Source organism: Mycobacterium lehmannii (assembly GCF_001499925.1).
Classification (GTDB): Bacteria; Actinomycetota; Actinomycetes; order Mycobacteriales; family Mycobacteriaceae; genus Mycobacterium; species Mycobacterium lehmannii.
Map to the genome: position 1 here is coordinate 1 of NZ_LQIR01000006.1, position 108,432 is coordinate 108,432.

General features: G+C 67.9%; 114 protein-coding genes and 2 pseudogenes. 44 read left to right on the forward strand and 72 right to left on the reverse strand.

Annotated features, from left to right (window positions below; all coding sequences use genetic code 11):
- Nucleotides 1-104: 104 nt before the first annotated feature.
- Complete coding sequence (locus AU192_RS05115) at nt 105-941, reverse strand: ParA family protein (protein ID WP_082694279.1); 837 nt, start codon at nt 939-941, stop codon at nt 105-107.
- A 6-nt stretch (nt 942-947) separates the two neighbouring features.
- Between AU192_RS05115 and AU192_RS05120 the strand changes: the two genes are divergently transcribed.
- Genes AU192_RS05120 through AU192_RS05130 form a run of 3 tightly spaced genes read left to right on the forward strand, consistent with a single transcriptional unit; the run spans nt 948 to nt 3,177 of the window.
- Complete coding sequence (locus tag AU192_RS05120; RefSeq protein WP_416171883.1) at nt 948-1,604, forward strand: acid phosphatase; 657 nt, start codon at nt 948-950, stop codon at nt 1,602-1,604.
- Complete coding sequence (locus tag AU192_RS05125) at nt 1,601-2,695, forward strand: isochorismate synthase (protein ID WP_064394714.1); 1,095 nt, start codon at nt 1,601-1,603, stop codon at nt 2,693-2,695. The genes AU192_RS05120 and AU192_RS05125 overlap by 4 nt, the downstream gene beginning before the upstream one ends.
- Nucleotides 2,692-3,177 carry a GNAT family N-acetyltransferase gene (locus tag AU192_RS05130; RefSeq protein ID WP_064394715.1) on the forward strand — a complete coding sequence of 162 codons (486 nt, stop codon included), beginning with the start codon at nt 2,692-2,694 and terminating at the stop codon, nt 3,175-3,177. The genes AU192_RS05125 and AU192_RS05130 overlap by 4 nt, the downstream gene beginning before the upstream one ends.
- On the opposite strand, the gene AU192_RS05135 is transcribed toward AU192_RS05130, so the two are convergent.
- The gene (locus AU192_RS05135) at nt 3,126-3,554 is read right to left on the reverse strand and encodes a hypothetical protein (RefSeq protein WP_064394716.1); all 429 of its coding nucleotides are present in this window, start codon (nt 3,552-3,554) and stop codon (nt 3,126-3,128) included. The two genes, AU192_RS05130 and AU192_RS05135, sit on opposite strands and share 52 nt — an antisense overlap.
- A gap of 51 nt (nt 3,555-3,605) precedes the next feature.
- On the opposite strand from AU192_RS05135, the gene AU192_RS05140 reads away from it, so the two are divergent.
- Both AU192_RS05140 and whiB1 read left to right on the forward strand, forming a co-directional pair.
- Nucleotides 3,606-4,571, forward strand: a complete 966-nt coding sequence (locus tag AU192_RS05140) for a diacylglycerol/lipid kinase family protein (protein WP_064394717.1) — start codon at nt 3,606-3,608, stop codon at nt 4,569-4,571.
- Nucleotides 4,572-4,819: 248 nt separating this feature from the next.
- Nucleotides 4,820-5,074, forward strand: a complete 255-nt coding sequence (whiB1, locus tag AU192_RS05145; RefSeq protein WP_014208822.1) for a transcriptional regulator WhiB1 — start codon at nt 4,820-4,822, stop codon at nt 5,072-5,074.
- Between the two features lie 117 nt (nt 5,075-5,191).
- Here the strand turns inward: whiB1 and AU192_RS05150 are convergent, their stop codons facing one another.
- A complete protein-coding gene (locus AU192_RS05150; protein WP_064394718.1) occupies nt 5,192-6,679 on the reverse strand; it encodes a sensor histidine kinase in 1,488 nt (495 codons plus the stop codon).
- Between the two features lie 38 nt (nt 6,680-6,717).
- A complete protein-coding gene (locus AU192_RS05155) occupies nt 6,718-6,933 on the reverse strand; it encodes a biotin/lipoyl-binding carrier protein (RefSeq protein ID WP_043414713.1) in 216 nt (71 codons plus the stop codon).
- Nucleotides 6,934-7,087: 154 nt separating this feature from the next.
- On the opposite strand from AU192_RS05155, the gene AU192_RS26245 reads away from it, so the two are divergent.
- Nucleotides 7,088-7,180, forward strand: coding sequence for a 50S ribosomal protein bL37 (locus AU192_RS26245; RefSeq protein ID WP_090355725.1), 93 nt, complete (start codon nt 7,088-7,090; stop codon nt 7,178-7,180).
- Between the two features lie 22 nt (nt 7,181-7,202).
- On the opposite strand, the gene rsrA is transcribed toward AU192_RS26245, so the two are convergent.
- A complete protein-coding gene (gene rsrA / locus AU192_RS05160) occupies nt 7,203-7,460 on the reverse strand; it encodes a mycothiol system anti-sigma-R factor (RefSeq protein ID WP_233151284.1) in 258 nt (85 codons plus the stop codon).
- A gap of 44 nt (nt 7,461-7,504) precedes the next feature.
- The gene (locus tag AU192_RS05165) at nt 7,505-8,161 is read right to left on the reverse strand and encodes a sigma-70 family RNA polymerase sigma factor (protein WP_066848906.1); all 657 of its coding nucleotides are present in this window, start codon (nt 8,159-8,161) and stop codon (nt 7,505-7,507) included.
- A 242-nt stretch (nt 8,162-8,403) separates the two neighbouring features.
- Between AU192_RS05165 and AU192_RS05170 the strand changes: the two genes are divergently transcribed.
- Together AU192_RS05170 and AU192_RS05175 are read left to right on the forward strand one after the other, a co-directional pair.
- Nucleotides 8,404-8,889: an aminoacyl-tRNA deacylase gene (locus AU192_RS05170; protein WP_064394721.1), complete on the forward strand. Its 486-nt coding sequence runs from the start codon at nt 8,404-8,406 to the stop codon at nt 8,887-8,889.
- A gap of 98 nt (nt 8,890-8,987) precedes the next feature.
- Nucleotides 8,988-9,836 carry an SDR family oxidoreductase gene (locus tag AU192_RS05175; protein WP_064394722.1) on the forward strand — a complete coding sequence of 283 codons (849 nt, stop codon included), beginning with the start codon at nt 8,988-8,990 and terminating at the stop codon, nt 9,834-9,836.
- 38 nt (nt 9,837-9,874) lie between these two features.
- On the opposite strand, the gene AU192_RS05180 is transcribed toward AU192_RS05175, so the two are convergent.
- The 7 genes from AU192_RS05180 to AU192_RS05210 all read right to left on the reverse strand — a co-directional run bounded on the left by AU192_RS05180 (nt 9,875) and on the right by AU192_RS05210 (nt 15,055).
- The gene (locus tag AU192_RS05180; RefSeq protein ID WP_064394723.1) at nt 9,875-10,123 is read right to left on the reverse strand and encodes a hypothetical protein; all 249 of its coding nucleotides are present in this window, start codon (nt 10,121-10,123) and stop codon (nt 9,875-9,877) included.
- Nucleotides 10,120-10,983, reverse strand: coding sequence for an oxygenase MpaB family protein (locus AU192_RS05185; RefSeq protein WP_064394724.1), 864 nt, complete (start codon nt 10,981-10,983; stop codon nt 10,120-10,122). Before AU192_RS05185 ends, AU192_RS05180 begins: the two co-directional genes overlap by 4 nt.
- The gene (locus AU192_RS05190; protein ID WP_082694054.1) at nt 10,980-11,189 is read right to left on the reverse strand and encodes a hypothetical protein; all 210 of its coding nucleotides are present in this window, start codon (nt 11,187-11,189) and stop codon (nt 10,980-10,982) included. The genes AU192_RS05185 and AU192_RS05190 overlap by 4 nt, the downstream gene beginning before the upstream one ends.
- 119 nt (nt 11,190-11,308) lie before the next feature.
- The gene (locus AU192_RS05195; protein ID WP_064394809.1) at nt 11,309-12,112 is read right to left on the reverse strand and encodes an enoyl-CoA hydratase/isomerase family protein; all 804 of its coding nucleotides are present in this window, start codon (nt 12,110-12,112) and stop codon (nt 11,309-11,311) included.
- A gap of 20 nt (nt 12,113-12,132) precedes the next feature.
- A complete protein-coding gene (locus AU192_RS05200; RefSeq protein ID WP_064394726.1) occupies nt 12,133-12,726 on the reverse strand; it encodes a TetR/AcrR family transcriptional regulator in 594 nt (197 codons plus the stop codon).
- Between the two features lie 41 nt (nt 12,727-12,767).
- Nucleotides 12,768-14,297 carry a DUF7782 domain-containing protein gene (locus tag AU192_RS05205; protein WP_064394727.1) on the reverse strand — a complete coding sequence of 510 codons (1,530 nt, stop codon included), beginning with the start codon at nt 14,295-14,297 and terminating at the stop codon, nt 12,768-12,770.
- Nucleotides 14,294-15,055 (reverse strand): SOS response-associated peptidase, encoded by a 762-nt coding sequence (locus tag AU192_RS05210; RefSeq protein WP_207544904.1) that lies wholly within the window; start codon nt 15,053-15,055, stop codon nt 14,294-14,296. Before AU192_RS05210 ends, AU192_RS05205 begins: the two co-directional genes overlap by 4 nt.
- 44 nt (nt 15,056-15,099) lie before the next feature.
- Between AU192_RS05210 and aroA the strand changes: the two genes are divergently transcribed.
- Nucleotides 15,100-16,419 carry a 3-phosphoshikimate 1-carboxyvinyltransferase gene (gene aroA / locus AU192_RS05215; protein WP_064394729.1) on the forward strand — a complete coding sequence of 440 codons (1,320 nt, stop codon included), beginning with the start codon at nt 15,100-15,102 and terminating at the stop codon, nt 16,417-16,419.
- Entirely contained in the window at nt 16,416-17,402 is a 987-nt protein-coding gene (gene rsgA / locus AU192_RS05220; RefSeq protein ID WP_064394730.1) for a ribosome small subunit-dependent GTPase A, read from the forward strand. The genes aroA and rsgA overlap by 4 nt, the downstream gene beginning before the upstream one ends.
- 268 nt (nt 17,403-17,670) lie before the next feature.
- Here the strand turns inward: rsgA and AU192_RS05225 are convergent, their stop codons facing one another.
- The 5 genes from AU192_RS05225 to AU192_RS05245 form a co-directional block, all read right to left on the reverse strand.
- A complete protein-coding gene (locus AU192_RS05225; RefSeq protein ID WP_064394731.1) occupies nt 17,671-18,906 on the reverse strand; it encodes a fatty acid desaturase family protein in 1,236 nt (411 codons plus the stop codon).
- Between the two features lie 69 nt (nt 18,907-18,975).
- Entirely contained in the window at nt 18,976-20,109 is a 1,134-nt protein-coding gene (locus AU192_RS05230; protein ID WP_064394732.1) for a ferredoxin reductase, read from the reverse strand.
- A gap of 60 nt (nt 20,110-20,169) precedes the next feature.
- Entirely contained in the window at nt 20,170-20,670 is a 501-nt protein-coding gene (locus AU192_RS05235) for a DUF6912 family protein (RefSeq protein ID WP_423202672.1), read from the reverse strand.
- Between the two features lie 6 nt (nt 20,671-20,676).
- The gene (locus AU192_RS05240; RefSeq protein ID WP_064394734.1) at nt 20,677-22,431 is read right to left on the reverse strand and encodes a BCCT family transporter; all 1,755 of its coding nucleotides are present in this window, start codon (nt 22,429-22,431) and stop codon (nt 20,677-20,679) included.
- 61 nt (nt 22,432-22,492) lie between these two features.
- The gene (locus tag AU192_RS05245; protein WP_064394735.1) at nt 22,493-23,902 is read right to left on the reverse strand and encodes a WS/DGAT/MGAT family O-acyltransferase; all 1,410 of its coding nucleotides are present in this window, start codon (nt 23,900-23,902) and stop codon (nt 22,493-22,495) included.
- A gap of 201 nt (nt 23,903-24,103) precedes the next feature.
- On the opposite strand from AU192_RS05245, the gene AU192_RS05250 reads away from it, so the two are divergent.
- Together AU192_RS05250 and AU192_RS05255 are read left to right on the forward strand one after the other, a co-directional pair.
- A complete protein-coding gene (locus AU192_RS05250; protein ID WP_064394736.1) occupies nt 24,104-24,625 on the forward strand; it encodes an Rv3235 family protein in 522 nt (173 codons plus the stop codon).
- Nucleotides 24,626-24,641: 16 nt separating this feature from the next.
- Nucleotides 24,642-25,115, forward strand: a complete 474-nt coding sequence (locus tag AU192_RS05255) for an SRPBCC family protein (RefSeq protein WP_064394737.1) — start codon at nt 24,642-24,644, stop codon at nt 25,113-25,115.
- Here AU192_RS05255 and secA read toward each other — a convergent pair.
- The 3 genes from secA to AU192_RS05270 form a co-directional block, all read right to left on the reverse strand.
- Nucleotides 25,112-27,934 carry a preprotein translocase subunit SecA gene (gene secA / locus AU192_RS05260; protein ID WP_064394738.1) on the reverse strand — a complete coding sequence of 941 codons (2,823 nt, stop codon included), beginning with the start codon at nt 27,932-27,934 and terminating at the stop codon, nt 25,112-25,114. The genes AU192_RS05255 and secA overlap by 4 nt on opposite strands.
- A 164-nt stretch (nt 27,935-28,098) precedes the next feature.
- Nucleotides 28,099-28,734, reverse strand: coding sequence for a ribosome hibernation-promoting factor, HPF/YfiA family (gene hpf, locus AU192_RS05265; protein ID WP_198957156.1), 636 nt, complete (start codon nt 28,732-28,734; stop codon nt 28,099-28,101).
- 325 nt (nt 28,735-29,059) lie between these two features.
- Nucleotides 29,060-29,689: a ComF family protein gene (locus tag AU192_RS05270; RefSeq protein WP_064394740.1), complete on the reverse strand. Its 630-nt coding sequence runs from the start codon at nt 29,687-29,689 to the stop codon at nt 29,060-29,062.
- Nucleotides 29,690-29,739: 50 nt separating this feature from the next.
- Between AU192_RS05270 and AU192_RS05275 the strand changes: the two genes are divergently transcribed.
- Complete coding sequence (locus tag AU192_RS05275) at nt 29,740-31,047, forward strand: DUF2252 domain-containing protein (protein ID WP_064394741.1); 1,308 nt, start codon at nt 29,740-29,742, stop codon at nt 31,045-31,047.
- 5 nt (nt 31,048-31,052) lie between these two features.
- Here AU192_RS05275 and AU192_RS05280 read toward each other — a convergent pair whose 3' ends face one another.
- The 9 genes from AU192_RS05280 to AU192_RS05315 form a co-directional block, all read right to left on the reverse strand.
- The gene (locus tag AU192_RS05280) at nt 31,053-31,469 is read right to left on the reverse strand and encodes a QcrA and Rieske domain-containing protein (protein WP_064394742.1); all 417 of its coding nucleotides are present in this window, start codon (nt 31,467-31,469) and stop codon (nt 31,053-31,055) included.
- 14 nt (nt 31,470-31,483) lie between these two features.
- Nucleotides 31,484-32,041, reverse strand: coding sequence for a DUF6529 family protein (locus tag AU192_RS05285; RefSeq protein WP_064394743.1), 558 nt, complete (start codon nt 32,039-32,041; stop codon nt 31,484-31,486).
- Nucleotides 32,034-32,681 carry a lipase chaperone gene (locus AU192_RS05290; protein WP_064394744.1) on the reverse strand — a complete coding sequence of 216 codons (648 nt, stop codon included), beginning with the start codon at nt 32,679-32,681 and terminating at the stop codon, nt 32,034-32,036. Before AU192_RS05290 ends, AU192_RS05285 begins: the two co-directional genes overlap by 8 nt.
- A 112-nt stretch (nt 32,682-32,793) precedes the next feature.
- Nucleotides 32,794-34,545, reverse strand: coding sequence for an MtrAB system accessory lipoprotein LpqB (gene lpqB, locus AU192_RS05295; protein WP_165593268.1), 1,752 nt, complete (start codon nt 34,543-34,545; stop codon nt 32,794-32,796).
- A gap of 2 nt (nt 34,546-34,547) precedes the next feature.
- Entirely contained in the window at nt 34,548-36,194 is a 1,647-nt protein-coding gene (gene mtrB / locus AU192_RS05300) for an MtrAB system histidine kinase MtrB (protein ID WP_064394746.1), read from the reverse strand.
- A gap of 73 nt (nt 36,195-36,267) precedes the next feature.
- Nucleotides 36,268-36,954: a two-component system response regulator MtrA gene (mtrA, locus tag AU192_RS05305; protein ID WP_064345844.1), complete on the reverse strand. Its 687-nt coding sequence runs from the start codon at nt 36,952-36,954 to the stop codon at nt 36,268-36,270.
- A 79-nt stretch (nt 36,955-37,033) separates the two neighbouring features.
- The gene (locus tag AU192_RS05310; RefSeq protein WP_064394747.1) at nt 37,034-37,666 is read right to left on the reverse strand and encodes a dTMP kinase; all 633 of its coding nucleotides are present in this window, start codon (nt 37,664-37,666) and stop codon (nt 37,034-37,036) included.
- A complete protein-coding gene (locus tag AU192_RS25640) occupies nt 37,660-37,797 on the reverse strand; it encodes a hypothetical protein (protein WP_158220757.1) in 138 nt (45 codons plus the stop codon). The genes AU192_RS05310 and AU192_RS25640 overlap by 7 nt, the downstream gene beginning before the upstream one ends.
- 47 nt (nt 37,798-37,844) lie before the next feature.
- The gene (locus tag AU192_RS05315) at nt 37,845-39,122 is read right to left on the reverse strand and encodes a lipase family protein (RefSeq protein WP_120275448.1); all 1,278 of its coding nucleotides are present in this window, start codon (nt 39,120-39,122) and stop codon (nt 37,845-37,847) included.
- Nucleotides 39,123-39,295: 173 nt separating this feature from the next.
- On the opposite strand from AU192_RS05315, the gene AU192_RS05320 reads away from it, so the two are divergent.
- On the forward strand, nt 39,296-39,982 hold the full coding sequence (locus tag AU192_RS05320) for a DUF899 domain-containing protein (RefSeq protein ID WP_064394749.1): 687 nt from the start codon (nt 39,296-39,298) through the stop codon (nt 39,980-39,982).
- 111 nt (nt 39,983-40,093) lie between these two features.
- On the forward strand, nt 40,094-40,438 hold the full coding sequence (locus tag AU192_RS05325; protein WP_064394750.1) for a heme-binding protein: 345 nt from the start codon (nt 40,094-40,096) through the stop codon (nt 40,436-40,438).
- An 88-nt stretch (nt 40,439-40,526) separates the two neighbouring features.
- Here AU192_RS05325 and ahcY read toward each other — a convergent pair whose 3' ends face one another.
- From ahcY to AU192_RS05355, 6 genes are all read right to left on the reverse strand, one after another.
- Entirely contained in the window at nt 40,527-41,984 is a 1,458-nt protein-coding gene (gene ahcY, locus AU192_RS05330; RefSeq protein WP_064394810.1) for an adenosylhomocysteinase, read from the reverse strand.
- Between the two features lie 135 nt (nt 41,985-42,119).
- A complete protein-coding gene (locus AU192_RS05335; protein ID WP_064394751.1) occupies nt 42,120-42,797 on the reverse strand; it encodes a TetR/AcrR family transcriptional regulator in 678 nt (225 codons plus the stop codon).
- 22 nt (nt 42,798-42,819) lie between these two features.
- On the reverse strand, nt 42,820-42,999 hold the full coding sequence (locus tag AU192_RS05340) for a rubredoxin (protein WP_064394752.1): 180 nt from the start codon (nt 42,997-42,999) through the stop codon (nt 42,820-42,822).
- A gap of 26 nt (nt 43,000-43,025) precedes the next feature.
- On the reverse strand, nt 43,026-43,187 hold the full coding sequence (locus tag AU192_RS05345) for a rubredoxin (protein WP_064394753.1): 162 nt from the start codon (nt 43,185-43,187) through the stop codon (nt 43,026-43,028).
- Complete coding sequence (locus tag AU192_RS05350) at nt 43,184-44,404, reverse strand: alkane 1-monooxygenase (RefSeq protein ID WP_064394754.1); 1,221 nt, start codon at nt 44,402-44,404, stop codon at nt 43,184-43,186. Before AU192_RS05350 ends, AU192_RS05345 begins: the two co-directional genes overlap by 4 nt.
- Nucleotides 44,405-44,592: 188 nt before the next feature.
- The gene (locus AU192_RS05355) at nt 44,593-46,059 is read right to left on the reverse strand and encodes an amino acid permease (RefSeq protein WP_064394755.1); all 1,467 of its coding nucleotides are present in this window, start codon (nt 46,057-46,059) and stop codon (nt 44,593-44,595) included.
- Nucleotides 46,060-46,113: 54 nt separating this feature from the next.
- Between AU192_RS05355 and AU192_RS05360 the strand changes: the two genes are divergently transcribed.
- Nucleotides 46,114-47,484, forward strand: coding sequence for an FAD-dependent oxidoreductase (locus AU192_RS05360; RefSeq protein WP_064394756.1), 1,371 nt, complete (start codon nt 46,114-46,116; stop codon nt 47,482-47,484).
- Between the two features lie 43 nt (nt 47,485-47,527).
- A complete protein-coding gene (locus tag AU192_RS05365; RefSeq protein ID WP_064394757.1) occupies nt 47,528-48,478 on the forward strand; it encodes a DUF808 domain-containing protein in 951 nt (316 codons plus the stop codon).
- A gap of 3 nt (nt 48,479-48,481) precedes the next feature.
- Here the strand turns inward: AU192_RS05365 and manA are convergent, their stop codons facing one another.
- From manA to AU192_RS05385, 4 genes are all read right to left on the reverse strand, one after another.
- Nucleotides 48,482-49,708, reverse strand: a complete 1,227-nt coding sequence (gene manA, locus AU192_RS05370) for a mannose-6-phosphate isomerase, class I (protein WP_064394758.1) — start codon at nt 49,706-49,708, stop codon at nt 48,482-48,484.
- A 4-nt stretch (nt 49,709-49,712) separates the two neighbouring features.
- Nucleotides 49,713-50,822 (reverse strand): hypothetical protein, encoded by a 1,110-nt coding sequence (locus tag AU192_RS05375; RefSeq protein ID WP_064394759.1) that lies wholly within the window; start codon nt 50,820-50,822, stop codon nt 49,713-49,715.
- Entirely contained in the window at nt 50,819-52,216 is a 1,398-nt protein-coding gene (locus AU192_RS05380; RefSeq protein WP_064394760.1) for a phosphomannomutase/phosphoglucomutase, read from the reverse strand. Before AU192_RS05380 ends, AU192_RS05375 begins: the two co-directional genes overlap by 4 nt.
- Nucleotides 52,217-52,283: 67 nt before the next feature.
- Nucleotides 52,284-52,703, reverse strand: coding sequence for a DUF3499 domain-containing protein (locus tag AU192_RS05385; RefSeq protein ID WP_064345814.1), 420 nt, complete (start codon nt 52,701-52,703; stop codon nt 52,284-52,286).
- Between the two features lie 157 nt (nt 52,704-52,860).
- Here AU192_RS05385 and AU192_RS05390 point away from each other — a divergent pair, with 157 nt between their 5' ends.
- On the forward strand, nt 52,861-53,283 hold the full coding sequence (locus tag AU192_RS05390) for a metallopeptidase family protein (RefSeq protein ID WP_064394761.1): 423 nt from the start codon (nt 52,861-52,863) through the stop codon (nt 53,281-53,283).
- A gap of 9 nt (nt 53,284-53,292) precedes the next feature.
- Here the strand turns inward: AU192_RS05390 and AU192_RS05395 are convergent, their stop codons facing one another.
- Complete coding sequence (locus AU192_RS05395; RefSeq protein ID WP_174523632.1) at nt 53,293-53,562, reverse strand: WhiB family transcriptional regulator; 270 nt, start codon at nt 53,560-53,562, stop codon at nt 53,293-53,295.
- Between the two features lie 439 nt (nt 53,563-54,001).
- On the opposite strand from AU192_RS05395, the gene cofD reads away from it, so the two are divergent.
- The 3 genes from cofD to AU192_RS05410 are packed head-to-tail and all read left to right on the forward strand — an operon-like array spanning nt 54,002 to nt 56,963.
- Nucleotides 54,002-55,021 (forward strand): 2-phospho-L-lactate transferase, encoded by a 1,020-nt coding sequence (cofD, locus tag AU192_RS05400; RefSeq protein ID WP_064394763.1) that lies wholly within the window; start codon nt 54,002-54,004, stop codon nt 55,019-55,021.
- Complete coding sequence (locus AU192_RS05405; protein ID WP_082694912.1) at nt 55,018-56,430, forward strand: coenzyme F420-0:L-glutamate ligase; 1,413 nt, start codon at nt 55,018-55,020, stop codon at nt 56,428-56,430. The genes cofD and AU192_RS05405 overlap by 4 nt, the downstream gene beginning before the upstream one ends.
- Nucleotides 56,427-56,963: an NUDIX hydrolase gene (locus AU192_RS05410; protein WP_064394764.1), complete on the forward strand. Its 537-nt coding sequence runs from the start codon at nt 56,427-56,429 to the stop codon at nt 56,961-56,963. Before AU192_RS05405 ends, AU192_RS05410 begins: the two co-directional genes overlap by 4 nt.
- A 52-nt stretch (nt 56,964-57,015) precedes the next feature.
- On the opposite strand, the gene manB is transcribed toward AU192_RS05410, so the two are convergent.
- From manB to rfbD, 3 genes are read right to left on the reverse strand one after another with little or no spacing between them, the layout of a single operon-like run.
- Complete coding sequence (gene manB, locus AU192_RS05415) at nt 57,016-58,092, reverse strand: mannose-1-phosphate guanylyltransferase (RefSeq protein ID WP_064394765.1); 1,077 nt, start codon at nt 58,090-58,092, stop codon at nt 57,016-57,018.
- The gene (locus AU192_RS05420; RefSeq protein ID WP_064394766.1) at nt 58,089-58,976 is read right to left on the reverse strand and encodes a glycosyltransferase family 2 protein; all 888 of its coding nucleotides are present in this window, start codon (nt 58,974-58,976) and stop codon (nt 58,089-58,091) included. Before AU192_RS05420 ends, manB begins: the two co-directional genes overlap by 4 nt.
- Before the next feature lie 18 nt (nt 58,977-58,994).
- Nucleotides 58,995-59,885 carry a dTDP-4-dehydrorhamnose reductase gene (gene rfbD / locus AU192_RS05425; RefSeq protein WP_064394767.1) on the reverse strand — a complete coding sequence of 297 codons (891 nt, stop codon included), beginning with the start codon at nt 59,883-59,885 and terminating at the stop codon, nt 58,995-58,997.
- 67 nt (nt 59,886-59,952) lie between these two features.
- On the opposite strand from rfbD, the gene AU192_RS05430 reads away from it, so the two are divergent.
- From AU192_RS05430 to AU192_RS05440, 3 genes are all read left to right on the forward strand, one after another.
- Nucleotides 59,953-61,419 (forward strand): LCP family protein, encoded by a 1,467-nt coding sequence (locus tag AU192_RS05430; protein WP_064394768.1) that lies wholly within the window; start codon nt 59,953-59,955, stop codon nt 61,417-61,419.
- 11 nt (nt 61,420-61,430) lie between these two features.
- On the forward strand, nt 61,431-62,159 hold the full coding sequence (locus AU192_RS05435; protein ID WP_120275441.1) for a TIGR03089 family protein: 729 nt from the start codon (nt 61,431-61,433) through the stop codon (nt 62,157-62,159).
- A 66-nt stretch (nt 62,160-62,225) separates the two neighbouring features.
- The gene (locus AU192_RS05440) at nt 62,226-63,659 is read left to right on the forward strand and encodes a multicopper oxidase family protein (protein ID WP_064394770.1); all 1,434 of its coding nucleotides are present in this window, start codon (nt 62,226-62,228) and stop codon (nt 63,657-63,659) included.
- 7 nt (nt 63,660-63,666) lie between these two features.
- Here the strand turns inward: AU192_RS05440 and AU192_RS05445 are convergent, their stop codons facing one another.
- From AU192_RS05445 to AU192_RS05455, 3 genes are read right to left on the reverse strand one after another with little or no spacing between them, the layout of a single operon-like run.
- Entirely contained in the window at nt 63,667-64,830 is a 1,164-nt protein-coding gene (locus AU192_RS05445) for an acyl-CoA dehydrogenase (protein WP_064394771.1), read from the reverse strand.
- A 51-nt stretch (nt 64,831-64,881) separates the two neighbouring features.
- Entirely contained in the window at nt 64,882-65,394 is a 513-nt protein-coding gene (gene purE, locus AU192_RS05450) for a 5-(carboxyamino)imidazole ribonucleotide mutase (RefSeq protein ID WP_082694051.1), read from the reverse strand.
- Entirely contained in the window at nt 65,387-66,607 is a 1,221-nt protein-coding gene (locus AU192_RS05455; protein WP_278183951.1) for a 5-(carboxyamino)imidazole ribonucleotide synthase, read from the reverse strand. The genes purE and AU192_RS05455 overlap by 8 nt, the downstream gene beginning before the upstream one ends.
- Nucleotides 66,608-66,710: 103 nt before the next feature.
- Between AU192_RS05455 and AU192_RS05460 the strand changes: the two genes are divergently transcribed.
- Complete coding sequence (locus AU192_RS05460; protein ID WP_064394773.1) at nt 66,711-67,388, forward strand: GtrA family protein; 678 nt, start codon at nt 66,711-66,713, stop codon at nt 67,386-67,388.
- On the opposite strand, the gene AU192_RS05465 is transcribed toward AU192_RS05460, so the two are convergent.
- Both AU192_RS05465 and AU192_RS05470 read right to left on the reverse strand, forming a co-directional pair.
- Nucleotides 67,343-67,861, reverse strand: coding sequence for a PH domain-containing protein (locus tag AU192_RS05465; protein WP_064394774.1), 519 nt, complete (start codon nt 67,859-67,861; stop codon nt 67,343-67,345). The genes AU192_RS05460 and AU192_RS05465 overlap by 46 nt on opposite strands.
- 20 nt (nt 67,862-67,881) lie before the next feature.
- Nucleotides 67,882-68,688: a biotin--[acetyl-CoA-carboxylase] ligase gene (locus tag AU192_RS05470; protein ID WP_064394775.1), complete on the reverse strand. Its 807-nt coding sequence runs from the start codon at nt 68,686-68,688 to the stop codon at nt 67,882-67,884.
- A gap of 144 nt (nt 68,689-68,832) precedes the next feature.
- On the opposite strand from AU192_RS05470, the gene AU192_RS05475 reads away from it, so the two are divergent.
- From AU192_RS05475 to AU192_RS05505, 7 genes are all read left to right on the forward strand, one after another.
- Nucleotides 68,833-70,473, forward strand: coding sequence for an acyl-CoA carboxylase subunit beta (locus AU192_RS05475; protein ID WP_064394776.1), 1,641 nt, complete (start codon nt 68,833-68,835; stop codon nt 70,471-70,473).
- A 50-nt stretch (nt 70,474-70,523) separates the two neighbouring features.
- Nucleotides 70,524-70,784, forward strand: coding sequence for an acyl-CoA carboxylase epsilon subunit (locus AU192_RS05480; protein ID WP_064394777.1), 261 nt, complete (start codon nt 70,524-70,526; stop codon nt 70,782-70,784).
- On the forward strand, nt 70,781-71,422 hold the full coding sequence (locus AU192_RS05485; protein WP_064394778.1) for a Maf family protein: 642 nt from the start codon (nt 70,781-70,783) through the stop codon (nt 71,420-71,422). The genes AU192_RS05480 and AU192_RS05485 overlap by 4 nt, the downstream gene beginning before the upstream one ends.
- A 37-nt stretch (nt 71,423-71,459) precedes the next feature.
- Nucleotides 71,460-72,356: a sulfurtransferase gene (locus tag AU192_RS05490; protein WP_064394779.1), complete on the forward strand. Its 897-nt coding sequence runs from the start codon at nt 71,460-71,462 to the stop codon at nt 72,354-72,356.
- Nucleotides 72,353-72,766, forward strand: a complete 414-nt coding sequence (locus AU192_RS05495; protein WP_064394780.1) for a SufE family protein — start codon at nt 72,353-72,355, stop codon at nt 72,764-72,766. Before AU192_RS05490 ends, AU192_RS05495 begins: the two co-directional genes overlap by 4 nt.
- Nucleotides 72,767-72,886: 120 nt before the next feature.
- Nucleotides 72,887-74,689, forward strand: coding sequence for an acetyl-CoA carboxylase biotin carboxylase subunit (locus AU192_RS05500; protein WP_064394781.1), 1,803 nt, complete (start codon nt 72,887-72,889; stop codon nt 74,687-74,689).
- Nucleotides 74,690-74,739: 50 nt separating this feature from the next.
- Nucleotides 74,740-75,069, forward strand: a complete 330-nt coding sequence (locus AU192_RS05505; protein ID WP_064394782.1) for a hypothetical protein — start codon at nt 74,740-74,742, stop codon at nt 75,067-75,069.
- A 27-nt stretch (nt 75,070-75,096) separates the two neighbouring features.
- Here the strand turns inward: AU192_RS05505 and AU192_RS05510 are convergent, their stop codons facing one another.
- The gene (locus tag AU192_RS05510) at nt 75,097-75,633 is read right to left on the reverse strand and encodes a nucleotidyltransferase family protein (RefSeq protein ID WP_064394783.1); all 537 of its coding nucleotides are present in this window, start codon (nt 75,631-75,633) and stop codon (nt 75,097-75,099) included.
- A gap of 285 nt (nt 75,634-75,918) precedes the next feature.
- On the opposite strand from AU192_RS05510, the gene AU192_RS05515 reads away from it, so the two are divergent.
- A complete protein-coding gene (locus AU192_RS05515; RefSeq protein WP_064394813.1) occupies nt 75,919-76,356 on the forward strand; it encodes an STAS domain-containing protein in 438 nt (145 codons plus the stop codon).
- On the opposite strand, the gene AU192_RS05520 is transcribed toward AU192_RS05515, so the two are convergent.
- Nucleotides 76,327-77,049 carry an RNA polymerase sigma factor SigF gene (locus AU192_RS05520; RefSeq protein ID WP_276019014.1) on the reverse strand — a complete coding sequence of 241 codons (723 nt, stop codon included), beginning with the start codon at nt 77,047-77,049 and terminating at the stop codon, nt 76,327-76,329. The genes AU192_RS05515 and AU192_RS05520 overlap by 30 nt on opposite strands.
- Nucleotides 77,050-77,111: 62 nt before the next feature.
- Nucleotides 77,112-77,543: an ATP-binding protein gene (locus tag AU192_RS05525; protein WP_064394785.1), complete on the reverse strand. Its 432-nt coding sequence runs from the start codon at nt 77,541-77,543 to the stop codon at nt 77,112-77,114.
- A gap of 256 nt (nt 77,544-77,799) precedes the next feature.
- On the opposite strand from AU192_RS05525, the gene AU192_RS05530 reads away from it, so the two are divergent.
- A complete protein-coding gene (locus AU192_RS05530) occupies nt 77,800-78,819 on the forward strand; it encodes a DNA topoisomerase IB (protein ID WP_064394786.1) in 1,020 nt (339 codons plus the stop codon).
- Here AU192_RS05530 and AU192_RS05535 read toward each other — a convergent pair.
- The 9 genes from AU192_RS05535 to AU192_RS05575 are packed head-to-tail and all read right to left on the reverse strand — an operon-like array spanning nt 78,813 to nt 88,816.
- Entirely contained in the window at nt 78,813-80,111 is a 1,299-nt protein-coding gene (locus AU192_RS05535) for a UDP-glucose dehydrogenase family protein (RefSeq protein WP_064394787.1), read from the reverse strand. The two genes, AU192_RS05530 and AU192_RS05535, sit on opposite strands and share 7 nt — an antisense overlap.
- Nucleotides 80,108-81,061, reverse strand: coding sequence for a glycosyltransferase family 9 protein (locus tag AU192_RS05540; RefSeq protein WP_242656904.1), 954 nt, complete (start codon nt 81,059-81,061; stop codon nt 80,108-80,110). The genes AU192_RS05535 and AU192_RS05540 overlap by 4 nt, the downstream gene beginning before the upstream one ends.
- Nucleotides 81,052-81,738, reverse strand: coding sequence for an SDR family oxidoreductase (locus tag AU192_RS05545; RefSeq protein ID WP_064394788.1), 687 nt, complete (start codon nt 81,736-81,738; stop codon nt 81,052-81,054). Before AU192_RS05545 ends, AU192_RS05540 begins: the two co-directional genes overlap by 10 nt.
- A 17-nt stretch (nt 81,739-81,755) precedes the next feature.
- Nucleotides 81,756-83,111 (reverse strand): PfkB family carbohydrate kinase, encoded by a 1,356-nt coding sequence (locus tag AU192_RS05550; RefSeq protein WP_064394789.1) that lies wholly within the window; start codon nt 83,109-83,111, stop codon nt 81,756-81,758.
- Complete coding sequence (locus tag AU192_RS05555) at nt 83,104-83,682, reverse strand: D-sedoheptulose-7-phosphate isomerase (RefSeq protein ID WP_064394790.1); 579 nt, start codon at nt 83,680-83,682, stop codon at nt 83,104-83,106. The genes AU192_RS05550 and AU192_RS05555 overlap by 8 nt, the downstream gene beginning before the upstream one ends.
- Complete coding sequence (locus tag AU192_RS05560; RefSeq protein WP_064394791.1) at nt 83,679-84,698, reverse strand: glycosyltransferase family 9 protein; 1,020 nt, start codon at nt 84,696-84,698, stop codon at nt 83,679-83,681. The genes AU192_RS05555 and AU192_RS05560 overlap by 4 nt, the downstream gene beginning before the upstream one ends.
- The gene (locus AU192_RS05565; RefSeq protein ID WP_064394815.1) at nt 84,695-86,188 is read right to left on the reverse strand and encodes an HAD-IIIA family hydrolase; all 1,494 of its coding nucleotides are present in this window, start codon (nt 86,186-86,188) and stop codon (nt 84,695-84,697) included. Before AU192_RS05565 ends, AU192_RS05560 begins: the two co-directional genes overlap by 4 nt.
- Entirely contained in the window at nt 86,185-87,840 is a 1,656-nt protein-coding gene (locus AU192_RS05570; RefSeq protein ID WP_064394792.1) for a carbamoyltransferase family protein, read from the reverse strand. Before AU192_RS05570 ends, AU192_RS05565 begins: the two co-directional genes overlap by 4 nt.
- A 7-nt stretch (nt 87,841-87,847) precedes the next feature.
- Nucleotides 87,848-88,816, reverse strand: coding sequence for an NAD-dependent epimerase/dehydratase family protein (locus AU192_RS05575; protein WP_064394793.1), 969 nt, complete (start codon nt 88,814-88,816; stop codon nt 87,848-87,850).
- A gap of 37 nt (nt 88,817-88,853) precedes the next feature.
- Here AU192_RS05575 and AU192_RS05580 point away from each other — a divergent pair, with 37 nt between their 5' ends.
- Complete coding sequence (locus AU192_RS05580) at nt 88,854-89,738, forward strand: glycosyltransferase family 2 protein (protein ID WP_064394794.1); 885 nt, start codon at nt 88,854-88,856, stop codon at nt 89,736-89,738.
- Between the two features lie 5 nt (nt 89,739-89,743).
- Here AU192_RS05580 and AU192_RS05585 read toward each other — a convergent pair whose 3' ends face one another.
- Nucleotides 89,744-90,970, reverse strand: coding sequence for a glycosyltransferase (locus AU192_RS05585; RefSeq protein WP_064394795.1), 1,227 nt, complete (start codon nt 90,968-90,970; stop codon nt 89,744-89,746).
- 19 nt (nt 90,971-90,989) lie between these two features.
- Entirely contained in the window at nt 90,990-91,964 is a 975-nt protein-coding gene (locus tag AU192_RS05590) for a glycosyltransferase (RefSeq protein WP_064394796.1), read from the reverse strand.
- Nucleotides 91,965-92,128: 164 nt separating this feature from the next.
- Here AU192_RS05590 and AU192_RS05595 point away from each other — a divergent pair, with 164 nt between their 5' ends.
- Both AU192_RS05595 and mbp1 read left to right on the forward strand, forming a co-directional pair.
- Nucleotides 92,129-92,332 (forward strand): hypothetical protein, encoded by a 204-nt coding sequence (locus tag AU192_RS05595; protein WP_064394816.1) that lies wholly within the window; start codon nt 92,129-92,131, stop codon nt 92,330-92,332.
- Between the two features lie 105 nt (nt 92,333-92,437).
- Complete coding sequence (gene mbp1, locus AU192_RS05600; protein WP_064394817.1) at nt 92,438-92,674, forward strand: microaggregate-binding protein 1; 237 nt, start codon at nt 92,438-92,440, stop codon at nt 92,672-92,674.
- A gap of 56 nt (nt 92,675-92,730) precedes the next feature.
- On the opposite strand, the gene usfY is transcribed toward mbp1, so the two are convergent.
- The 4 genes from usfY to AU192_RS05620 all read right to left on the reverse strand — a co-directional run bounded on the left by usfY (nt 92,731) and on the right by AU192_RS05620 (nt 94,906).
- A complete protein-coding gene (gene usfY / locus AU192_RS05605) occupies nt 92,731-93,039 on the reverse strand; it encodes a protein UsfY (protein ID WP_064394797.1) in 309 nt (102 codons plus the stop codon).
- 100 nt (nt 93,040-93,139) lie between these two features.
- Nucleotides 93,140-93,772 (reverse strand): flavodoxin family protein, encoded by a 633-nt coding sequence (locus AU192_RS05610; RefSeq protein ID WP_064394798.1) that lies wholly within the window; start codon nt 93,770-93,772, stop codon nt 93,140-93,142.
- On the reverse strand, nt 93,769-94,140 hold the full coding sequence (locus AU192_RS05615; protein ID WP_064394799.1) for a hypothetical protein: 372 nt from the start codon (nt 94,138-94,140) through the stop codon (nt 93,769-93,771). Before AU192_RS05615 ends, AU192_RS05610 begins: the two co-directional genes overlap by 4 nt.
- An 85-nt stretch (nt 94,141-94,225) precedes the next feature.
- On the reverse strand, nt 94,226-94,906 hold the full coding sequence (locus AU192_RS05620) for a PAS and ANTAR domain-containing protein (RefSeq protein WP_064394818.1): 681 nt from the start codon (nt 94,904-94,906) through the stop codon (nt 94,226-94,228).
- Nucleotides 94,907-95,028: 122 nt separating this feature from the next.
- Here AU192_RS05620 and AU192_RS05625 point away from each other — a divergent pair, with 122 nt between their 5' ends.
- Both AU192_RS05625 and AU192_RS05630 read left to right on the forward strand, forming a co-directional pair.
- Complete coding sequence (locus tag AU192_RS05625) at nt 95,029-95,580, forward strand: restriction endonuclease (RefSeq protein WP_064394800.1); 552 nt, start codon at nt 95,029-95,031, stop codon at nt 95,578-95,580.
- 134 nt (nt 95,581-95,714) lie between these two features.
- Nucleotides 95,715-96,587 (forward strand): hypothetical protein, encoded by an 873-nt coding sequence (locus tag AU192_RS05630; protein WP_064394801.1) that lies wholly within the window; start codon nt 95,715-95,717, stop codon nt 96,585-96,587.
- Nucleotides 96,588-96,655: 68 nt separating this feature from the next.
- Here the strand turns inward: AU192_RS05630 and AU192_RS05635 are convergent, their stop codons facing one another.
- Complete coding sequence (locus tag AU192_RS05635) at nt 96,656-97,495, reverse strand: SDR family oxidoreductase (protein ID WP_064394802.1); 840 nt, start codon at nt 97,493-97,495, stop codon at nt 96,656-96,658.
- A 117-nt stretch (nt 97,496-97,612) separates the two neighbouring features.
- On the opposite strand from AU192_RS05635, the gene AU192_RS05640 reads away from it, so the two are divergent.
- The 3 genes from AU192_RS05640 to nei2 all read left to right on the forward strand — a co-directional run bounded on the left by AU192_RS05640 (nt 97,613) and on the right by nei2 (nt 103,717).
- Nucleotides 97,613-98,263, forward strand: a complete 651-nt coding sequence (locus AU192_RS05640; protein ID WP_064394803.1) for a TetR/AcrR family transcriptional regulator — start codon at nt 97,613-97,615, stop codon at nt 98,261-98,263.
- A 94-nt stretch (nt 98,264-98,357) separates the two neighbouring features.
- Nucleotides 98,358-102,908, forward strand: a complete 4,551-nt coding sequence (locus AU192_RS05645; protein WP_064394819.1) for an ATP-dependent helicase — start codon at nt 98,358-98,360, stop codon at nt 102,906-102,908.
- Nucleotides 102,909-102,943: 35 nt separating this feature from the next.
- On the forward strand, nt 102,944-103,717 hold the full coding sequence (gene nei2, locus AU192_RS05650; RefSeq protein WP_064394804.1) for an endonuclease VIII Nei2: 774 nt from the start codon (nt 102,944-102,946) through the stop codon (nt 103,715-103,717).
- Between the two features lie 77 nt (nt 103,718-103,794).
- Here the strand turns inward: nei2 and AU192_RS05655 are convergent, their stop codons facing one another.
- Nucleotides 103,795-104,901: a fatty acid desaturase family protein gene (locus AU192_RS05655; protein WP_064394805.1), complete on the reverse strand. Its 1,107-nt coding sequence runs from the start codon at nt 104,899-104,901 to the stop codon at nt 103,795-103,797.
- A gap of 20 nt (nt 104,902-104,921) precedes the next feature.
- A complete protein-coding gene (locus AU192_RS05660; RefSeq protein ID WP_064394806.1) occupies nt 104,922-105,989 on the reverse strand; it encodes a ferredoxin reductase in 1,068 nt (355 codons plus the stop codon).
- Nucleotides 105,990-106,058: 69 nt separating this feature from the next.
- On the opposite strand from AU192_RS05660, the gene AU192_RS05665 reads away from it, so the two are divergent.
- Together AU192_RS05665 and AU192_RS05670 are read left to right on the forward strand one after the other, a co-directional pair.
- The gene (locus tag AU192_RS05665) at nt 106,059-106,745 is read left to right on the forward strand and encodes a TetR family transcriptional regulator (protein WP_064394820.1); all 687 of its coding nucleotides are present in this window, start codon (nt 106,059-106,061) and stop codon (nt 106,743-106,745) included.
- A gap of 27 nt (nt 106,746-106,772) precedes the next feature.
- Nucleotides 106,773-107,560, forward strand: a pseudogene (locus AU192_RS05670) (enoyl-CoA hydratase/isomerase family protein).
- Here the strand turns inward: AU192_RS05670 and AU192_RS05675 are convergent.
- Entirely contained in the window at nt 107,526-108,296 is a 771-nt protein-coding gene (locus tag AU192_RS05675; RefSeq protein WP_064394807.1) for an SDR family NAD(P)-dependent oxidoreductase, read from the reverse strand. The pseudogene AU192_RS05670 and the gene AU192_RS05675 sit on opposite strands and share 35 nt — an antisense overlap.
- A 29-nt stretch (nt 108,297-108,325) precedes the next feature.
- Nucleotides 108,326-108,432 (reverse strand): annotated as a pseudogene (locus AU192_RS25885) (RNA-binding protein); the annotation flags it as partial.

Here is a 108,432-nt window from a genome sequence, read left to right on the forward strand (position 1 = left end):
ACCGGGGCCACACCACCAACCTGTACCACCAACCTGTCACCGCCCACCGGCAACCAACCACAAATCGCAACAGCCACGCAGCGATCGGTAGTGCACCGAAATCGCTATATGTCTGGGGCGAACGTCGGCATCGGCTTGCCGTTCTTCCAGTGCTTGAGCAGCGCGGTGGCCAGCTCGCGGTAGGCGCCCGCACCCTTGTTCTTGCGGCTGGCCAGCACCGACGCTCCCGAGGCGCTCGCTTCGGCGAAGCGGACGGTGCGCGGGATCGGCGGCGCCAGCACCGGCAGGTCGTAGCGGTCGGCGACGTCGAGCAGCACGTCGCGGCTGTGGGTCGTGCGGGAGTCGTACAGCGTCGGCAGCGCGCCCAGCAGTTTGAGGTCGGGGTTCGTGATCGCCTGGACGTCGGCGATGGTGCGCAGGAACTGCCCCACGCCCCGGTGCGCCAACGTCTCGCACTGCAGCGGCACGATCACGTCGTCGGCGGCGGTCAACCCGTTGAGCGTGAGCACGCCGAGCGACGGCGGACAGTCGACGATCGCCACGTCGTACTCGGCTCGGCCTGATGTCGCCGGCGTTCCGGCTCCGACACCGAGCTTGGCCAGCGCCCTCTTGAGCGCGTACTCGCGCCCGGCGCGCATCAACAGCATGGCCTCGGCCCCCGCCAGGTCGATGTTGGCGGGCAGCAGTGTCATCCCCTCGGGCGTCTCCAGCAGGGCGACGTCGGGTTCGACCTCGCCGAGCAGCACTTCGTGGATCGACACCGCCAGCTTGTCCGGGTCGTGGCCCAGGGAGAACGTCAGGGACCCCTGCGGGTCGAGGTCCACGAGCAGGACCCGCTTACCCGTCTCCTGAATCGCCGCACCCAACGACGCCACCGTCGTCGTTTTGGCTACCCCACCCTTTTGATTGGCGACCGCAAGTACTCGCGTCACGGTGCCCATCGTTGCATGGGTCGGGACACCGCGACCGACCGTGCGGCAGAATCAGTGAGCGTGGCCCTTTTGGAGCACCGCCTGATCCTGCTTCGTCACGGCGAAACGGAGTGGTCGAGAAGCGGTCGGCACACCAGCCACACCGATCTCGAACTGACCGCGGTCGGCGTGGAACGCGCCAAGCTGGCCGCCGAAGCGCTGGCCGAACTGGAACTGGACCACCCCCTGGTGCTGTCCAGCCCATTGCGGCGCGCGGTGCAGACCGCCGAACTGGCCGGGCTGAACATCGACGAGGTGTCGCCGCTTCTGCGGGAATGGGACTACGGCCGCTACGAGGGGCTGACGACGCCCGAGATCCGCGAGACCGTCCCCGACTGGCTGATCTGGACGCACGGCGCCGACGGCGGCGAGAGCGTGGAGACGGTCACGCAGCGCGCCGACCGCGCCCTGGAGTCGGCGCTGAGCCATATGACATCGCGCGACGTCGTGTTCGTGGGCCACGCGCACTTCTCCCGCTCGATGATCGCGCGGTGGGTCGAGCTGCCGGTGTCCGACGGGATCCGGTTCGCGATGGCGCCCGCGTCGCTGGCCGTCCTCGGATTCGAGCACGCCATGCGCCAGATCATCGCGCAGGGACTGACCGGCCATCAGGATCCGTGTAAACCACGGTGACCCGCGAACCGTCCTTCGTCCTGGCCTCCCGCGGCGCCGTCGTCGCGGAGGGAGTGCACACCGCGTTCCCGAAGGTCGCTGAGGCGCGAGCCGCGCTGGCATCGCACAGCGCCCCGATCATCGTGGGGGCGTTGCCTTTCGACCTGACCAAACCGGCGGCGCTGATCCGCCCGCAGAGCGTCCAGTTCCTCGACGCGCTGCCGGACTGGCCGCTACGCCCGATGCCCGGCGTACAGATAGCCGAGGCGCTGCCGGATCCCGAGGAACACCGCACGCGGGTCGCCAGCGCCGTCGACCGGCTCAACAGCCCGTCGAGCGGGCTGCACAAGGTCGTGCTCGCCAGGGCCCTTCGGCTGGCCGCCGACGGACCGCTGGACGCGCGCACCGTCCTGCACCGGCTCGTCAGCGCCGATCCCGCGGCCAACGGGTACCTCGCCGACCTGACCGCCGCGGGCGGTGGTTACTCCGGGAGCGTGCTGGTGGGCGCAAGCCCCGAGCTACTGGTGGCCCGCCGCGGCGATCAGGTGGTCTGCGCACCGTTCGCGGGTTCGGCGCCGCGCTCCCCCGATCCCGACACCGACGAGGCGAACGGCGCCGCGCTGGCCGCGTCGGCGAAGAACCTTCGCGAGCACCAGTTCGTGGTCGACACGATCCGCGACGCGCTCGAGCCGCTGTGCGCCGACCTCGAGGTAGCCGCCGAACCGGCGCTTCGCAAGACTGACTCGGTGTGGCATCTGGCCACCCGCATCACCGGCACACTTCGCGAAAGATCAATCACCGCACTGGACTTGGCCATCGCGCTGCACCCCACGCCTGCGGTCGGCGGGGTGCCCACCGCCGATGCGGCCGACCTGATCGCCGAGCTCGAAGGCGACCGGGGTTTCTACGCCGGTGCGGTCGGCTGGTGCGACCAACGCGGCGACGGCCGGTGGGTGGTGTCGATTCGCTGCGCGGCGCTGTCGGCGGATCGCCGTACGGCCGAGGCGTATTCGGGCGGCGGCATCGTCGCCGAATCCGATCCCGACGACGAACTCGAGGAAACCACAACCAAATTCACCACGATCCTCGCCGCGCTTGGCGCCGCGACGTGACCGAGCTGATCCGCAGGGTGCGCCCCGGCGACGAGCGTGAGCTGACCGCGATGGTCCACGAACTCGCCGAGTTCGAACACGCCGCGCACGAGTGCACCGTGACCGAAGACCAGATGCGCCGAGCGCTTTTCGACGAACCGGCCGCCGTCGCGGGCCACATCGCCGAGGTCGACGGACAGGCCGCCGCGGGCGCGCTGTGGTTTCGCAACTTCTCCACATGGGACGGTGTCGCCGGCATCCACCTCGAAGACCTCTACGTGCGCCCGCAGTTCCGCAGGCGCCGGTTGGCCCACAAGTTGTTGGCAACCCTGGCACGGGAGTGCACCACGCACGGTTACACCCGGTTGTCGTGGGCGGTGCTCGACTGGAACGTCAACGCGATCGCGCTCTACGAGGCCGTCGGCGGCAAGCAACAGACGGACTGGATCACTTACCGCGTCTCGGGGCCCGAACTGTCGGCACTGGCCGCAGAATCGCCGTGAGTCCCCACCCACTCCAGGGTCGAGGGACTGAACAGCAGCGCCAGCGTCACCACCGCCACCACGCCGATGGGCGCGGCGTACAACCACTGGTGCGAACCGACGCCCATGTAGTAGACGACCGGTAGGAGCAGCAGTTGGGCGAACACGGCGATGCCACGCCCCCACCGCCTGCCCGTCCACAACGCCCATGCCGCGGCGAGCACACCGGCGCCCATGATCGCGAACCACAGCGCCGTGCCGTATTTGTTCAGCCCGGACTCTTCGGCCCTGCCGAACCCGCTCACCACATAGACCAGCGCCGCGACCAGGGCAGCCGCGCCCTCCACGGCAACCAGGACAGCGGCTTGGCGCACCGTCGTCGGAGATGGAACGATCACGCCTTCGAGCGTAGAGGGGCGCGCAGAACCGGTTCAGTAGGCTCAGACCCCGTGCGCGCCGTGCTGATCGTGAACCCGAATGCGACGTCAACGACTCCGGCCGGCCGTGATCTGTTGGCCCATGCGCTGGAGAGTCGGGTGAAGCTGACCGTCGCGCACACCGATCACCGCGGACATGCCATCGAGATCGCCCGCGACGCAGCGCGTGACGGCGTCGACGTCCTGATCGTGCACGGCGGCGACGGCACGGTGAACGAGGTGGTCAACGGCATTCTCGAGGTCGGTGGGCCGGGCGCGGCAGCGCCTGCCGTCGGCGTGGTGCCCGGCGGGTCGGCCAACGTCTTCGCGCGCGCCCTCGGCATCAGCCCGGACCCGATCGAGGCGACCAATCAGCTGATCGACCTGCTGTCGGAGTACCGCCGCCGCAAGTCGTGGCGGCGCATCGGGCTGATGGACTGCGGTGAACGCTGGGGCGTGTTCACCGCGGGGATGGGCGTCGACGGCGACGTGGTGGCCGCCGTCGAGGCGCAGCGCGCGAAGGGCCGCGTCGTCACCGCTTCGCGCTACATCCGCGTCGCCATCCGCGAGATGCTGGCCAGCACCCGTAAGGAACCGTCGCTGACCGTGCACCTGCCCGACCGCGAACCGATCGGCGGCGTGCACTTCGCGTTCGTGTCCAACGCCAGCCCCTGGACGTACGCCAACGCCCGCCCGGTCTGGACCAACCCGATGACAACATTCGAGACCGGCCTGGGTGTTTTCGCCACGACCAGCATGAATGTGTGGGCCAACCTGATGCTGGTGCGGCGGATGCTGTCCAAGAAAGCCCGCATCGAGGCCAAGCATCTGGTCCGTGACGACGACCTGTCGTGGCTGCAGGTCACCAGCGAGGCACCGGTCGCCTGCCAGATCGACGGCGACTACGTCGGATTACGCGATTCGATGATGTTCACCGCCGTCCCCGACGCGCTCGGCGTGTTGGCACCTGCACCTGGAGAGGTCTCTGACCTGCGGTGATCGGCCTGCGGCGTAGGATTTCGGGCGCAGTTGGATCGAGTCTAGTACAGACGAGTCTGCGGCGTGCGAAGCCACCCGGCTAGTGACATTGCGCACTTGTTAACTCGCGAGTATTGACATCTGTCCAGCCTGTGAAAGCATCGAAGCAACGTTGCAGAAACATTCAATGTGCACGCGTTAAACAGCCGAAGAATATGCCGTGCGCCGTGCTGCGCACGGGTGACGTATCTGACGAGGAGTTTGATCTAATGGATTGGCGCCACAAGGCGGTCTGTCGCGATGAGGATCCGGAACTGTTCTTCCCGGTGGGAAACAGCGGCCCGGCGCTCGCTCAGATCGCTGACGCGAAGCTCGTCTGCAACCGCTGTCCCGTGACCACTGAGTGCCTGACCTGGGCTTTGGAGTCCGGACAGGATGCCGGTGTCTGGGGCGGTATGAGCGAGGACGAGCGTCGCGCACTCAAGCGTCGCAATGCTCGCACCAAGGCCCGCAGCGGAGTCTGAGCACTACCCGAACCAAACAAGATACGGCCCCGACATTCGTCGGGGCCGTATCTTTCTGTAAATGCAATAACGGCCGCTTTACGACACGAAAGGCCGATTTGCGAATTGCGAAGTTTGCTACTGCGCGAGTCGACGCTGCCGGCCCAGCGGCACCCGCAGCACCACATCGGTTCCGCCGTCCTGTCCCTCGCGCATGCCCAGCGACCCGTCCAGTTCGGCAGACACCAGCGTCCGCACGATCTGCAATCCGAGCCGGTCGACCTTCTCCAGGCTGAACCCGTCGGGTAGTCCCCGGCCGTCGTCGTGGACGACCACATCCAGCCACCTGGCCGAGCGCTCGGCGCGGATGGTGACACTGCCCTCGCGCACGCCGGGGTCGAAGGCGTGCTCGATGGCATTCTGCACCAGCTCGGTGATCACCATGATCAGCGCGGTGGCGCGGTCAGCGTCGAGCACACCGAGATCGCCGACCCGGCGGATGCGGATCGGACTGTCAACGGCGGCAACATCATTCATCATCGGCAGGATCCGGTCGACCACTTCGTCGAGGTTGACCTCCTCGTCCACCGACATCGACAGCGCATCGTGGACCAACGCGATCGAGGAGACCCGTCGCACCGATTCCATCAGCGCCTCGCGGCCTTCGTCGTTGTTGGTGCGACGGGCCTGCAGGCGCAGCAGCGCCGCGACGGTCTGCAGGTTGTTCTTCACCCGGTGGTGGATCTCGCGGATCGTGGCGTCCTTCGACAGCAGGGCGCGGTCGCGGCGCTTGACTTCTGTCACGTCGCGGATCAGCACCGCTGCGCCCACCGGTTGGCCGTGCACGACGAGCGGGAGCGTACGCATCAGCACGGCCGCACCACCGGCGTCGACCTCCATGCGCATGCTCGATCCGCCGGCCAGCGAGTCGCGCACATGGTTGGCCAGTTCCTGCGCCTCGAACGGGTCACCGATGAGCGGGCGTGTGACGGTGACCAGGTTGTGCCCGCCGAGTTCGGCGGCCAGCCCCATCCGGTGATAGGCCGAGATCGCGTTGGGGCTCGCAAAGGTAACCACACCCGCCCCGTCGAGCCGGATGAACCCGTCGCCGACGCGTGGGCTCGAGCGCGACATCGCGATGTCGCCCACGTTGGGGAAGGTGCCCTCCGAGAGCATGTGCAGGAGGTCGCCTGCACAGTCGAGGTAGGCCGACTCCAGCGGGCTGGCCTTCCTGGACTCCAATGCGGTCTGATGCGTCAGCACCGCGACCACCTCGTCCTCGTACCGGACTGGAACGGCCTCGACGTTGAGCCCTGGTGAAACCTGTTGTCCCGCACCGTCTCCCACGACGATTTCACCCGCTGCGAACGCCGTGGCCACGAGTGGCATCGCGTCGGCGTCGGCCAGCGTGCTGACCGCGTCGGCCAGCAGTACCGTCGGCGCGGTGTTCGGCCGCACCTGCGCGACGCAGACCAGGGCGCCGTCGTCGCGGCGCACCCACATCAGGTAATCGGCGAAGGACAGGTCGGCGAGCAGTTGCCATTCGCCGACCACAGCATGCAGGTGGTCCACCGCATTGCCGGGCAGCATGGTGTGCTCGGCGAGCAGATCACCGAGGGTGGACATCGGGGGGTTACTTCCGGCGGTGGTTCACGACGCGGTGATCAGCTGATCACCGCGATGAGGTCACCGGCCTGGATGACGTCGCCAACCGAAACGCTGACCTTGCTCACGGTGCCCGCCACCTCGGCCAGCACCGGGATCTCCATCTTCATCGACTCCAGCAGCACCAGGGTGTCCCCCTCGCCGATCTGATCGCCCTCGCTCACCACGACCTCGAGCACACTGGCCACGATCTCAGCGCGAACGTCCTCGGCCATCATCACCCCATCCGCTTTCCGCTGCTGTACGACTTTCGGCCTACATCGAACCACACGACCGGCTTGTCAGCGCTGTCGCCGGGCCATGAGACAATGGTCCGAACGCGCCCGCCGAGCACGGGCCGAGAATCCCCAGAGCACTCGGAGGTAGACCATGGCCAAGCGTGGCCGTAAGAAGCGTGACCGCAAGCACACGAAGGCCAACCACGGTAAGCGGCCCAACGCCGGCTCGAAGTCGGTGCGCTAGCGCCTAGGCGTGATCCTCGGCGCTAACCGCGCCGGATGATGGTGGTGCGGCTGATCTCGATGCGCAGACGCTCGCGCAGGCTCTCCGGAGCTCTCTCGCCGCCGCACTTCTTCGCGATCAGGCTCTTGACCCGCTCCTCGACGCCGTAGTGCCGCAGGCATGCGGGGCACTCCTCGAGATGGTGCCGCAGCTTGTCGCGGGTTTCGGGGGTGCACTCACCGTCGAGCAGCGTCCACACCTCGGCAATGACAGCGGCGCATTCGGGATGCTCGGGGTCGATGGGACCGACGGGGGGCTGCCATCGCTCTTCGTCAGAGAACGAGCTCACGACGAGACCTCCTCGGGTGTGTCCATCTGCTGTCCCCGAATGAACCCGCGGTCGCGGGCCACGTCGGCCAGCAGCTCGCGGAGCTGGCGCCTGCCCCGGTGCAACCGGGACATCACCGTGCCTATCGGCGTGTCCATGATCTCGGCGATCTCTTTGTATGGGAAGCCCTCGACGTCGGCGTAATAGACCGCCATCCGAAAATCCTCCGGCAGCGCCTGCAGCGCTTCCTTGATCTCGTTGTCCGGCAGCGACTCGAGCGCCTCCACCTCGGCCGAGCGCAGTCCGGTCGACGAATGCTCGGCGTTGGCCGCGAGCTGCCAATCGGTGATCTCCTCTGTGGGGTACTCCGCCGGCTGACGCTGTTTCTTGCGGTAGCTGTTGATGTAGGTGTTGGTGAGGATGCGGTAGAGCCACGCCTTGAGGTTGGTGCCCTCGCGGAACGACCGGAAGCCGGCGTACGCCTTGACCATGGTTTCCTGCAGCAGGTCCTCGGCGTCGGCGGGGTTGCGCGTCATCCGCAGCGCGCCGCCGTACAGCTGGTCGAGCAGCGGAATCGCGTCACGCTCGAAGCGCGCGGTGAGCTCGGCGTCGGTCTCCTGCGGTTCAGGAGCCTCTTGCGCCGAATCTCGGGTTGACCCGTCGGAGTCGGTCATGGTGGGGAACACCGTCCCTTCTGTCGCGGTGCCAGCGAACAAACCCGGCAGATCGACCGGGAGCACTGGAAAGTCCATAGCCAGCGTTGGCACCTGACCCCCTCCGCTCATCCTAGAGGTTGAGACCGACATGTTTTCTGCCCGCGAACTCCCGCCGCGGTGCAGCCACCGTCAACAACAGCGGCACCGGCCCCGATTGTTCCCCGAAGCCCGACGTAAGAGCGTCGCACTAGGCTGGCGCGGTGGCACGCGCAGCAACTCCGGCCATCGCCGCGCTGGTGGCCGCCGGTGTTGCGCATGAGGTTCTGCGCTACCGCCATGATCCGCGCCAGCCGTTCGGCGAGGAAGCCGTGGCGGCGCTTGTCCGGTCCGAGGACGTGGAGCCTGAACAGATCTTCAAGACGCTGGTGCTGGCGCTGCCGACCGGCCTCGGCGTTGCGGTGGTGCCGGTTCCTGCCAAGCTTTCGCTGAAGGCGGCCGCGTCGGCGCTCGGCGCGGCCAGGGCCACCATGGCCGAACGCGCGGCCGCCGAGCGGTCCACGGGTTATGTGATCGGCGGTATCTCCCCGCTCGGGCAGCGGACGCCGCTGCCGACGGTGATCGACGAGACGGCGCTGCTGTGGGACCGGGTGCTGTGCAGCGCAGGCAAGCGCGGCTTGGAGGTCGCCGTGGCCCCGCAGGACCTCATCCGACTGACCGACGCGGTGACCGCAGCCATCTGCGCCTGAGCGTCCGGCGCCTGATTTTCCGCGAAACGGCATTCCAGCAGCGAAAGTTCGAGTGCGGACCTGCCGGAATGCAATTTCGCGGCGGATAGGGTGAGAGCATGTCGCTCAACGGGAAAACCATGTTCATCTCCGGTGCGAGCCGCGGCATCGGCCTGGCGATCGCCAAGCGCGCCGCGGCCGACGGCGCCAACATCGCGCTGATCGCGAAGACGGCCGAACCCCACCCCAAGCTGCCCGGCACGGTGTACACCGCGGCCAAGGAGCTGGAGGACGCGGGCGGGCAGGCGCTGCCGATCGTCGGCGACGTCCGCGACGGTGACTCGGTGAACGCGGCGGTCGCCAAGACCGTCGAGCAGTTCGGCGGCATCGACATCTGCGTCAACAACGCCTCGGCGATCAACCTCGGTTCGATCGAGGACGTCCCCCTGAAGCGGTTCGACCTGATGAACGGCATCCAGATCCGCGGTACCTACGCGGTGTCGCAGGCTTGCATCCCCCACATGAAGGGCCGCGAGAACCCGCACATCCTGACGCTGTCGCCGCCAATCCGGCTGGAGTCGCAGTGGCTCAAGCCGACTGCCTACATGATGGCGAAGTTCGGGATGACGTTGTGCGCGTTGGGAATCGCCGAAGAGATGCGCGACGCCGGTATCGCGTCGAACACGCTGTGGCCCCGCACGCTGGTGGCGACCGCGGCCGTGCAGAACCTGTTGGGCGGCGACGAGGCGATGGGCCGCGCCCGCAAACCCGACGTCTATGCCGACTCTGCCTACGTAATCCTCAACAAGCCCGCCCGCGAGTACACCGGGCAGTCCCTACTGTGCGAGGACGTGCTGCTGGAGTCCGGCGTGACCGACCTGTCGGTGTACGACTGCGTTCCCGGTTCGGAACTGGGCGTCGATTTGTGGGTGGACACTCCGAACCCGCCGGGATACGCGGGCCCGTAGTCAGCGGACCCAGCTATAGGGGTCCTGGCCGCCGAGCGTCAGGGAACGCAGAGTTCAATGCCGAACAGGTTGGCAGGCCAGAACACCGCCGTCACCATGAACGCGCCGATGTCCGACCCGGCCGGGATCCGCGTGCGCAGCGCGGTGTCGATCAACTGCACCTGCTCGGCGTCGAAGAACGCCCACACCAGGCCGATCAGCAGGTAAGGGATCGACAGCCACATGCCTGCCTCGATCATCGCCTCGACGCTGACCCGGCGACTGAGCAGGCGGCGCAACGCCGTCATACCAGTGCCTTGTGCATACGGACCCGGCGGCGCACGTCGGCGAGCAGCACGTAGCTACCGCCCTGGCGAAGGAACACCGGCATGAACCTGTTGACGAAAGCGACTGTGAGGAAGAGCCATTCGAACAGGAACTGGGCAAATGCGTTCCACCGCAGGCCCATCTGTTCGCGGAACACCGGCGCGAGGAATCCGGTTGTCAGGAACTTCAGCAACGGCCGAAACGGCAGCCCCAGCAACGGGTTGATCATGCGCAGGTTCAGCATGTGCATCAGGTGCTCGCGGACCCGGTCGTCGATCTTCACCCGCTCGCACGCGACGCGCCAGTAGTCGTCGAACTCGGCGCGCGTCGGCGGCCACTGGTCTTCGGTGACCTGCAGGGTGGTGCCCAGCGGCCATGCGGAGCGGTAGAACTGCTCGGCCTGCTTCGGTGTCATCTCACCGCGCAGAAGCTGATAGGTGTCCTCCAGCCCGACGAAAAGACATGCGGCCACCCACATCTGCAGGTCGCGGTCGAACGCGTTGTATCGCACCGGGCTTTCGGCGGTCGACTTGACGTGCCGGTGCGCGCTGTTGACCGCCTCCCGGAACGCCGCGCGGTCATCGGGAGAGCCCAGCACCGAGACCGCGAGGTACTGGAAGGTCGTGCGCGCCCGCTTCCACGGGTGTTTGAGCAGGTTTCCCGAGTCGACCTTGCTCTCCGCGACGCCGTAGCCGACCTCCGGCCAGGACAGCTGCATGACGACATTGGCGGCTCCCCCGGCGAACGCCCAGAAGTCCATCGCCTCTGCGGCGGTGACATCGGCGTCGGGGTCCCATCGGGCGGTGCGCCGTCGAACGGAGATGCGGTGGCGGTTCGTCATCCGACGCACACCGCCGAGAAGACCAGCGCCGGCCAGAACGCGACGGAACCGACCAGCTGGACGAACCAGGCCAGTCCGCTGCCGTCGAGCCGGTCCAGGCGCAGGGCGGTCCAGCCGAGGCCGACGACGACGTAGGGTGCGGCGAGGATGAGCCCGGTGCCGATCCACTCGGCGATGGTCATTTCGAAGCTCAAGAGCTTCCTCACCGCAGTGACCATGCCTGACCCCCTCATCTGACCTACCCGGCACTATGTTAATGCCCATTCTGACGTGATCAGGCAGATGCGGGAAATCTCGAGCGCGGTACGGGGGTGCCGGTGCCGGTTCAGGAGAGCATCGAGCGCACGCTGTCGGCGAACGCCGCGGTGGTGAAGCAGGTCGGTTCGGCGAACTCCTCCAGGGTGAGGGCACCGGACCAGTCGGCGTCGGCGGCCGCCCGCAGCAGGGGCTTGCTCATCGCGACGGCGTGCGGCGGGAGCGCGGCGATGCGCGAACACCAGTCGTCGGCGGCCGCGAGCAGACGGTCGTGATCGACGACCTCCTGCACCAGGCCGAGCCGTTGGGCCTCGCGGGCGTCGATGTGTTCGCCGCGCAGATAGTAGGCCAGCGCGCCCTGGTAGCCCAGCCGTCGGGTCAGCGCCCAACTGGTGCCGACCTCGGGGATCAGTCCCAGCTTGGCGAATGCGGGCACCACGACGGCACGTTCGCTGGCGATCACGAGATCACAGGTCAGCGCCCAGGCCAGCCCGACGCCTGCGGCTGCGCCGTTGAGCGCGGCGACGAAGATCGTGTCCGATCCGGCGATCAGCCGCGCGATACCCCCGAATTCGCGGCGAATCCAGCGCCAGATGTCGGCAGCGCCCTCCGGAGCGTCGAGTTGGTCGACCGCGGCGTCCATCATGCGGAGATCGCCCCCGGCGCTGAAGCCCGGGTCCGTGCCGGTGAGCACGACCGAACGCACGTCGGGGTCGGCGTCCAGGTCGGTCAGCGCCCGCCGAAGTTGGCGGACCAGCGGGGCGGACAGCACGTTGAGCCGTCGTGGCTCGTCGAGCGTTACGACGGCCCTGTCCCCGCGGTGTTCGACGCGCACGCGAAGCGGCGCATCGGCCTCGTCGCCGCTGGTCACCATGTTCCGGTACAGCGAATCCGTCACGATAAGTCCTCCTCGGTATCGTTGGCGCGCAACGCCTTCCACGCAGCGTCGGCAAAGGTATCGATGGTGCCCGGCGGTATCCGCTTGGCCGCTCCGGCGATCCAGTACCGGCTGTACTCCTGGGCGGGGCCCAGCCACAGCGCTGCCGTCACCCCCACGTGCATCGGCTGTAGCGCGCCGTAGCCGTGATGCGGACGCCACCAGTCTTTGATGGCTGCGAAGAAGGCGTCGTTGTGTGCACGCAGTTCCGCGCTGTCGAGCCGGGGCCCGAGCAGCAGACCGGCCTCTCCGCGATGCGCCGAGATCCACCGCAGGTGATAGGTGACACCGCCGCGGATGCCGCCCTCGGCGGTGTCGTGTCCGCGCAGCATGGTGACGAACCCGGCCTGGTATTCGCTGAGCACCTCTGCGAAGACAGCGGCGGCCAGTGAAAGTTTGTCGGGGAAATGGTGATACAGCGCGCCGACGCTCACTTCGGCCTCGCGGCGCACCTCGTCGAGGGTGGCCGAGAGCGCGCCGTCGGACGCGAAGCGGCGGCGCGCGACGGCAAGTAACCGGCTCCGCGCATCGGGACGCGTCCGCGATGGCACGAGAATTACTCTAACTCAACCGAGGAATCCTCTGTCAAGGGTCAGGTGGCCTGGTAGAGGATGCCCCGCCCGACCGCTTCCCGCACGACGGGCAGCGCGGCCCGCGCCAGCGCGTCGGCGTCGACACCGTGAACGGTTGCGAGCAGGTCGATCAACGTCCCCAGCGGTGCCTCGCCCCGGCAGCCGGCCAACAACGCCCGCCCGATCTCGTCGACGCCGATGACCGCACCTGGCCCACCGGGGCGGCGCACGGCCGCGCCGACGACCTGCCAGCCCTCGGGCCCCGGCAGCGACTGTTCGTCGAGGAACACCGGCGCCGTCGACAGCCTCGCCGCCAGCAACTGCTCGTCGGAGGTGTTGTGCAGGTACTCCCGGCGCGCGAAGAACGAGTCGACCTCGTCTCCGGTGACGGCCTCGTCGGCGCCGGTGAACGCCTCGACGATGTGCTCGGGCGGGCGGTGCTCGCCCAAACGTGGTGCACGCAACGCGATCACCCCCATACCGATGCCGGTGATGCCCTCGTCGGCGAGCCAGTCGAGCCACTGCCCTCCGCGGCGCGCCGCTTGCTCTGGATCCTCTCCGGCGTCGGCCAACCACAGCGACACATAGCTGACCGGATCGGCGAGCTCGCGCTGCACCACCCACGCGTGCAAACCGCTGCCCGCCAACCACCTTCGCACCCGATCGCCCCAGTCGTCTCGGCGGACGATCCAGTTCGCCATGACCAGCGCCGTGCCACCCGGCTCCAGGTGAGCACCTACTTGCTCGACCAGGTTGCGGCACAGGGTGTCCCCGGCAAGACCCGAGTCGCGGTAGAGGTAGTCGCGAACGCCGGCACCCACCACGAACGGCGGATTGGAGACGATGAGGTCAAAGCGCTCACCGACCACCGGCTCGAACAGGCTGCCGCGCCGCAGGTCCCAGGACATGCCGTTCAGCCGCGCGGTCGCCGCCGCGAGCGCCAGCGCTCGCCCGTTGGTGTCGGTGGCCACGATCTGCGCGCAGTGCCCGTTCAGGTGCAGCGCCTGCACTCCGCAGCCTGTGCCGAGGTCGAGCGCGCGGGCGACAGGCCTGCGCACGACCGCGCGGGCCAGCGAGACCGACGCACCGCCGATGCCGAGGACGTGGTCGCGGCGCACCGGTCCCGAGCGCATCGAGGCGTCCAGGTCGGAGACGACGAAGAAGTCGTTGACGCCGTCGCTGTGAGGCCGGACGTCAAGGGCGGCGCGCACGGTCCCCGCCGCCGCCCACTCCAGCACGCCATTCGCCACGAGTGCGTCGATATCGGGGCCGAGCGCGAGGACGACGCGGTCGCCGGGTTCGGCCGAGCCCAGCAGGAACAACCGCACCAGCACCGCCAAGCGTTGCCGCTGTGCTGTCCCGGCGTCGAGGACGCGATCGGTGGCCCTCAGGGCCGGCCACCACACTCCCCTGGCGAACGCGGCGTCGGCGTCGTCGCCGAGCAACGCGGCCACCGCGTCGGTCGTGTACCCCGCGCTGCGCAGGTCGGCGGCCAGCGCATCGACGACGGCGACATCGGACAGCGGGCCGGGCGGGTCCGGCTGCGTCAAAGCAGGGTGCCTTGTTCAGCCTGGGGTTCGACGGGCTCGATCAGCTCCGGGCCGTTGTTGCGCACGCTGTTCACCAGCCGCGACACCTCGCGGATCTCGATGCGGTCGAGGTCTCCGTGGCCGCGCAACAGCCCCTCGTCGATCGGCGCGTCGGGGTCCAGCCAGCGGTCCCAGTCGCTCGCGCTGACGGTCAACGGCATGCGGTCGTGGATGTCGGCCAGCGGTCCGGCGGCGTCGGTGGTGATGATCGTGCAGCTGAGCAGCGGTTTGGCGTCCTTGGGTGCGTCTTTTGGTCGCCACGTCGTCCACAGCCCCGCCATGAACAGCGGCTCACCGTCGCCTGCGTACATGAAGAAGGGTGTCTTGGCGCCCTTCTGGCCCTGCCATTCGTACCAGCCGTCCATCGGCACCAGGCAGCGCTTGTTCTTGGCCGAGTTGCGGAAGGCCGGCGAGGTGGTCAGCTTCTCCGAACGGGCGTTGATCAGCAGCGGCCCCTTGGTCTCGGGGCTGCCGTCCTCTTTGGCCTTCACCCACGGCGGCACCAGGCCCCAGCGCATCGACCGCAGCCGCCGGGTGGCGTCGTCGTCGGGTTCGCTGTGGCGCTGGACCACGGTGCTGACAGTCGTGGTCGGCGCGACGTTGTAGTTCGGCCCCGACGCGTCCTTACCGCCGGAGGTGGCCGCCGTGGTCTCGTCGATCGCCTTGATCTTCTCGGCCAATAGCGCCGGGTCCGTGGTCACCGCGAAACGTCCACACATGAATCCCATGGTGGCACGGCGAGCCGACAGGGGAAGATGGAGCGGTGAGCGCGCCCGCAGACCAAGAACGCCAGGCCTGGCGTGCACCGTCGACGACGGCTCCGGTGCATGCCACCGTCACCGTGCCCGGCTCGAAATCGCAGACGAACCGGGCGTTGGTGTTGGCGGCGCTGGCCACGGCCAACGGCGAATCGACGATCAGCGGGGCGCTGCGCAGCCGCGACACCGACCTGATGATCGGGGCGCTGGCCGCGCTCGGCGTGACGGTCGAGGGCCATGCCGACGAACTGTCGGTCAGCGGGCGGATCGCGCCGAGCGAGGGTGCGCGCATCGACTGTGGACTGGCCGGCACGGTGTTGCGGTTCGTGCCACCGGTGGCGGCCCTGGGCACGGCCACCGTCACGTTCGACGGTGACGAACAGGCCCGTGCCCGCCCCATCGCACCCCTTCTCGACGCGTTGCGCGGCCTCGGTGTCGACATCGACGGCGATGGGCTCCCCTTCGCGGTGCGCGGCGCCGGATCAGTCACCGGTGGGACCGTGGAGATCGATGCCTCGGCCTCGTCACAGTTCGTCTCCGGGCTGCTGCTGTCGGGAGCGGGTTTCCGCGACGGGCTCACCGTCGTGCACACCGGCGACTCGGTCCCCTCCGCGCCGCATGTGGCGATGACGGTCGCGATGCTGCGCGACGCCGGAGTCGACGTCGACGACGGCCGCGACAACCAGTGGCGGGTGTCGCCGGGGCCGGTGGCCGCCCGGCACTGGGACATCGAGCCCGACCTGTCCAACGCGGTGCCGTTCCTGGCGGCCGCGGTGGTCAGCGGCGGCAGCGTGCGGTTGACGGGCTGGCCGCGGGTCAGCACGCAACCGGCCGATGCCATCATCTCGATTCTGAAGAAGCTGGGATCGGTTGTGCAACATGGCGATACCTACCTCGAAGTGTGTGGTGCCGAGGTGTACGGCGGTATCGACGTCGACCTGCACGAGGTCGGCGAGCTCACGCCCGCCGTTGCTGCGCTGGCGGCATTGGCCTCCCCCGGCTCAGTGTCGAAGCTGTCGGGTGTCGCGCATCTGCGTGGACACGAGACCGACCGGCTCGCGGCACTTTCGGCGGAGATCAACGGTCTCGGCGGTCAGTGCGAGGAGACCGAGGACGGGTTAGCGATCACGGCCCGACCGCTGCACGGCGGGCTGTGGCGGTCCTATGCCGACCACAGGATGGCCACCGCGGGCGCGATCGTGGGGCTTCGGGTCGCCGACGTCGCGGTCGAGAATATCGACACCACCGCCAAAACGTTGCCCGGTTTCCCACAGTTGTGGGCCGACATGCTCGCGGGGCAGACGGCGGAGGTCGACCCCGCTTGAACCGACGCGAGTACGACGAGTCCGATGTCCGGGTGCGGCCCGGCCGAGGCTCGCGGCCGCGGACCAAGATTCGGCCTGAGCACGCCGACGCGCAGGAAGCGATGGTGGTGACCGTCGACCGTGGGCGATGGGGCTGCGCGCTCGGCGGCGACCCGGACCGCCGCGTGGTCGCGATGCGGGCGCGCGAACTGGGCCGCACCCCGATCGTCGTCGGCGATGAGGTAGGAATCGTCGGCGACCTGTCCGGCCGGCCCGACACGCTGGCCCGCATCGTCCGACGCGGTGAACGGCGAACGGTGTTGCGCCGCACCGCCGATGACACCGACCCGACCGAGCGGGTCGTGGTGGCCAACGCCGACCAACTGCTGATCGTCGTCGCGCTGGCTGACCCGCCGCCGCGCACCGGGCTGGTCGAGCGCGCGCTGATCGCGGCCTATGCCGGCGGGCTGGAGCCAATCCTGTGCCTGACGAAGACGGATCTCGCTCCGCCCGAACCATTTGCGGCGCAATTCGCCGATCTTGATCTGAAAATCACCACGGCGGGTCGCGACGATCCGCTCGACGCGGTGGCCCCGATGCTCGCGGGGCGGGTCACCGTTCTGCTCGGGCATTCGGGGGTCGGAAAGTCGACGCTGGTGAATCGTCTTGTCCCCCAGGCGGAGCGGGCCACCGGAGAGGTGACCGACGTCGGGAAGGGCAGACATACGTCGACCCAGTCGGTGGCGCTGCCGCTGGAGTTCGGCGGGTGGGTGATCGATACGCCCGGCATCCGGTCGTTCGGACTGGCGCACATCGAACCCGATGATGTGCTGCTGGCGTTTTCGGATCTGGCCGAGGCGATCAAGGACTGCCCGCGCGGATGTGGGCACATGGGTGCGCCCGCCGATCCGGAGTGCGCACTCGACACGTTGACCGGCCCCGCGTTCGACCGTGTCGCCGCCGCCCGCCGGCTGCTGGCCGCCCTGCACGAGTCAGACTGGTAGCGCGCGCCTCGCACCCGTTGCGCGAGCGTGCGCGTCTGCATCCGACACGCCGCTGATTTACGGCAGTTTGTGCACGCCCGTCGTCGACGAGAGTGCGTGAAGTGCTGTCGACGCGGGACGGCTCGGCGCCGGACGCACGGTCACCGCGGCGCCAACGTGCGCAAAGTGTCGAGAATGCGCGGCGTGTCGTGCGCAAGCACGCACGCTCGCGCCACATGAGAGTGCGCTGGCGCCACATGAGAGTGCGCTCGCGCCACTGGAGAGTGCGCTAGGCGGCCAGTTTGGCGGCGCGCTTCTCGCGGCGACGGGCCCGCACGGCCGCGATTGACGACTTGAGACCACGCCGTTGGGTCGGCTCCAGTTCGGCGAACATCCGCTCGCTGCGCGTCTCCGGCGCATCGTCGGCGGTGTCGCGCAGGTACTTGTCCGGCAGCGACAGTTTGGCGATGGTCCGCCATGTCTTGCCGTACTGCACCAGGAACGAACCGGTCGTGTAGGGCAGGTCGTACTTGTCGCACACCTGCTGCACCCGGACCGAGATTTCGTGCAGCCGGTTACTCGGAAGGTCCGGATACAGATGGTGCTCGATCTGATGGCACAGATTGCCGCTCATGAACCGCAGTACCGGGCCGCCCTCGAAGTTGGCACTGCCCAGCATCTGTCGCAGATACCACTGGCCCTTGCTCTCACCGACCATGTCGGTCTTGGTGAATTTCTCTGCGCCGTCAGGGAAGTGACCGCAGAAGATGACCGCATTCGACCAGACGTTGCGGATCACGTTCGCGACCGCGTTCGCCGTCAGCGTCGACCGGTATGTCGCACCGGGCGACAGCGAGGTCAATGCGGGGTAGGCGACGTAGTCCTTGACCAACTGCGCGCCCGCCTTGGCGGCGAATTCGCGCGCCCGGATCTTGCTTTCGTCGCGGTTGTCCCTGCCCTTGAAGATCTTGCCCAACTCCACGTGCTGCAGGCCGACGCCCCACTCGAAGCCGAGCGCGAGAATCGTGTTGTACAGCAGGTTTCCGAGGTTGAACGGCTTCCACTTGGTGTCCCGGGTGACCCGTAACAGGCCATAGCCCACGTCGTCGTCCATGCCCAGGATGTTGGTGTACTTGTGATGCATGAAGTTGTGGGTGAAGCGCCAGTGCTTGGACGAACCACTCATGTCCCACTCCCACGTCGAGGAGTGAATCTCGGGATCGTTCATCCAATCCCACTGCCCGTGCATGACGTTGTGGCCGATCTCCATGTTCTCGATGATCTTGGCCACGCCCAGGGTCACGGTTCCTGCCCACCAGGCCGAGCGGCGTGAGCTTGCCGCCAGCATCAGGCGGCCCGCGACCTCCAGCGCACGCTGGCCGGCGATGGTGCGACGGATATAGCGCGCGTCGCGCTCACCGCGGGAGTCTTCGATGTCCTGCCGGATCGCATCCAGTTCCACAGCCAGACTCTCGATATCCGCGTCAGTCAGATGCGCGAATTCGGGAACGTCAGTGATTGCCATCGTCAAGCCTCCTCTCGCGTGCCTACGATACCGTAACCTACGTACCCGTAGGTTACCGGCCAGTAAACCTCAGACATCGAGCACGCAATCGCCCGATGCCGCGGAGATACAGGTCTGCACTCGGCTGCCCGGCTCGTGTTCAACACCGGTGCGCAGGTCACGGACGTGGCCCTCGACCAGGCCCACCACGCATGATTGGCAGATACCCATCCGGCAGCCGAACGGCATCTGGACCCCGACCTGCTCCCCGGCGTCCATCAGCGGAGTCGCGGCGTCCACGGTGGCCGTCTTGCCGCTGCGCGCGAACTCCACGGTGCCGCCCTGCCCGTGCACGGCGGCCTTGGACACCGCGAAACGCTCAAGGTGCAGGCGTTCGCCGAGGCCGGCACTCGACCAGCACCGCTGGGCGGCATCGAGTATGCCCTCGGGACCACACGCCCAGGTCTGTCGCTCGCGCCAGTCGGGCACCTCGTCGTCGAGGCGCGACAGGTCCAGCCGGCCCTGGGTGCGCGTCGCGCGTGTCCGCAGTCGGTAGGAATGGTGCGCAAGGGCCAGCTCGGCGAGTTCGGAGGCGAACATCACATCGGATTCGGTTGGCGCAGAATGCAAATGAACGATATCGGTGATCTGGTCGCGGCGGGCCAGCGTCCGCAGCATCGACATCACCGGCGTGATACCGGAGCCGCCGGTGAGGAACAGCACCTTCGCCGGGGCGGGGTCGGGCATGACGAAGTTGCCCTGCGGCGCGGCCAGCCGCACGATCGTGCCGGGCGCCAACCCGTCGACCAGATGCGTCGACAGGAACCCTTCGGGCATGGCCTTGACCGTGATGGTGATGGTTCGGGTGGTGCGCGACGGCGCCGAGGTCAGCGAATAGGACCGCCAGCGCCAACGGCCGTCGATCTGCACGCCGATTCCGATGTACTGACCGGGCTGGTAGTCGAACGAGAAGCCCCAGCCCGGCTTGATGACCAGCGTCGCCGAGTCCTCGGTTTCGCGTCGGACGCTCAGCACCCGGCCGCGCAGTTCGCGCGCCGACCACAGCGGGTTGGCGAGTTTGAGGTAGTCGTCGGGCAACAGCGGCGTAGTGACCCGTCCCACGATGGTCCGCAGCGCGCGCAGGCCCGGGTTCTTGGTCCCGGCGACCGTCGGCTTCACCGTGTCGGCGACGTTGGCCGACACCTTGATGGAGTTCTTGGCCATGAACCTACGGTACCGTAACTTACGACAGCCGTATCCAGCCGGGATCAGGGCCGACGGGGCTCAGAGCAGGTCGAGCAGGAACGGCAACTCCTGCGGCGCGTACCAAGCCAGGTCGTGGTCCTGGGCATCACCGACGACGAAGTCGGCATCCTCGTCGCCGAGGTCCGCGTCGTCGACGGCCTCGATCGCGGGCAACACCGCGGACTCGGCTTCGGCATTGTCGACATAGGCGGCGATGACGTCCTCCAAGGCGACCGGACCGGCCAGCCGCACCACCGCGTCATCGAGATCGGGGCGCGGCGTCACGCCGTCGACCTCGGCCTCCACCACCGCGCGGCGCGGCGGCAGGTCGCCCACCCCTTCGCTTCCGAGCAGGCGCAGCGACGCCAGCGCGGCTTCCCGGCGTGCGACCTCGGCGAGTTCTTCGTCGTCGCCCTCGGCGTAGGACTCGCGCAGGGAGGGCGTCACCGCAAACGCCGTACCGCTGCGGGCATGGAGCACCCGGTCGGCCACGAGCTGCTGCAGCATGGTCAGGGTCGCGGGGATGTAGACGCGCACCAGGCGAGATTAGTCGTCGGGCGATTTCTCGCTCGCCGGATCCTTCTCCACCGAGATGACGAAGTCGTCACCGTGCTCCGTGACGCCGTGGATGACCGCGCTGTCGACGGCCTCTTCGGCATACTTCTTTCGCACCATCATCGGGTCGCGGCGCAGGTCCTTGACCAACCCCACGGCCAGGCCGACCATCACCACGACGAACGGCAGCGCCGCGATGATGGTGATGGACTGCAACCCGGTCAACGCGTCCTCCCCGCCGACCAGCAGCATCACCGCAGCGACGGCGCCGGTGGCTACACCCCAGAAGATCACGGTGGCTCGACCGGGTCTGATCGTGCCGCGTTCGGACAGCGATCCCATCACCACCGACGCGGCGTCCGCGCCGGAGACGAAGAAGATCGCCACCAGCGCCATCACCAGCACGCTGGCGATGGTCGCGATCGGATACTGCTCGAGCAGGCCGAAGAGCTGAGCCTCGATGCTGCCTTCGCCGGCGAGGTCGGTGCCCTCCTCCTGTACGCGGATCGCCGAACCGCCGAACACCGCGAACCACACCAGTGACACCAGGCTCGGCACCAACAACACGCCGGTGACGAACTGACGGATGGTGCGCCCCCGCGAGATCCGCGCGATGAACATGCCGACGAACGGCGTCCACGACACCCACCACGCCCAGTAGAAGATCGTCCACGACTGCAGCCACACGTTGACCGCGGAGCCTTCGGCGCCGGTGCGCGCCGACATCATCGCGAAGTCCGCCATGTAGCTGCCCAGCGATGTCGGCAGCAGGTTGAGGATGAAAACCGTTGGCCCGACGACGAATACGAATAACGCGAGCACCATCGCCAGCACCATGTTGATGTTGGACAGCCACTGGATGCCGCGCGCGACCCCGGAGACCGCCGACAGCACGAACGCCATCGTGAGCACCGTGATGATGACGACGAGGATGGCGTTGCCGGTTTCCCCGATACCGCCGACGATCTGCAGGCCGCTGCGGATCTGCAGCGCACCCAGACCGAGCGAGGCGGCCGAGCCGAACAGCGTGGCGAAGATCGCCAGCATGTCGATGACCTTGCCCCACGGTCCGTTGGCGCGCGAGCCCAGCAGCGGTTCGAACGCCGCGCTGATCAGCTGCAGTCGGCCCTTGCGGTAGACGCCGTAGGCGATCGCCAGACCGACCACCGCGTAGATCGCCCACGGGTGCAGCGACCAGTGGAACAGCGTGGTGGCCATCGCGGTCTGCACGGCCTCGGTGTTGCCCGGCTCGCCGGTGCCCGGTGGCGGTGTCGCGTAGTGCGAAAGCGGCTCGGCCACCCCGAAGAACATCAGCCCGATCCCCATGCCGGCGCTGAACATCATCGCGACCCACGACACCCCGTGGAACTCGGGTTCCTCGTCGTCACGACCAAGTGGGATGGCGCCGAAGCGACCGATCGCCAGCCACAGGATGAACACCACGAAACCGGAGGCCGTCAGCACGAACAGCCACCCGGTGGTGTCCATGACCCACGTCAGCGCCCTGTCCGAAGCGGAGGCCAGCGACTCCGTGCTGACGAAGCCCCACACCAGGAAGGCAATCGCAATGACCGCGGTGACCCCGAAGACGATCCAGTCCACGCCGCGCGAGCGGGTGAACGCGTCATCGTGTGGCGGCAGGTCGAGTGCCGGGTGGGGTACGACGGAATCGGTCGGCGATCGAAATGCGCGCTGTGTGGCGGACCTGGCTTTTCCTGGCGTCTCGTTCTCTGCGCTCGTCGTCATGGTGACCCAATTCGACCCCGCTGGCAGTGAGAGAGTCAATCCCGCAAACGCACAGAGGGTGTTATTGGGCCGCTTCTAGCAGTTCTTCCATCGATTCGCGCAGCAGACTCGGCAAAACATCGACGTCGCTCATCGCGTCGCGGTCGGCATTGATGCCGAAGTAGACCATGCCGTGGTAGGACGTCACCCCCAGCGCCAGCACCTGGTTGCTCAAAAGCGGCGGTACCGCGTAGGTCTCCAGCAGTTTGGTGCCCGCGATGTACATCTGATGCTGTGCGCCCGGCACGTTGGTGATCAGCAGGTTGAACTGGCGCGCCGAGAACGTGGTCGCCACCCGGATGCCCATCGCGTGCAGGGTCGGCGGCGCGAACCCGGACAGCGTCACGATGGTTCTCGCGTCGACCAGGCTGGCGGCGGTGGACGCCGATTCGGTGGCGTGGGCGATCTGCGAGAGCCGCACCACCGGGTTGCCCTCACCGACGGGAAGGTCGACGAGGAACGGCGTCACCTCGCTGATGGCCTGGCCCGGGCCGGTCGCGTCGAGTTCGGCATCCGGATACACCGACATGGGCGCCATCGCCCGCACCCTCGCGGTCGAGGTCACCGGTTCACCGCGCGACATCAGCCAATTGCGTAACGCGCCGGCCACCACGGCCAGCACCACGTCGTTGACGTCGCAGTCGTAGCGGGCGCGCACCGCGCGGAAGTCCTCGAGCCGCCCGCAGGCGACGGTGAACCGCCGGTTGCGCGACACGGTGGTGTTCAGCGGGCTGCTCGGCGCGGTGCCGCGCGCCACGGTGCGGACCACCTCGAGGGCACGGCGGCCCATGTCGACCAACTGGCCCGCGTTGGTGGCGACGTCGACGACGGCGTTGCGGACCGCACTGATCTGCTCGGCGGGCCGCGTGATCCACTCGCCGAGCGCACCGAGCAGCAACTGCCGATCGCTGGGCTCGCGCAACGGGATCCAGATGTCCTCACCGAACTCCGGCGGCTTCTGGGTGCGGTCGGCGATGACGTGGCCGATCTCGAGGGCAGTCATGCCGTTCACCAACGCCTGGTGCGACTTCGTGTAGATCGCGAGGCGGTTCTTGGCCAGGCCTTCGATCAGGTACATCTCCCACAACGGCCGCGACCTGTCCAGCGGCCGGGACCCGAGCCGCGCGATGAGCTCGTGCAACTGGGCGTCGCTGCCCGGCGACGGCAGCGCGGAGCGACGGATGTGGTAGGTGATGTCGAAGTCGCGATCGTCCACCCACACCGGGCGCGCCAGGCCCAACGTCACCTCACGCACCTTCTGCCGGTAGCGGGGTATCTGCGGCAGCCGCTGTTCGACGGTGGCCAGCAGGGTCTCGTAGCTCAGGCCGCTGCGGGGTTTGCGAAGGATCGACAGCGAACCCACGTACATCGGCGTCGACGTGTTCTCCAGGCGGTAGAACGACGCGTCCGCCGTCGACAACCGGGTGACCATCGCGACGTCGTCCCTCCCCTGTACTGCCGCGGTCCGACCGCGGGCGCCGAAGTCCCCGCCACGCTATAGGCAAACCCCGCAGATGCGCATCACGGGTGCTTATCGCTGTCTCGGAGGCCCCGCGGACCGTGCGATCATGGTGGTGTCTGCCCACTCTCCAGCAGACGGGTCCCGTCTCGTCGAGTCGCTGGAGAACGCGTTGTGACATCCTTTCGCACCCCTGCCGAGGCCGCGTCCGGCCCCGACGAACAGCGACCGGCTGCACTAGTGGCGCCGGTCATCGACTGTGAACCGCCTCCCCTCGGTGTCGGCGCCTGCCCGCCACCGTCGCCAAAAGCGCTGCGCCGCCGACCATCCGCTGGTGTACACGCTCGGCACCCGCAAGCGCCGGTCCCCGCCGAGCCCGCCCCGCCGCGCGCGGCGGTCGCCTTCGCCGATGCGGCGTTGCGCAGGGTGCTCGAGGTGATCGACCGGCGGCGCCCCGTCGCCCAGTTGCAGCCGCTGTTGGCACCGGCGCTGATCGAAACCGTGCTCGCGTTCACCCGCCACCCGCACTCGACCGTCGCCACCCTGCGCCGGGTCAGGGTGCGCGTGACCGATGACGACGGTCCGGCCGCGGAGGTATTCGGCACTTACAGTCGCGGACAGCGCATCCGCGCGATCGCGGCGCGCATCGCGTACGACGGCCGGCGCTGGCGGGTGGTCGCGCTGCAGATCGGTTGAGCGCTAGCCTGCTCGCGTGCAGGGAGACTCGATCAGCGTGCAGCGCGTCATCAAGGCGCCCCCGGACGCGATCTTCGCCTTACTCGCCGACGCCGGCAGGCATCCGGCCTTCGACGGCTCGGGCACCGTCGCTCACACATCCGGCGAGAAGTCTCAACCTCTCTCTGCCGGTGCGACATTCGGCATGGCGATGCGCGGAAGGCCCGAATCGCTGTTCCTTGGGTACCGGACCACCAACACCGTCGTCGAGTTCGAACCCGACCGCCGCATCGCGTGGAAGACGACGATGGGTCCCCTCGGGCTGATCGGCGGGCGCGTCTGGCGCTACGAGCTCGAACCGACGCCAGAGGGCACGCTGGTGCGTGAAACCTGGGACGTATCCGAGGACCGGCAACGCCTGCTGCTCAAGAGGGGCGGCGCACCCAAGCAAGCCGAAGACGGGATGCGGGCCACGCTGGGCCGGATCGCCGCGCTCGTCGAGCCCTCTTAACGCCTGCGCATCGCCTTTTGCTCACGGGCCTGCTGGCGCGCGGCTTCGCGCCGCTGCTTGCGGGTGCCGCCGCTGGGCGCCGCCTGCCGCGGGGCGCCACTGCCGTTGCCCGACCGCTGCACCTCGGCCGAGCCGTCCTCCGACGGCCCGGTGTAGGTCAGCGGACGCGACTCGTCGTCGATTCCCTTGGCGCGCAGGCCCGTTTCGGTCGGCCGTTCCTTGGTCGCCACCCCACCCTGGGCTTGGGCGGCGGCGGCCTCGGCGAACTCGCTCAGACCGGACGGCGGTGCGACCGGGGCGACGGTCGGCTGCGGCGCGGGTTCGACTGCGACGTTGAACAGGAACCCGACCGACTCCTCCTTGAGCCCCTCGAGCATTCCGATGAACATGTCGTAACCCTCGCGCTGGTACTCGACGAGCGGATCGCGCTGCGCCATCGCCCGCAGCCCGATGCCCTCCTTGAGGTAGTCCATCTCGTAGAGGTGTTCGCGCCACTTGCGGTCCAGCACGTTGAGCAGCACGTTGCGCTCCAACTGGCGCATCGCGCCTTCGCCCGCGATTTCCTCGATCTGCTTCTCCCGCTCGGCGTATGCGCGGTCGGCGTCGGCGATCAACGCCTCCAGCAGTTCCTCGCGCGTCAACTCGCCGGGCTCACCGATCGCGTCGGAGTCGATCAGGTCGTGGTGGTCGATGCCCACGGGGTACAGCTGCCGCAGCGCGGTCCAGAGCTGTTCGAGATCCCAGTCCTCGGAGTAGCCCTCAGCCGTGGCCCCGTCGACGTAGGCGGTGATCACGTCGACGAGCATGTTGCGGGCCTGTTCGGCGAGGTTCTCGCCCTCCAGGATGCGCCTGCGCTCCTCGTAGATGACGACGCGCTGCTTGTTCATCACCTCGTCGTACTTGAGGACGTTCTTGCGGACCTCGAAGTTCTGCTGCTCGACCTGCGTCTGCGCGCTCTTGATGGCGCGGGTGACCATCTTCGCCTCGATCGGCACGTCGTCGGGCAGGTTGAGCCTGGTCAGCAACGCCTCCAGGGTGGCGCCGTTGAACCGTCGCATCAGCTCGTCACCCAGCGACAGGTAGAACCGGGATTCGCCGGGGTCACCCTGGCGGCCGGAGCGGCCGCGCAGCTGGTTGTCGATGCGGCGGGACTCGTGCCGTTCGGTGCCCAGCACGTACAGCCCGCCCGCGGCGATGACGTCCTCGGCCTCGCGCGCGCATTCGGCTTTGACCGCGGACAGCGTCTCGTGCCAGACCTTCTCGTACTCGTCCGGCGTCTCCACCGGGTCCAGGCCGCGTTCGCGCAACCGCTTGTCGGTGAGGAAGTCCGGGTTGCCGCCGAGCACAATGTCGGTACCGCGGCCCGCCATGTTCGTCGCGACGGTGATCGCGCCCAGCCGGCCGGCCTCGGCGATGATCGAGGCCTCCTGCTCGTGGTACTTCGCGTTGAGCACGTTGTGCGGGATTCTGCGCTTGGTGAACTGGCGCGACAGGTACTCCGAGCGCTCCACGCTGGTGGTGCCGATCAGGACCGGCTGCCCCTTCTCGTAGCGCTCGGCGACGTCGTCGACGACCGCGATGTACTTGGCCTCTTCGGTCTTGTAGATCAGGTCGGACTGGTCGGCGCGGATCATCGGCTTGTTGGTCGGGATGGGAACCACGCCGAGCTTGTAGATCTCGTGCAGCTCGGCCGCCTCGGTCTGCGCCGTGCCGGTCATGCCTGCGAGCTTGTCGTAGAGGCGGAAGTAGTTCTGCAGCGTGATCGTGGCCAGGGTCTGGTTCTCGGCCTTGATCTCGACGCGCTCCTTGGCCTCGATGGCCTGGTGCATGCCCTCGTTGTAGCGACGGCCGACCAGCACGCGACCGGTGAATTCGTCGACGATGAGCACGTCACCGTCGCGCACGATGTAGTCCTTGTCGCGCTGGAACAGCTCCTTGGCCTTGAGCGCGTTGTTCAGGTAGCTGACCAGCGGCGAGTTGGCCGCCTCGTAGAGGTTGTCGATGCCCAGCTGGTCCTCGACGAACTCGACGCCGAGTTCGTGCACACCGACGGTGCGCTTGCGGATGTCGACCTCGTAGTGGACGTCCTTTTCCATCAGCGGCACGATCCGCGCGAACTCGGTGTACCACTGCGACGCGCCGTCGGCGGGGCCGGAGATGATCAGCGGGGTGCGGGCCTCGTCGATGAGGATGGAGTCGACCTCGTCGACAATCGCGAAGTTGTGTCCGCGCTGGACCAGGTCGGCCAGGGAGTGCGCCATGTTGTCGCGCAGGTAGTCGAAGCCGAACTCGTTGTTGGTGCCGTACGTGATGTCGGCGGCGTAGGCGGTCCGCCGCTGGTCGGGGGTCATCTGCGCCAGGATCACGTCGACCTCCAGGCCGAGGAAGCGGTGCACACGGCCCATCCACTCGGCGTCGCGCCTGGCCAGGTAGTCGTTCACCGTGACGATGTGCACGCCCTTGCCCGACAGTGCGTTGAGGTAGGCCGGGAGCACGCCGGTCAGCGTCTTACCCTCACCGGTCTTCATCTCGGCGACGTTGCCGAAGTGCAGCGCCGCGCCGCCCATCAACTGCACCTTGAACGGCTTCTGGTCGAGCACTCGCCAGGCCGCCTCGCGGGCGACGGCGAACGCTTCGGGCAGCAGGTCGTCAAGGCTTTCGCCGTTGTCCACGCGCTTTTTGAACTCGTCGGTCTTGGCCCGCAGTTCAGCGTCGGTCAGCTTCTCGACGTCGCCTTCCAGGGAGTCGACGTAGTCGGCCACCCCCTTGAGGCGTTTGACCATCCGGCCCTCGCCGAGACGCAGCAACTTTTGCAGCACGCTAGTTCCCCTATGGGTTTGGAAGTCTTGAGCTCAACCCATGGTAGGCGACATGCACCCAGACCCGGCCCAGCTGCGTCAGGCCGGGCGAAATAGTGGTCGGTCCGGTTCGGGTGAGCCGGACCGACCACGCGGCTCAGGCGAGCCGAATTAAGCCTCCCGGCTCAGGCGAGCCGAATTAAGCCGTAGTCGTAGGCGTGCCTGCGGTAGACCACGGAGGGCAGGTCGCTCTCCTTGTCATGAAAGAGAAAGAAGTCGTGGCCGACCAGTTCCATCTGCGACAGCGCGTCGTCGACGGTCATCGGGGTGGCCGGGTGCTCCTTGATCCGCACGATGCGGCCGGGCTCGTGCTCGTCGAGCGCCGCGCCGTCGTGTTCGGGCGGCGTCGCGGTCAGCGGCTCGGGTGGTGCGGTGACCGCGGTGGCCTTGGCGACCGAAACCGGGGTCTTGTCGCCGTAGTGGATCTTGCGGCGATCACGCGCACGGCGCAGCCGCTCGGCGAGCTTGTCCACCGCTGATTCCATCGCGCCGTAGAAGCTGTCGGCACAGGCTTCGGCGCGGACCACCGGGCCGCGGCCGCGCGCGGTGATCTCCACGTGTTGGCAGTACTTGCGTTGACGTCGGTTCCGCTCGTGGTCGAGCTCGACGTCGAACAGATAGATCGTGCGGTCGAATCGTTCCAGGCGTGACAGTTTCTCTGCGACGTACGTGCGGAAGTGGTCGGGGATCTCGACGTTGCGACCGGTGACCGCGACTTCGGCGCGCGGTCGGGTTTCGGGCGTTTCGTCCTCGATCACCATCGTTCGGGAGTCCAGGGATTGGCTTGACATGCTTGGCAACTCGTTTCTTCGGCGTCCGCACGCGTGAGCGTGCCCGGGTTGTCGTGATCCGCACCGACGGGGCTTTGCATGTCTCGCCGCTCGCCGGTGCAAGGTGTCGTCTACTCACCTCCTACCGCGTCGGCGATGCTGGCGCTTCGTATCTGAGCGCCGGCCGTGAGTCATTCACGGGTGTTGAAGCCGACGGTAGCCGCGTTCACCCGGTAGTGCCAGTGAATCCGGGTACCTGTTTCCAGTTCTTCACCTCGGTCTGATATGTGAGCCTGGATTCGGCCTCGCGGCGCGGTCACGCGTTTGCCACAACCAGCACGGCCGCCACGCGCGCCCCAACGGTGTGCAGCACGCGAACCGACTCGGCGGCGGTGGCGCCGGTGGTGACGATGTCGTCGACGACGAGTACTTCGTCCGCGACGGGCCGCACGACCCGGACCCGCCCGCCGATGTTGCGCTGTCGATCGGCGGTGGACAACCCGACCGAATCCGCCACGAGAGCGCGTGTGCGCAGCGCCTGGACGACGCCCACCCCCGGCAGGTCGGCGGCGGCGGTACGGGCCATCCGGGTCACCGGGTCGCCGCCGCGGCGCCGGGCCGACCACCGGCGGGTCGGTGCGGGGACCACCGTCAGCGGGGTATCGAGAAGACCCCAGGTCAGCAGGTGGGACAGGCCGGCCCGCAGCGCGCCGGCGAGTGGGCGCAGCAGATCGGTTCGGCCATGCTCCTTGACCGCGATGACGGCTGCTCGCCGCGGCCCCGCGTAACGGCCCAGGGAGTACACCGGGACGCCGGGGTCCACGCGCGGTGAGACGAGGTGCGGATCGTCTGCCCTGACCGTCAGCGTCGACGCGCACGCCGCGCACCACCGCGTCGACGGTGCGCCGCAGCCGCCGCACTGCAGCGGGAGAACGAGATCGAGCACGCCGTCAGTGTGGCGGTGAGCGGTGACAACGGACGGGGTACTCCGTGCTCATGCAGGACCAACGGGAGTCGTTGATCGTCGATTGCCTGGTGAGCGCGTTCGCCGATCTGATGAAGGCCGATCCAGACGCGTTTCGGACCAAGTTCCGCAAGATGGCGGCCGACCCCTTCGCCTTCTTCCGCGGCAGCGCGTGCGTGTTCTACGCCGACGTGACCGAGCGCGAGGACCGTTGGGCCGACGAGCGCACAAGCCGGGTGTGGATCCAGGGCGACCTGCACACCGAGAACTTCGGCACGTACATGGACGGCGCAGGCAAGCTGATCTTCGACGTCAACGACTTCGACGAGGCCTACATCGGACACTTCACGTGGGACCTGCAGCGGTTCGCCGCCAGCGTCGCACTGATGTGCTGGCAGAAGGCGTTGTCGGATCACGAGATCAGCAGGCTGATCGATACATTCACCCGCGCCTACGTCGAGCAGGTGCGGTGGTTCCTCCAAGCCGACGATGACGCGAGCTTTTCGCTGAATCTCGACACCGCGCGCGGCGCCGTACTGACCGCCTTGCAGAGCGCCCGATTGTCGACGAGGTCCGAGATGTTGGACCGCCTCACCGCGGTGGACGATTGGGACAGACGCTTCCGGGACGCCGCGGGCGTGCGTCGACTCGAGGACGCCGAACGCGACAAGGTCGAGGCCGCCTTCGCTGGATATCTCGAAACCATTCCGAAAACCAAACGGTTCCAGGGCATCACCTACGACATCAAGGATGTGATCGGCAAGAAAGGTCACGGTATCGGCAGCGCGGGTCTGCCGACCTACACCGTACTGATCGAGGGATTCAACCAGGCGTTGGACAACGACGCCGTCCTGTCGATGAAGCAGGGCAATGTCGCCGCGCCCAGCCGGGTCGTCGAGGATGGGAGTCTGAGTCGGCACTTCAAGCATCACGGCCACCGAACGGCGGTGTCTCAACGCGCACTGCAGGCGCATGCCGACCCGCTGCTCGGATACACCGACATCGACGACGTCGGGTTTGTCGTCAGCGAGATATCCCCGTATGCAGCCGATCTCGACTGGAGCGAGTTGACCGAACCAGACGAATTGGCTGAAGTGATCGAGCAGCTGGGGCGGGCGGTAGCCAAGGTGCACTGTGTCGGGGATGCCGACAGTGACCAGAAGGTGGTCGAGTTCCAGACCGAGGAGGCGATCGACGCGGTCATCGGCGACCATGTCGACGAGTTCTCCGCAGACCTGGTGGCGTTCGGCCTGGAGTATGCCGGCATCGTCCGCGACGATCACCGCCACTTCGTCGAAGCGTTCCGCGAAGGCCGCATTCCCGGCGTCACGTCCACCTGACCTCGTCAGCGCAGAATGATCGAATCGCCCTGCAATTCAATTGGTTTCACCTCCAACGGGCGGGTTGCCGGCCCGTTGGCCACCGTGCCGTCGAGGGTGAACTTGCTGCCGTGGCAGGGGCAGTTGATGGTGCCGCCCGCCACGTCGCGCACCGTGCACCCGGCGTGAGTGCAAGTCGCCGAGAATCCCTTGTACTCACCCGCCGTGGGTTGCGTCACCACCGTCTGGTCGACGATGACACCGCCGCCGACCGGGACGTCGGCGACGTTCGCGAGGACCGCAACCGGCGCAACCGCACCACCGGTCGTCGTCGCGGTCGGCTCCTCGGCGGCGTCGGGATCCTTGCCGTACGTGCTGCAGGCCGCCAACGCGGTGCCTGCGATTCCGAGCCCGGCGCCCGCGAGGAACTGTTTGCGTCGCATGGCGATTCCTTTCCTCAGAACGTCAGCCCGCTGGTCTGGAAGAACCACAGCGCCGACGTGAGCCAGACGTAGACCAGCCCGAAGAACACCAGCCCCCCGACGATGGGAAGCACCCAGCCGCGGAGCCCACCGCGCGTCAGCAGGATCATCTTGGTGACGAAGACGCCGTAGAAGAAGCAGCCGAACAGTGAGTGAAACAGCACCCTGCTGTCGGTTTCGGCGAAGCCGAGAGCGTAGAGGCAGTGCACGGCCACCGGCACGGTGGCCAGCACCGCCAACCGCCCCGACCATATGTGGGCCGTTGCGATCCACGCCGGTGCGCGCCCGCCGGGCGTCAACCGGTACATCACGAACGCCGAGTAGAGCTGGAACAGCGCCAACACCATAGCGAGGGTCGCCAGCCACGACTTCACCGCTGTGCCGCTGGAGAACCCCGCCACGTTGATCGAAAAGAATTGCGGCTCATGGGTCTTGCCGAACACTCCGAGCGCGACCGCCGTCAACGCGCCCAGGCTGACGGCGATCAGCATCCCCGCCGCACCGGTGTTGCGGGTGGCGACGGGGTCAGACATCGCTGCCGCCGCCCACGCGAACGGCCCTGACCCTCTGTCCATCGATCACGGCGGTCCCGTCGGTGGCCAGAACCGGTGCGGGACCGAGGGATCCGTCGTTGCGACGCAGCACGCCGGTGACGTCACCGTCGGCGTCGACGATCCAGCTGCTCCGCACGCCGTCCCGCTCGTACACGAAAAGGCCGGCGGGGGCTTCGGCGGCCGGCGCGGTGAACACCCAGCTCTTTTCGCCGATGGTCAGCAAGCCCATCACCGCATTGCCTTCGAGGTGGCCGTCGAGAACGCTCGCCTTGTCCTGGCTCGTCGCGTTGACGACACCCTTGTCGGCGTCACCTCGCAGCCACACCTCGACCGAGTTGCCGTCACAGGCGTATGCGATCACCTTGCCGCCGTCGACCGATATCTCCAACGTGATCTCGCCGGTCGCCGTCGGCACGGTCCCGACGTAGTCGGCCCTGGCCGGGAAGCCCGTCGCGGGTGCTGACGGCGCGGTCGTCGGCGCCACAGCGCTCGCCGTGGTGACCGATTCCGCCGCCGGCGCGGCCACGGGTGCTTGCTCCTTCGACACGTTGCCGAGCCACAGCGCGACTGCGAGCACGGCGACCGCGCCCAACGTGATCAACGGACCGCGAGTCTTCATATTCACTCCTGGCTGATAGCAAACGCCTGCGGCGTCGTTCTGTCAGCACAACGGGACACCCCCACAGACGGTTCACGGAACCTTCCGCGGAATTGGCGCCGGGGGTCGGCGGCTAGCCCGGCAGCACCGGTTCGGCGCCCGGCACCAGCAGCGGACGCACCTCGGCCCACGCCGGATCGTCCTCGGCCACCGAACCGGACAGCTGCACGACCCCGCGGGCATCGGCCACGTACACCGTCGACGGGTTGGCCGCCACGGTGGTGACCGGCATCAGCAGGTTGCGGCTCGGCCCGTCGGAGTTGACGCCGTCGAGGTTGACGTACGAGACCGGATGCGCAGGATCGGTGCGGCTCACCACGATGTCGTCGCCGGTGCGCCATGACAGCGACACCACGGTGTTGCCCAGGCCGTAGCCCAGCCGTCGCGGGTAGATCAGCGCGTAGCCGCCGCCGGGGGTCTGTTCGACACCGGCCAGGACCACCCGGCCGTCGATCACCATCGCCGCGCGGGTGCCGTCGCGTGACAGCTGCAGTTCGGTGATCACGCCGGGAAACCTGCTCGACACCAGCGTGGAGTCGACCGGTATGCGCGCCGGCTGGCCCGACGCGTCCTGGATGACGCGCACGACGTTGTTGCCGTCGATCACCACCCAGACCGCGTTGTCGAGCGACCAGCTCGGCCGCGACAGGCTTCGCGCGTCCAACACCTGCGACGCGGCCCCGCCGAGCGTCCCCACCCACATCGACGACGCCATATCGGGTGCGCCCGGACGCACCGTGACGATCGAGGCCACCTCCTGCCCGCTTCGGGACACCGCCGCCGCGGTCTGGTTCGGCATCTGCCCGAACTGCCCGGGAACCCGCGGCGCCCGTCGGCCGTCGAGCGCGACGAGCGAACCGCCCACCAACGCGTGCAGACCGGCGGCCACTCCCGAGGCCGCGCCGGGGTCGGTGGCCGCCACGTCGGAGGTCTTCCATCCGTCGACGAAGCGGTCGTCTAAGGCGGCGCCGTCGGCGTTGATCACGTACGGCCCGTTCACCCCCGCACGGGACAGCGTCCAGATGAGTTGCGCCGCAAGCAGTTGCCTGCTGTGCGGATCGGTGGTCGACAGATTGTCCAGATCGATCCTGGCGCCGCCGTAGCCGCGGCCGACGCCCATCTTGCCGCCGTCGGCGCGCGTCACCGGGCCCCGCAGTTTCAGCGGCGGTTCAAGCAGATTGCGGACGGTCTTGGCCATCTCCGGGCGCGGCCCGGCGATCAGTTTGCTCACCAGTTCGGTGGCCAACTGGTCGGGATCGGACACCGCGACGTAGCGCGGATCGGGCACGACGGTGCTGCCGGTCGGGTCGACGAAATACAGGGTGTTGCGCCGGTAGGTGGCCTGGAACTGTTGCCAGTCGAGGAAGACGCCGTTCGGCAGCTTGTCGATGCGCCAACCGTCGGCGGTCTTGACCAGTTCGATCGGCCCCGGGTCGGGCAGCGCACCCTCCCCCGTCTCGAACACGCCCATGTCCGACAGCGACCCGAGAATGTCGGCGCGCATGGTCACCGACACCCGGTCGGGGCCTCGCGTCTCGACGAACACCACGTTGTCGATCAGCAGCGCACTGCCCGCGTCATCCCATGCCTGCGAAGCGGATTCGGTGAGGAACTGGCGTGCGGCCAGATGCCGATTGGCGGGATCGGCGGTGGCCTTGAGGAATTCACGCAACAACACGTCGGGGTCCATGCCAGGAGTCGGCTTGGGCAGGCTCGGCGGGGCGGGGCGGTCGACGGTTCCGATCGCCTGCGGCGAGGACGAACTGGGCACGCCCGCGCAGCCGGTGAGAACCAACGCCAGCACGCTCAGGACAGCAAGCAGGATTCTCACACGGACTCCTGCGCGGGTTCGCGATCGCGGCTGCGCGGCGGCACATCCTCGGGCTCAACGGGTTTCAGCGGCAGCGGGCTGGTGGTCACCTTGTGCCCGCGAACGAGCGGCAGCGTGAGACGGAAGCAGGCGCCGTTACCCGGCTCACCCCAGGCCTCCAGCCTGCCCTGGTGCAGGCGGGCGTCCTCGATGCTGATCGCCAACCCGAGACCGGTGCCGCCGGAACGGCGCACCCGCGAGGGGTCCGACCGCCAGAACCGGCTGAACACCAGTTTCTCCTCGCCTGGCCGCAGCCCCACCCCGTGGTCGCGGACGGTGACGGCGACGGTGTCGTCGTCGGCGGCCATCCGGATGCGGACGGGTTTGTGCTCGGCGTGGTCGATGGCGTTGGCGATGAGGTTGCGCAGGATGCGCTCCACGCGCCGCGGGTCGACCTCGGCGATGACCTCCTCTCCTGGCATGTCGACGACGAGTTCGACGTCGGCGTCGGCGGCCAGGTGCCCGACGTTGTCCAACGCGCTTCGCACCGTCGACCGCAGATCAAGCGACTCGACCGACAGCTCGGCGACACCGGCGTCGTGCCGGGAGATCTCCAACAGATCGTTGAGCAACGTCTCGAACCGGTCGAGCTCGCTGACCATCAACTCGGTGGACCGGCGCAGCGCGGGATCGAGGTCCTCGCTGTGGTCGTAGATCAGGTCGGCGGCCATGCGCACCGTCGTCAGCGGCGTACGCAGTTCGTGGCTGACGTCTGAGGTGAACCGGCGCTGCAGGTTGCCGAACTCCTCGAGTTGGGTGATCTGGCGGTGCAGGCTCTCGGCCATGTCGTTGAACGAGACGGCGAGACGGGCCATGTCGTCCTCGCCGCGCACGGGCATGCGTTCGGTGAGGTGGCCTTCGGCGAACCGCTCGGCGATGCGCGACGCGGAGCGCACCGGCAAAACGATCTGGCGCGCCACCAGCAAGGCGATCGCGGCGAGCAGGCCGAGCAGCACCACGCCGCCGGTGGCCATCGTCCCGCGCACCAGCGCGATCGTGGACTCCTCGTTGTTGAGCGGAAAGATCAGGTAGAGCTCGAGGTTCGTCACCGATGACGACGTCGGACTGCCGACGATCAGCGCCGGCCCGGAAAAGCTGTCGGTGTGCACTCCCGCGTACTGATAGCTGACCTGGCCGGCCTTGACGAACTCCCGCAGCGTGTTGGGCACCTGCTGGACCGGGCCTGCCGCGGTCGCCGCCCGGGGCCCGTCGCCGGGCACCACCAGAACCGCGTCGTAGGTTCCCGCCAGGCCCGGTTCGGCGTCGGCGCTGCGATCGATCAGCGTGTTGCGCGCCAACTGCAGGCTGCTGTCGAGCGAGCGGGTCTCCTCACCGCCGACGATTCCGCTGACCGTGGTGCGGGCGCGGTCGATCTGCTCGGTGGCCGCGCGGACCTTGACTTCGAGGATGCGATCGGTGATCTGGCTGGTCAGCACGAACCCGAGCACCAGGATCACGGCCAGCGACAGGCCCAACGTCAGCGAGACGACGCGCAGCTGCAGGGAGCGCCGCCACGCCAGGCTCAACGCCCGGCCCAGCGCTCCCAGCCCCCGCACCAGCGGCGCCGAGCGCCGATGGATGCGTCGTCTGGAGCTGAAGATCACGGCGCCCGCCGAGCGGTCAACACGGCGACCGCCAAGCGGTCGGGGTCACAACCACGGCCGACAGCCGTGCATGTCACGGCGGTCCGGCCTTGTACCCCACTCCTCGAACAGTGAGCACCACCTGCGGGTTCTCCGGGTCCTTCTCAACCTTGGCCCGCAACCGTTGGACATGCACGTTCACCAAACGGGTGTCCGCGGGGTGTCGATAACCCCACACCTGTTCGAGCAGCACATCACGAGTAAACACCTGCCGCGGTTTGCGCGCCAACGCCACCAACAGGTCGAACTCCAGCGGGGTCAGCGAGATCTGCTCGCCCTGACGGGTGACCTTGTGTGCGGGCACGTCGATGTCGACGTCGCCGATCGAGAGCATCTCGGCCGGCTCGTCCTCGTTGCGCCGCAGGCGGGCCCGCACGCGGGCGACGAGCTCTTTGGGCTTGAACGGCTTCATCACGTAGTCGTCGGCGCCGGACTCCAGGCCCAGCACGACGTCCACGGTGTCGGTCTTGGCGGTCAGCATGACGATCGGCACGCCGGAGTCCGCCCGGAGCACACGACAGACGTCGATGCCGTTCATGCCGGGCAGCATCAGGTCGAGAAGGACGAGATCGGGCCGCAGCTCGCGGACCGCGGTCAGCGCTTGGGTGCCGTCGCCGATGACGGCGGTGTCGAAGCCTTCGCCCCGCAGCACGATGGTGAGCATCTCGGCGAGCGACGGGTCATCGTCGACAACCAGAATCCTTTGCCTCATGGAGACCATGGTGTCACCGAATTGCGATAAACCCCGGCTACCACACGGCGCGTTTCGCGCTTTGACCGGCGAATGGCGCCGAACGGGGCTAGTGAGCGTCCAGTTCGGCGGCGAGCGCGGCCGGATCGACGTCGGGTCCGGCGACCTCCCAGCGTCCGCACCACTGCGATGCGGCCAGTGCGGCGTAGACGTCGGAGGTGCGTTGCTGCAGCCCGCCGTCGCGCTCGTAGGCGTCTTTGGCCCGGTCCACCTCGGTGGTGGCGCGCTGCTCGGCGCGCTGGGCCGCCAGTTCGATGGGCACGGCCAACAGCACCTGGGCGTCCGGCCGCGGAAGCGCGAGGCGCTCGTACTCCAGGACGCGCACCCATTCGACGACCTCGCCGTCGGCGTCCTGACGGAGGCGCGCGGCGCTGTAGGCGGCGTTGGACGCGACATAGCGGTCCAGGATGACGACGTCGTAGGCGTCCTGCAGACGTTCGATCTCGGCTCGCGCGCGGGCACGGTCGAGCGCGAACAGCACCGCCATCGCGTACACGGAGTCGGCGAGGTCACCGTGGGCCCCGTGCAGCGCCTCGGCGGCCACGTCGGCCTCGACCGACTGGCCGTAGCGCGGAAACGCCAGGCTCGTCACCGTCCTGCCCTCGGCTTCCAACGCGGTTCGAAGTCCGTTGGTCAAGGTGCGCTTACCCGCTCCGTCGACCCCCTCGATGACCATCAGCACGGCTGTGAGACTAGCTTTGCCCAGTCGCCGCCCGCGGCATCAGACGTCGTGTGCTGTCGGATCGGCGGCTCCTCGATGAGCATGCGCAGCACCCGCAGCACGATGGCGGCGTGCGGCCGGCCCCTGACCATTTAGCGACCTCGTCGGTGCCGTAGTGCGCCGAGCGGTCTACGCCGCGTCAGAACCGCCCGCAGTTAGACGCTGTCGGCACACCCTTGAATCGGTCCGCGATCCACTGCATGGCGGGTTCACCGTCGACCAGCATGGGCAGGCCGTGGTTGACCATCGCCTTGTTGAGGAACGGCGGTTGCTCGTTGGTGCGCGCCTCGACGTCTGCGCCCTGGGCACACCAGTCGCGACCCATCTGCATCGCCGGCGCCCACGGGACCAGCGGGTCGTACCGGTTGGCGTTGATGAGTACGGGCGCATTAGGTTTCGTGCGACCCAGCTTCTGCTCGTCGAACAGCGACTTGAACGGCTCCTGCTCGACGAGTTCGAAGATGTCCTGATTGAAGTACGGCTGCAGGTGCCGGAACATGAACTTCGTCAGCGTCTCTGCCACGCACTGGTCCTGCACCTTGAAGAGCATGTCGGCGCCGCGCGGTGTCAGCGTCGCCCGGATCGCCGCCTCGTGTTCGGGGTAGGCCGTCATCACCCCGTTCAGCGCATAACCCACCGCTCCGATCAGCATGCTGCCGTCGATGAACGGGAACAGCGCCTTCAGATCGGCGGGCGGCGCCCCAGCGTAGGAACCGACCACGTCGAGTTCGGGGGCGTAGCTCTCGGCCATCTCCGCGGCCGATGCCGCCGCCCCCCCGCCTTGTGAGTAACCCCAGAACGCCAGCGGGCCGTCGGGGGCCAGCGAGGTGCCGGGCAGGTTCTTGGCGGCGCGGGCGGCGTCGAGCATCGCGTGGCCCTGCGACACCCGGTTCGCGTAGGTGTGCAGCCCCGGGGTGCCCAAGCCTTCATAGTCGGTCATGACGATCGCGAACCCGCGCGCGACCATCGTCGCGACGAACAACTCCTCGTAGTTGAACGCGATGTCGAGGTACGGCGACCAGTGGATGCCCTGATTGAACTGCCGCGACGGCGCGCACTGGTCGCCCTGGCCCTGGGTGCCAGGACCGTAGACGATCAGCGGGCGCGGCCCGCCGAACGGCCACGGCGCGTGCGGTTCGAAGTACGTGCCGGTGACGACGTTCGGGTTTCCCCGAGCGTCGTTGCTGCGGTACATGATTCGTGTGCCGTCGGCCATGATCATGCCGAGTTGGCCGGACGGTTCGAGCACCAGGCGCGAGGGCTCCGTGCGGACCAGATCGCCGGGCTTGCCCGGCGGCAGCGGATCCGGCGGCGTGTAGAACGCCTGGTATTCGTCCTCGTTGAAATAGGGGTGGTGATGGTCGATGGTCGGGTCGTCGGCCGCCGCCGGCACCGGGGTCCCGAAGGAAACGACCATGAGGGCAATCGCGATTCCGACGATGCGACCCACCGATCGGACGTTAGCAACGAAAATCATTTAATGAGGCCTGTTTCCGGCTCAAGCCTCGCGCCATGGCGGTCGAGCGATGAGTTCGGGCGCCGGCGCGGGTCTCCTTAGCCGAACCCCTTCGTGACGAGGAGGCACTGGGTATGACGACTTATGCGGTCGGGACGCGTGAACAGTGGCGAACGGCGTACGAACGACAGCTGGCCAGGGAGAAGGAGCTGACTCGCAGGGCCACCGAGCTGGCGCAGCAGCGGCAGGCGCTGCCGTGGGTGCGCGTGGACAAGCTGTACGAGTTCGACACCACCGCGGGACGTCGCACGCTCGCCGAGCTGTTCGACGGCAGATCACAGTTGATCGTGCGGCACTTCATGCACGGGCCGAAGACACCGGAGGGCTGCCCGGGATGCACCTTCGAAACCGACAACCTGGTCGGCGCGGTGGCTCACCTGGCGCGGCGCGACGTCACGTTCATCCTGTCGTCGCGCTCGCCGTTGCCGGTGTTGACCGCGTACAAGCAGCGGATGGGCTGGGACATCGAGTGGGTGTCGTCGGGCGGCAGCGATTTCGACGCCGACTTCTTCAGCTACATGCACGTCCCGACGCCGCGCCGCGACTTCGGATCGGGCAGCGGCAGCATGCTCGACGTGATGGAGCTGATGGCGCTGAGCTGTTTCGCGCTGGAGGACGGCGTCGTCTACCACACCTACTCGACCTACGATCGCGGCACCGAAGCGCTTAACGCCACCTGGCAGCTGTTGGACCGGGCGCCCAAAGGCCGCGGCGAGGACTTCTCCGACTGGCCGCGCAAGCGCGACGAATATCCGGCGTAGCGACGCTTGAGGGTTGCTGCACGCCTCCTGTGAACCTGCTTGGGAGCCAGCGCATCAGCAATCACCCGGTTCCACACTGGCAGTCACACCCTGACCGAAGGAGCCCGTCCGATGTTCGGAACCCGTGGGGCGTACCCGCTCTCGTTGGCCGTCGTGGCCGGCGCCGCGCTGCTCGGCTTGTCCCCGTTGGCCAACGCCGAGCCGGCGAACTGCACCAGCGCCGATCTCGAAGGCGTCCGCGCCGGGGTCGACGCGTCAACGTCGGCCTACTTATTCACCCATCCTGACCTCAACGGCTTCATGAGCACCCTCAGAGGCATGTCGCGTGAGGGGGTGGCCGAGCAGGTGAGGGGATACATGGCCAGCCATCCGCAGGAGAACGCCGAGATGGCGCGTATCCGGCAGCCGCTGATGGATCTGAAGAACCACTGCGGAGGCTTGGACCCGACACCCTGAACCACTGCAGCACAACCCGTTCGGGGCCGACGCCCGAGAAACGAAAGCCCCCGGCACGCGGATGTGCCGGGGGACCTTCGGGTGACGATCAGTAGCGGTAGTGCTCGGGCTTGTACGGGCCCTCGACGTCGACACCGATGTACTCGGCCTGCTCCTTGGTGAGGCGAGTGAGAGTGCCACCCAGTGCTTCCACGTGGATCTTGGCGACCTTCTCGTCGAGGTGCTTGGCCAACCGGTAGACCGCGTTGTCGTACTCGTCGTTCTTGGTCCACAGCTCGATCTGCGCGATGACCTGGTTGGAGAAGCTGTTGCTCATCACGAACGACGGGTGGCCGGTCGCGTTACCCAGGTTGAGCAGCCGGCCCTCGGACAGCACCACGATCGACTTGCCGTTGTCGAAGATCCACTGGTCGACCTGCGGCTTGATGTTGAGCTTCTTGGCGCCCGAGCGCTCGAGGGCGGCCATGTCGATCTCGTTGTCGAAGTGGCCGATGTTGCCCAGGATCGCCTGGTCCTTCATCGCGCGCATGTGGTCGAGCGTGATGATGTCCTTGTTGCCCGTCGAGGTGATGACGATGTCGGCCTCGCCGATGGCCTGCTCGACGGTGACCACGTCGAAGCCGTCCATCAGCGCCTGCAGCGCGTTGATCGGGTCGATCTCGGTGACCGACACCCGCGCGCCCTGGCCTGCCAGCGACTCCGCGCAGCCCTTGCCGACGTCGCCGTAGCCGCAGATCAGCACCTTCTTGCCGCCGATCAGCACGTCCGTGCCGCGGTTGATGCCGTCGATCAGCGAGTGCCGGGTGCCGTACTTGTTGTCGAACTTGCTCTTGGTGACCGAGTCGTTGACGTTGATCGCCGGGAACGGCAGCTCACCGACGGCCTCGAACTGGTAGAGGCGCAGCACGCCGGTCGTCGTCTCCTCGGTGACGCCCTTGACCGACTCGGCGATCTTCGTCCACTTCGTCTTGTCGGTCTCGAAGCGCTCGCGCAGCACACCGAGGAAGACCTTCCACTCCGCCGGATCGTCGTCCTCGGCGGGCGGGACCACGCCCTGCTTCTCGTACTGTGCGCCGCGCAGCACCATCATCGTGGCGTCGCCGCCGTCGTCGAGGATCATGTTGGCCGGCTCGCCCTCCCAGGTGAGCATCTGCTCGGCGGCCCACCAGTACTCCTCGAGCGTCTCGCCCTTCCACGCGAACACCGGGGTGCCCTTTGGCTCCTCGGGCGTGCCGTGGGGGCCGACGACGACGGCCGCGGCGGCGTGATCCTGGGTGGAGAAGATGTTGCACGACGCCCAGCGGACGTCGGCGCCCAGCGCCGTCAACGTCTCGATCAACACCGCCGTCTGCACGGTCATGTGCAGCGAGCCCGAGATCCGCGCGCCCTTGAGCGGCTGCACATCGTGGTACTCCTCGCGCAGCGCCATCAAACCGGGCATCTCGTGCTCGGCCAGGCGGATCTCCTTGCGGCCGAAGTCGGCCAGTGACAGGTCGGCGACCTTGTAGTCGATCCCGTTGCGGGAGTCGGCCTTCAGCTCAGTCATGTAGAGCCCCTTTTCATTCGTCATTGCCTATGAGCGCACAGATGTGCGCACGGCGACATCCATGTAGACATCCAAAGCCTGCGGGCTCGCGGGACAGGCGCTTGTGCGGTGAAACCGGCCGTGGCGCTCTGACAGCTAAGGAATATCGATAACACCGTAGCGTTCGGCGAAGGGCGTCATCAATCGGGCCAGGTCACGGGCCACGTCGTGCCCCCGGGCGGGCGATGCGCTGGGGTCGGCTTCCGGCGGCATCGAGACGTAGCTCATCGCGAGCCGGACGATGGCCCTGGCCAGCACTCCGGCGTCCTCTTCGCTGGTCTTCACCCAGCTGTCGACGAACGTCTGCGTCAGCCGCCGACTGCAGTGGATGATGATCGGACCGCTGTCGGTGGTGATGAGCTGCAGCAGATCGGGCTTGGCCTCGCCGGTCAGCAACGAGATCACCAGCGGGTCGGCTGCCGACTCGGCGAAGAAGTCGCGGAAGCCCTGGCTGAACGCGGCGAAGACGTCGCCGACGTTGCCCGCGATGGCGTCGTCGATCTGGTCGACGAGCCGGTCGGCCAGGCGCATCGCGTACGCCTGCGCCAGCCCCTGGCGCGAGCCGAACTCGTTGTAGATGGTCTGCCTGCTGATGCCTGCCGCCTTGGCGACGTCGGCCAGGGTGATCGCCGACCAGTCGCGGGTGAGCAGCAGTTCGCGCATGCCGTCCAGAATGGAATCGCGTAGCAGCACCCTCGACGCTTCGGCGTACGGGATGCGCTGCGCGGTCCGGCGCGGGCTGTTCACACGCGCGAGACTATTCCTTTCCCCCATCGCTTCGCTCGCCCACGCATCGTCACGGACGGGCGACCTCGACCATCTCGAAGTCGGACTTGGCCGCGCCGCAGTCCGGGCAACTCCAGTCATCGGGAATGTCGTCCCACCGTGTGCCCGGCGCGATCCCGTCCTCGGGCCAGCCCTTCTCCTCGTCGTATTCGAATCCGCACTGCACGCAGACGAACAGTTTGTAATCCATCTGTTGTTCCTCTTCTCGGGTTGGGGTCATACCGGTTCGAAGTCAACCTTCTCCCGCACGGCGCAATCGGGGCAGCACCAGTCGTCGGGAATCTCACTGAACGGCGTGCCGGGCGAAAAGCCCTCGCGCGGTGCACCTTTGGCTTCGTCGTAGACGTAGTCACAACCCGGGCAGCGGTAGGCGGTCACTGGACCGTTCCCGCGTACCGTGCCATCACCTTGTCGCGCATCCGCGGGTGGATGTTGACGCGGGCGATGTCGCCGTCGTAGTGGTCGAGCACCCGGTGGTCCATCACCTTGCGCCACAGCGGCGGGAAGTACGTCAGCGCGATCATCGACGCGTAACCGCTCGGCAGGTTCGGCGCACCCTCCATGCTGCGCAGCGTCTGGTAGCGCCGGGTCGGGTTGGCGTGGTGATCGCTGTGGCGCTGCAGGTGATACAGGAACAGGTTGGTCACGATGTGATCGGAGTTCCAACTGTGCGCCGGCGCGCAGCGCTCGTAGCGGCCGGACTCGAGTTTCTGGCGCAGCAGCCCGTAGTGCTCGAGATAGTTCACCGTCTCCAGCAGCGTGAAGCCGAACACCGCCGAGATGACGATGTAGGGAATCAAGGCCCAGCCGAAGACCGCGATCAGCGCACCGTAGAACACGGCCGACATCGCCCAGGCGTTGAGGACGTCGTTGGACCAGTGCCACTTACTCTTGCCTGCGCGCTCGAGCCGCTTGGCCTCCAGCTCCCACGCCGACCTCAGTGATCCGAAGACGCTGCGCGGCAGGAACTCCCAGAACGTCTCACCGAAACGGGCCGATGCGGGATCCTCGGGGGTCGCGACGCGGACGTGGTGTCCGCGGTTGTGCTCGATGTAGAAGTGGCCGTAGCAGGTCTGCGCCAGCGTGATCTTGGCCAGCCACCGTTCCAGCGAGTCCTTCTTGTGCCCCATCTCGTGGGCGGTGTTGATGCCGACTCCGCCGAGCAGGCCGACCGACAGCGCCAGGCCGATCTTGGCGGGCCAGCCCAGTCCCCCGTCGAAGCCGAGCCAACTCAGATCCGACGCGGTGAACAGATAGGCGCCGACGATCACGCTGGCGTACTGGAACGGGATGTAGGCGTAGGTGCAGTAGCGGTAGTACTTGTCGTTCTCCAACCGCTCCATCACCTCGTCGGGCGGGTTCTGCCCGTCCGGCCCGAACTTCAGATCCAGTGCAGGCAGCAGGATGTAGAGCAGGATCGGCCCGATCCAGAACGGCACTTGCGCGGCGGCGTGCCAGCCCCACTGGTTGAACGCCCACACCAGCGGCAGCATGACGAACAGCGCCGTCGGCGCGATCAAGCCCATCAGCCACAGGTAGCGCTTCCTGTCCCGCCACTGAGCGATGTCCGGTTCCGGTGTCGTCTGCGTGGTCATTGCCCGCCTCCTGGAGTGAGTGCCATCACGTCTTGAGTTTGACTATAAGGGCCAATTTGTCTGCTGTCTAGACACACGAGCATTGTTTGTAAAGCAATCTTGGCGCCCGACGTCGCGCGAGGGCTCCACCTTGTACGGTTTGAGCCCCCGATGGCGTACCAGGCGAGCGCTCGCGCAGGTGTGGCGGGCTACGCCGAGAGTGTCTGGCTTTCGCGGCGGCCGAGCACCGAGTGACGACGGCCGTACAGGAAGTAGATGACCACACCGACCGCCATCCAGATCAGGAAACGGATCCACGTCAGCGCGGTGAGGTTCAGCATCAACCACACGCACGCCACGATCGAGGCGATCGGCAACCACGGCACGCCCGGCACCCGGAAGCCACGCTCCAAGTCGGGCCGGGAGCGTCGAAGCACGATCACGCCCGCGGACACCAGCACGAACGCGAACAGCGTCCCGATGTTGACCATCTCCTCGAGCTTGCCGATCGGGAACACCGACGCGGTGATGGCCACCAGCACGCCGACGATCAGCGTGATGCGCACCGGCGTGCCGTGACGTCCGGTCTTGGCCAGCTCACGCGGAATCAAGCCGTCGCGCGACATCGCGAAGAACACCCGCGTCTGGCCGAGCACCAGCACGATCACCACCGTCGTCAGACCCGCGAGCGCACCGATCGAGATCACCTTTGCCGCCCAGTCGATCCCGTTGGCGCTGAACGCCGTTGCGAGGTTGGCCTTCTCCCCCGCCTCGCGCAGTTCGGTGTAGTGCACCATGCCGGTCAACACCAGGGCCACCGCGACGTAGAGCACCGTGACGATCCCGAGCGAGGCCAGGATGCCGCGGGAGACGTCGCGCTGCGGGTTCTTGGTCTCCTCCGCAGTGGTGGCCACGACGTCGAACCCGATGAACGCGAAGAACACGATGGAGGCGCCGGCCAACAAGCCGTACCACCCGTAGCTGCTGCCCTCGGCGCCGGTGATCAGCGAGAGCAGCGACTGGTCGGTGCCCCGTCCGCCTTCCCCGGGTTCGGCCGGCGGCACGAAGGGCGAATAGTTGGCCGCCTTGATGTAAAACGCCCCGACGGCGACCACGAGCAGCACTACGGCCACCTTGATCACGGTGATCGCCAGGCTGACCCCGGCTGAGAGCTTCGTCCCCAAGGCCAGGATGGTGGTGACGAACGCGATGATCAGCAGTGCGCCCCAATCCAATTGCACCACACCGAAATCCGCTGTCCCGCCGCCGAACTCGAACACCTCGCCGAGGTAACTCGACCACCCCTTAGCGACCACCGCCGACGCGACCGCGAACTCGAGAATCAGGTCCCAGCCGATGATCCAGGCGATGAACTCGCCGAACGTCGCGTAGGAGAACGTGTAGGCGCTGCCCGCGACCGGAACCGTGGAGGCGAACTCCGCGTAACACAGCGCGGCCAGCCCGCAGGCGATCGCGGCGAGGACGAACGAGATGGAGATCGCGGGGCCGGTGATGTTACCGGCGGTCGAGGCGGTGATCGTGAAGATGCCCGCCCCGATCACGACGGACACCCCGAACACGGTGAGGTCCCACCAGTTCAGGTCCTTGCGTAACCGGGTGTCGGGGTCATCGGTGTCGGCGATCGACTGCTCCACCGACTTCGTCCGCCGAGCCATCGCACGTCCTCCCGTTGGGTCCGTTCCGGCAATCTACCGAGTACCGTGCACCCAATGGGGCGGAGTTATAAACACGTGGCCGTCATCGGGGGCAGTCTCGCGGGCATGTGCGCGGCCCGGGTCCTCTCGGACGTCAGCGATCGGATCACCATCTACGAACGCGACGACCTACCCGATGATCCCGCCAACCGCGCGGCCGTACCGCAAGGCCGCCACGTGCATCTGCTGATGGCCCGCGGCGCCGCGGAGTTCGAAAGCCACTTCCCCGGCCTGCTCGCCGACATGGTCGCCGACGGGGTGCCGATCCTGGAGAACCGGCCCGACTGCATCCACTTCGGCGCGGCCGGCCACGTGCTCGGCACCGCACACCGGTTGCGCGACGAGTTCACCGCCTACGTGCCCAGCAGGCCGCAACTCGAATGGCAGATCCGCAAGCGGGTGAAGCACATCGACAACGTCGACTTCGTGCACGCCGGCGTCCTCGAACCCGTCTACGACGCCGCGCGGGAGCGGGTGACCGGTGTGCTGCTCGATTCGGGTCAGATCGTCGACGCCGATCTGGTGGTCGACGCCGCCGGCCGAGGCACCCGCCTGCCCGCGTGGCTCGAGAAGTGGGGTTACTCGCGGCCGGCCGAGGAAACGGTCGACGTCGGCATCGCCTACGCCAGCCACCAGTTCCACGTCCCCGAGGGCCTACTGGCCGAGAAGGTGGTGGTCGCAGGCGCTTCGCGAGAACAACCGCTCGGCATCGGCATGCTGTTCTACGAGGACGGCAACTGGAACGTCACAGCCTTCGGTGTGGGCAAGGTGCCGCCGCCACATACCGTCGAGCAGATCCTCGACCTGGCCGACGAGATCCTGCCACCGCACGTGTCGTCCGCGCTGCGCCAGGCCACCCCACTGGGCGAGACGGCGTTTCACCGGTATCCGACGAGTCGGTGGCGCCGCTACGACACCCTGGAACGCTTCCCGGCAGGCATCATCCCGTTCGGCGACGCCGTGGTCAGCTTCAACCCGACATTCGGCCAGGGTATGACGATGACGGCGATCCAGGCCGGCAACCTGCGATCCGTGCTGGCGTCCGGCGATCCGGACGTGGCCGGTCGTCTCGCGAAGGCGACCGCCAAGACGACGTGGCCGGTCTGGGTGATGACGGCCATCGGCGACCTGACGCTGCACAACGCGACCGGCGAAGCCAAGTGGTGGTACAAGCCGGTCGGCGGGCTGTTCGATCAGTTTCTCGGCGCCGCGGAGACCGATCCCGTTCTCGCCGAATGGTTTCTGCGCCGGTTCAGCCTGCTCGACAGCCTCTACATGGTGCCGTCGCCGCGACTGGTGGGCCGCACCATCCGGCACAACCTGCGGCTGTGGCTGGCCGCGAAGCGCGCGGGCAAACAAGCGGTCATGGTGCCTCAATCGGCGTGAACCTCGCGCAAGCGGGTAATTTCGTGGCCATGACGGAGACGCGATGAGCGCGGGACTGTTCGGGCTTCTCGACGACGTCGCGGTGCTGGCACGGTTGGCCGCCGCATCGGTCGACGACATCGGGGCGGCCGCGGGGCGGGCGACCGCCAAGGCGGCGGGCGTCGTCATCGACGACACCGCCGTGACGCCGCAGTACGTTCACGGGCTGGCCGCAGAGCGCGAACTGCCGATCATCAAGCGCATCGCGATCGGCTCCCTGCGCAACAAGCTGCTGTTCATCCTTCCCGCCGCGCTGTTGCTGAGCCAGTTCCTGCCATGGCTGCTGACGCCGCTGCTCATGCTCGGCGCGACGTATCTGTGCTACGAGGGCGCCGAGAAGGTGTGGGGCCGTATCCGGGGCCACGACCACCATGCCGCGCCCGTCGCGGAGGTGGGCGAGGACGCCGAGAAGTACATGGTGACGGGCGCCATCCGCACCGATTTCATCCTGTCGGCGGAGATCATGGTGATCGCGCTGAACGAGGTGGCCGATCAGTCCTTCTGGCCGCGGCTGATCATCCTGATCGTCGTGGCGATCGTGATCACGATCGCGGTGTACGGCGTGGTAGCCGGCATCGTGAAGATGGACGACATCGGGCTACGACTGGCTCAACGCAGTTCGACGTTCGCGCAGAAGATCGGCCGCGGCCTGGTGGCCGGGATGCCGAAACTGCTTGCGGCGCTGTCACTCATCGGCACGGTCGCGATGCTGTGGGTTGGCGGCCACATCCTGCTGCTGGGAACCGAGGAGTTGGGTTGGCACCTGCCGTACGGCTTCGTGCACCACCTCGAGGAGATCGTCCGCGATGCCGTGGGCGGCATCGGCGGCGTGCTGGCGTGGCTGGTGAACACGGCCGCGTCGGCGGTCATCGGCCTGGTGGTCGGCGCGATCGTCGTCGCGGTGGTGCATGTGTTGCCGTTCGGCCGCCGCCCCAAGGAGGACGCGGCGCACTGAGCGTTAGATGCCGACCGTGGCGCGGAAAAGCTTCGTCGGTTCGGTGGCCGCCAGCCGGATCGGCCCCTCGTCGGCGGGAACCCACGCCGCAGATCCCCGGGTCAGCGTGACGGTGCCGCCCTTGGCGTGCACCACCGTCGAACCCTCGGCGCACAGCAACAGCTGCGGACCGTCGTGCCGCGTGGGCGCGTCGATCTCGTAACCGAGCCTCTCGGCGTCGATGTCGAGCACCGACAGCGAAAACTCCTGAGCCGGGGTGCGGTACACCCATTCGATGCCGTCTTCGACGTTTTCGGGCCGGACCACCACGTCTTCGGCGGGCGTGAAGTCGAGCACCCGCAACAACTCGGGGACATCGACGTGCTTGGGCGTCAGCCCACCGCGTAACACGTTGTCGGAGTTGGCCATCACCTCGACACCGACGCCGCTGAGATAGGTGTGCAGGTTACCCGCGGGCAGGTAGATGCCTTCGCCAGGACTCAGGGTGATGCGGTTCAGCAACAGGGACGCCAGCACACCGGCGTCACCGGGATACCGTTCGCCGAGTTCAAGCACCGTCTTCGCCTCGGCCGCGAATTCGTCTCTGCCCGAACACACGTAGTGGATGGCCCCGTCGATCACCGCGGGCACCAGAACATCGAGATCGGGTTGGGGCGCGGTGATCCAGGTCGTGAACAACGCGCGCAGTCCGTCGCCGTCCGGTTGGCCGGAGAGCAGGTTGACGAACGGATCGAGATCGCTGACCTCGAGCGCACGCATCAACTCGATGGTTCGGGGCACCGGCCGGAAACCGGCGAGCGCCTCGAACGGCCGCACGGCCACGATCAATTCGGGCTTGTGGCTGGGGTCGCGGTAGTTGCGGTTGGGCGCCGAGACCGGGATACCGAGCCTGTTCTCCCGTTCATAGCCCTCGACCGCCTGCTCGGCGCTGGGATGCGCCTGCAGCGACAGCGGCTCGTCAGCGGCCAGCACCTTGACCAGAAACGGCAGCGCCTCGCCGAAGCGCGCGCAGACCGCCGCGCCCAACTGCCCCTCGGGATCGTCACGCAGCGCATCCAGCAGCGAAAGCTCACCGGCTTCGGTCTCCAACATGGCAGGGTCACCGGGATGGGCGCCGAACCAGAGCTCGGCTTCGGGATGTGCTGTGGGACTGGGCTTTCCAGTGAACTCGGCAATGTCGGTGCGCGAACCCCAGGCATAGGTCCGCACCGCTCCGCGTAGCAAGTGCACTTGGCTAACCTCGAACTAGTTTCAGGTAGACGGCGGTCATCTCCAAGCGGACGGCGAGCATGGCCAACTGTTGCTCCATGCTGCCCGCCGCCGTCGACGCGTCCGGCACCGCCGCTGCCTCCGGCAGTTCCGGCACGTCCTGGGCGCTGATCACATCGACATCGTCCAGATCCGCGGCCCGGGCGGCGACGATCGGCTGCTCGGCATCGGTGGTGAGCACGAATGTGCGCATCCGCCGGGGAAGCGGACCGTCGATCTGTTCGTCGTGGAACATCGACTGCTCCCGGTCCGCCGCCGACGTGCCCCCCATGCCGCCGCGCAGCACGACGAGCGCATCGGCGAAGCCGGCGGCGGCCACGACCCGATGGGCGACGCGCAACATGGTGGCCGCGCAGTGCCGGGCCAGCGCCAGCGTCGCCGCGCTGTCGCCGGCCAGCACCACTTCGCGCTCCGACATCCGTTCGGCCAGTGTCTTGGCCGGATTGGTGAACAGCTCTCGGTTCGCGCTGTTGCGAAGCGCCTCGGCGTCGAGTTCGTCGGCCATCGCGTCGAGATCGACGTGCATGGTGGGGTCGACGACGTCGAGGGTGGCCAGGCCTGCGGCGAGGTAGCGCACGAACCCGAACTCATCGGGCACCCACACCCTGGGCGACAGCACCGCCGCCCGACCGGCCGCGACGTCGCGCAGCGGCCCTTCATACGGCGCGGCGACCACGATGCGCGCCCCGCGGCGCACTCCGGTGGCGGCCGCGTTCACCAGAGCGGGATCGCCCGGGTCGTCGCCCGCGACGACCAAGACATCCAATGGGCCGATCCACGGCGGCACCTCGGAGGCGACGACGATGGGTGCGGCCACCGATCCGCCCCATGCCGAAGCGAGCAGCGATCCGGCGGTCTCCGCATTGCCGCGACCGGCGACCCAGATCACCGTCCGCGGTGTCCCGTCGGTGCGCAGCGAATCGAGTTCGCCCTCCGCGAGCGCGGCGGCGGTGGCACGCACCTGGGCACCCGCCATCGACGCGGCGCGCAGCTGGCCGTCGCGGTCGGCGCCGAGCAGTGCGTCGACGTCGTCGAGGTCGATGATCGCGGCCGAAGGAGACGGCCCGGTGGTCATGTGACCACCTCGGAGTTGGACGGGAGTCGCCCACGGACGGTGTCGGAGACCTGTCCGACGATCCGGTCGACCTCGTCGGTGGTGCGGGCTTCGACGTTGAGTCGCAGCAGCGGTTCGGTGTTGGACATGCGCAGGTTGAACCAGGTGCCCTCGCCGAGGTCGACGGTCACACCGTCGAGGTGGTCGATGGAGTGGATCCGGTTGCCGAACGCCTTGAGCACCTCGTCGACGCATCGCTCGGCGTCGGTGACGGTGAAGTTGATCTCGCCGGACGCCTCGTAGCGCTGGTAGTCGGCCATGATCTCCGACAGCGGCCGGTCTTGTTCGCCGAGCGCGGCCAACACGTGGAGGGCGGCCAGCATTCCGGAGTCGGCGCCCCAGAAGTCGCGGAAGTAGTAGTGCGCCGAATGTTCTCCGCCGAAGATCGCGCCGGTCTCGGCCATCAGCGCCTTGATATAGGAATGCCCGACGCGGCTGCGAACCGGCGTACCGCCGCGCTCCGTCACCAGTTCGGGCACTGCCCGCGAGGTGATCAGGTTGTGAATCACCGTGGCGCCGATCTCCCTGCCGAGTTCCCGCGCGGCGACCAACGCGGTCACCGCTGACGGCGAGACCGGATGCCCTTTCTCGTCGACGACGAAACACCGGTCGGCGTCTCCGTCGAACGCCAGGCCGATATCGGCGCCGGTCTGCACGACGAAGGCCTGAAGATCGGTCAGGTTCGCCGGATCCAGCGGGTTGGCTTCGTGATTGGGGAACGTGCCGTCGAGTTCGAAGTACAGCGGCGCCAGCGTGATACCCGAGATCGGCCCCAGCACCGCGGGCGTGGTGTGGCCCGCCATGCCGTTGCCCGCGTCGACGGCGACCTTGAGCGGTCGCAGGTCGGCAAGGCTCACCAGCGAGCGCAGGAACTCGCCGTAGTCGGCCAACACGTCGCGGTCGTTGATCGTGCCGTGCGCACCGTCGTAGCCGGGGACGCCGGCGATGACCTCTTCGGCGATGGTCGACAGGCCGGTGTCCTTGCCCACGGGTTTGGCGCCGGCGCGACAGAGCTTGATGCCGTTGTAGGCGGCCGGGTTGTGGCTCGCGGTGAACATCGCGCCGGGGCAGTCCATAAGGCCCGACGCGAAGTACAGCTGGTCTGTCGAGGCGAGTCCGATCCTCACCACGTCGAGGCCCTGGGCGGTCACGCCATCGGCGAACGCGTCCGCAAGTGCGGGTGAGCTGGCCCGCATGTCGTAGCCGACGACGACCTGCGAGGCGCTGTCTCGGACGAGGCGGGCGAAGGCGCCGCCCACGTCGGCGACGAACGACTCGTCGAGTTCCGTACCGACCAGGCCGCGCACGTCATAAGCCTTGATGACGCGATGAACCGCCGCGGCGGGCCGGGACATTAGGACTCCTTGTGACACGGACTACTACTGGCGCCAGCCTAACGGTCCGGACAGACGTGCACGTCGGCTAGTCGGTGGGGTCCGGCAGCACCCGCAGATGGCCTCGGCGGCGGCCGTTGGACTCGGGTCGCCTGGCAGGCGGCGCCATCAGCGAGCCGCCGGGTGCACCGGTGACGGGGTCGGAGAACCCCGTCGCCATCCGGTTGATCGGCGGAGCGACGTCGCGCCCCTCTCGGACCGCATCGGCCAGCGCGACGAGGTCGTCTTCGTCCGGATGTGAGGGCAGCGGGCCGGCGTGCCGCACCAGTTCCCAGCCGCGGGGCGCGGTGACGCGGCCGGCGTGCACGACGCACAGATCCCATGAATGCGGTTCGGCCACCGTCGCGAGGGGGCCGACGACCGCCGTGGAGTCGGCGTAGACGAATGTCAGCGTCGCGACCGCATAGTGCGGACACCCGGGCCGGCAGCAGCGACGGGGAACGTTCACAGCGGAAGGCTATCGTGGCCGCACTCCGCATGCCGCCGGACACGCGCAGCCTGCCGACGGCCGATCTCGAACCGTTACGATCCAGTTCATCGCGCACGAAAGGAGCACCCAAGCGGTGGCCAAGCGTGGACACATGCGCGCGCGCCGGGGTCGCGGGATGCGCGGGCCCTTACTCCCCCCGACCGTGCCGGGCTGGCGCAGTCGCGCCGAGAGGTTCGACATGGCGGTGCTGGAGGCCTACGAGCCGATCGAGCGGCGTTGGCAGGACCGGCTGGCGACACTGGACGTCGCGGTGGACGAGATACCACGCATTGCGCCCAAGGATCCCGACAGTGTGCAGTGGCCGCCGGAAGTGATCGCCGACGGGCCGATCGCGCTGGCCCGGCTGATCCCGGCGGGCGTGGACGTCAGGGGGAACGCCACACGCGCGCGAATTGTGCTGTTTCGCAAACCAATCGAGCGGCGGGCCAAGGATTCAGTCGAGCTCGAGGAGCTGCTGCATGAAATCCTGGTGGCTCAGGTCGCCACATATCTGGGCGTCGAGCCTTCCGTCATCGACCCGACGATCGACGACGACTGATCTCGCGGCTCAGATGATTCCGCGCTTGAGGCGGCGACGCTCGCGCTCGGACAGGCCGCCCCAGATACCGAAGCGCTCGTCATGCGCCAACGCGTAATCCAGGCAGGCGTCGCGCACCTCGCAGCCCTGGCAGATGCGCTTGGCTTCGCGCGTCGAGCCGCCCTTCTCCGGAAAGAACGCCTCGGGGTCGGTTTGGGCGCACAGCGCCTTCTCCTGCCAGAGTTCGTCCTCCGGTGTCAGTGCCGGCGCCACCTCGATCGGGTCGGGCACCAAACTCAGTTGGGGACGCCGGGGCGTCTCAACCGGTGCCGGTTCCGAATGGGCGTGCGGCGCGCTGTCTACTGAGCCGAAGACTCGGCTGTCGAACCGAACCAGACGATCGAAATCGCCGTACTCAAAAGACATCTTCCGCCTCCTCACCTGGTCTCGTTGATCCCCTATAAGTGGCCCGCAGAGATGCGGAACACTTCCAATTCGAACAAGTGATCGAATCTCGGTCTGCGGCACCGGAACCGGATGGCCTACCGGGAAATGACACTGCTGTGATTACACACGCGTCAGTCGCCCTGGTCAAGCTCTAGAACAGGAATTCATACCATTCCGTGATCGAAATACGGCGAGTCGTGACCTCGGCGTGTCCATCACACTCCCGCCCACCGGCCCGGGCCGCCGCTCCTGCCCGTACCGAATTCGGTTGGACGGCCTACGCTCGGTCGATGTGAAGGTCACCGTACTGGTCGGCGGCGTCGGCGGCGCCCGCTTCCTGCTTGGCGTGCAACATCTGTTGGGGCTTGGGCAGTTTGGTGGCGCCAAAGGTACTGCTGGGACTGATGATACTGCTGAGCACGAATTGACTGCAGTGGTCAATGTGGGTGACGACGCGTGGATGTTCGGCGTGCGGATCTGTCCGGACCTCGACACCTGCATGTACACCCTCGGCGGAGGTATCGATCCCGAACGCGGCTGGGGACATCGCAACGAAACCTGGCATGCCAAGGAGGAACTCGCGGCCTACGGCGTGCAGCCCGACTGGTTCGGCCTCGGAGACCGGGACCTGGCGACACATCTCGTGCGCAGCCAGATGTTGCGCGCGGGCTATCCGCTGTCGCAGGTGACCGAGGCGCTATGTGCGCGATGGGCCCCCGGGGCAAGGCTGCTGCCCGCCAGTGACGACCGCAGCGAAACCCACGTCGTCATTACCGATCCCGGACCCGGCGAGTACGCAGGCGAGAAACGTGCCATCCACTTTCAGGAGTGGTGGGTGCGATACCGGGCGAAAGTACCAACGCACAGCTTCGCTTTCGTCGGCGCCGAAAAGGCCACTGCCGGACCCGGCGTCGCCGAGGCCATCGAAGCCGCCGACGTCGTGCTCATCGCGCCGTCCAACCCGGTGGTGAGCATCGGCGCGATCCTGGCCGTACCCGGTATCCGCGGCGCGCTGCGTTCCACACCGGCGCCGGTCATCGGCTACTCCCCGATCATCGGCGGAAAGCCGTTGCGCGGCATGGCCGATGAATGCCTGTCGGTGATCGGCGTGCCGAGCACGTCCGAAGCCGTGGGCAAACACTACGGCGCGCGCTCCGGTGTCGGCATCCTCGACGGCTGGTTGGTGCACGAGGGAGACGGCGCGGCGATCGACGGTGTCGACGTGCGTGCGGTGCCACTGCTCATGACCGACCCCGAGGTCACCGCCGAGATGGTTCGCGCCGGAATGGATTTGGCAGGCGTGAAGCCATGAGCGGCGGCGACCCCGGCTCAACGGCGCCCCCGAGCGGCGACCCCGGCTCAACGGCGCCGCCGAGCGGCGACCATGGCTCGGCCGCCGCGGTGGAGCTGCTGCCCATTGCGGGGTTGCCCGAGTTCCGCCCCGGCGACGACCTTGCCTCGGCGATCGCCGAGGCCGCGCCGTGGCTGCGTGACGACGACATCGTCGTGGTCACCAGCAAGGTGATGTCGAAGTGCGAGGGCCGCATCGTCGATGCGCCGATCGACCCCGAGGAGCGCGACGTGCTGCGACGCAGGCTCATCGACGCCGAGGCGGTCCGCGTGCTGGCGCGCAAGGGCCGCACGCTGATCACCGAGAACGCGATCGGCCTGGTTCAGGCCGCAGCTGGTGTCGACGGCTCCAACGTCGACTCCGCCGAACTCGCGCTGCTGCCAACCGATCCCGACGCCAGCGCCGCGGCACTGGCGTCCGCGCTGCGCGAGCGGCTCGGCGTGACGGTCGGCGTCGTCGTCACCGACACCATGGGCCGGGCCTGGCGCAACGGGCAGACCGACGTGGCGATCGGCGCGGCCGGCGTGACCGTGCTGCACGGTTACGGCGGTTCGGTCGACCGGCACGGCAACGAACTGATCGTCACCGAGATCGCGGTGGCCGACGAGATCGCCGCGGCAGCGGATCTGGTGAAGGGCAAGCTGACCGACATCCCGGTCGCGGTGGTGCGCGGGTTACGGCTGCCCGACGACGGTTCCACCGCGCGCCGGCTGGTGCGGGCGGGCGAGGAGGACCTGTTCTGGCTCGGCACCGAGGAGGCCATCGCGCTCGGCAGGAGTCAGGCGCAGCTGCTGCGCCGATCGGTGCGGCAGTTCACGGCCGAGCCCGTAGATCCGGAGCTGGTGGAATCCGCTGTCGCCGAGGCCCTCACGGCGCCGGCGCCGCATCACACCCGACCGGTGCGGTTCGTGTGGTTACAGGATCCCGCCCGACGGAAGGTCCTGCTGGATCGGATGAAGGACAAGTGGCGCGCCGACCTCACCGCCGACGGGCGTGCCGCCGACGCCGTCGAGCGTCGCGTCGAACGCGGCCGGATCCTCTATGACGCACCGGAGGTCGTCATCCCGTTTTTGGACCCCGACGGCGCGCACGACTATCCGGACACCGACCGCACGGCCGCTGAGCACACGATGTTCACCGTCGCGGTCGGCGCGGCGGTGCAGGCGCTTCTGGTGGCGTTGGCGGTGCGGGGTGTCGGGAGCTGCTGGATCGGGTCGACGATCTTCACCCCCGACATCGTCCGTCAGGAGCTCGACCTGCCCGAGGACTGGGAACCGTTGGGCGCGATCGCGATCGGCTACGCGCAGGACGGGCCGCCGTCCGGCCCGCGGCCTCCCGTGCCGACCGACGGACTGCTGGTGCGCAAGTGAGCCTGCACGCATCGGCGGTGGAGGTGCTGAGCCGTTGGCGTGCACCGAATCCCGCACAGGACACCCTGCGGCACGCGGTGTTGGCGTTCTTGGCGGCCCGACCCGACGGTTGCCTGCGCGAATGCGTCGCGGGCCACGTCACCGGGTCGGCCCTCGTGCTCGACCACACCGGGACCCACGCACTGCTGACACTGCACCCCCGGTTCGGGCGATGGCTGCAACTCGGCGGGCATTGCGAGCCAACCGATTCCGATGTCGTGACGGCCGCACTGCGAGAGGCCACCGAGGAATCCGGCATCGGTGGTCTCACGATCGACCCGACCATGGCCGCGCTGCACGTCCACCCCGTCACGTGCTCGCTGGGGGTGCCGACGCGTCACCTCGACATGCAGTTCATCGTCCACGCGCCCGCCGACGCCGAAATCGCCATCAGCAACGAGTCTTTGGACCTGCGGTGGTGGCCGCTGGACGCGCTGCCCGAGGATTGCGATTTCGGTCTCACACAGTTGGCGGCGGCCGCCCGCGCCAGGTGATTTCGGTGTCATCCGTTGCGCTCAGCGCAACCAACGACACCGAAATCGCGGGCTAGACGTCGGTCGAGAACCGGATCCCGCCGTCGGGAATCGTCACCCCCGGCCACACCCGTGCACCGCGCAACAGCTCGCAGCGGGCACCGATGTCGGCGCCGTCGCCGATCACACCGTCGCGGATCAGCGCGCGCGGGCCGATGCGGGCACCGAACCCGACGATCGAGCGTTCGATCACCGCGCCGGCGCCCACCCGCGCGCCGTCGAAGATGACCGCGCCGTCCAACCGTGCGCCCCCGGCGATCTCGGCGCCGCGACCGACCACCGCGCCACCAATCAACAGCGCCCCTGGTGCGACGCTGGCGCCGTCGTGCACCAGCTTTTCCCCGCGGTGCCCGCCGAGCGCAGGCGACGGCGCGATACCGCGTACCAGATCCGCCGACCCCCGTACGAAGTCCTCCGGTGTGCCCATGTCGCGCCAGTAGGTGGAATCGACGTAGCCGCACACCCGGAGCCCGTCGGAAAGCAGGCCCGGGAACACCTCGCGTTCGACCGAAAGCGCCCGACCCTTGGGTATGCGCTCGATCACCTCGCGCTTGAACACGTAGCAGCCGGCGTTGATCTGATCGGTCGGCGGGTCCTGCGTCTTCTCGAGGAAGGCGGTCACCATGCCGTCGGAATCGGTTGGCACGCAACCGAACGCCCGAGGGTCACCGACACGCACCAGGTGCAGCGTCACGTCGGCGGCGTTGTCCTCATGCGAGTCCAGCAGCGCGCGAAGGTCGGCACCCGACAACACGTCGCCGTTGAACACCAGCGCGGTGTCGTGGCGCAGCTTCCCCGTGACGTTGGCGATGCCGCCGCCGGTGCCCAGCGGTTCGGTCTCGACGACGTATTCGATCTGCAGGCCGAATTTGGATCCGTCGCCGAACTCGGACTCGAACACCGCGGCCTTGTACGACGTGCCCAGCACGACATGCTCGATACCGGCCTCGGCGATGCGCGACAACAGGTGCGTCAGAAACGGCAAGCCGGCCGTCGGCAGCATCGGCTTGGGCGCGGACAGGGTCAGCGGCCGCAGCCGGGTGCCCAAGCCACCGACGAGGATGACGGCGTCGACGTGTGCGGGATTCACTTGCGCCGTCCTTTCGCCCGGTTGCGTCGTGAGTTGCGGACCACCAGGCCCGCACGTGCGGCGAGCGAGCTTCGGATCGTCCACCGCAGCGGACCCTGCCACCACCTGGGGTATCGATCCGCGAGGAAAGTGTAGGTGCTGGTGTGATGGGCGGCCAAGTTGCGCGCGGGGTCCTTGCCGGTCGCGTGACCCTTGTCGTGCAAAACCTCGGCGGCCGGCACATACACGTTCTGCCAGCCCGCCCGCGAGAGTCGATCACCGAGGTCGACGTCCTCCATGTACATGAAGTAGCGCTCGTCGAAGCCCGAGATCTCCTCGAACGCGGACCGGCGCAGCAACAGACACGATCCCGACAGCCAGCCGACGGCGCGTTCGCTGGGCTCCCGGCGCTCCTGGCGGTATTCGGCGGTCCACGGGTTGGACTTCCAGAACGGCCCCACGACGGCGTGCATCCCGCCGCGCACGAGGCTGGGCTGGTGCCGCGCCGACGGGTACACCGAACCGTCCGGGTCGCGGATCAGCGGGCCGAGCGAACCCGCGTGCGGCCAGCGGGCAGCGGCCTCCAGCAGGATGTCGATGCTGCGCGGACCCCACTGCACGTCGGGGTTGGCCACGATGAAGAAGTCGTTGTTGTCCGACTCCGTCAGGTACTCCGCGACCGCGCGGTTCACCGCGCTGCCGTATCCGAGATTGCCGCCGGTGGGCAGCAATCGGACGTTGGGATAGCGTGCGAGCGCCTCTTCGGGTGCGCCGTCGGTCGAGCCGTTGTCGGCCATCACCACTGTCACCGGCCGGTCGGTGGCGTGCGACAGCGTCGCCAGGAACCGGTTGAGGTGTGGACCCGGCGAGTACGTCACAGTGACGACCACCAACTCGTCACTCATGTGCCACCCGTTCCGAACTCACGGCGTCGAGGGTATCGGGCCGCCACGCCCGTACCGCGACAGCGCATCCGCGAGCGCCTCGCGCCACGGTCGCAGCGGGGTGAGGCCGGCATCGGCGGACCGCCGGCCCGACAGCGCGGTGTACGTCGGACGCTGCGCGGGCCGTGGGTTTTCGGCGCCGGCGACGGGCCGCACCCGCCCGGGGTCTGCGCCGACGGCCTCGAAGATCGCGCGCGCCTGGTCGTAGCGGCTGGCCTCCCCGTCGTTGGCGGCGTGCAGCACCGGTGCGCTGATCGCGCCGTCGGCGATCTCCAGCAGCGCCGCGGCGAGGTCACCGGCGTAGGTCGGGGATGCGGTCTGGTCGGCCACCGCCTCGACCGTGTCGTCGCCGGCGGCCTTTCGGCGCATGGTCGCGGCGACGTCCGTACCGTCGCCGCCTTCGTACACCCACGACGTGCGCACGACGTGCGCGCCGGGCAGGGCGGCCAACACCGCCCGCTCCCCAGCGAGTTTGGTGCGGCCGTAGACGTTCACCGGCGCGGTCTCGTCGTCGATCTCATACGGGCGGCGCGCTGTGCCGGAGAACACGTAGTCGGTCGAGATGTGGATCAGGCGGGCGCCGACGGCCGCGCACGCCCGCGCGAGGTGAGCCGGTCCGTCGGCATTGACCGCGTGCGCACGGTCCTGTTCGGTCTCGGCCGCGTCCACGTTGGTGTACGCGGCGCAGTTGATCACCACGTCACTGGATTCGATGACACGCTGGGCGGCCGCCGCATTGGTGATGTCGAGCTCCGACGACGTCAGCGCCAGCACCTCGCGGCCCTGCTGGCGGGCCTGAGCTGCGAGAACCCGACCGACCATGCCGCCGGCACCGGGAATGACGATCCGGCCCGGCCCGCGAGAAGTCATGGTCACGAGTCTGGCACGCCGAGGCGCGCTACCCGCTTCGTGCCCGTCTCGCCAGTAGCCTGGGCTGATGCCCGGTCGAATGCTCCGTGTCATCGCCGTGTCCGCGGCCTTGGCGATCGTGGTCGGTACGGGCGTCGCGTGGGGCAAGATCCGCTCGTTCGAATCCGGCATCAACCACATCTCGTCGATCGCGCTGGGCGAGGGCGGCGAAGACGGCGCGATCGACATCTTGCTCGTCGGCATGGACAGCCGCACCGACGCGCACGGGAATCCTCTATCCCAGGAGGAACTGGCGACGCTGCGGGCGGGCGACGACGAAGCCACCAACACCGACACGATCATCTTGATCCGCGTCCCCAACAACGGAAAATCCGCGACCGCCATCTCGATCCCGCGCGACTCCTATGTCGAGGCACCGGGCATCGGCAAGATGAAGATCAACGGCGTATACGGCTCGGAACATCTCGAGAAGATGACCGAGCTCGTCGAGCAGAAGGGCGTGGACCCGGCCGAAGCCGAACCGCAGGCCAAGGAAGCCGGGCGCGAGGCCCTGATCAAGACGGTGGCCAACCTCACCGGCGTCACCGTCGACCACTACGCCGAGATCGGGCTGCTGGGCTTCGCGTTGATCACCGACGCCCTCGGTGGCGTCAACGTCTGTTTGAAAGAGCCCGTGTACGAACCCCTTTCGGGAGCCGACTTTCCTGCGGGCTGGCAGAAGCTCAACGGTCCGCAGGCGCTGAGCTTCGTCCGGCAGCGCCACGATCTGCCACGCGGCGACCTCGACCGGGTGACGCGCCAGCAGGCGGTGATGGCTTCCCTTGCGCACGAGGTGATCTCCGGTAAGACGCTGTCGAGTCCGGCCACCTTGAACCGGCTGCAGGACGCCGTGCAGCGCTCCGTCGTGCTCTCCGACGGATGGGACGTCATGCAATTCGCCGAGCACCTGCAGAAGCTGGCCGCGGGCAACGTCGCGTTCGCCACCATTCCGGTGCTGCAGGAGAACGGCTGGAGCGACGACGGGATGCAGAGCGTCGTGCGCGTGGACCCCAGTGAGGTCAAGAGCTGGATCGAAGGCCTGTTGCACGATCAGGGCGAAGGGAAGACCGAGGAGATCGCCTACACGCCCGACAAGACCACCGTCGAGGTGGTCAACGCCACCGAGGTCAACGGCCTGGCCGCCGCGGTGTCGCAGGTGCTGACCAACAAGGGGTTCACCCCCGGTGCGACGGGCAACCACGAGGGCGACCCGGTGGCCACCACCCAGGTTCGCGCCAACAAGGCCGATGACCTTGGCGCACAGGCTGTCTCGAAGGACCTGGGCGAGTTGGCGATCGTCGAGGACCCGTCGGTGGCCCCGGGGCACGTTCGCGTGGTGCTGGCCGACGACTACACCGGTCCGGGTTCGGGCCTGGACGGCAGCAACGTTCCGACGCTGACCACCGGTTCCGTGGCCGTCGGTTCGACCGAGACCGCTCCGCCCCCGTCGCCGATCCTGACCGCCGGATCCGACGACCCGGAGTGCGTCAACTAACGTCGACGAGCGTGACGACCGTCAGTGGGGCAATCCTCGACCCGCTCATGGCCTCGGACCCCGCAGGCCCCCGCATCACCTACTACGACGACGCAACCGGCGAACGCATCGAGTTGTCCACCGCCACGCTCGCGAACTGGGCCGCCAAGACCGCCAACCTGTTACGCGATGAGTTGGGCGCAAGCCGGTCGTCTCGCATCGCGGTCCTGCTGCCCGCACACTGGCAGAGCGCCGCCGTGTTCTTCGGTATCTGGTGGATCGGTGCCGAGGTGGTGCTCGGGGACGCTTCGGTGGACTCCGCCGACGTCGCGCTGTGCACCGCGGACCGGTTGGCCGAGGCCGACGAGGCCGTCGGGATGGGCAGCGGAATGGGTGAGGTCGCGGTGCTGTCGCTGGATCCGTTCGGCAAGCCCGCGGCCGATCTGCCGGTCGGTGTCACCGACTACGCCACCGCGGTGCGGGTACACGGCGACCAGATCTCACCGGAGCGCATGCCCGGCCCCGCGCTCAACGGCCGCGGCGTCGACGAGGTACTCGCCGCGGCCCGCCAGTCCGCCGCGGCACAGGGTTTCACCGCATCCGACCGGGTGCTGTCCAGCGCCGGATGGGATACCGCCGACGAGCTCGTCGACCACATGCTGGCCGTCTTCGCCGTCGGCGCCTCGCTCGTGCAGGTGGCCAATGCCGATGCCGCGCTGGCCGACCGCCGCAGGGCCACCGAGAAGGTCACCAAGGGCTGAGAAGTCGTTCCGGCGAAATGGGGCTTTCGCCGACGCTGAAGCCCCCGCAGTGCCACGCTGGAGGGCGTGATCGACCGGCGCGAATTCTTCGTGCTGTCGGCGGGCGTGGCGGCCGCCGTCGTGGGCGGCTGTTCGACGAAGACGCCCGAGCCGGCGTCGGCCGATCGGGCCTCGGGGCCGGGGTTCGACATCACGTTCACCCCTGCCGAAGTTGACGTCGACCTCGGCGGAGTCACCGTCCGCACCTGGGCGTACGGCGACCGGGTGCCCGGCCCGGAGATCCGGATCCGCAGAGGCGACAGGATGCGCGCACAACTGGACAACGGGTTGCCCGCCCCGACCACCATCCACTGGCACGGTCTGGCCATCCCCAACGCCATGGACGGCGTGCCCGTGTTGACGCAGCCCGCCGTGCCCGCGGGCCAGTCGTTCACCTACGACTTCGTCGTGCCCGACGCCGGGACGTACTGGTACCACTCCCATGAGGGCACCCAACTCGACCGCGGGCTTTACGGCCCGCTGATCATCGAAGACCCCGCCGACGGCGCCGACTACGACGACGAACTCGTCGTCGTGCTCGACGATTGGGTCGACGGCACCGGCCGCACCCCCGACCAGGTCCTTGCCGAACTGAACAAGGCGGGCATGCCGGCGATGCCGAACATCCCGGACGCCGGCATCACCCCGGCCACCCCGCTCGGCGACGACGGCGGCGACGTCACCTACCCCTACTACGTCATCAACGGACGGGTGACCGCCGATCCGCAGGTCGTCGATTATCGTGCCGGACAACGCATCCGGCTACGTGTTATCAACGCCGGTTCGGACACCGCGTTCCAGGTCGGCGTGCCCGGACACCCGCTGCGGGTGATCGCGACCGACGGGTTCCCGGTCGAGTCCAGGCAGGCCGATTCGGTCATCCTCGGGATGGGAGAACGGGCCGATGCGATCGTCACCCTGCAGGCGTCGGCGCCGGTCATCGCCGCTGCGTACCGCAAGGAGGGCTACGCGCGGCTCGACATGCGCGTCAACAACAAGGCAGGCACGGGCAATATCGACGACTACGTCGCGACGCTGCGGACTCAGCCTCCGCTCGACACCGCGACGCTGGCGGCCACACCCGAGGTGAACCTGCCCGACCGCGCCGCCCAGCAGGTCATCGACATGCGGTTGGCCGGTCCGGTCAACGGCTACAGCTGGACAATCAACGGAAAGCGCTACGACCCGCCCCGCGACGGATACGCGGTGACACGTGACCAACGCGTGCGCATCCGCTATGTCAACGAGTCGAAGATGTTCCACCCCATGCACTTACACGGCCACACGTTCCAGGTGATGGGGGCCGACGGCCCGCGGGCCCGCAAGGACACGGTGCTCGTCGCGCCACTGCGCACCGTCGACATCGACTTCGACACCGACAACCCCGGGCGGTGGATCACCCACTGCCACAACACGTATCACCTCGAAGCGGGGATGGCCACCTTCATCGAGTACATCTGAGCGAGGCCTATTTCAGCAGCGCGCGGGACATCACCACGCGCTGAATCTGGTTGGTGCCCTCGTAGATCTGGGTGATCTTGGCGTCGCGCATCATCCGCTCGACCGGGAAGTCGGTGGTGTAGCCGTAACCGCCGAACAGTTGGACCGCGTTCGTGGTGACCTCCATCGCGACATCGGAGGCCAAGCACTTCGACGCCGAGGAGATGAACCCGAGTTCGGACTCACCGCGTTCGGCCCTGGCGGCGGCGGAGTACACCGTCAACCGCGCGGCCTCGATCTTCATCGCCATGTCGGCGAGCATGAACTGCACCGCCTGGAAGTCGGCGATCGGCCTGCCGAACTGTTTGCGCTCCTTGACATATGCGATCGACGCGTCGAGCGCGCCCTGCGCGATGCCGACCGCCTGCGCACCGATCGTCGGCCGAGTGTGGTCCAAGGTGGCCAGCGCGGTCTTGAAACCGGTGCCCTCCTCGCCGATGATCCGGTCGGCGGGGATCCGGCAGTCCTCGAAGTACAACTCCGTGGTGGGCGATCCCTTGATGCCCATCTTCTTCTCCTTGGCGCCGATGGAGAAGCCGGGATCGTCGCGGTGCACGACGAACGCCGAGATGCCGTTGGCCTTCTTGTCGGGATCGGTCACCGCCATCACCGTGTACCACGTCGACTGGCCGCCGTTGGAGATCCAGCACTTGGCGCCGTTGAGCACCCACTCGTCGCCCTCACGGCGGGCCCTGGTGCGCATCGATGCGGCGTCGCTGCCGGCCTCACGCTCGGACAGCGCGTACGACGCGACGGCTTCACCGGCGGCGATCGACGGCAGCACCTGTTTCTTGAGTTCCTCGCTGCCGCGCAGCAACAGACCCATGGTGCCCAGCTTGTTGCAGATCGGGATCAGCGACGACGACGCGCACACCCGCGCGACCTCTTCGATCACGATGCACGCCGCGACCGAGTCGCCGCCCTGACCGCCGTACTCCTCGGGGATGTGGATGGCGGCCATCCCCGACGAGGTCAGCGCCGCCAGCGCCTCGTCGGTGTAGCGCGCCTTCTCGTCGACGTCGGCCGCGTGCGGGGCGATCTCCTTCTCGCAGAGGTCGCGCAGCACCGCACGCAGTTCGTTGTGCTCGTCGGAGAGCTGAAAGAGGTCGAATGACGGGTTGCCGATGGCCATGAAAAACTCCTTGCTACTCGCCGGTAACCCTACTCCCGCGGATCCGGCACCCTATTCGCCGAGGAGGCGGTCGCGCAGCGCCGCATCCTTCTGCAGCACCGTGTCGTGCAGGTCGGCTTGGAACTGTACGACCCGCTTGCGCAGCGCCGCATCCGCCGACCCGAGGATCCGCACCGCCAGCAAGCCCGCGTTGCGGGCGCCGCCGATCGACACCGTGGCCACCGGCACGCCTGCGGGCATCTGCGCGATCGACAGCAGCGAGTCCAAGCCGTCGAGCTTGGCCAGCGGCACCGGCACGCCGATGACGGGCAGCGGGGTCGCCGAGGCCACCATGCCCGGCAGATGCGCCGCCCCGCCCGCCCCGGCGATGATCACCTCGATGCCGCGGTCCGCGGCGCTCTGGGCGTACTCGAGCATGCGGACCGGCGTGCGGTGTGCGGAGACCACGCCGACCTCGAAGGGCACATCGAACTCGGCAAGTGCGTGCGCGGCGTCCTCCATCACCGACCAGTCGCTGTCGCTGCCCATGATCAGGCCGACCCGCGGCGCAGCAGCACTACTCATGTGGATCCCATCCGTCCGTCCATTCCGCGTGCGACAACCAGTGTGCCGCTCTGGCCGCGCGTTCGCGCACATCGGCGACGAACGCGTCGTCGTCAAGAGAACCGGCGGGCGCGCCGAGAACGTTGACGTGACCGATCTTTCGGCCGGGCCGCTCGGCCTTGCCGTACAGATGCACCTTCGCGTCGGGCATCCTGGCGAACAGGTGGTGCAGCCGCTCGTCCATCGCCATCGCCGGTGCCTGTTGTGCGCCGAGCACATTGGCCATCACCGTGACCGGGACGACCTGTGCGGTGTCGCCGAGCGGATAGTCGAGGACCGCACGCAGGTGCTGTTCGAACTGGCTGGTCTGCGCGCCGTCCATGGTCCAGTGCCCGGAGTTGTGCGGGCGCATGGCGAGCTCGTTGACGAGCAGGGCGCCTTCGACGGTTTCGAACAACTCGACGGCCAGCACCCCGACGACTCCAAGTTCGGAGGCCAGCCGCAAGCCCAATTGCCCTGCCGCTGAGCGCAACTCGTCATCAAGGCCCGGTGCCGGTGCAATCACCTCGACGCAGATGCCGTCGCGCTGCACGGTTTCCACCACCGGCCACGCCGCGCCCTGCCCGAACGGCGAACGCGCGACCAGGGCCGCCAGTTCGCGCCGCATTGCGACCCTCTCCTCCACCATCACGTCCGCCCCGCCGTCCAGGTAGCGCTGAGCGGCCTCGCGCGCCTCGGCGAGGTCGCCGGCCAGCGTGACCCCACGGCCGTCGTAACCGCCGCGCACCGTCTTGACCACGACGGGACCTTCGATCCGTGCGGCGAACGCGTCGATGTCGGACAGGTCGTCGACCGCCGCGAACCGCGGCACCGGCGCGCCGAGCGCCTCGAGCCTGCGGCGCATCACCAGCTTGTCCTGGGCGTGGATCAGCGCCGACGGCGGAGGAGCCACGTTGACACCGTCGGCCAGCAGCTTTTCCAGCAGTTCGGCGGGCACGTGCTCGTGGTCGAAGGTCAGCGCGTCGGCGCCGGAGGCGGCACGGCGCAACGCGTCGAGATCGGTGTGTGTGCCCAACACCACATCCGGGCTCACCTGCGCGGCCGGGTCGCCGGCGTCCACGGCGAGGACGCGCAGCGTCTGGCCGAGCGCGATCGCGGCCTGATGGGTCATCCTGGCAAGCTGACCACCGCCGACCATGGCCACCACCGGCGGCCCTTTGGGGTTCTGTGACACGTCTTCATGGTGTCATGACCACGGCGCCGGGTCGGTTCCGATGCACCGGCTGCGACCTGCATGAGTACACGTAGAGTGCGGTATTTCCGTACACTGCCCTGTTGTGTCCTTTACCGATGCGACGATCGCACGGCTGCCCCGCCCGGTACGGCCGTACTTCGAGCGGCATCATGAACTGATCAAGTTCGCGATCGTCGGCGCGACGACGTTCCTCATCGACACATCGGTCTTTTACACGCTCAAGCTGACGGTGCTCGAGCCCAAGCCGGTCACGGCGAAGATCATCGCGGGCATCGTCGCGGTGATCGCGTCCTACATCCTCAACCGCGAGTGGAGCTTCCGCGACCGCGGCGGCCGCGAGCGTCATCACGAGGCGCTGCTGTTCTTCGGCGTCAGCGGGGTCGGCGTGCTGTTGAGCATGGCCCCGCTGTGGATCTCCAGCTACGTGCTGATGCTGCGGGTGCCCGAAGTCAGCCTGACCGTGGAGAACATCGCCGACTTCATCTCGGCCTACATCATCGGCAACCTGCTGCAGATGGCGTTCCGGTTCTGGGCGTTCCGGCGCTGGGTGTTCCCCGACGAATTCGGCCGCAACCCGGACCGGGCGATGGAGTCGCTTACCGCGGGCGGGCTCGCCGAACTCCTCGAGGACCACCACGAAGGGGTCACCGCCGAGCACGCCGAAGGCAACGTCACCCCGCTGCGCCGCCCCGGCCGACGCGCCCGCGGCGCCGCTCAGCTCGGCGACTCCTCCGAGCCCAGGGTGTCGAAGACCTCGTGATACAGCAGCGAGTGGACCCGCTCCACTCGCGGGATGTCGTCGAACGCGATCGGGTCTTGGGCCGCTGACTCGATGATCAATGTGCCGGTCCGCAACATGCGGTCCAGCAATCCGTGGCGGAACTCGACGCTGTTGATCCGCGCCAGCGGGATGTCGATTCCCGACCGGGTCAGCACCCCGTGCCGGAACATCACCCGGCGGTCGGTGATCACGAAGTGCGTCGTCCACCAACTCAGGAACGGCCAGATCGTCAGCCACCCGATGATCACCAGCCAGATCGCGCCGATCACGATCAGCACGACGTTGCGGGCGGTCTGATCCCACTCCATGGTGTTGACATATCCGGCGCCGAACGCGGCCAGCGCGGTCACCAGCAGCAATACCAGGACCGGCCCGATCAGCCGCTTCCAATGCGGATGGCGGTGCAAGACCACCTGCTCGTCCGAGGCGAGCACATTGTCGGGATAACCCATGCGATGACCTTAGAGCGAAATCACTGGTCGGGCCGCAGATGGACGATGTCGCCTGCGGAGACGATCACCGACCGGCCGTCGGCATCGATGACCAGCCGACCCTGCTCGTCGACGTCTCGCGCCACGCCGACGACCTGCTGATCGCCGGGCAGCAGCGCGCGGACCCGCCGGCCCAGCGTGAGGCTGCGGGCGCGATAGTCGGCGGCAAGGCCGGCGTCGGCGCCCGCTGCCCGAGCCCACGATTCGACGCGGTTGCCCAGCTCGTGCAGCAGGCGTACGACCAGGCGTTGCCGGTCGGGTACCGGGACACCGAGGTCCACCAGCGAGGTGGTCCCCTCGACGCCGACGTCCTCACCGCGCAGCGAGACGTTGAGCCCGACGCCGAGCACGACGGCCTGTTGACCGCCCGCGACCTCGGCCAGGATTCCGGCCAACTTGCCGCCTCCGGCGAGTACGTCGTTGGGCCACTTCAGGCCGGCCGTGACACCGGTGTCGGCGACCGCGTCGACGACGGCCACGCCGGTCGCCAGCGGCAGCCAGCCCCAGGCGGAGCTGGGCACCCCGGTCCCGTCGAGGCCCACCGACATCGTGATCTGCGCGAACGGCACCGCCGACCAGCTGCGGCCCCGGCGGCCACGGCCCGCGGTCTGGTTCTCGGCGATCAGCACCGCGCCGGCGATGTCCTCGCCGCCCCCGGCACGTGCGATCAAGTCGGCGTTGGTCGACCCGGTCTCGGCCACCACGTCGATGCGCCGCCACGCGCGCGAACCGGCGAACACCTGCTCGCGCAGCGCCTCGACGTCGAGCGGAGCCGGGTGCGCGGTCATCGGAATCGAACTCCCATCTCCAAGACGCGTTCGGCCCTCACTACTACCACCGACGGGTCGGCGCGCGGTGCGCGAGGCGTCCTTAAGGGGACCTTAAGGACGCGCCGTCGGTCGCGCGCCGGTCGTTCGTTAGCATCGACCACCATGACCTCCGTTCAGAAGCCGTCGGTCGAGCCGTCAGGCGAACACGAGATCGACATCCACACCACCGCGGGCAAGCTGGCCGATCTACGCAGGCGCGCCGAGGAGACCTTGCACCCGGTCGGCGAGGAAGCGATCGAGAAGACACACGCCAAGGGCAAGCTCACCGCTCGTGAACGCATCCTGGCGCTGCTCGACGAGGGCTCGTTCGTCGAACTGGACGCGTTGGCCCGCCACCGCAGCACCAACTTCGGGATGGAGGCCAACCGCCCGCTCGGCGACGGCGTGGTGACCGGTTACGGCACCATCGACGGCCGCGAAGTGTGCATCTTCAGCCAGGACGCGACGGTCTTCGGCGGCAGCCTCGGCGAGGTGTACGGCGAGAAGATCGTCAAGGTGCAGGAATTGGCGATCAAGACCGGCAGGCCGTTGATCGGCATCAACGACGGTGCGGGCGCGCGCATCCAAGAGGGCGTGGTCTCACTTGGCTTGTACAGCAACATCTTCCATAACAACATCCTGGCCTCCGGCGTGATCCCGCAGATCTCGCTGATCATGGGCGCAGCGGCGGGCGGCCACGTGTACTCCCCCGCGCTGACCGACTTCGTGATCATGGTCGACCAGACCAGCCAGATGTTCATCACCGGACCCGACGTCATCAAGACCGTCACCGGTGAAGAGGTGACGATGGAGGAACTCGGCGGCGCGCACACCCACATGTCGAAGTCGGGGCTGGCGCACTACGTGGCCTCCGGCGAGCAGGACGCGTTCGACTATGTGCGCGAACTGCTCTCGTACCTGCCGAGCAACAACTACGCCGACCCGCCGCGCTACCCGGAGGCGGTTCCCGAGGGGCCGATCGAGGACAACCTCACCGACGAGGACATCGAGCTGGACACGCTGATTCCGGACTCCCCGAACCAGCCTTACGACATGCACGAGGTCATCACCCGCATTCTCGACGAGGACGAGTTCCTCGAGGTGCAGGCCGGTTACGCGCAGAACATCATCGTCGGGTTCGGCCGCATCGAGGGTCGCCCGGTCGGCATCGTGGCCAACCAGCCGACACAGTTCGCAGGCTGCCTGGACATCAACGCCTCGGAGAAGGCGGCGCGGTTCATCCGGACCTGCGACTGCTTCAACGTCCCGATCGTGATGCTGGTCGACGTGCCGGGCTTCTTGCCGGGTACCGGCCAGGAGTACAACGGCATCATCCGGCGCGGGGCCAAGCTGCTCTATGCCTACGGGGAGGCCACCGTCGCCAAGATCACCGTGATCACCCGCAAGGCCTACGGCGGCGCCTACTGCGTCATGGGGTCCAAGGAGATGGGCGCCGACGTGAACGTCGCCTGGCCGACCGCGCAGATCGCGGTGATGGGCGCTTCCGGCGCCGTCGGCTTCGTGTACCGCAGCAAGCTCAAGGAGGCGGCCAAGAACGGCGAGGACGTCGACGCGCTGCGTCTGGAGCTGCAGCAGGAGTACGAGGACACCCTGGTCAACCCGTACATCGCGGCCGAACGCGGCTACGTCGACGCGGTGATCCCGCCGTCGCACACGCGCGGTTACGTCGCGAACGCGCTGCGGTTGCTGGAACGCAAGATCACGCAGATTCCGCCCAAGAAGCACGGGAACATTCCCCTGTGAGCGGGGCGAACAATTCAACGCCTGTGAGCGTGGCGAACGATTCAGCAGGAGTGAGCGACGTGGAGGGCGACGTGACGGACACCGCCGCGCAGCAGGATCACGAGGCGCACATCCAGGTCGTCAGGGGCGAGCCGAGCACCGACGAGCTCGCCGCGCTGATCGCGGTGCTGGCCGCAGCGTCGAGCGTGCCGTCCGAACCGCGCGAGCAGGAAGAGAACCTCTGGGGTCATCCCGTCGACCGGCTGCGGTACACGCCCTTCAGCTGGCAGCGGGTGACGCTCGTGGAACGGGCACACATGCGCCGTCGATGACGCGCGTCGTCCTCGCCTCGGCGTCCCCCGGTCGTCGAAAAGTCCTGCGGCAGGCCGGAATCGATCCGCTGATCGTGGTGTCCGGCGTCGACGAGGACGCCGTCGTCGCCGGGCTCGACGACGCGGCCACACCCGCGCAGGTGACGGTCGCCCTCGCCACGGCCAAAGCCGACGCCGTGGTCGCCGAACTCGATGCGGCGGTCGGTGCCGACTGCGTCGTGATCGGCTGCGATTCGATGCTGTTCCGCGACGGGACATTGGCGGGCAAACCCGCCTCTGCCGAGGCCGCACTCGCCGGCTGGCAGCAGATGGCCGGCTCCTCCGGTCGGCTCCACACGGGTCACTGCATGATCCGCTTGCAGGACAACGGCATTGTGTGCCGGCTGGCCGAAGCCGAGGCCACCACCGTGCACTTCGCGGTGCCGTCGAGGGCCGATCTCGAGGCCTACGTCGCCAGCGGCGAGCCGACGGCGGTGGCGGGCGGCTTCACCCTCGACGGTTTGGGCGGCTGGTTCATCGAGGGCGTGGACGGCGACCCGTCATCGGTGATCGGCATCGGACTGCCCCTGGTCCGCGGCATGTTCGAGCGCGCCGGGCTGTCGCTGGCCGACCTCTGGCGCGATAACCCGGTCACCTGACCCCACGGGGCACGCCTGCCTCGGTAGGCTCGGGTTCGTGCCTCTACCTGCCGATCCAGACCCTGCCCTGCAGTCATACGCCCATCCCGAACGCCTGGTCACCGCCGATTGGTTGTCGGCCAACCTGGGCAGGCCGGGACTGGCCATCGTGGAGTCCGACGAGGACGTGCTGCTCTACGACACCGGTCACATACCGGGTGCGGTCAAGATCGACTGGCACACCGACCTAAACGACCCGCACGTGCGCGACTACATCACCGGCGAACAGTTCGCCGACCTGATGAACCGCAAGGGCATCGCCCGCGACGACACCGTGGTGATCTACGGCGACAAGAGCAACTGGTGGGCGGCATATGCCCTCTGGGTGTTCACGCTGTTCGGCCACCCGGACGTCCGGCTCCTCAACGGGGGCCGCGACCTGTGGATCTCCGACGGCCGGGAAACCACGCTCGACGTGCCGAGCAAGACCAGCACCGGCTACCCCGTCGTGGAGCGCGACGACGCGCCGATCCGCGCGTTCAAGGAGGACGTTCTCGACGCGCTCGGAAAGGCGCCTCTGATCGACGTCCGCTCGCCGCAGGAGTACACCGGGGAACGCACCCACATGCCCGACTACCCCGAGGAGGGCGCGCTCCGGGGCGGCCACATACCGACCGCTCGGTCGATTCCGTGGGCCAAGGCTGCTGACGACAGTGGCCGGTTCCGCAGCCGTGCCGAGCTCGAGGATTTGTACGGCTTTTTGACCCCCGACGACGAGACGATCGTCTACTGCCGCATCGGTGAGCGTTCGAGCCACACCTGGTTCGTGCTGACCCACCTGCTGGGGCTGCCCGGCGTCCGCAATTACGACGGTTCGTGGACCGAATGGGGCAACGCCGTCCGGGTGCCGGTCACCGCCGGGCCCGAACCAGGGGAGGTGCCGGGCTCCTCATGAGGGCAATGCCGGCCGCGCTGGCGGAGGTGGTGACGGACTTCAAGGAGGTGCAGGGTCAGGACAAGCTGCAACTGCTCCTGGAGTTCGCCAACGAGTTGCCTCCGCTGCCCGCCGACCTCGAAGAGACCGCGATGGAACCGGTGCCCGAATGCCAATCACCGCTGTTCCTCCACGTCGACGCCGACAATCGCGAGCATGTCCGGCTGTACTTCAGCGCGCCCGCCGAAGCGCCGACGACGCGTGGGTTCGCCGCCATCCTGGCCGCGGGGCTCGATGATCTCTCCGCCGACGAGATCCTGGCCGTGCCCGACGACTTCTACTCCGAACTGGGGCTCGCCGCCCTGATCAGCCCGCTGCGGTTGCGCGGGATGTCGGCGATGCTGGCCCGCATCAAGAAGCGGCTGCGCTGAGGGGTGCCTCTCGGTTACTCGCGGGTAAGGGACCGGCTCGCCGAGACCTCAGCAGGGCCGCATAAACTCCCTCCGTTACATTCTTAAAGACGTTTCTTAGACATGCCACCAGGAGGCGCAGTGCCCAGTCACGCCAGCTCGAAGATCTCCAAGGTGCTGGTCGCCAACCGCGGGGAGATCGCGGTCCGGGTGATCAGGGCCGCTAAGGACGCCGGGCTGCAGAGCGTGGCGGTGTACGCCGAACCCGACGCCGACGCTCCTCACGTACGCCTCGCCGACGAGGCCTTCGCCCTGGGCGGGCAGACCTCGGCGGAGTCGTACCTGGTGTTCGAGAAGCTGCTCGACGCCGCCGAGAAGTCCGGTGCCAACGCGATTCACCCGGGCTACGGATTCCTCTCCGAGAACGCTGATTTCGCGCAGGCGGTCCTCGACGCCGGCCTGATCTGGATCGGGCCCAGCCCGCAGTCGATCCGCGACCTCGGTGACAAGGTGACCGCCCGCCACATCGCCGCGCGCGCCCAGGCGCCGCTGGTTCCGGGCACCTCGGATCCGGTCAAGGACGCCGACGAGGTCGTCGCGTTCGCCAAGGAGTACGGCGTCCCGGTCGCGATCAAGGCCGCGTTCGGCGGAGGCGGCCGCGGCATGAAGGTGGCCCGCACCATCGAAGAGATCCCTGAGCTGTACGACTCGGCGGTCCGCGAGGCCGTCGCGGCGTTCGGCCGCGGTGAGTGCTTCGTCGAGCGCTACCTCGATAAGCCCCGCCACGTCGAGGCTCAGGTGATCGCCGATCAGCACGGCAACGTCGTCGTCGCAGGCACCCGTGACTGCTCGCTGCAGCGCCGCTTCCAGAAGCTGGTCGAGGAGGCGCCCGCGCCGTTCCTGACCGACGCTCAGCGCAAGGAGATTCACGAGTCGGCCAAGCGCATCTGCAAGGAGGCCGGCTACTACGGCGCAGGCACCGTCGAGTACCTCGTCGCCCAGGACGGGCTGATCTCGTTCCTCGAGGTGAACACCCGTCTGCAGGTCGAGCATCCGGTGACCGAGGAGACCTCGGGCATCGACCTGGTGCGCCAGCAGTTCCGCATCGCCAACGGCGAACCGCTCGACATCACCGAGGACCCGACGCCTCGCGGCCATTCCATCGAGTTCCGCATCAACGGCGAGGACGCCGGACGCGGCTTCTTGCCCGCCCCCGGCCCGGTCACCACGTTCGTGCCGCCTACCGGCCCCGGTGTGCGCCTGGATTCCGGTGTCGAGAGCGGTTCGGTCATCGGCGGCCAGTTCGACTCGATGCTGGCCAAGCTGATCGTCACCGGCGCCAACCGCCAAGAGGCCCTCGAGCGGTCCCGTCGCGCGCTGGACGAGTTCACCGTCGAAGGCCTGGCCACGGTCATCCCGTTCCACCGGGCGGTCGTGTCCGATCCCGCGTTCATCGGCGACGACAACGGCTTCACCGTGCACACCCGCTGGATCGAAACCGAGTGGGACAACACGATCGAGCCGTTCACCGGCGGCGATCCGATCGAAGAAGAGGACACGGTCCCGCGGCAGACCGTGGTCGTCGAGGTCGGCGGCCGCCGGCTGGAGGTGTCGCTGCCCGGCGATCTCGCGCTGGGTGGCGGCGGCGGTGCGGGCGGCGCCGGTTCCAATGTCGTGCGGAAGAAGCCGAAGGCCCGCAAGCGTGGCGGTGGCGGCGGAGCGGCGGCCTCCGGCGACGCCGTGACCGCGCCGATGCAGGGCACCGTGGTCAAGGTCGCTGTCGAGGAGGGCCAGGAGGTCTCCGCCGGTGACCTCGTCGTGGTGCTCGAGGCGATGAAGATGGAGAACCCGGTCACCGCGCACAAGGACGGCACGATCACCGGCTTGGCGGTCGAGCCCGGCGCGGCGATCACCCAGGGCACCGTCCTCGCCGAGATCAAGTGATTTCGGTGCGCAACCGATCGCGCAGCGAGCGTTAGCGCACCGAAATCGCCATGGAGCCCGTCGAAATCAACGCCGGCGCATGGTATTTGCGCGCGCCGCGCGATGACGAGCTGATCGACGACGCCCCCGCGCTCGCCGAGATGGGTGAGACCGATCCCGGTTACATCGCTCGTTGCCGCGCGCAGTGGTTGTCCGACACCGCATACACCTGGGCGGTGTGTGAACCGACCACCGGCGAGATGCTGGCCGAGATCAGGATCGACCCGCAGGCCGCGGTGGTGCACACGCGATTTCGCGACGGCTACGCCGATGCGGCCGCGATCGCCGAGCACTCCGTACGCCGCTTCGCGACGGCGATGCTGGGCCTCACGGTCACCTGATTGCCGGCTCGCCGGCGTGACCTGACATCACCTGACGTCGATGTCGCGACCCGTCGCCAGATCGGCACAATCGACCGCAACGACGTCGTCGCGCGCTGCCAGAAACGAGCGCGCGCCCTCGTCGCCGTGGACCTCTTCGAGCAGCGCGGCCCAGTGCCTGCGCGCGATCACCACGGGGTGGCCAGGCGATTGCCCGTAGCGTGCGCGCGCGATACCCGACTCCGACGCCACCGCCGCGTCCACCACCCGACCCACGACGTCCGCTCCGACATCGGGTGTGTCGACGGTGTGCAGCACGGCGTAATCGGCCTCGACCGCCGAGAGCCCGGCCCGCAGCGATGCCGACAACCCGTCCGCCCAGGCCTCGGCGAACACAGCGCGCGCAGGCCGGGGAACCTCGACCACCGCCGCACCCAGCACCACCACCACATCGCCACATCCGCCGTCCCTCAAGGCGTTGACCGCGGCTCTGAGCCATTCACCTTGAGCTGCAAGCACTTTGGGCATCCCATAGCGGGTGCCCGCGCCTGCGGCCAGCACCACACCGGTGACCTTCAGCGTCATCGCGCACCCACTCTCCGATGTGACTCTAGTTTCGTCAAATTTGTCATGAAGTCAGGGGTTTTGACCGCTGTGACCAGCGGTTACGGCGGCGGTCTTGATAGCGATTGTGCATGGTCAGTTAGCAGCGTAGGGTTCAGTCCAGGTTGAGTTCACAGCCGAGCTGGAACGTCATCGACGTGCAAGGGCAGAACTCCCCGCCTCTGCTGCGACGGCTTTGAATACGCAGGGCCCAAATTTTTGACGTGAACCACAGTACGAATGAGACATTCACTGATGGAGTCACACATGTCTAATCCCGATTTATCAGTCGCTGTACAAGCGCAGTCCGACGAGACTCGCGACTGCCACACCGCGCACTTCGTGACCCGCCGGGTGCAGCCGGACACCGCGATCGTCAGCGCCCACGGTGAGATCGACGCCGCGAACTCCCAGGAGTTCGTCGACTACGCGATGCGCCACGCCACAGAGCTCGAGCGCATCGTCGTCGACCTGTCGGGCGTCGAATTCTTCGGCACCGCAGGGTTCTCCGCGCTGCACACGCTCAACGTGCGCACCGCAGGCGAGAAGATCGAGTGGGCGCTGTTGCCGAGTGCATCGGTCAGCCGCTTGTTGCGGATCTGCGATCCTGATGCTGCATTGCCCGTCTGCGACAGCATCGAGACAGCGCTCGCGGATGGCAAGAGCACCAAGCCCCTACTGCAACTGGTCCCGGAGTCGAGTTAGGGATTTCGCGAGCAGACGCGACACGTGCATCTGCGAGATACCAACGCGCTCAGCGATTTGCGTCTGGGTGAGTGACTCGAAGAAGCGCAGCAGCAACACGGTGCGTTCGCGTTCGGGCAGCGCAGCGAGCAAGGGCCGCAACGCTTCCCGGTTCTCGATCTGGTCAAGACCCAGGTCGACGTCGCCCAGTGTATCGGCGATCGCGGGGGCATCCTCGGTTCCGCTGCCGCCGCTGTCGATCGACAGAGTGTTGTAGGAGCTTCCGGCCACCAGGCCCTCGACGACCTCGTCGCGGTCCATGCCCAGCTCGGCCGCCAGCTCTGACGCGGTCGGGGCGCGGCCGAGGCGCTGCGACAACTCCGCGGTGGCGGCGCCGAGTCGCAGATGGAGCTCCTTGAGCCGCCGGGGCACCTTGACCGACCAACTGTTGTCGCGGAAGTGCCGTCGGACCTCGCCCATGATGGTGGGCACCGCGAACGAGACGAAGTCCGAGCCGGCCTCGACGTCGAAGCGGATCACCGCATTCACCAGCCCGACACGGGCGACCTGCACGAGATCCTCGCGTGGCTCACCGCGCCCGTCGAAGCGCCGCGCGATGTGGTCGGCCAACGGAAGGCAACGCTCGACGATGCGGTCGCGCTGCCGCTGGAACTTCGGCGAGTCCTCCGGCACGTTCTTCAGCTCGCGGAACATGTCGGCGACATCCGCGTACTCAGAGTTCGAACGCGACGACGAACCCTGTGACGTCGACGGCGTCACTGCAGCGTCGCTCGTCTCGTCGTCATGGAGATCCCGAACACCTGGGCGTTCTCGGGCCCCTGCCCGTTCTCGAAGGTCTTCACTTCATCGGTCAGCGAACTCAGCACGTGCCAGCTGAAGCTACCGGGCGCCAGGATGTCGGAACTCTTACACGTGGTGGACGCATCGATGACGACCGCGTCGTCGCGTGGGTCGATGACGAGCAGCAGTACGGAGTTGGGTACCGCGGATCGAATCAGCCTGGTGCAGGCCTCGTCGACCGCGAGACGCAGGTCGGCGACCGCATCGAAGTCCAGGTCTTCGAAGGTCGCCACCGCGGCGACCAGGGTGCGCAGCACCGCAAGGTTCTCGAGTTCGGCGGCGACCCGGAGTTCCACCGACCGCGCGCCGTGCCCGTGCCCATTGTTCTTGTTGGCGACGTCGGCCATTTGACCTCCCGGCAATGTCGAAGCGAGATTACCCCAGGTCGGATCCCACCTAACCACGAGTACTCCGGTGATCCCCGAACGACGACGTGTGCGGGACGCCGGCGCGGGTATTTATACGGTCATGGAGAAGTCCCCACCCCGAACGCGACCGAGCAAACGGTGAACACGACTGTGAGCAGCGGCGTTTTGACGGCGCGACAAAGTAAGACTTCTCCATGGTGGGGGTTCAATACCCCCCGGCATCCAGGGGCCAAACATGCGACTTCGCCGTAGCGTCGTCAGCGGCCCCGGCCTGCGGAGGGTGCGTCGCGGTCGCGGGTTCTCCTACGAACATCCCGACGGCACCCCGGTCACCGACGAGAAGACCCTGCAGCGCATCAAGGATCTGGTCATCCCGCCCGCCTGGAAGAAGGTGTGGATCTGTCCCTACCCCAATGGGCACATCCAGGCGGTGGGCACAGACGCCGCGGGCCGACGCCAGTACCTCTACCACCAGAGGTGGCAGGAGGAGCGCAACGAGGAGAAGTTCGACCGGGTCCTGGAGATGTCTGCCGCGCTGCCCGAGATGCGCAGGCGCATCGCGGCGGACTTGCGTAGCCGCGGCCTGCACCGCGACCGGGTGCTGGCACTCGCGCTGCACCTGGCCGATCTCGGCTTCTTCCGCTCGGGCTCGGAACAGTACGCCGAGGAAAACAACTCGTACGGCATCGCGACACTGCGCTGTGAACACGTGACGCTGCAGCGCAACGCGATCGAGTTCGACTTCCCCGCCAAGAGCGGGGTGCGACGAACGCTGCTGATCGACGATCCCGAAGCGGTCCGCTCGGTACGGGCTCTGTTGCGCCGCCCCGAACGCACCGAGCGGTTTCTGGTGTGCCGCAGCGGTTCGAGCTGGATCGACATCCACGCCGACGACCTGAACACACGGTTCAAGGAGCTCGTCGGGGATCGGTACACGGTCAAGGACCTGCGAACGTGGCACGGCACGGTGCTGGCCGCAGCGGCGTTCGTCGATGCCGACCCGCCGGTCAACAAGACTGTGATCAAGCGCGTCGAGTCCGCCGTGATGAAGGAGGTCGCCGAGGAACTCGGCAACACTCCCGCGGTGGCCCGAGGTTCCTACGTCGACCCGCGAGTCGTGCAGGCCTACGAGTCCGAGCTCACCATCGCCTCGGCCGCCCGCCGTGCCGCGAAGATGAAGACCCTGGCCGAACGGCAGGAGGTGCTCGACCGCGGCACGGCCCGGCTCATCCGCAAGGTCGCCAAAGGTCAGTAACCAGACGGGCTCCCGTTGCCCAGATAGGTCAGCCCGAAATCGGTGAGCAGCGCTGCATCGAGCAGGTTGCGGGTATCGACGACGACGGCTCCCGGCGCGTGCTCGGCGATCAGGGCCCAGTCCAGTTCGCGAAACTCCGGCCACTCGGTGAGCACCACGATGGCGTCGGCGTCTTTTGCCGCCAGATACGGATCGTCGACGGCGACGATCGACGACCCCCGCAACCGCGACTGATCCATCGCCGGGAGCCTCGGGTCGTATCCGGTGACCTGCGCCCCGGTCCGGCCCAGATCGGCGCAGATCGTCAGCGCCGGTGAATCACGCAGGTCACTGGTGCCGGCCTTGAACGTCAGACCCAGCGCGGTGATCCGGGCCCGGCCGAGCGGGGTGGCCATGGACCGGCCCAGCGTCGACGCGATTCGCGCGGACTGCGCGGCGTTCGTCGAGCGAGCCGATTCGACCTCGGGCAGGTCTACCCCCGCCACCCTGCCGGTGTGCAGCATGGCCGCGGTGTCCTTTGGCAGGCACGATCCGCCCCACCCCGGTCCCGGTTGCAGGAAGTGCGGGCCGATGCGCACGTCGGCGCCCATGCAGCGAGTGACGTCGGCGATCTCGGCACCCATTCGGGCGCACAGCGAGGCCAGCGAGTTGGCGTAGGAGATCTTCACCGCGAGAAAGGCATTGCTGGCGTACTTCGCCAACTCCGCGCTTTCCGGGCTCATCCGAAAAACCTGCGCGTGGTTTCCGTACACGCGCGACACCAAGTGGGCGGCTTCGTCGTCGTCGGCGCCGATCACGATGCGGTCCGGGTTACGGAAGTCGTAGACGGCGTGGCTCTCGCGGAGGAACTCTGGATTGGAGACCGCGCGAATCTCGGCGTGCCGCACCCGCTTTTCGGCCCGCCGGGTGGTGCCGACCGGAACCGTCGACTTGAGCACCAGGACCGAACCCGGTCGCAACACGGTGGCGAGCTGCTCGACCGCCGCGTCGACCGCCGACAGGTCCGCCGATCCGTTGGATCTGCTCGGCGTCGGCACGCAGATGAACACCACGTCGCAATCGGCCAGATCCGGATATTCGACGGTGAATTCGAGCGTCCCGGAGTCCAATCCGTAACGAAGCAGCTCGGCCAGCCCGGGCTCGTCCAGCAGGGGAACACCGTTGCGGAGTTTCTCGACGCGGCCGGCGTCGATGTCGACGCACACCGTGTGGTGACCACGTTCGGCCAGACACACCGCGGTCGTCAGGCCGACGTAGCCCGCGCCGATCACCCCGACTCGAATGGTGTTCATGCACAGTCCCTCAACAAACTCTCGGTGGCGTCGAGCACGCGACCGACTGTGATTAGCAGCAGGCCACGGTGCGGTCTGTCGGCGTGCGGATCGCCCTTGTCGCCGGCCCACACCGCGATGTGCGGACCCGCTCCCCGCGGACCCCACCGGTTCGGCGGTGTCGGACCGAACAGCAGCACCGACGGAGTGCCGCACGCGGTCGCAACGTGTCCTACGCCGGTGTCACCACAGATCAATAAGCGGCAATCGTGGATCAACGCGACGAGTTCGAGCAGTCCGAGAGTGCCTGCGAGCACGCTGGATCGGGGCAGCCCCGCGGCGTCGGCCACCGACCGGGCAAGGTCGACTTCGCTGTCGTCGCCTGTGATGACCACATCGTGGCCGCGGTTTCGCAGCGCGGCGGCGACCTGTCCGAAACGCTCCGGTGGCCAGCGCCGCGCGGCGTAGGCGGCGCCCGGATGGATCACCACCGCCGACGAGCGGTTCGGATAGCCGTCGGGCCGCGAGATCGCAAGATCCTGCGGATCACAGGTGATTCCGGCCCATTCGAGCAGCACGCACCAGCGGTCGACCTCGTGCATTTCGGCCCGCCACGGTGGGCCGTCGACCCCGGGATATGCGGGATGTCGGTGGGTGATCAGGGTTCGGGGGCGTATCGCAAGCAGATCGGCGATGCTATCGGGGCCGGAGCCGTGCAGGTTGACCGCGAGTGCGGGCGGGTCGCTGCGGGGACGCAGCCGGCCGAGGCCGGGTGTGGGGTCGAGCTCGTCGACCGCACCGGTGAGCATCACCAGATCGCGGTAGCGTTCCGGGGCTGCGAGCACGATGTGGGCGTCGGGGTGCGCCCGCCGCAGCCCACGCAGCGCCGGAATCCCGGTGAGCAGATCGCCGAGGCCCAGCGCGCGCAGCACCACGATGGTCTCCGGGATGGTCTCCGGGGTCACGGCCACGAAGACTCCGTGGACGCGCACACCACCAGCTCACGCACCTCGCACCCGGCCGGCTGAGACAGGACGAACACGACGGTGTCGGCAACGTGTTCGGGCTGGTTGAGCTTGGCGTCCGGCGGCGGCTTGTACTGCTCGTCGCGGCTGTCGAAGAACGCCGTGTGCATACCGCCCGGGATCAACGTCGTGACACCCACCTCCCCCGCCAGTTCCGCCGCCAACGCGCGGGAGAATCCGATGACCCCAAACTTGGAGGCGCAGTACGCGGTCGCGTCGCTGACGGCCTTGATCCCCAAAGTCGATGCGCACGTGACGATCCGGCCGCCGGTGTTCTTCAGGTACGGCAACGCCGAGCGGATCACCGCCGCGGTGCCCAGCAGGTTGACGTGGATGACGCGTTCCCAGTCCTTGACCGCGACATCGGCGAGCTTGCCGCACATGTCGGTGCCTCCGGCGGTGAACACGCCGTGGACCTGACCGCCGACGTGATCGGCCAGTTCGCGTACCGCCGCCTCCACCGCTTCGGTGTCGGCGAGATCGGCCCGCGCGAAGGCCACACCCGATTTCGGATCGTTGCGGTCGATCACCAGCGGCGTACCGCCCTGGCGCGCAACGGCTTCCACCGTAGCTGCGCCGAGGCCCGACGCGCCGCCGGTGATGATGATGTTACCCAGACCCATTGAGAGTTCCTTTCGGTTCACGACCGCGCTGCGGCGATCAGATTTGACGATGAGTAGCCGGCGACGGTCGGCAGCAGCACGACCTCACCGCCGTGGCGGCGGACCACGTCGGCCTCGGGAAGGTCGGCCTCGGTGTAGTCGCCGCCCTTGACCCAGATGTCGGGCCGCAGTTGCTCCAGCGCCGCTTCAGGTGACAGTTCGTCGAAGATCACCACGGCGTCGACACACGCCAGTGCGCCCAGCACCCGCGCCCTGTCCTGATCCGCGACGACGGGCCTGCGCAGGCCCTTCAACGCGCGCACCGAGGCGTCGGAGTTCAGCAGCACCACCAACGCGTCGCCGAGATCACGGGCCTGCCGCAGCAGGCGGACATGACCGGTGTGCAGCAGGTCGAAGCAGCCGCCGGTGGCGACCAGCCGGCCTGCGCGCCGGCGCAAGCGGTCCCGGACCTCGACGATGTCACCGGTGAGCGCGGTCGACGTTGCCGCCGAATGGGTTCCACCGACTGCCACGGCGCTCGACACGCCAACCGCACCGCCCGCGGCGACGAACCTGCTGGCGGCGTCCACCGCGTCGGCGACGGCGTCGTGAACACCCTTACCCGCCGCGAGTGCCATGGTGGCCGCGATCGCGAACCGGTCCCCCGCGCCGCAGGTGTCGCCGTGGTCAACCCGTGCGACCGAATCCCGCACGGGGTGGTGCTCGTTCCGGGTGTCGGTCGCCACGAGTGCACCCTTGGAACCCAGGGTCACGCACACCGCTCGCGCCGCCCACTGTTCGCGCAACGACTCCGCCGAGCGTCCCGCCGCCTCGTCCTGGTTCGGGGTGACCAGCCAGCAGCCCGGGACAGGTTCGCTCCCGCGCGGATGCGGGTCCCATACCGTCGGCACTCGCCGCGCGGCCGAGGCGATGAGCTCGCGAACCTCACCATGCGCGGTGATGCCGCGCCCGTAGTCGGCCACACAGACCGCAGCGGCCTGCCCGAGCACCTCGGCCACCTCGGGGGGTACCGCGTCCCCGGCGGCCGCTCCATCACCATGGTCGAGCCGCAGCATGGACTGCCCGGCCGCACGGATCCTGGTCTTACACACCGTGTTCCCGGCCATCGGCAAACCGATGACCCGCACGCCGGCATCGGCCAGCAGGTCGGTCAGCGCGCGGCCTTCGGTGTCGTCGCCGACCGCGGTCACCAGCACCACATCGCAGCCCGTCCGCGCGGCGAGCACCGCGGCCAGTCCCGCCCCGCCCGGGCGTCGCCATATCCGTTCGGTGTCGACGACCGGGACGGGCGCCTCGGGACTGAGCCGGGTTGCGGTGCCTTCGATATCGACGTCGAGCATGGAATCGCCGATGACGACCAATGGCTCACTCATGGGAGGCCGCCAGCAGAACCTCGTCGACGGCGATGCACAGCGCATGCACGAGGAGCAGGTGGACCTCCTGGACCGTCGCGGTGGTCGGCGCTTCGACGCAGACGGCGTCGTCGCACATCGCGGCGAGGGGATTGGGCTCAGGGCCGGTCAACGCCCATGTGGTGAGGCCGGTTTCGTGTGCAGCCTTGACGGCAGCGAGCACATTCGGACTCGTCCCGCTGGTCGACAGCGAGACCAGTACGTCGCCCGGCCTACCGTGTGCGTGCACGCCTCTGGCGAATATCTCGTCGATTCCGTAGTCGTTTCCGATCGCGGTGAGCGCCGATGTGTCAGCGTGTAACGAGATGGCGGACATGGGCATTCGCTCGCCTCGGAAGCGGCCGACCAGTTCCGCGGTCAGATGTTGCGCCTCGGCCGCGCTACCCCCGTTGCCGCACGCGAGTAGCCGGCCGCCGGTGGTGAGGACATCGGCGAGCCGTCGCCCCCACGCGGCCAGCTTGGGCGCCTCCGGTGTGAGGTGGCGGGCCGCCTGTGACAGTGCGGAGAAGTGGGTTTCGATCGTCGGATTCATTGCCGTCCTCCAATTCGGTTGACCGCGTCGAGCAGTTCGTCGTCGGTGATGCCGTCCAGGCACGGGTGCCCGGGCACCGGGCAGACGCGGGCCCGGGTGAGCCGACAGGGGGCCTGTTGATCTCCGAGCCGAATGACGGTGGACCCGTACGGGCTCCACTGTGAGGCGGGCACAACGGGAGCGAACAACGAGACCACCGGTGTGCCGACGGCCGCCGCCAGGTGGGCGGGCCCGGTGTTGGGTGCGATCACCATCCGCGCCGCGGCGTAGACGGCCGCCAACGTCTCCAGGGTCGTGCGCCCTCCGAGGTCGGTGGCCGACTGCCCCGCTACCGCCGCGGTGAGCTCGCGTTCGCCGGGATCGCCGGTGACGACGACCCGGTACCCGGCGGCGACGAGTGCCTCGACCATGCCGATGCTGCGCTGCGTGGTCGGTCGACGCGCGGGCACGGCGGCTCCGGGATGGAAGACGACAAACGGTGCATCGCCAGCTGATTCGGCGATTTCGGTGGGCAGTGGCGGTGGCTGCCGCACCCGCAGCGTGCCGTCGTCACCGTCGGGCAGCTCGCAACCGGCCGCCGTGGCCAACGACAGCGCGCGCTCGGGCTCGGGTATGCCGTCGGGAACGTGGTGGCGAAGGTCGAGCAGTGTTCCGGGATAGTCCTCGCTGATCGCCCCGACCCACGGCACCGAAGCCATCCGACAGATCAATGCCAGCGGCAGCGGGGACTGATGAAACGACGTGAAGATGTAGACCCGCTCGGGGGCGATGTCGCGCAACTGTTTGACCAACGCCTCCACGTGTCCCGCGGTCAGCTCGGGTGAGTCGAAGTCCACCCACGGCGCCTGCCACTCGATGATGTCGTCGATGGCGGGCAGGAGCTCGGCGGCGGCTCGCCCGCGCGGCCCAGCCAGAAAGGTGACCTCGTCGTGTGTTTCGGCCACGGCGCGGACCGCGGGGCCGGTGATCAACACGTCCCCTGCACTGTCCAAGCGCGCAACGACCGCCCGGCTCATCGGCAGTCCCTGAGCACCATGGACACCGCTTCGTCGATGCTCGTCGCGACGCGCGCCTTGATCAGTGCCTCACTGATCTCGTGGCGCAGCGTGCGGTCGGTGGGCACGAGTATCGCGTCGGCGCCCGCGGACAGCGCGGCCTCGACGTCTCCGCCGGTGTCACCGATCATCACGCACCGGGAAGGGTGCACGCCCAGCGCGGCGGCGGCGTCTTCGACCATGCCGGGAGCGGGTTTACGGCAGCGGCATTCGTCGTCGGCGTCGTGCGCGCACAGGTGCCACGAGTCGAAGGGGCCCAGCGCAGAATCGACCTCCGCGTTGACGGATTCGAGTTGTTCGGTGCTGATCAACCCCTTGGCCACCCCGGACTGGTTACTCACGATGGCCAGCAGTAACCCGTTGCGACGCAACCGATCCAATGCGCGGTGCGCGCCCGGCAGCGGGCGGACACGGGCCGGATCGTTGAGGTAGGGCCCGTCCTCGATGATCGTGTCGTCGCGGTCGAGCAACACCGCCAGCGGCGGATCGCGCCGCGCGCTGCGAAACGCCCACTCCCCAGCCACGCGGTGCCACACCGCGACCGGCGGGATCAGCGCGCTGGTGAGCGTCATCCGTGCGGCCTCGGTGAAGGTTCGGGGGCCGGACCGGACTCGGCGGATCGCGAACTGTCCGGTCAGCAGCGCCCATGCCGCGGCGGCGGTGCGCGCGACGCGCCACCGGCCCGCCACCGCACTCAGCGCCGCGACGACGGCTGCGGCCGTGGTCACCGAGTGCGCCGGGAGCCGGCCTCGACCCTCACCGATCGCCGAGCGCCAGCGCCAGCCGAACTTGCGGCGAAGCAACGCGTTGTCCCGGTTGCCGATCTGGGCGCGCACGCTGCTCATCAGCGTGGCGTTCGCGACCGGATGGGTGCACCGGCGGGATCCGCGGACAATCCCGTTGCCGGCCTGATTGATTCGCAGCGCGATGTCCGAGTCCTCTCGGTAGGCCCGGGGGAACCGTTCGTCGAACCCGCCGACGTCGACCAGGACGTCGCGCCGGAAAGCCATATCGGCGGTGATCCACTTGGCCTCGGCGAGTCGCTGGGTGCGTTGTTCGTCGTCGGTGGCCTTGCGGCCGGCCACTCGCGGCACATCGATCACCGCTTGTGAGCCTGCGGCCGACTCCACGTCGGCCTTGGCCAGGTCCTCGGCCAGCGCGGTGAACCAGTCAGGTTGTGGGACAACGTCATCGTCGAGGAAGCACACCCATTCGGTCCGGGTCGCACGCCAGCCCGTGTTGCGGGCGGCCGCCGGCCCTCGTCCCCCGCTGCGCAGCACGGTGACCGGAAGCCGTGAGTCCACCTCCAGCGGCGGATGCGGCCGCGGGCGGTCGTCGACGACGATCACCGCAGCCGGTGCCGGCCCGGCGGACCCGTCGAATTCTGCGAGCAGGCGGTGCAGCGACGGCCGCCCGACCGTCGGCACCACGACCGAGAACGACGGCGTCATGCCGGCCGCCTCACGGTGAACGGACCGATCGCCAGCACGTCGATCGGTGCGCTGCCGAAACATTCGAGTGCGTCGCGCGGGGTGTCGACCATCGGCCGCCCGGCGGTGTTGAAGCTGGTGTTGACGATCACCGGGACACCGGTGCGGCCGGCGAACCTGCTGATCGTGTCGTGCAGCAGTGGGTGGCTGCGGTCGACGGTCTGGATGCGTGCGGTGCCGTCGACGTGGGTGACCGCGGGAATCCGGTCCCGCCACTGGGCGGCGACCTCGTGCACGAACAACATGTACGGGCTCGGAATAGGTCCGCCGGAGAAGATCTCGGCGGCGCGTTCGGCGAGCACCATTGGGGCGACCGGCCGGAACTGTTCACGGCCCTTCACGGTGTTGAGTCGCTCCAGGTTCTCGATGCGCCGGGGGTCGGCCAGCAGTGATCGCTGGCCGAGCGCGCGTGGCCCGAACTCGGCACGACCCTGGAACCAGCCGACGAGTTTGTTGTCAGCCAACGCGTCTCCGATCGCGGCGGCCAGATCCGTGGGCCGTTCGTGAGGTATCGCGGCTTCGGTGAGCACCGCGGCGATCTCGTCGTCGGAGATCCCGCGGCCCAGCGCCGCCGACGGCATCGGCGCAATCGGTTCACCGGCGTCTCCCGCCAGCGCCAGTGCCGCGCCGAGCGCGGTTCCCGAGTCCCCCGCTGCGGGTTGCACCCACACGTTCGAGAAGCCGCCCCTGCGGAAGATCTTCGAGTTGGCCACGCAGTTGAGGGCGACACCTCCTGCCAGACAGAGGCTTTCGTGGTCGGTGCGGTCGCGAAGCCAGCCGACGAGGTCGAGCAGCACTTCCTCGACGACCGTCTGGACGCTGCACGCCAGGTCGGCGTGCTCGGGTTCGGGCCGGTCCAGCGCGTGTCCCTTCCCCGCGCCGGGCGCACGGGCGGGAGTGATCGAGTTCCAGTCCACCGGTTCGGTGCGGAAACCACCGTCGGCGCAGGCGTAGACCGCCTCGCGGAACCTGTCGGCGAACCGTGGCGTCCCGTAGGACGCCATCGCCATCACCTTGTACTCGTCGCTGGAGCGCTTGAATCCGAGGTGCTCGGTGAGGCTTTCGTAGAACAGACCCAGCGAGTGCGGAAGCGACTGTGTCGCGAGCACGTCGAGCTTGTGGTCGCGATAGCTCCCGGCCAGCATCGAGGACCGCTCGCCGCGGCCGTCGACGACCAGCACCGCGCAGTCGGGGTGGGGGGAGGCCAACGCGGTGGACGCGGCGTGCGCGACGTGATGGCGGACGTGCCGCACAATGCCCGGGTCGAGCCCGGGCAGGGCGGACTGCAGAAAACGGGGGGCCCGGTCGGCGTAGAGCGTGCGCAGGTACTCCCAGTCGCGGTCCAGGCCGGCGAGCCCGTCGGTGGACTCGTCCATCAGGCGCGGGTCGTAGGAGTATCCGACCAGATCCAGGTCCGACGGCTTCAGGCCCGCCTGCTCGAGGCACCAACGCGCCGATTCCACCGGCAACTCCCACGTCGAGAACGGCACGGCCTGTTTGCCGTGCTTGCGGCGCGTGAACCGCTCCTCCTCTGCGGCCGCGACGATCTGACCGTCCACCACGAGCGCGGCAGCCGGATCGTGGAACACCGCGTTGATTCCGAGAATGCGCATGACTTCCTCAACTCCCCTGCAGTGCAACGGTTGCCGATTGCCGGCGGAACCAGTCGACGGTCATCGACAGTCCGTCGGTGTAGCTGACTCGCGGACGCCACCCCAGCAGCTCGCGCGCCAGCGAGGTGTCCGGGCACCGGCGCTGCGGGTCATCCTGCGGCGCCGGACGGAACTCGATCGGCGAGGTGCTTGCTGCCAGATCCCGGATGAGCTCCGCGATGCGCAGCACCGTCAGTTCGTCGGGGTTGCCGACGTTGACGGGTCCGGTGCAATCGGATTCGGCCAGGGCGATCAGCGCCGCGACGGTGTCGCCGACGAAACACAACGACCGGGTCTGGGCGCCGGTTCCGTTGACCGTGATCGGCTCACCCGTCAATGCCTGGTGGCAGAAGGTCGGCACGACCCGGCCGTCGTCGTGCCGCATCCGCGGTCCGTATGTGTTGAAGATCCGCGCCACGGCGATGTCGGCCGACCGCTCTCGCAGATAGGCGAATGTCAGCGCCTCGGCGAACCGCTTGGCTTCGTCGTACACGCTGCGCGGGCCGATCGGATTGACGTTGCCCCAATACGATTCGCGCTGCGGATGTTCCAACGGATCGCCGTAGACCTCGCTGGTGGAGGCCAGCACCAGCCGCGCACCGCACCGCTGCGCGAACTCGAGCATGTGTGAGGTGCCGAGCGCCCCGGTGCGAAGCGTGTGGATCGGCAACTGCAGATAGTCCACCGGGGATGCCGGTGATGCGAGGTGGAAGACGGTGTCGATTCCCGACGGCAGGTCGGGCAGCGACTCGCTGATGTCGTGCGCGACGAACCGGTATCCCGGTCGGTCCACGAACAGGTCGGCGGCGGTCGGCGCGCTGGTGGACAGGTCGTCGACACAGGTCACCTCGACACCCCTGTCGAGCAGTCGCTCGCACAGGTGTCCTCCGAGAAACCCTCCGCCGCCGGTGACCAGCGCACGATTGATGTCATGCATCGTTTGCCTTCCGATTCCGCGGGTAGCCGTCTGGGTCATGCAGGGCCCAACTTCCACCGACGTCTCGTTCGTGATCGCCAGCCAGAATCGCGCCGCGGAGTTGTCGACCGTGGTGGCCAGGCTGCTCGACACGACGCCGTGTCCGATAGTGGTGGTGGACAACGCCTCCACCGACGACACCGCAGCGATCATCCACGGCATGGCGGCTCGGTCCGCAGGCCGCCTTGAACTCGTCGAGCTCGACACCAACCTCGGCGCGGTCGGACGCAACGTCGGGGTGGCGGCGTGCCGCACGCCGTACGTGGCGTTCTGCGACGACGACTCCTGGTGGATGCCGGAGGCTCCCCAGATCGGTGCGGAGACCTTCGAACGTCATCCATCGGTGGGACTGCTTGCCGCGCGCACGATTGTCTGGCCGCAGCGCCGGGAGGATTCGTTCTGCGCGATGCTCGCCGACAGCGCGCTCGGCAGGCGGCCGGACCTGCCGGGTCCGTCGATCCTGGGCTTCATGAGTTGCGCGGCCATGGTGCGCAAGCGGGCGTTCGAAGAAGCCGGCGGCTTCAGCCCCATCCTGCACTTCCGCGGGGAGGAGCAACTGCTCGCACTCGATATGGCCGCGGCGGGCTGGGACCTCTGCTACTACCCCGAACTGCTGGCCATTCACCAGCCGTCCTCGGTGCGCGCCGCGTCCGCGGCCCAAGCCGCGAGGGTGCTGCGCAACGATGTCCTCACCACATGGCTGCGACGCCCGATCCGCCACTGCCTCAGCGCAAGCGGGCGCTTGGCCGTGGCGGCGCTGCGCGACCGCGACCATGCCAGGGGTGCGGCCCAGGCCATGGCCCGGATTCCCGCGGTGGTCGTCCAGCGGCGGCCGCTCCCCCGTGAGCTGGAGGAAGCGGTGAGGGTGCTGGAGTCGGGCTGAGCCGGTCATCCGGACGACAGGCTCGTCGCCGGCTCCGGTTGCGGGACCCGCACCGGCACCAATCGGTCGTAGATCCGCTGGATGTCGGCGGCGATCCGGTCCCACGAGTAGCGGGCCCGCGCGCGATCCCGTCCGGCGGCGCCCATGCTCTGCCTGAGGAAGTCGTCGCGGAGCAGCCTGTTCACCGTCTTGGCCACCTCGTCGGGCCGCTGGGGCTTGAGCAGCTGTCCGGTCACGTCGTGGACGACGGTGTCGAGCATTCCGCCGACCGCCGACGCCACCACCGGCACCCCGCACGCCATCGCCTCAAGCGGCACGATGCCGAACGGTTCGTACCAGGGAGTGCACGCCACCACGTCGGCCGATCGAAGAATCGCGGGCATGTCCGCCCGGGACACCGATCCGTACAGCATCACTCGGTCCGCGACACCCAATTCCGTTGCCAGATCCATCAAACGACGTGCCTCGGGATCGGAGCCGAGTTGTGACTGGTCGGGTCCACCGACTATCACCAGTTCGGTATCGGGCAGATGGGGCAACGCGCGCACCACGACATCGAAACCCTTACGGGGCACGAACCGGCCGACGCTGACGATGCGGTGCTGCTCGGAGCGCGGCGCCACAGGTCCTTCCGGGCTGAACAGGTCGAGGTCGACGCCGCAGGGCACCACGGAGATCCGGTTGCGGGAGCGCCCCATTCGCATCAGCTCGAACACCTCGTCGGTGCAGGTGGCCGCGACCCAGGTGGCGGAACGCGCCACCGTCGCCTCCAGGCGCAACCGTTCCGGCGGGCTGGTGTCCTGCACACCCTGGTGGCGCCGTTTCACCACGCCCAGCGCGTGAAACGTCTGGACCGCAGGCAGATTGAGATGGCGCGCGGCGAGTTGCGTTGCGATACCCGACATCCAGAAGTGGGCGTGCGCGACATCGGGTCGATCCGCAGCCCAGTCGGCGTCGAGGAACTGGGCGAACGGACCCATGTACGAGAGGAGTTCGTCCTTGGGTAACGGCTCCGGCGGGCCGGCCGCGACGTGCACAACGGTGTATCCCTCGGGTGTGACCACGCGGTCAGGCAGCTCCGGGTCGTCCCTCCTGGTGTAGACGCTCACCTGATGACCGCGTCTGGTCAGCGCCGCCGACAACTCGGCGACGTGTACGTTCTGCCCACCGGCATCGACCCCGCCGAGCGCGGCGAGCGGGCTGGCGTGTTCAGACACCATTGCGATCTTCATCGGCGCCCTCCTTTCGTTGTCATCGACAGCACTCATCGATGAGGTCGTCCCATTGCGCGAGGAACCGATCGATTCCGAACTGCGCCATGGCGAAATCGCGCGCCGCCTTACCCGCCGCCGAGGCGGCCGCGCCGTCTGCGACGAACGACGACAGAGCGCGCGAGAGTGTGTCCATATCGGCGCTCACCACGCCGGCCTCGGGCGGCACCACCAGTGGTGCCATCGTCGAGGCGACGGCGACCACCGGCATCCCCATGAACATCGCCTCGATCAGCGACAGGCCCAGAGACGTCCATCGGGCAGTGTGCAGGAACACGCGACGGCGGGCCACCTCGGGCAGCAACGCCGCAGTGGGCACGTCGCCCCTCCCGCGCACCTGCGGGCTCGTGATGCATTCGCTGAGCACGTCGGTGTCGATGCCCCACACGTCGATCGGGACCTTTTGCCCGAACGCCGCCAGCAAATCCGCACCGACCGTGCGCCAGCGGCGGCAGGGTTCGTTGATCATCGTCGCCGCGGCCTCGACGTCGCCCTGGTAGAGCGAGCCCGGATCGGCAATCCCGTGCGTGATGACGCGGGTGGGCGCGGCACCGTTGTTCCACATGAGCCGGTTGAAGTCGGTCACGTGCACGATCGGGATGTCGCTCCGTTCAGCAACCGGATGGACGCTGTCGACCGCGAACGGTCGCGGAGCGTTGTGCTCCACGTAGACGGCGGGTACGTCCAGACCGGGTCGCCGTCCCAGCCATCGGCTCGTCAGCTCGATCTCTTCGGGACGCTGCAACACCACCAGATCGATCGGCTCGTCATACAGTTCAGGCGGCGAAACCTCCTCAGCGCGTGGCCAATTCCGACCACAGAGTCCTCGGCCGTCGGCATCCCTCTCGCCGTTCACAGGTAACACACAGCGATGGCGGCCGGCGACGAAAGACTCCGTCCAGGACCCGTGTACGTGCCAGAGCAGCACCGAACGCGGACTCGAGACGACCGACATGTGGCCCGCCTACCCGAGCCCCTGACCAGCAAAACGGTTCCCCCACGACTCTTCGCATCGCGGACAAGTGCCGATTCGTATTCCGGACGGTTCACTTCGGGGCGCGGATGAGCTGCGGCATCGACCACCGTTTCGCTATGTGGGCCGGGGGTACACGAGTGGGCATGTCAGACAGCGAAGGCCTGCCCGACGACGTTCCCGTGGCCGACGCGGTGGAACAACAGCGCGCCGCCAGCGAACCGGTTCTCGACGAGGAGGCGGGCGCTGATTCGGAACCGAATCCGCCTTTGGAGGCGTCGCCCGCCGACTGGCAGGAGCAGCTGGAGGCGGTCGAGATTGACCCCGAGGATGACGTGGCGGCGGAGTGACCCCGGACGCGCGAGCGTTTAGTCGTTCAGGCCCTCGGGAACCCGACACCTGCGCGAGGAAGTTCCTCGTGGTTGGACTGATCCACTGCACTGCGGAAGGTGAACATGACCGAGAAGAACAGTGGCCCTGAAGAAGGCATCAAGGGCGTCGTCGAAGACGTAAAGGGCAAAGCTAAGGAAACGGTCGGCACCGTCACCGGCCGCGACGATATGGTTCGCGAAGGCAAGGCCCAGCAGGACAAGGCCGATGCCCAGCAGGACGCCGCCAAGAAGGAAGCCGAGGCGGAATCTGCGCGCGCAGGCGCCGATGCCGCCGAGAAGCGCCAGGAGAACGAGCAGTAACCGATCCAAATCGGGAAAGCCCAGCCGAATCGGCTGGGCTTTTCTCTTTCCGTGCGTCAGCTACTCGGTTTTTGCCGTTGCGCTTCGGGATGTTCTGCGTACCAACGATCTTCGATCTTACGTACCCGCAGATGCTCTACGAGCAGCCAGCCGCCGCCGATGATGAACAGCACAGCCGACCCGCTGCCCAGTCCGACGCCGACGCCGTGTTCGTCGGCGCCGTGAGCCGCCAGCGCCGAGACGAACAGCACCAGGGCAATACCGATGAGGATCAGCCCCGGCATGTTCTTGGTGTCCTTCATCGACTCCCCGGCGTGCGGACGCGTCGTCCTCGCGTGGTCGACGGGATCCTTCGGGCTTTTCATCGGTACTCCTCTCTCGGCATACCTCCGCCCGGGTATGGGCTATTGACAACGCTAGAACTACCCGACCGCAGAGGGGCAGAAACCGGCCGAACGCCGGCCTTCACTCATACGGCGGGTACTGGTCTGCCCGCAGGGCCCTTGCGAGATGAGCGGCGTTGCGGGCCAACGCGGCAGTCGTCGACGCGACGGGCTCGGGTACCTCGTCGAGATCCTTGTAGTCCTTGCTCTGCATCGCTTCGCCGGTCCAGTAGGTGCCACCCTGGGCCGAGATGGTGTAGCCGATGTCGTTGAGGCCTTGAAAGCAGTCGGCGATCACCTTGTGAGCGCCGTCCTCGTTGCCGACGACACCGACCACGGCGACCTTGCCGACCATGATCGGCCGGGCGGCGTCGTCGGTGCTCGACAGTTCGGCATCGAGGCGTTCCAGCACACGCTGCGTGACGCTGGACGGATGTCCCAACCAGATCGGGGTGCACAACACCAGGATGTCGGCGCGCAACAGTTTCTCGCGGATGCGGGGCCATTCGTCGCCGTCTCCCATGTCGGCCTCGACGCCCGGTGCGATCGCGTAGTCGACGCAGCGCAGCACCTCCGTCTCGACCCCCGCACCACGCAGGTTCTCGCAGATGCGTTCGGCCATCAACGCGCTGCTCGACTCCGCGGGGCTGGGCTTGAGGCTGCACACCAATGCCACGGCGGTCAGCGGTCGGTCTGCGTTCGCGGCGGCGCTCATGCGCCTAACACCGGGAACCCGGCGAGGGCGGGCATGCTCGTCGTGAGTACCAGCAGCATCGAGGTCAGCAGGAACCATCCCGCGCCTTGCCACGCCGACGACATCTCGCCTCCACGCCAGAGCTGATACGCGCGGAAGAACGCCCGCAGCCCGCCGGCGAACAGAACAGCGGGCGCCGCAAGCGCCAGCAGGGTCCGCTGGGCTGCCCCGCACGCCAGGCTGTCGGCCGTCGCGCCCTGGCACGTGCTCACCCACACCATCGCGCCGATCAGGAAAATGGCACCGGTCGCGCCGATCCCGAGGGCGAACCGTGCCGCGTCGCGGATGCCGGTGTCGACTTGTCTCAGCTCGGTGGGACCGTGGTACACGACGAGAAACTCCCGAATTTGCTGCTGAATCAGCGGAACAGGTTTGACGCAGCGCAGAGTTCCCGGTCAAAACGTCCGGTAAACCTCAATCTCGAACGCGATAGTGTGCGGTGAGCAGCAGCCTGTCGTAGGTCGACCGCGGCGGCAACTCCTCCTCATAGGTGAGCCCGAGGAAATCATTGGCGATTTGCTCGGCCAAGCTCCGCAGCTTGGTGTTGGTCTCCTGCGAGCGCCACCGGAGCAACTCGAACGCCGAATCGGCGGAGATCCGGTAGATCAGCATCAGCATCCCCTTGGTCTGCTCGATCGGACCGCGGGCCTCCGCCATCTCGGTGACCGCCGCACTGAAGGCCCTGTCGCGCCGCTGAAGCGTGGACGGGGTGACATCGACATAGAACCCGTGGGTTCCGACAACCTGATCGTTGTCGTCGAAGAGTTGGTCGCCGACCACGACCACGTGGTGCACCTCGCCGTGGGTGTCGATGATCCGGTGGCGGGTGGAGAACGCGCCCGACGTCCGGCGGATCTCATCCAGTGTCGCCGCCACCTGGCGGTAGTCGTCGGGATGTTTGTGTGACAGCACGAGTTCCGTCGACGGTTCCGTCGTACCCGGCTCGTAGCCGTGCATCCGTTCGACTTGCGGCGACCACTCCCAGCGTTCGTCGGCGAAGTAGAACCGGAACCAGCCCACCCGGTGGGGGTCGCCGCCGGCAAGCGCCTGCTCGACGGGTGTCTGCCCGTCGGAATCGGGCAGCTCGTCAGTCATGATCGCGGGTTGACGCCGGTGATCGCACACGTGTATTCCAGCACGATCGTCGGTTCGTATCTCGGACAAGCACCGGATCGGCCGACGCGGGGCTGTCGGGGTCGCGCCTTACGATCCGTCACGTGAGCGTCAAGCTGTACCTGGCTTCGGCCTCGGCGGCGGGCGTAGCGGCATTGCTGCTCGGGCTCGCCCCGCAGTGGAGCCTCGCTCTAGGACTGGTCGCGCCGCTGGTGCTCGCCGCGCTTCCGCACTTCCTCGCAGGCACGCTCGTCGGCGTCACCACTCCCGGCGCACGCGAGGACGTCACCGCCGCGATGTCGGGCCCGGAATTCGAGGATCATGTGGCGCGAGTGGCCCGGTCGTGCGGAGCGCCGGTGATCATGACCGCGATCACCGGAGACTGGGGAGTCGACATCATCGTCGGCAAGCGACCGGATCGCCTTGCCATCCAGTGCAAACGGCAGTCGCGCCCCGTCGGAGCGAGCGCCGTGCAGGAAGTGGTGGCCGGTGCGCCCATGCAGGACTGCACCAAGACGATGGTCGTCACGAACCACGAATTCACCACCGCCGCACGCAAACTCGCCGAGCTTCACGGATGTGAGCTGGTCGGCGGCGCCGACCTCCCGCGGTTACGGTCGACGATCCGGCGACTTCTGGAGCCGTCCGCGCTCTGACCGCGCGAACGTGCCGTTTCATACGCGACACGCCGCGAGAAGCGGATGAGACCGCACAATCGCGTCGGCAAAGCTGTGGATAACGTGGGCTCTCACGCCGAACGATGTCGTGGCGGGGCGCGACCGTTGCGGCCATGGAAGATCTCGACTGGCCGTTTCGAGCAACCGAGGCACTCGACGCGGGACTACTGACGTTTCGCGAGTTGCGGCAGTTCCACACCGGTATCTATCCCGGGGTATGGGTGCCGCGGGGGGCCGAGCTGTCGGCCGTCGACCGGGCCAGAGCCGCCTGGCTGTGGTCACGCCGACGCGGCGTACTGGCAGGCCTATCGGCGTCGGCAATACACGGCTCGAAATGGATCGAGTCTGACGTCCCCGCCGAACTCGTGTTGTCCAATCGGCGACCGCCGAAACAGATCACCGTCCACAGCGACACACTGTTGCCGGAGGAGATCCGGATGGCCCACCGGATGCCCGTGACGACGCCGGAGCGCACCGCGTTCGACCTCGGCCGCCGGCTCCCGCTCGATGAAGGGGTTCAACGCATCGACGCGCTGATGAATGCGACGGACCTCAAGCCCGCCGACATCGACGAGGTGGCGCAGCGCCATCCCGGCGTGCGCGGCTTGCGGCAGCTGCGCCGAACACTGGACCTCGTCGACGGCGGCGCGGAGTCGCCGTACGAATCACTGACCCGACTGTTGCTGATACAGGCTGGATTTCCGCGTCCGGAAACCCAGATACGGGTGCTCGACCGTTCGGGGCGCGTGGTCGCCCGCATCGATCTCGGATGGCGGCAGTACCGCGTCGGCGTGGATTTCGAAGGCGCACACCACTGGACTGACCCGCGACAACGTACGGCCGATGCCGAGCGGTACTGGCTGCTACCGCGTCTCGGCTGGAACGACATCCGACTGACCAGCGGCATGTTGCACAACCAGCCGCGGGTCTTTCTCGAGCGAGTCGGCGAGGCGCTGATCGCCCGCGGCTGCCCGAAAACATGGTGACCGTGCGGTTTCATCCGCGAATTCGGCGTGTCGCGGATGAAACCGCACGATCGACCGGTCGCAGCACGCTACAGGATCGGCCTGCCGCCGGTCACCGCGATCCGCGCGCCCGTCACATAGCTCGCCTCGTCGGACGCCAGCATCACATAGACCGGCGCCAGTTCGACCGGCTGGCCCGCACGGCCCAGCGGCGTGTTCTCCCCGAACTTCTTGACCTTCTCCGGCGGCATCGTCGACGGGATCAACGGCGTCCAGATCGGGCCCGGTGCAACGCTGTTGGCGCGAATGCCCTTCTCGCCCAGCATCTCCGCCAAGCTCGCGGAGAAGTTGGCGATCGCCGCCTTGGTGGCCGCGTATGGCGCCAGCTTCGGGTTCGGCATGTCGGAGTTCACCGATGAACTGCCGATGATCGACGCACCGGCGCCCATGTGCGGAAGCGCGGCCTTCACGAGGTAGAAGTACGCCCCGATGTTGAGCCGGAACGTGTAATCCCACTCCTCGTCGCTGATTTCGTCGAGGGTGTCGTGCGTCATCTGGTAGGCGGCGTTGTTGACGAGCACATCGATGCCGCCGAATTCCTCGACGGCGCGGTCCACGACGGCGCGGCAGTGCGCCGGGTCGGAGAGATCACCGGGCATTAGCACACATTTGCGCCCGGCGTCCTCGACGTACTTTTGGACCTCCTTGGCGTCGCCGTCCTCGTTCAGGTAAGCGATCAGCACGTCGGCGCCCTCGCGCGCGTAGGCGATCGCGACCGCGCGGCCGATTCCGCTGTCGCCTCCGGTGATGACCGCGCGCTTACCGGTCAGCCGGCCCGACCCCTGGTAGCTCGTCTCCCCGCAATCGGGGGCCGGGGTCATCTCGCTCTGCACACCCGGCGGGGACTGCTGCTGTTCTGGAAAACTCATCGATGGCCTCTCGTGCTCGCGGAATGTCTCGCCCTCGGGGTTACCCCCGAGCGCTTCGAATACTCCGCGGCACGTCGGAAGAGCCGCTGTTTGACATGTGTTCACTAGGATGACGCCATGGCCGAGTCCCGACGGCGGCTCTCCCCCGCCGACCGACGCAGCGAACTGCTGACGCTCGGTGCCGAGGTGTTCGGTCAGCGGCCCTACGACGAGGTCCGCATCGACGAGATCGCTGAACGCGCCGGAGTGTCGCGTGCGCTGATGTACCACTACTTCCCGGATAAGCGAGCGTTTTTCGCCGCGGTGATCCGCGCCGAGGGCGAGCGGCTGTTCGAGGCCACCAACGTGCCACCGCGCCCTGGGCAGAGCCTCTTCGACCAGGTGCGCGAGGGTGTGCTCGCGTATCTGCGCTACGACGACGAACACCCCCACGGCGCATGGGCCGCCTACGTGGGATCGGGCCGCTCCGACCCGGTGCTGCGGGGCATCGAGGACACCGACAACGACCGTCAGGCCAACCGCATCCTCGGCCGCATCCATGCCGCCGTCGGCGACGACCTGGACTCCAAGGTGGAGCGCGATCTCCGCATTACCGTCTACGGCTGGCTGGCCTTCACTTTCGAGATGTGCAGACAACGGCTCATGGACCCGTCCATCGAGGCCGGTCCGGTCGCCGACGCGTGCGCACACGCCCTGTTCGACGCCGTCGGACGGGTCGGTGGCATCCCTTCTGCCCTCCGCGAAGCGGTCTCGCCGAAACGCCGCTGACCTGTGATTTCGGCGCGCTAACTAGCGCTGGACGATACCTACAGCGCCGAAATCGCCGGAAACGTGTCGGTGGCGGGGTGCACGATGGATGTCGATGAGCAAATCCCCCCTCGCCCGGTTCAGCGACCTGACCCGGGAATGGTTCACCGGCACGTTCGCCGAGCCGACGCCCGCCCAGGCCCAGGCCTGGTCGGCGATCGCGGACGGGGACAACACGCTCGTCATCGCGCCGACCGGGTCCGGTAAGACGCTCGCGGCGTTCCTGTGGGCAATCGATCAACTGGCATCCGTCCCCGCCGAACCGCGAGCCGGCACCAAAGTGCTGTACGTCTCGCCGCTCAAGGCACTCGCCGTCGACGTGGAGCGCAACCTGCGCACCCCGCTGACCGGTATCGCCCGGGTGGCCGAACGGCGCGGCGTACCGGCCCCGCGGATCAGCGTCGGCGTGCGCTCCGGCGACACCTCCCCGGCGCAACGGCGCGAATTGATCGCCCGGCCGCCCGATGTCCTCATCACCACGCCCGAATCGCTGTTTTTGATGTTGACCTCGGCGGCGCGCGACACCCTGGCCAACGTCGAGACCGTCATCGTCGACGAGGTGCACGCCGTGGCGGCCACCAAACGCGGCGCCCACCTCGCGCTGTCGCTGGAGCGGCTCGACCAACTTCTGGACACGCCCGCGCAGCGGATCGGGTTGTCGGCCACCGTACGACCCCCAGAGGAGGTGGCGCGGTTCCTGTCGGGTCAGGCCCGCACGACGATCGTGGCGCCGCCCGCCGCCAAGACGTTCGACCTGTCGGTCCAGGTGCCGGTGCCCGATATGGCGAACCTCGAGAACAACACCATCTGGCCCGACGTCGAGGAACGCATCGTCGACCTGGTCGAATCGCACAACTCGTCGATCGTGTTCGCCAACTCGCGACGGCTCGCCGAACGACTCACGTCGCGGCTCAACGAGATTCACGCCGAACGCACCGGCCAAGAGCTCGAGACGGGACCCAACACCGGCGTCGCGGGCGGCTCACCCGCGCACATCATGGGCAGCGGGCAGGCGTCGGGTGCACCCACGCTGCTGGCCCGCGCGCATCACGGCTCGGTCAGCAAGGAACAGCGGGCGATCGTCGAGGACGACCTGAAAAGCGGCCGGCTCAAGGCCGTCGTCGCGACCTCGAGCCTGGAACTCGGGATCGACATGGGCGCAGTCGATCTGGTGATCCAGGTGGAGGCCCCGCCCTCGGTGGCCAGCGGGCTGCAGCGCATCGGCCGCGCCGGCCACCAGGTCGGCGAGATCTCGCAGGGTGTGCTGTTCCCCAAGCACCGCACCGACCTGATCGGCTGCGCGGTGACGGTCAAGCGGATGCTCTCCGGTGAGATCGAGACCATGCGGGTGCCGACCAACCCGCTCGACGTGCTCGCGCAGCACACGGTCGCCGCGTGTGCGCTCGAACCGCTCGACGCCGACCGCTGGTTCGACGCCGTGCGGCGCAGCGCCCCGTTCGCCACCCTGCCGCGCAGCGCGTTCGAGGCGACGCTGGACCTGCTGTCGGGTAAGTATCCGTCGACGGAGTTCGCCGAGCTGCGACCCCGCCTGGTGTACGACCGCGACACCGGCACGCTGACGGCCCGGCCGGGTGCACAACGGCTGGCGGTCACCAGCGGCGGCGCAATCCCCGACCGCGGGTTGTTCACGGTCTATCTGGCCACCGATTCGGAAAAGCCCTCCCGCGTCGGGGAACTCGACGAAGAGATGGTGTACGAGTCCCGCCCGGGCGACGTCATCTCGCTGGGCGCGACGAGTTGGCGGATCACCGAGATCACCCACGACCGTGTCCTGGTGATCCCGGCCCCCGGCCAGCCGGCGCGACTCCCGTTCTGGCGCGGCGACGGCGTCGGCCGCCCGGCCGAACTGGGCGCCGCGGTCGGGGCGTACACCGGCGAGCTGGCCCGCCTCGGTAAGGACGAATTCGACCAGCGTTGCCGCTCAATGGGCTTCGACCAGTTCGCCACCGACAACCTGTGGCAGCTGATCGACGACCAGCGCCAAGCCACGGGTGTCGTCCCTTCGGACGCCACGTTCGTCGTCGAACGGTTCCGCGACGAGCTCGGCGACTGGCGCGTCATCCTGCACTCGCCCTACGGACTGCGGGTGCACGGTCCGCTCGCGCTGGCGGTGTCGCGACGGCTGCGTGAGCGGTACGGCATCGAGGAGAAGCCCACCGCGTCCGACGACGGCATCATCGTGCGGCTGCCCGATACCGAGGACGCGCCTCCCGGCGCGGACCTTTTCGTTTTCGACGCCGACGAGATCGAGCCGATCGTCACCGCCGAGGTCGGAGGCTCGGCGCTGTTCGCGTCCCGTTTCCGCGAGTGTGCGGCCCGCGCGCTGCTGCTGCCGCGCCGCCATCCTGGCAAGCGATCCCCACTGTGGCATCAGCGCCAGCGCGCCGCGCAATTGCTCGACGTCGCGCGCAAGTATCCCGACTTCCCGATCGTGTTGGAGGCCGTGCGGGAGTGCCTGCAGGACGTCTACGACGTGCCCGCGCTGACGGAGCTGATGCACCGGGTTGCACAGCGCCGGTTGCGCATCGTCGAGGTGGAGACCACCACGCCGTCACCGTTCGCCGCGTCGCTGCTGTTCGGCTATGTCGGCGCCTTCATGTACGAGGGCGACAGCCCGCTGGCCGAACGCCGCGCGGCGGCACTGTCGCTGGACAGCGTCCTGCTCGCCGAACTGCTGGGCCGGGTCGAGCTGCGCGAGCTGCTCGATCCGCAGGTCATCACGAGTACAACGCGACAACTGCAGCATCTGAGCGACGACCGGCGGGCCCGTGACGCCGAGGGCATCGCCGACCTACTGCGGCTGCTAGGCCCGTTGACCGAAGCCGAGATCGCCGACCGCTGCACGACTTCCGACATCGGCGGCTGGCTCGAGGGCCTGCGCGCCGCCAAGCGCGCGTTGACCGTGTCGTTCGCCGACCAGACGTGGTGGGCCGCGATCGAGGACATCGGCCTGTTGCGCGACGGCGTGGGTGTGGCCGTGCCGGTCGGGGTGCCGACGGCGTTCACCGAGTCTGTCGACGACCCGCTGGGTGAGCTGCTCGGCCGCTACGCCCGCACCCGCGGGCCGTTCACCACACACGATGCGGCCGCGCGGTTCGGCCTGGGTCTGCGCGTCACCGCCGACGTGCTGGGCCGGATGGCCATCGACGGCAAGCTGATTCGCGGTGAGTTCACCGATCTGCCGGTCGCCGACCCCGGCGCTGCTGAGCAATGGTGCGACAGCGACGTGCTCAAGATTTTGCGGCGCCGGTCGCTGGCGGCGCTGCGCGCACAGATCGAGCCGGTCAGCACCGCGGCGTACGGGCGCTTCCTGCCCGCGTGGCAGACGGTTGGCTCGGCGCACAACAGCGGCGTCGACGGGCTCGTTGCCGTGATCGATCAGCTTGCGGGCGTGCCGATTCCGGCTTCGGCCGTCGAGCCGCTGGTGTTCGGTCAGCGCGTCCGCGACTACCAGCCCGCCATGCTCGACGAACTGCTGGCCTCCGGTGAGGTCACCTGGTCGGGAGCCGGCCAGATCGGTGGCGGCGACGGGTGGATCGCCTTCCATGCCGCCGAGTCGGCGCCGTTGACGTTGACCGCCCCCACCGAGATCGAGTTCACCGACACCCACCGGGCGATCCTCGATGCGCTCGGCTCACCCGGTCAGGCTGGCGGCGCTTACTTCTTCCGTCAGCTCGCGGACAACCCGACCGAAGACCACAAGAACGCGCTGTGGGATCTGGTCTGGGCGGGCTGGATCACCGGCGACACGTTCGCGCCGGTGCGCGCGAAGCTGATGGGCACCCGCGGGGCGTCGGGGCGGCGCGGCGCACCCGCGCACCGCCAGCGGCGACGGGCGCCGCGGCTCAGTAGCTACAGCGTCGCGCACGCCCAGACCCGCAACGCCGACCCCACGGTGGCGGGCCGGTGGTCGGCGCTGCCGGTCGCCGAACCGGAATCGACTGTGCGCGCGCACTTCCAGGCCGAACTGCTGCTCGGCAGGCACGGCGTGCTGACCAAGGGCGCCGTCGGCGCGGAGGGCGTGCCCGGCGGCTTCGCGATGCTCTACAAGGTGCTGACGGCGTTCGAGGATGCCGGCCGATGCCAGCGGGGCTATTTCGTCGAGTCACTCGGCGGGGCCCAGTTCGCCGTCGCATCCACGGTGGACCGCTTGCGGACCTATCTGGACAGCGTCGACCAGGACCACCGCGAGTACCACGCGGTCGTCCTGGCGGCCGCCGATCCGGCAAACCCCTACGGCGCCGCACTTCCGTGGCCGACACGGCGATCCGATGACGACGTCACGCACCGCCCCGGTCGTAAAGCCGGTGCGCTGGTCGCGATGGTCGACGGCGAACTGGTGTGGTTCCTCGAACGTGGCGGGCGCTCGCTGTTGAGCTTCGCCGAGGACACCGACGCGCACGTCGCCGCCGCCGCGGCCCTGGCCGATCTGGTCAGCAGCGGTCGGGTCGGATCGTTTCTCGTCGAGAAGGTCAACGGGGTCCCGGTTCTCGAACCGGGTGCAGAAGGCGAGCGCGCCGCGGTGCACGACGCCCTGCTGGGCGCTGGGTTCGCCCGTACACCGCGCGGCCTGCGGTTACGGTGATGAGAGCCTGCGCGACGAACAGAAGGCGCTGAGGCATGCCCGAAGGCGACACGGTCTACCGCACCGCCACGAAGCTGCGCGAGGCGTTGGTCGGCAAGCCGCTCACCCGTTGTGACGTTCGGGTGCCCAAGTTCGCCACGGTCGACCTGACGGGCTGCGTCGTCGACGAGGTGATCAGCCGGGGTAAGCACCTGTTCATCCGCGTCGGGGACGCCAGCATCCACTCACATCTGAAGATGGAGGGCGCCTGGCTGGTTGGCGGCCAGATCCGTCGGGTACCGGAGTACAAGATCCGGATCCTGTTGCACACCAGCGATTCCCGAGCTGCCGGTGTCGACCTCGGTGTGCTGGAGATCCTGCAGCGTGACCACGATATGGAAGCCGTCGCCCACCTCGGCCCCGACCTGCTCGGCGACGACTGGGAACCGCGCGTCGCCAGGGCCAACCTCGTCGAGGACCCGGAACGGCCGCTGGCCGACGCGCTGCTGGACCAGCGCGTGATGGCGGGCGTCGGCAACGTCTACGCCAACGAGCTCTGCTTCGTCACCGGCTACCTGCCCACCACCCCGGTCGGCAAGGTCAAAGACCCGCTGCGGATGGTGCAGCGGGCCCGAGACATGCTGTGGCTGAACAGGTCCCGCGTCAACCGGACCACGACCGGTGACACCCGCGGCGGTCGCGACCTGTGGGTCTATGGCCGGCGTGGCCGACCGTGCCGACGCTGTGGCACGCCCATCGAGTCGGACTCGGTGCGTCCCGGCAAGCCGGGCGATCGCGTCTCGTACTGGTGTCCGGTCTGCCAGACCTGAACCGTGCCGAAACTGCGGTTTATGACGGGTTTCGACCGATTCCCATCAGAAACCGCAGTCTCGCCGCGCCGGAGGCGTTACGGCAACGCCAGTCGGACGATCTTGCGCACCACCGTCGCGAACTGCCGCGGCAGCGACCCCGCGTTGTACGGGATCCCGTAGCGGGTGCAGATGTCCTTGACCTCCGCGGAGATCTCGGCCAGGCGGTGCGCCGGGATGTCGGGGAACAGGTGGTGCTCGATCTGGAACGACAGGTTCCCGCTCAGAATGTGGAACAGCCTTCCACCCGTCAGGTTCGCCGAGCCCAACACCTGTCGGAAATACCACTGACCCCGCGTCTCGGCCTTGGTCTCCTCGACGGAGAACTCCTGCACGTCGTCGGGAAAGTGGCCGCAGAAGATGATCATGTACGCCCACACGTTGCGCATCAGGTTCGCGGTCAGGTTCCCCGCGACGACCCACGGCGCGAACGGCCCGGCCAGCAGCGGGAACGCGACGTAATCCTTGAGCGTCTGGCGTTTGGTCTTGCGCCAGATGCCCTCGAGGATCTCGCGCTTGTCGGCGATCGTGATCTCGCCGGCGCGGATGCGCTCGGTCTCGAGTTCGTGCAGCGCGACGCCGTACTGGAACAGCACCATCAGCAGGAAGGCATAGACCGGATTGCCGAGAAAGTACGGCGTCCACTTCTGGTCCTTGCTCATTCGCAGGATGCCGTAACCGACGTCGCGGTCCATCCCCACGATGTTGGTGTAGGTGTGGTGCATGTAGTTGTGCGAGTGGCGCCACTGCTCGCCCGGGCAGGCGGTGTCCCACTCGAAGCCCCGGCTGGAGATGTTCGGATCGCCCATCCAGTCGTATTGACCGTGCATGACGTTGTGGCCGATCTCCATGTTGTCGAGGATCTTCGACAGCCCCAGCAGCGCGGTGCCCGCCAGCCAGAACGGTGGGAACACCCCGCCGAACAGCAGGGCCCGCCCGCCGATCTCGAATGCACGCTGCGTCTTGATGATTCGACGGATGTAGGTGGCGTCGCGCTCGCCAAGGTCGGCGATCACGCGCTCCTTGAGCGCGTCGAGTTCGCGGCCGAAGGCCTCGGCCTGCTCGGCGGTCAGACTGATCTTCCTGCCCGCCACCGTCTTTTCGAGGGTGTGCGGTTTCGAAGTGATATCGGTGATGACAGTCATGTCGAACTCCTTTTCGGTTTCTACAACGCGAGGTCGACGTCGCCGACAGGAGCCGAGACGCAGATCTGCACGTCTTCGTCCTCCGCGGTCGACACCGCGCCGGTGACCAGGTTCTTCACCACGCCGCGCGTCTTGCGGCGGGTGCAGCTGTGGCAGATGCCCATTCGGCATCCGCTTTCGGGGGTCAGGCCTGCGTTTTCGGCCTGCTCCAGCAGCGGGCGGCCGTCGTCGGTCACCGCGACTCCGCTGTCGGCGAACGTGATCGTGCCGCCCGAGGGTTCGACGGGCGCGGTGTACGTCGGGGGGACAAAGCTTTCCGAGTGCACGTTCGTGCAGTGCTCGCGCACGGCCGACGCGAGTTCGGGCGGGCCGCAGACGAACACCGCGTCGGGGTCGGGCATCGCCGCCGCCAGATGCGCGGGTCCGAACCGGCCGGTCAGGTCGGAGCCGGCCGTCGACCGCGTGTAGCCGTGCAGCACCCGCACGCCGGTCATGGCGTCGAGCTCGGCGTGGTAGCACGCGTCCTCGGCCGAGCGGGCGTAGTGGATGAATGCCACCTCGCCGCCGTACCCGCCGGCTCGCAGCGTCCGCGCCATCGACATCACCGGGGTGATGCCGCTGCCGCCCGACACGAACAGGATGCGGCGCGGTGCGTCGTCGGGGAGCACGAAGTCGCCGCCGACCGAGTCAAGACCCACCACCATGCCGGGGCGGGCGTTCTCGCACAGGTAACCGGAGACCAGCCCGCCGTCGTGGCGTCCCACCGTCAGCTCGAGGTAAGGGTCCCCCTCGGCGTTGGCGGGCGAGTACGGCCGGGTGCGACGACGACCGTCGATCTCGACCGTGAGGTTGATGTGCTGTCCGGCGCGAAAACCGGTGAACGCCTGATTCGGCTCCAGCGTGAGGGTGACGCTGCGCGGGGTCTGCCGCCGCACCGCGACGACTTCCGCGCGAGCATCTGAGCGCGTCCACGTGGGCGCGACAAGCTCGGTGTATCGGTCCACGCCATGGGGGCCGGTGAGCAGGTCGACCAGCGGCGACCCGAGCACCCTGTCCCGGAGACCACGCGTCAACGTTTGAGTGAACATATGTACACCGTCCCCGCATGTGCAGCACCTCGTCAACCCATTCACCCAGGTTGTGGTATGTTTCACACAGTGAACAGTCGTACGCCTAGCTCACGGTCGAGCCGGTCGGGACGGTCACGATCGCGCGAGCACCCGCGCACGACCATGTCCCGCGAAGAGCGCAAGGAGGCCACCCGGCAGGCGATCGTCGCGGCCGCCCTCAAGTTGCTCGAAGACCGCAGCTTCTCCGCGCTGAGCCTGCGCGAGGTCACCCGCGAAGCGGGTATCGTGCCTGCGGCCTTCTACCGGCATTTTGAGTCGATGGAAGCCCTCGGGCTCGTCCTCATCGACGAGTCGTTCCGCAGCCTGCGCGACATGCTGCGCGGGGCCCGCGCCGGCAAGCTCGACCCGAAACGGGTCATCGAGTCCAGCGTCGACATCCTCATCGACGGCGTGAACGAACGGCGCGAGCACTGGCGGTTCATCGGCCGCGAACGGAACAGCGGCGTCACCGTTCTGCGCTACGCCATCCGCACCGAGATCCGGCTGATCACCTCCGAGCTCGCGATCGACCTGGCCCGTTTCCCGAACCTGAACACGTGGAGCAGCGAAGATCTCAACATCCTGGCCAGCCTGTTCGTCAACGCGATGATCGTGATCGCCGAGGCCATCGAGGACGCCCACGACCAGGCCGCGCTCAACGAGATCAAGCGGGTGGCAGTCAAGCAGCTGCGGATGATCGCAGTCGGTGTCGGGGGATGGCGCAGCAGCGGGTGAAATCCGGCGCGGGTTAGCGTGTGCTGCATGCCGCACCTCGAATTGGCCTACCCCCGCCCCGACATCGCCGTCCTCACGCTGAACCGCCCCGAGAAGCTCAACGCGCTGTCTTACGAACTCGTCGAGGACCTCCACTCGACGCTGGCGCAGATCGACTCCAACAACGAGTGCCGCGTCGTCGTGCTCACCGGCGCCGGACGTGGGTTCTGCTCGGGTCTGGACCTCACCGATCCCAACCCGGAGAAGACAGGCCAGGGAACGGAGTTCCCGCGTTCGGGCATGCGTTGGCAGGAACGCATCGCCGACCTGACCGCACGCATCCACCGGCTGCGCCAACCGGTGATCGCCGCCGTGAACGGGGTCGCGTACGGCGGGGGAATGGGCATCGCGCTGGCCTGCGACATCCGCATCGCCTCGGAGTCGGCGCGCTTCTGCACACAGTTCATCAAGCTGGGCCTCGGTGGCTGCGACATCGGGGTCAGCTACACGCTTCCGAGGATCATCGGCGCCGGCCCGGCGTTCGACCTCATCCTCACCGCGCGCGCTGTCGACGCCCCGAAGCGCTGAGGCTCGGCTTGGTGTCGCGGGTGTCGACCGACGAAGCGATCGTTTTCGACGCCATGGCGATCGCCGAGACACTCTGCGGCTACGGCAAGTTCGGCCTCGAGTCGACGAAGCAGGTGCTGTGGGCGAACCTGGAGGCGTCGAGCCTGGAAGCGGCCCTGCACTTGGAGAACCGCAGCCAGATCCTGGCCTCGACCAGCGGCGAGATGCGCGAGGCTAGCGAGGCGTTCCGCCGCCGTCCACGATCATGACCGTTCCGGTGATGTAGCTGCCGGCATCCGAGGCCAACAGCAGGGCGGTGCCGACCATCTCGTCGGGCGATGCGAGTCGTTTGAGGAAGGTGCTGCGCGCCATCCCGTCGACGACCTCCTGCGGGTTGTTGCGCATCATGTCGGTGTCCACCGGTCCGGGGGCGATCGCGTTCACCCGGATGCCCGAGGGCGCGAACTCGGCGGCCATCGATCGGGTGAACGACATCAGTGCGGCCTTGTTGGCAGAGTAGATCGAGGTCAACGCCGAGAAGTTGAACGCCCCAACCGAGACCATGTTGATCACACTGGCTTTCGCGCTGGCCTTCAGGTAGGGCAGGGCCGCCTGCACCAGGAACACCGGCCCGCGCAGGTTGACCTCGAAGGATTTCGTCAACGCATCGGGCGTCATCGCACCCAGTGGTTGCGCCAGGGGGTTGGCGGCGTTGTTGACCACCACGTCGACGCCGCCGTACTCGTCGACGGTGCGCTGCACCAGCGCCTCGAGGGCATCGACCTCACCCAGGTGGGTCGGCACGCCGACCGCCGAACCCCCGAGGTGGCGCAGATGTTCCGCGGCCCGCTCGCAGGCCTCGGGTTTGCGGCTGGCCACGACGACGCGGGCGCCGGCGAGGACGAAGCCCTCGGCCAACGCGAGGCCGATGCCCCTCGTGCCGCCCGTGACGATCACGGTGCGGTCGGTCATATCGAAGAGACGGTCGAACGAAGCGCGGTCCACGGCCGTCAGTCAAGCAGATGGGTCAGCGGTCAGATGCAACCGCTCACGCTGATCCGTCGCCCCACATTCGCGCACACGCTGACGTTCGGCGCAGGTGGCGGCGGGACGTACACCGGGGGCGGCGGTGGCCGGCAAC

Coding starts and splice junctions, on each gene's coding strand:
- AU192_RS05555 (WP_064394790.1), bottom strand. CDS start 83,682: ATGAATCCGACGATCGAAACCCACTTCTCCGCACTGTCACAGGCGGCC.
- AU192_RS05320 (WP_064394749.1), top strand. CDS start 39,296: ATGACGACTTATGCGGTCGGGACGCGTGAACAGTGGCGAACGGCGTAC.
- AU192_RS05475 (WP_064394776.1), top strand. CDS start 68,833: ATGACCTCCGTTCAGAAGCCGTCGGTCGAGCCGTCAGGCGAACACGAG.
- usfY (WP_064394797.1), bottom strand. CDS start 93,039: ATGAAAAGCCCGAAGGATCCCGTCGACCACGCGAGGACGACGCGTCCG.
- AU192_RS05545 (WP_064394788.1), bottom strand. CDS start 81,738: ATGGGTCTGGGTAACATCATCATCACCGGCGGCGCGTCGGGCCTCGGC.
- AU192_RS05405 (WP_082694912.1), top strand. CDS start 55,018: ATGAGCGGCGGCGACCCCGGCTCAACGGCGCCCCCGAGCGGCGACCCC.
- AU192_RS05155 (WP_043414713.1), bottom strand. CDS start 6,933: ATGGCCGAGGACGTTCGCGCTGAGATCGTGGCCAGTGTGCTCGAGGTC.
- AU192_RS05465 (WP_064394774.1), bottom strand. CDS start 67,861: ATGGGTTATCCCGACAATGTGCTCGCCTCGGACGAGCAGGTGGTCTTG.
- AU192_RS05610 (WP_064394798.1), bottom strand. CDS start 93,772: ATGAGCGCCGCCGCGAACGCAGACCGACCGCTGACCGCCGTGGCATTG.
- AU192_RS05585 (WP_064394795.1), bottom strand. CDS start 90,970: ATGAAGATCGCAATGGTGTCTGAACACGCCAGCCCGCTCGCCGCGCTC.
- AU192_RS05180 (WP_064394723.1), bottom strand. CDS start 10,123: ATGACGGCGTTGCGCCGCCTGCTCAGTCGCCGGGTCAGCGTCGAGGCG.
- AU192_RS05115 (WP_082694279.1), bottom strand. CDS start 941: ATGGGCACCGTGACGCGAGTACTTGCGGTCGCCAATCAAAAGGGTGGG.
- AU192_RS05580 (WP_064394794.1), top strand. CDS start 88,854: ATGCAGGGCCCAACTTCCACCGACGTCTCGTTCGTGATCGCCAGCCAG.
- AU192_RS05560 (WP_064394791.1), bottom strand. CDS start 84,698: ATGAGCCGGGCGGTCGTTGCGCGCTTGGACAGTGCAGGGGACGTGTTG.
- AU192_RS05230 (WP_064394732.1), bottom strand. CDS start 20,109: ATGGCCAAGAACTCCATCAAGGTGTCGGCCAACGTCGCCGACACGGTG.
- nei2 (WP_064394804.1), top strand. CDS start 102,944: ATGCCCGAAGGCGACACGGTCTACCGCACCGCCACGAAGCTGCGCGAG.
- AU192_RS05565 (WP_064394815.1), bottom strand. CDS start 86,188: ATGACGCCGTCGTTCTCGGTCGTGGTGCCGACGGTCGGGCGGCCGTCG.
- mbp1 (WP_064394817.1), top strand. CDS start 92,438: ATGACCGAGAAGAACAGTGGCCCTGAAGAAGGCATCAAGGGCGTCGTC.
- AU192_RS05635 (WP_064394802.1), bottom strand. CDS start 97,495: ATGAGTTTTCCAGAACAGCAGCAGTCCCCGCCGGGTGTGCAGAGCGAG.
- AU192_RS05280 (WP_064394742.1), bottom strand. CDS start 31,469: ATGCGACGCAAACAGTTCCTCGCGGGCGCCGGGCTCGGAATCGCAGGC.
- AU192_RS05350 (WP_064394754.1), bottom strand. CDS start 44,404: ATGACCACGCAGACGACACCGGAACCGGACATCGCTCAGTGGCGGGAC.
- hpf (WP_198957156.1), bottom strand. CDS start 28,734: ATGGTGATCGAGGACGAAACGCCCGAAACCCGACCGCGCGCCGAAGTC.
- AU192_RS05570 (WP_064394792.1), bottom strand. CDS start 87,840: ATGCGCATTCTCGGAATCAACGCGGTGTTCCACGATCCGGCTGCCGCG.
- AU192_RS05520 (WP_276019014.1), bottom strand. CDS start 77,049: ATGTTCCGCGAGCTGAAGAACGTGCCGGAGGACTCGCCGAAGTTCCAG.
- AU192_RS05240 (WP_064394734.1), bottom strand. CDS start 22,431: ATGACGACGAGCGCAGAGAACGAGACGCCAGGAAAAGCCAGGTCCGCC.
- mtrA (WP_064345844.1), bottom strand. CDS start 36,954: ATGGTCTCCATGAGGCAAAGGATTCTGGTTGTCGACGATGACCCGTCG.
- AU192_RS05285 (WP_064394743.1), bottom strand. CDS start 32,041: ATGTCTGACCCCGTCGCCACCCGCAACACCGGTGCGGCGGGGATGCTG.
- ahcY (WP_064394810.1), bottom strand. CDS start 41,984: ATGACTGAGCTGAAGGCCGACTCCCGCAACGGGATCGACTACAAGGTC.
- AU192_RS25640 (WP_158220757.1), bottom strand. CDS start 37,797: ATGGTCAGGGGCCGGCCGCACGCCGCCATCGTGCTGCGGGTGCTGCGC.
- AU192_RS05430 (WP_064394768.1), top strand. CDS start 59,953: ATGCCCGGTCGAATGCTCCGTGTCATCGCCGTGTCCGCGGCCTTGGCG.
- AU192_RS05210 (WP_207544904.1), bottom strand. CDS start 15,055: ATGTGTGGACGTTTCGCGGTGACCACGGACCCGGCGCTATTGGCCGAG.
- AU192_RS05510 (WP_064394783.1), bottom strand. CDS start 75,633: ATGACGCTGAAGGTCACCGGTGTGGTGCTGGCCGCAGGCGCGGGCACC.
- AU192_RS26245 (WP_090355725.1), top strand. CDS start 7,088: ATGGCCAAGCGTGGCCGTAAGAAGCGTGACCGCAAGCACACGAAGGCC.
- AU192_RS05315 (WP_120275448.1), bottom strand. CDS start 39,122: ATGGTCGTTTCCTTCGGGACCCCGGTGCCGGCGGCGGCCGACGACCCG.
- AU192_RS05340 (WP_064394752.1), bottom strand. CDS start 42,999: ATGGATTACAAACTGTTCGTCTGCGTGCAGTGCGGATTCGAATACGAC.
- AU192_RS05655 (WP_064394805.1), bottom strand. CDS start 104,901: ATGACTGTCATCACCGATATCACTTCGAAACCGCACACCCTCGAAAAG.
- AU192_RS05335 (WP_064394751.1), bottom strand. CDS start 42,797: ATGGGGGAAAGGAATAGTCTCGCGCGTGTGAACAGCCCGCGCCGGACC.
- AU192_RS05595 (WP_064394816.1), top strand. CDS start 92,129: ATGTCAGACAGCGAAGGCCTGCCCGACGACGTTCCCGTGGCCGACGCG.
- AU192_RS05245 (WP_064394735.1), bottom strand. CDS start 23,902: ATGGTCACCCGGTTGTCGACGGCGGACGCGTCGTTCTACCGCCTGGAG.
- AU192_RS05505 (WP_064394782.1), top strand. CDS start 74,740: ATGGAGCCCGTCGAAATCAACGCCGGCGCATGGTATTTGCGCGCGCCG.
- AU192_RS05365 (WP_064394757.1), top strand. CDS start 47,528: ATGAGCGCGGGACTGTTCGGGCTTCTCGACGACGTCGCGGTGCTGGCA.
- AU192_RS05535 (WP_064394787.1), bottom strand. CDS start 80,111: ATGAACACCATTCGAGTCGGGGTGATCGGCGCGGGCTACGTCGGCCTG.
- AU192_RS05195 (WP_064394809.1), bottom strand. CDS start 12,112: ATGGTGACCAGCGGCGACGAGGCCGATGCGCCGCTTCGCGTGCGCGTC.
- AU192_RS05120 (WP_416171883.1), top strand. CDS start 948: ATGGGTCGGGACACCGCGACCGACCGTGCGGCAGAATCAGTGAGCGTG.
- rfbD (WP_064394767.1), bottom strand. CDS start 59,885: ATGACTTCTCGCGGGCCGGGCCGGATCGTCATTCCCGGTGCCGGCGGC.
- AU192_RS05575 (WP_064394793.1), bottom strand. CDS start 88,816: ATGCATGACATCAATCGTGCGCTGGTCACCGGCGGCGGAGGGTTTCTC.
- whiB1 (WP_014208822.1), top strand. CDS start 4,820: ATGGATTGGCGCCACAAGGCGGTCTGTCGCGATGAGGATCCGGAACTG.
- AU192_RS05620 (WP_064394818.1), bottom strand. CDS start 94,906: ATGACTGACGAGCTGCCCGATTCCGACGGGCAGACACCCGTCGAGCAG.
- AU192_RS05380 (WP_064394760.1), bottom strand. CDS start 52,216: ATGTCCCGGCCCGCCGCGGCGGTTCATCGCGTCATCAAGGCTTATGAC.
- AU192_RS05470 (WP_064394775.1), bottom strand. CDS start 68,688: ATGACCGCGCACCCGGCTCCGCTCGACGTCGAGGCGCTGCGCGAGCAG.
- AU192_RS05495 (WP_064394780.1), top strand. CDS start 72,353: ATGAGGGCAATGCCGGCCGCGCTGGCGGAGGTGGTGACGGACTTCAAG.
- AU192_RS05420 (WP_064394766.1), bottom strand. CDS start 58,976: ATGAGTGACGAGTTGGTGGTCGTCACTGTGACGTACTCGCCGGGTCCA.
- AU192_RS05550 (WP_064394789.1), bottom strand. CDS start 83,111: ATGAGTGAGCCATTGGTCGTCATCGGCGATTCCATGCTCGACGTCGAT.
- AU192_RS05645 (WP_064394819.1), top strand. CDS start 98,358: ATGAGCAAATCCCCCCTCGCCCGGTTCAGCGACCTGACCCGGGAATGG.
- AU192_RS05515 (WP_064394813.1), top strand. CDS start 75,919: ATGTCTAATCCCGATTTATCAGTCGCTGTACAAGCGCAGTCCGACGAG.
- AU192_RS05660 (WP_064394806.1), bottom strand. CDS start 105,989: ATGTTCACTCAAACGTTGACGCGTGGTCTCCGGGACAGGGTGCTCGGG.
- AU192_RS05590 (WP_064394796.1), bottom strand. CDS start 91,964: ATGTCGGTCGTCTCGAGTCCGCGTTCGGTGCTGCTCTGGCACGTACAC.
- AU192_RS05150 (WP_064394718.1), bottom strand. CDS start 6,679: ATGTCCACCCTCGGTGATCTGCTCGCCGAGCACACCATGCTGCCCGGC.
- AU192_RS05325 (WP_064394750.1), top strand. CDS start 40,094: ATGTTCGGAACCCGTGGGGCGTACCCGCTCTCGTTGGCCGTCGTGGCC.
- AU192_RS05530 (WP_064394786.1), top strand. CDS start 77,800: ATGCGACTTCGCCGTAGCGTCGTCAGCGGCCCCGGCCTGCGGAGGGTG.
- AU192_RS05355 (WP_064394755.1), bottom strand. CDS start 46,059: ATGGCTCGGCGGACGAAGTCGGTGGAGCAGTCGATCGCCGACACCGAT.
- AU192_RS05485 (WP_064394778.1), top strand. CDS start 70,781: ATGACGCGCGTCGTCCTCGCCTCGGCGTCCCCCGGTCGTCGAAAAGTC.
- AU192_RS05175 (WP_064394722.1), top strand. CDS start 8,988: ATGTCGCTCAACGGGAAAACCATGTTCATCTCCGGTGCGAGCCGCGGC.
- AU192_RS05165 (WP_066848906.1), bottom strand. CDS start 8,161: ATGACCGACTCCGACGGGTCAACCCGAGATTCGGCGCAAGAGGCTCCT.
- AU192_RS05525 (WP_064394785.1), bottom strand. CDS start 77,543: ATGGCCGACGTCGCCAACAAGAACAATGGGCACGGGCACGGCGCGCGG.
- AU192_RS05185 (WP_064394724.1), bottom strand. CDS start 10,983: ATGACGAACCGCCACCGCATCTCCGTTCGACGGCGCACCGCCCGATGG.
- AU192_RS05275 (WP_064394741.1), top strand. CDS start 29,740: ATGCAGGACCAACGGGAGTCGTTGATCGTCGATTGCCTGGTGAGCGCG.
- AU192_RS05225 (WP_064394731.1), bottom strand. CDS start 18,906: ATGGCAATCACTGACGTTCCCGAATTCGCGCATCTGACTGACGCGGAT.
- AU192_RS05390 (WP_064394761.1), top strand. CDS start 52,861: ATGCGCGGGCCCTTACTCCCCCCGACCGTGCCGGGCTGGCGCAGTCGC.
- AU192_RS05630 (WP_064394801.1), top strand. CDS start 95,715: ATGGAAGATCTCGACTGGCCGTTTCGAGCAACCGAGGCACTCGACGCG.
- AU192_RS05375 (WP_064394759.1), bottom strand. CDS start 50,822: ATGACCACCGGGCCGTCTCCTTCGGCCGCGATCATCGACCTCGACGAC.
- AU192_RS05360 (WP_064394756.1), top strand. CDS start 46,114: ATGGGGCGGAGTTATAAACACGTGGCCGTCATCGGGGGCAGTCTCGCG.
- purE (WP_082694051.1), bottom strand. CDS start 65,394: ATGAGTAGTGCTGCTGCGCCGCGGGTCGGCCTGATCATGGGCAGCGAC.
- AU192_RS05290 (WP_064394744.1), bottom strand. CDS start 32,681: ATGAAGACTCGCGGTCCGTTGATCACGTTGGGCGCGGTCGCCGTGCTC.
- AU192_RS05640 (WP_064394803.1), top strand. CDS start 97,613: ATGGCCGAGTCCCGACGGCGGCTCTCCCCCGCCGACCGACGCAGCGAA.
- AU192_RS05445 (WP_064394771.1), bottom strand. CDS start 64,830: ATGGCCATCGGCAACCCGTCATTCGACCTCTTTCAGCTCTCCGACGAG.